Below are 111,776 nucleotides of genomic sequence, written 5' to 3' on the forward strand. Positions count from 1 at the left end.
CCGCCAGCCTGCGGTCGCCGACCGCGGCGGCGGCCGCCTCGTCGGCCCACCGCTCCACCTGGAACGCCAGCGGCTCGCGCAGGCCGCGCAGCGCGGGGTGCGCGCAGGCGGCGAGCCGCGCGAGCAGCAGCAGAAGGTGGTGCCGGCCCGTCAGATGGGCCCGTTCGTGCGCCAGCAGCACCGCGCGCTCGTCCGCGTCGAGACCGCGCAGCATACCGGCGGTGACCACGACGCCGCCCGGCCGGCCGGGCAGGGCGTAGGCGTCGGCGCCCTCGTCGGGCAGCACGGTGAGGTCGCCCGCGCGGGAGTGCCCGGCGAGCTCCCGGGCGACCCGGGCCCGCGCGGCGCGGTGGCCGTGCAGCACCCGCGCGACGGCCACGGCCACCGCCCCGGCGGCCATCGCCGCCACGACGCCGACGGGGACGGCCGCGGGCGCGACGCGCTCCAGCAGCGGCACGGACAGGTGGCCGAGCGACGCCACCACGGGCAGCCGCAGCACCGCCGCGCCCGCCAGCAGCGCCAGCGCCGCCCCGGACAGACAGGCGAGGATGACGGCGGCGGCCACGAGGAGCAGCGCGGCCGGGCGCGGCGGCAGGGCGGCGGCCAGCCGGCGGGCGGCCGGCACGGCGAGGAACGGGATGATCAGCGGCGCCCAGACGGCCCAGGTCACGATCGCTCCCCCGGTTCGGCGGCCTGCTCCAGCAGCTCCCTCAGCACGACCTCGTCGGCCGAGGTGAGCCGGGAGACGAAGCGGGCGAGCACGCCCTGCCGGTCGTCGCCCTTGTCCAGCTCGGTGTGCATGCGCTGGGCGGCGAGGGCGGCGCGGTCCTCGACGGCCGGGCTGTAGGCGTAGGCGCGCCCGGCGCGGACCCGGTCGAGGGTGCCCTTGGCGTGGAGCCGGGCCAGGGTGGTGGCGACGGTGGTGCGCGCGAGGGGTTCGGTGAGCGCGGCCTGGACCTCCGGCGGGGTGAGCGGACGGTCGGCCGCCCAGAGGACGACCAGTACGGCCGCTTCCAGCTCACCGGCCTGTCGGCGTATGTCCTCGGTCACCGGAACCTTCCTCTCCTCGCGATCGTCTACCGTCATGTAGACCGTCTATCGGAATGTAGACGGTGGCGTGCCCGTGGGGCACGTCCGTCCGTCCCCGATTATGGGAGGCCCCGCGCCCCATGCTCGCACCACCCTCCGCCCTTCCGGCCGCCCCCGTCCCGGCCGCGGCCGCGCCGACGGGCCCCTCGCTCGCCTTCGACGGTTCCACGGTCGACGGCGGCTGGTACACGGACGTCACCCAGCTGGCGCGGCACTCCTCGCCCCTGCTCAACGACGTCATGTCCGCGTGGTCCTCCTACGGCCTCGCCCTGTTCGCGCTGCTGATGCTGGTGGTGTGGTGGCGGGCGCGGCGCGCGGACGCCGCGACGATGGCCCGCGCCCTGGCCGTGCCGCTGGTGGTCGTCCTCGTCTACGGCGTGGACATGGTGCTGAAGTCGGTGGTGCGCGAGGTGCGGCCCTGCCGGTCGATCCCGCACAGCTTCACGCTGGAGTCCTGCCCGGCGCCGTCCGACTGGGCCTTCCCCAGCAACCACACGGTCATCGCCTTCTCCGCCGCCACGGCGCTGTGGCTGCTGGACCGGAGGCTGGGGGCGCTCGCCTTCCTGGCGGCCGTGGCGATGGGCTTCTCCCGGATCTGGGTCGGCGCCCACTATCCGCACGACGTCGCCGCCGGCGCGGCGGTGGGTGTGCTGGTCGCCCTGCCCCTGGCGGCGGCCTCCGGCCGGGCGGCGCCCTGGGTGGAGCGCGCCCGGCGCGGCAGGCTCCGCCCGCTGCTGGCCGCCGGCTGAGACGAGCGAAGGGCGCCGCCCCGGGAGGGGCGGCGCCCCGGGAGGGGCGGCGCCCTTTCGCGTGCCGTGGCGCCGGTCAGTCGTCCCGGCCGCGCCGGGCGTCGACCTGGACGAGGGCGTGGGTGCCGCTGGTGCGCCAGGGCAGCCCGCCGCTCTCCAGCGTGGTCACCGTGGCCTCGTCGAGGCCCGTGATCACATCGGACTTCAGGGTGCGCAGGGCGGCGACGGGCCCCGGGAAGTGGGCCGTCCGCTCGGTGAAGGGCGTGGTGGCCGGCCAGTGCCGGTCGTCGACAAGCCGGCGGTAGTTCAGGTCGCCCTTCATGACGGTCACCGTCGCCGCCGCGAACTCGGCGCGCAGTTCGCCGGGCATCTCGGCGTACGGCAGCGGGGCGCAGAAGAACGGGTGGGCGCGGACCTCGAGTTCCCCTCCGGCCATCGCCCGCCACAGCCGGTCGCCCGTCGCCGCGGCGCTCCTGCCCGGTGCCCGGCGGAGCCGGCGCAGGGCGTCGGCGACGTCGGCCATGGTGGCGTCGGAGACGTAGTAGGGGTACGGCTTGACGTGGAGGACGGCGCGGCGGGCCCGGCCGCTCCGCAGGAGGTGGTCGAGGAGGACCAGGTCGGGGATGAGCTCCGGGCCGGCGTTGTCCGCGACGAGGTGGACCTCGGCCGGGCGGCCCTCGGGCAGCAGGGACCACAGCAGGGAGCTGTCGTCCGCGACGAGGGCCGGGTCCGTGCCGTCGGCGCCCACGTCGCCGGCGGTGATGCGGAAGCCCAGGTCGGCCCGGTTGCCCCAGAGCGCGGCCCGCAGCAGGGCCGTGCCCCGCGCGGCGGGGTCCGCCTCCTCCAGCCGGTCGAGGACGGCCAGCGCGTCGTCGACCGCCGGGCCGGCGAGTTCGGCGTGCTTGAACGGGGCGAAGGGGTCCACGCCCTGCCAGGGGCCGGGGGCGAAGTAGCCGACGGCGTCGAGGAGCCTGCGGTAGAAGTAGCTCTCGGCCCACAGGAACGGCGCGGCGAACCACGAGGTGCCGAGGTGGCCCCGGTCCCAGGCCCGCCACCGCTCCCGGTCGGGGGCGCCGGCGGGCAGCGGCTCGATCACGCCGTCGGCGAGCTCGGCCAGCAGGGCGTCGAGGGCCCGGTGCCCGTCCGGGCCGTAGGGGGAGGCATCGCGCAGCCGCTGGACCAGCGCGGGGTGGCGCTTGGCCCACACCTCCCACGCGAACGAGCCGGGCTCGTCGCTCCGGATCACGGGGGCGGCGTCGGGTGCGGGCATGGCCTTCACTTCTCCTCCCATTTCTCCTCCACTGTGCGGCTGCTCCGCACCGTACCCGGCGGTCGCGTCACTTGAGGGCGCTGCGCTTCTTCCACTGGTCCCAGGTCTCCTGCCAGACCTCCAGGCCGTTGCCGACGTCCGTGACCTTGGTGCTGGTGGTGTTCTTGACCTCGACGGTGGAGCCGATCAGCAGGAAGTCGTAGATCTTCTTGGCGTCGCTCGTGGTCATGCCGAAGCAGCCGTGGCTGTTGTTCTCCACGCCGATGGAGTTGTTCCAGGGCGCGGAGTGGAGGAAGGTGCCGGAGGCGGTCAGGTGGGTGACCCACTTGGATTCCAGCATCCACTCGTTGCCGTGCCCGATCGTGGCGGAGTCCATGGTCTCGTCCGCGTTCTTGCTGCGCACGGTGTGGATGCCGCCGCGGGTGGGGTCCGTCGGGGAGCCGGCGGAGCCCATGATGTGGCCGACCTCCTTGCCGTCCTCGATCATCGTCAGCTTGTGGGCGGGGACGTCGATGACGGCCTTGCGGTCGGCGCCTATGGAGAAGCCGAAGTCGTAGTTCCGCGCGAACCAGCCGCCTTCGCCGGAGTCGACGCCCGACAGGTTGCCCTTCACGGAGACCTTGGTGCCGGTGGGCCAGTAGTCCTTGGGCCGCCAGTCGATGCGGTCCTGGCCGGACCAGTCCTTGACCCAGCCCCAGGAGCCTTCCACCTTCGGCTGGGTGGTGACGGTCAGGGACTTCTCTATCCCGGCGCGCTTGTCCGCGTCGACGGGGTGGTCGAAGAGGATGGAGACCGGCATGCCCGTGCCGACGGTCGAGCCGTTGCCGGGGGTGTTGGTGAGCTTGTTGACCTTCTCGGCCTGCTCGGTGGTGAAGGTCGCGGAGGCGGTGGACTCCTTGCCCTTGCCGCTCTTCCCGCCCTTGGCCTTGGTGTGGACGGTGTAGGTGGCGCCGGGGCCGGCGTTGCCGTCCGAGGTCCAGGAGGCGCCGTCGCCGGACATCCTGCCCTCGACCTTGTTGCCCTTGGCGTCCTTCACCTCCACCTCGGTGAGACGCCCGCCGTCGGCCTTCACCGAGATCGGCGAGCCGAGTTTGACGGCCGTCCCGCTCCCGGGCGTGATGGTCACCTTGGCCTCCGCACCGGCATCGGCCCCGGAACCGGAGCCCGAGCAGGCGGTGAGGACGAGGGAGCCCATGAGGGCGGAGGCCCACAGGACGGAGCGACGGCCCGTTCCGACGTGCACGTGAATGACCCTTTCTCGTACTTTCTCGCAGCGACAGACACCTCTACAGATGATCTGCACGCTTGTACGGTTGCACGGAGAAACGAAACATTTGCGCGATACAGCCAATAGGCGGCCGGACGCCCTGTTCGCGCGTCACCTCACGGGACGTCACGGCCCGAAACCTCCGGCCCGCGCCGACTACCCGATCGACGGATCCGGCGCCGATTCGCTCCCCCGTCCCCCTACCGGGCCCGTAGCGTCCGGTTGTGAACGGTGTGCGGAGGACGTGCGTGGATCGTCGAGGGGGGACGGGGACATGACGACAGCGGACGGGGTCACCACCGGAGCCGGGCGGCCGCCCCGCCGTGCCGTCCTGCGGTACGGCGCGGCGGGCGCGGCCGGGGCCGGCGCCGCCGGCCTCACCGGGCCCGCCGCCGCGTTCGCCGCCCCGCGCGGCGGCGGGAGCGCGCGGCGCGGCGGCCGCCGGGTGGCCGTGCTGGGCGCGGGGGTCGGCGGGCTGACGGTCGCCCACGAGCTGGCCGAGCGGGGCTTCGAGGTGACCGTGGTCGAGCGCCGCGCCGTCGCCGGCGGCAAGGCCCGGTCCCTGTACGTCCCGCACAGCGGCACCGGAGGCCGCCGCGACCTGCCCGGCGAGCACGGCCACCGAGGGGTCTTCGGCTTCTACCACAACCTCCCGGACACCCTCCGGCGGATCCCGCTGCCCGGCGGCGGCAGCGTCTTCGGCCGGCTCACGCCGGTGACCTGGATCGAGTTCGCCCGCGCCGGGGACCGCCCGGACATCCCCCTCCCCGTCAGACCCGGCTCGCTCTCGCTGTCCGGCGCGCCGCTGCTGGTCGCCACGCTCGGCGGGCTGCTCGCGGAGGGGCTGCGGCTGCCGCCGTGGGAGGCGGCCCACTTCGCCCGGCTGACCGTGACGCTCTTCACCAGCTGCGACGAGCGCCGGTTCGGCCAGTGGGAACACGTGGCCTGGTGGGACTACATCCAGGCGGACCGCATGTCCGAGGACTACCGAAAGCTGCTCGGCGGCGGGGCCCAACTGCTCCAGGCCCTGCGGCCCCCGACCGCCAGCACCCGCACCTGCGGCCAGGGCCTGGAGGCCATCTTCTACGACCTGCTCGGGCGCGGCAGCGACGGACCCGCCGACCGGATCTTCGCCGGTCCCACGAGCGAGGAGTGGATCGACCCCTGGGTCGCCCATCTGCGCGCCCTCGGCGTCCGGTTCGCCTTCGGCCGGACGGTCGCGCGGCTGGAGTGCCGCGCCGGGCGCGTCGTCTCCGCGACCGCCCGCGACCACCGGGGGGCGACCGAACGCATCGACGCCGACTGGTTCGTCGCGGCGGTCCCCGCCGACCGGGCGGTACGGCTGTGGGACGCCGCCCTGCGCGCCGCCGACCCCCGGCTCGCGGCCATGGACGGGCTGCGGCACACCTGGTGCAACGGCGTCCAGTACTTCCTGCGCCGCCCCGCGCCGGTCATCGCCGGGCACATCGCGCACGTCGACTCGCCGTGGAAACTGGTGTCGATCAGCCAGTCGAAGCTCTGGCGCGCGCCGTACGAGCGGACGTGGGGCGACGGCCAGGTACGGGAGTCGCTGTCCGTGGACGTCTCCGACTGGGAGACGCCGGGCATCCTCTACGGCAGGCCCGCCCGGCTCTGCACCCGGGAGGAGGTCGCCCGGGAGGTGTGGGCGCAGATGCGCGCCCACCTCGGCCGGGCCGGCCGGTCCGTCCTGGACGACTCCCTGCTGCACTCGTGGTATCTGGACGAGGCGATCGCCGAGGGCCCGGACGGGCTCCGCGAGGACGACCCGTACCTCCTCAACAGCACGAGTTCCTGGGAGCTGCGTCCGGACGCCGTGACCGCCGTCGGGAACCTGTTCCTCGCCGCGGACTACGTCCGGACGTACGCCAATGTGGACTTCACCTCGATGGAGACGGCCAACGAGGCGGGCCGGCGGGCGGCCGCCGGGGTGCTGACCGCCGCCGGGGCCTCGGAGGCGCCCGAGGTGCGGACGTTCCGGGGGTACGAGGCTCCGGAGTTCGCCGTGCTCAAGCGCGAGGACCGGGAGCGCTGGCGGCGGGGGCTGCCGCACGTCCTGGACACCGGGCGCCGGTGACGGCCGGGCCGCGCGAAGGGCGCGTCGTGCTCCCCGCCGGCCGGGGCGGGGAGCACGGCGGGGTCAGGCCAGCCGCGCGGTGACGGCCGCCAGTCTCTCGACGCCGGCGGCGAACTCCTCGGGCGTCAGTGCCTGGAAGGGGAGGCGGAGGAAGACCGTGCCGGCGGGCGGGGCGGCGGACCCCGGGTAGAAGGCCGAGCCCCGGGTCAGGAGCACGCCGTCCTCCTTCGCCGCCGTCAGGAACGTCTTCTCCTCCGTGGGGACGGGCAGGTGGACGCTGACGTAGTAGCCGCCCTCGGGGACGGTGATCAGCGCGTCCTGGCCGAGGTGCCGGCGGACGGCGGCCACGGCCGCGTCGTGACGGGGCTTCAGGAACCGGCGGGCCCGCTCGATGTTGCTCGCGGCCAGCCCGGCGGCCAGGCTCCGGGCGGCGACGGCCTGGAGCAGGGGCGCGGGCGAGAGGTAGGTGCCCTCGGCGAGGGCGGCGAGGGCGGTCACCGTGTGGGGCTCGGCGATGACGTAGCCGACGCGCAGCCCGGGGCTGAGGATCTTGCTGAGGGAGCCCACGGTCAGGACGCGCCCGCCGGGCGAGAGCTCGGCGAGCGGGGCGGGGGCGGTCCCCTCGAAGCGCAGTTCGCGGTAGGGGATGTCCTCGACGATGACGAAGCCGCGCTCCTCGGCGAGGCCCACCAGTTCGCGGCGCTTGTCCTCGCTGGTGGTGACGCCGCTGGGGTTCTGGAAGTCGGGGATGACGTAGAGGAAGGCGGGCGTCCGCTCGGCGAGCCGCTCGCGCAGGACGTCGAGGTCGAGGCCGTCGTGGCGCAGCGGGATGCCGGTCACGCGGGCGCCGTGGCGCTCGAATATCCCCACGGCGCGGTCGTAGGTGGGGGCCTCGACGTAGACGTCCGGCCCGGTGTCGCGCAGGAGGTGGGCGGCGAGCAGGTCGAGGGCCTGGAGGGAGCCGTTGGTGACGAAGATCCGCTCGGGGTCGGCGGTGTGGAACTTGGCGAGTTCCTCGCGCAGGGCGAGGTCGCCGGTGTGGTTGCCGATGGGCGCGTACTGGAACACGTCGTCCGGCCGGTCGGCGAGGACGGCCGCGGCCTGGGCGGCGAGTTCCTGGGCGGGAATGGCCTCGCGCGGGGGGATGCCGCGGGAGAAGGGGAACATGGTGCCTCCGTGGTCGGGGGTACGGCTGTGGGGGCGAACTCTGGGCGGGGCTGACGTGCCCCGTAAGGGGCGCGGGGAACTGCGCGACCAGCCACCGACGGCCCGCGGCCGGGTGACCTGCGTCGGGGTGAGTGCTCAGCCGCGGGCGGCCGGTACGACCAGGTCTCGCCCGACGTCCGCGACACTCTCGACGCCGAGCTGGAGCAACGTGTCCTCGATCTCACGACGCAGCAGCTCCAGCACCGCGCGGACGCCGGCGCGCCCGGCGAGGGCGAGGGCCCAGAGGTAGGGGCGGCCCAGGCACACGGCGTCCGCGCCCAGGGCGAGGGCCTTGACGACGTGGACGCCGGAGCGGATGCCGCCGTCGACGAGGATCACGCCCCGGTCGCCCACGGCGGAGGCGACCTGGTCCAGCGCGACGAGGCTGGGGATCTCGCCGTCGAGCTGGCGGCCGCCGTGGTTGGAGACGATGACGCCCTGGGCGCCGAGGTCGAAGCAGCGGCGGGCGTCCTCGGGGCCGAGGACGCCCTTCACCAGCAGCGGCAGGGTGGTGCGCTCGCGGATCCGGCGCAGGTCGTCCCAGGTGAGGGCGAGGCGGTCGAGGCGGGCGTTGGCGGGGATGTCGCCTTCCAGGATGCCCAGGGCCCGCAGGGTGCCGAAGTCGACGAAGGGCGGGGTGCGGAACCCGGATCGCAGGGTGGAGACGCGCCGGGCCGCGTGGCTGGCGTCCACGGTGACGACGAGGGCCGAGGCCCCGGCCTTCTCGGCCAGGGCGACGGTGGCGTCGACGTCGTCGAGGGAGCGGTAGGCGTAGAGCTGGAACCAACTGCCGCCGGGCGCGGATTCGGCGATCTCGGGGTAGGGGTAGTGGCTGTCGGTGCTGACGACGGAGATCGTGCCGGCGTCCTCGGCGGCCAGCGCCGTGGCGATCTCGGCGTGTTCGTGGAGCAGCCGCTGGGGGCTGGTGGGGGCGAGCAGCACGGGCAGGGAGAGCTGTTGGCCGAGGACGCCGGTGCGGGTGTCGGGAGTGGTGCCGGCCGTCGTGAGGACGCGGGGGCGCAGCCACACCTCGTCGAAGGCGGCGGTGTTGGCGCGCACGGTCTCCTGGGTGCCGGCTCCGCCGGCCACATAGGCCCGGATGTCGGCGGACAGGACGGTTTCCGCGGCGCGTTCGAAGTCGGGCAGGGTCAGTAATCTGGCGAGTTCCGTGTGTGCTGGCACTTGAATGTCCTCCGGGAAAAGGGGTTTTCACTTGCCGGCCGAATGTCAGGCGAATTGGTCGAAGGCCATCTTCACCACCATGCCCGTCACCACGAGGACGAGGACGGTGCGGACGAATCCCGAGCCCTTCTTGAGCGCCATGCGGGAGCCCAGGAGCGCGCCGGTTATGTTGCCGACCGCCATGCCGAGGCCCAGGGCCCACAGGACGTTTCCCTGGAGCGCGAAGACGGCCAGGGCGCCGAGGTTGGAACCGGCGTTGACGACTTTGGCCATGGCCGCGCTCTCGAGGAACTGCTTGGCCAGCAGGGAGGTGAAGAGGATGATGAGGAAAGTGCCGACGCCGGGCCCGAAGAGGCCGTCGTAGAAGCCGATGCCACAGCCCGCGACGGCGATGACGCCCATGCGGCGGCGGGTGCTCGTGGCCGACTGCAGGCTCTGGACGCCGAAGTCGGGCCGGAAGGCGACGAAGAGGGCCACGGACACCAGCAGCACCATGATGACGGGGCGGAACCAGTGGGTGGGGACGCTGGCGGCGGACAGCGCGCCGAGTGCCGCCGAGGGGACGGCCAGTCCGGCGGCCGGCAGGACGACGGACCGGTCCAGTTCGGTGCGGCGGGCGTACATGACGGCCGCGGTGGTCGTGCCCATGATCGCGGCTATCTTGTTGGTGCCCAGCGCGGTCGCGGGCGGGAACTGCGGGAACGTCAGCAGCAGTACGGGGATGAGCAGCACTCCCCCGCCGCCCACGACGGCGTCCACCCAGCCCGCGGCGCCCGCGGCCAGGAGCAGCCCGGCCACGTCGAACCAGTCCATGTCGTCCTCGATTTCACGTGCCGGAACGATGCCTGGTGCCCGCCGCCGGCCCGACGGGCACCTTGATCACACCACGCCCCGGATGTCGGCCATCCGCGGGATCACGCGCGGGCGCCGCATCATCCGCCGGGCCCACAGGGGGGTGGAGCGCAGCGAGTAGAAGCGGCGCAGCCAGCGGTCCGCGCCGTCGTAGCGGGGCGCGAACGCGGAACGGCCGTGCGCGGCGACGTGGTTGTCGACGATGACGAGGTCTCCGGGTTCGAGGACGATGTCCTGGCACACGGTCTCCAGCGCCCGCGCGAGGGCGTCCAGGGCGCGGGTGCCCCGGGTGTCGGCGGCGTGGGTGTGGTGGGAGTTGAAGCGCAGGAAGGCCCGGTCGGGGTCGCCGAAGATGACGGGGTGGGGGCCCGAGAGGGGTGGTGGCCCGGCGGCGGTGTCGCGGGTGAAGGAGGAGGGGTAGGCGCTGTGGTAGACGGGCTGCCGCAGGGCGGCGACGTCCTCGGGCGTCAGGTGGGCGATCGCCTCGCGGACCGAGGCGACGCGGGTGGCGGCGACGCCGTCGTGGTCGCGGCGCAGGCAGAGCAGGCCGAGGAAGTCGGGGCGCAGCGGGTGGTGGACGTTCTCGGTGTGGAAGTCGAAGGCCACGGAGCCGCTGTTCTCGATGCGGGTCTCCTCGCCGGGCACGGGGTGGACGTCGTGGATGAGGGCGCCGGACTTCTCGTCCTGGTATCCGACGAGGGAGCCGAGGAGGTCGGCGACGAGGGTGAGCATCCCGTCGGTCGGGTGGCCGTCGAGGGCGGCGGTGTCCTGGCCGGCGGGGGTGGGCGGGACGTCGCCGACGTCGAGGCCGCGCAGCAGGAGGTGGCCGTGGGGGGAGGTGCCCTCGGCGAAGTCGAGGAGGGGCTCGCGCAGGGCCGGTGGCAGGTCCAGCCGGAGGAAGGACATGGCGCCCGCCCCGGCGTCGGGGAAGCGGGCGGCCATTTCGGAGAGCTTCCATAATTTCTCGCGGTCCGGCCCGTTCAGCCGGTGGGTCCGTCTTATTTCCGCTACGAGGGCCACGGTGTTTCCTCCAGGCAGGTGCGAACACGAGCGCAGGCGCTTTTCAGAACGGCGTGAGCCGGGCGCGAAGAAGTGGAGGGGGAATTCGCTGGCGGTAAAGGTGTGATCACGCTATCCGGGCAGGTCAAATCATGTCAACGAGTGATTTCGGACAGCGGACGAGGGCATTCCCCGGCCTCGCGTCCCCTCCTGGATCATGCTCCTGAGCTGTGGTGATGAGAGCGCTCGACGTGACGCGCGGCCGGGATCCGGGTGGTGGCGGGCGACGCGTTTCAGCCAGCAACATTTATGGAGCGCAAAGTTCCGGCAATGCGTTGGTGTTATCGCACAAGGCACGGGGGCTTGACGTAAGGAACTTGTAACACGGCGTGGCCTGACGTTTCGTCGCCCCCGTGGTTGGCTTTCCGGGGTCATCCGCGTTTCCCTTCCCCGCCTTTTTCCAGGGAGTTCCGTGTCCACCGTCTGCCGACCCGTGCTCTGTCTTCCCGAACACACCGTGACCCTCGACGAGGCCGTCTCCCACATGGGCGCGCTGCACTCCGGTCATCCGAAAATCGGCACGGCCCAGCGGCTGATGCGCAACACCTCGGTGCGCACCCGGCACCTCGTCGACCCCTTCGCGGACGTCGTACGCCCCCGGACGTTCGGCGAGCGCACGCGCCGCTACGCGGAGGCCGGTACGGAGCTGGGCGTACGGGCCGCCCGGGGCGCGCTCGCCGAGGCGGGCACGGTGCCGGACGAGGTGGACCACCTCGTCCTCGTCTCGTGCACCGGCTATCTCCTGCCGGGGCTCGACGCGCGTGTGGCGGGCCGACTGGGGCTGCGCCGGGACGTCCGCAGGCTGGCCTTCACCCAGGTCGGCTGCGCGGGCGGCGCGTACGCGCTGGCGCGCGCCCGGGAGCTGGCCGCCGTCCGCCCGGGGTCCGTCACCCTGATCGTCGCGGTCGAGCTGTGCTCGCTGTCGTACCAGCCGGGGGACGACAGGATCGCCTCCTTCGTCTCGACCGCGCTCTTCGGCGACGCGGCGGCCGCCTGCGTCGTCCGGGAGGACCGGCCCGGGCTGCGGCTCGACGCCTCCTACGAGGACCTGGCGCCGGACACCCTGGGCCACATCTCCTACGAGGTCGACGAGCTCGGCTTCCACTTCGACACCAACCCGCGGATATCGCGCGTGGTCGCGGAGGCGATGCCCGGCCTGCGGCGCTGGCTGGAGGACGAGACGCCCGTGCTCGCGCCGCAGCCCGACTTCCTGGTCGGTCACACCGGCGGGCCGCGCATCATGTACGAGGTCAGCAAGGGGCTGGGCATCCCGCCGGCCATGTTCGAGCTCAGCGAGAACTCCCTGACCCGGCGGGGCAACACCGCGAGCGTCGTCGTCCTCGACGTGCTGGAGCAGACCTTCGACGACCCGCCGCGCGCCGGCGCCCAGGGGCTGGTCGTGGCCTTCGGCCCCGGGGTCACCACGGTGGCGGTGACCGGCACCTGGGCGGCGGCGTAGCGCGACCGGCCCCCACCGGCCCGCGGCGACCGGAGCGCGCTCCCGGCGGAGCGCTCAGTCCGTGTGGAGCGCCGGGTCGCTGACGCCGGGTTCGCCGGTCTCGACGTGTCCGGCGAACCGGCGCAGGAAGCCGGGGTCCGTCTCGGAGATCACGGTGATGTCGTACCAGCGCTTGCCGTGGCGCGGGTCCACGCTGTGGGTCACGGTACGGCCCGCCCGCACGGTGATCGTCCGGCGCTCGCCGCCGTAGGCGTCGGTCACGGTCAGCCGGCGGTCGGCGCCGCCCGGATTGGTCAGCGTCAGCTCCAGGCGGCCGCGGCGGCCGTCGTGGCGGGCGGTGACCTCGGGGGCCGCGGTGGTGCCGGGTCCCTTGAAGACGCGCAGGAAGCCGTTGGGGCCGTGCACCGACAGGTCGTAGGCGCCCTTGGAGTAGGCCGTGTTCCAGGTGTCGGAGATCTTCTTGCCGGCCTCGGTGGTGTACGTCCAGGGCCCGTCGGCGCGGTTCGCGGAGGTGACCGTGAAGGCGGCCCCGGCGTGCTCGCCCCCGCTGAAGGTGAGGGTGAAGCGCCCGGTGGCAGGGGTCGCGGCGCCGTCCGCGAGGGGTGCGTAGGGCAGCGGCCGGGTGCGCTTGGCGCCCCGTTCCTGCCGGGGCATGGCGGGGTCGGCGGGCGGCTTCGGCACATAGTCGGGGTGGCGCTCGCGGTCCTTGGGGGCGTAGCCGTCGGTGTCCGGCAGCTCGTCGTACTCGGTGCGCTTGAGGCCGAAGTCGAACGCCGAGGTGAGGTCGCCGCAGATGGCGCGGCGCCACGGCGAGATGTTGGGCTCGGCGACCCCGAAGCGGCGCTCCATGAACCGGAGGATCGAGGTGTGGTCGAAGGTCTCGGAGCAGACGAACCCGCCGGTGCTCCACGGGGAGACGACGATCATGGGGACGCGCTGGCCGAGGCCGTAGGGGCCGGCCGCGTAGTGGCCGTTGCCCTTGAAGACGTCGAGGGCGGTGTCGACGGTGGAGAGGCCCTGCGCGGCGGAGGCGGGCGGGAAGGGCGGGGCGACGTGGTCGAAGTAGCCGTCGTTCTCGTCGTAGGTGATGAACAGGGCCGTTCTGCTCCACACCTCGGGGTCGGAGGTGAGGGCGTCGAGGACCTGGGAGATGTACCAGGCTCCGTAGTTGACGGGCCAGTTGGGGTGCTCGGAGAAGGCCTCGGGGGCGGCGATCCAGGAGATCTTCGGGAGCCGGCCGGCCTGGACGTCGGCCCGCAGGACGTCGAAGTAGCCGTCGCCGTTCTTGACGTCCGTGCCGGTGCGCGCCTTGTCGTGGAGCGGGTCGCCGGGCTGGGCGTTGCGGTAGGCGTCGAAGTACAGGAGGGAGTTGTCGCCGTAGTTGCCGCGGTAGGCGTCCTGGATCCACCCCCAGGAGCCGGCCTTGTCCAGGCCGTCGCCCCGGTCCTGGTAGATCTTCCAGGAGATCCCGGCCTTCTCCAGCCGCTCGGGGTAGGTCGTCCAGCCGTAGCCGGCCTCCTCGTTGCCGAGGACCGGGCCGGCGCCCTTGCCGTCGTTGCCGGTGTGGCCCGTCCACATGTAGTAGCGATTGGGGTCGGTGGCCCCGATGAAGGAGCAGTGGTAGGCGTCGCAGACGGTGAAGGCGTCGGCGAGGGCGTAGTGGAAGGGGATGTCCTCACGGGTCAGGTACGCCATCGTGCCCGCGGATTTCGCGGGGATCCACCGGTCGTACTTGCCGTTGTTCCATGCCTTGTGGCCGCCGGCCCAGTCGTGGTTGAGGCCGGCGATGAACTGCATGCCCAGGTCCTGGGCGTCCGGGCGGTAGGGCAGGACGTCCTTGGCGCCGTCGGACTGATGGAAGACCGTCTTCCCGTTCTCCAGGAGCATCGGGCGGGGGTCGCCGAAGCCGCGGACGCCCTTGAGGGAGCCGAAGTAGTGGTCGAAGGACCGGTTCTCCTGCATCAGGACGACGATGTGCTCGATGTCCTCGATGGTGCCGGAGCGGCGGCGGGCGGGGATGGCGGCGGCACGGCCGATGCTGTCCGAGAGGGCCGCGAAGCCCGCGGTCGCGCCGGCGATCTGGAGGAAGCGCCGTCGATTGAGTTCAGCCATGGGTGAGGGACCTCTTGGGTGTGAGGGCTGGCAGCAGCAGAGTGGTCCAAGAGCATCCAGCGCCGGGGAAGCGGTGGTGTCGTCAGTGTGACGGCGGGTGGTACATGGAGGGAACAGGCGTGCCGGGGTGGAAACGGTGAGGGGCCGGACACCTTCGCGGGTGTCCGGCCCCTCGGCCGTCAGGTGCCGCGCCGGGCGCGGCGGTGGTGGATCAGGCGTCGCCGCCGGTGGCGACGGCCTTCTCGGCCGCGGCCTCCTGCTGGGCGCGGGCGACCTTGCCGCGCACCAGGTACCAGCCGCCGACCAGGGCGGCCACGATGACCGGCAGGCAGAACACCGTGTCGCGACCGGCGCCCGGCTCGGCCGCCATCAGACCGAGCACACCGGCCAGGAAGACCAGGGTGACGATCTGGGTGTACGGGGCCCAGGGGAGCTTGTAGCCGGGGCGGGTGACCCGGCCGTCCTTGGAGCGGCGCCAGAAGAGCAGGGAGCAGACCATGATCATGCCCCAGGTGCCGATGATGCCGATGGCGGCGAAGTTCAGCACGATCTCGAAGGCGTCCGCCGGGACGACGAAGTTCAGGCCGACACCCAGGACACAGAAGAACGCGGTGAGCAGGATGCCGCCGTAGGGCACCTGGCCCTTGTTCATCAGGCCCGTGAACTTCGGCGCGGAGCCGGACATCGCCATCGAGCGGAGGATGCGGCCGGTGGAGTACAGGCCGGAGTTCAGGCTGGAGAGCGCCGCGGTGAGGACCACGAGGTTCATCACACCGGCCGCGCCGGGGATGCCGACCTTCGACAGGACGGTGACGAACGGGCTCTCGCCGGCGTGGTAGGCGGTGTACGGCAGCAGGAACGCGAGCAGGATGACCGAGCCGACGTAGAAGAGGCCGACACGCCACATGATCGAGTTGATCGCCTTCGGCATGATCTTCTCGGGGTTCTTGGTCTCGCCCGCCGCGACACCGCACAGCTCGACGGAGGCGTAGGCGAAGACGACACCCTGGATGACGAGCAGCATCGGCATCACACCGGTCGGGAAGATCCCGCCGTGGTCGACGATGTTGGAGATGCCCGGCGTGCTGTCGCCGACCTTGTGGCTGCTGGCCAGCAGGAAGATACCGACGACCATGAAGATCGTGATCGCGGCGACCTTGATGATCGCGAACCAGAACTCCATCTCACCGAAGTACTTCACGGAGATCAGGTTCACCGTGAGGACGACCGCGAGGGCGATCAGCGCGAGCACCCACTGCGGGATGTCGCTGAACATTTTCCAGTAATGGGTGTAGGTCGCGACGGCGGTGATATCCGCGATACCGGTCGTGGCCCAGTTCAGGAAGTAGAGCCAGCCCGCGGTGAAGGCGCCCTTCTCCCCCATGAACTCACGGGCGTAGCTGACGAACGCGCCGGAGGACGGGCGGTAGAGGACGAGCTCGCCCAGCGCCCGGACGACGAAGAAGGCGAAGAGGCCGCACACCGCGTAGGCGATGAAAAGGGACGGGCCCGCGTTGTGGAGACGGCCACCGGCGCCGAGGAAGAGGCCGGTACCGATCGCTCCACCGATCGCGATCATGTTGACGTGGCGGGACTTGAGGTCCTTGCTGTAGCCCGCGTCACCTGCGTCGACGTGCGAGGACGTCGCCGCGGGCGCCGGGGTGTCGGCCGCAGTGAGGGTGCGGTCACTCATGTATTTCTTCGCCTTCGTTCCGTGGGGGAGGCAGGACCGGGCCGCACGCTGATGTGGGGGTGACCTCCATGCCCGGGGAACGGCCGCGCACGGCCTGTTCCCCTGCATCGCCGGGGCTTCCCGGCGATGGCCCGGTGTGTTTCCGGGAACCGGCTGGCGACGCCGGTCCTCGGTGGTGTTTCACGAGGTCATGCCGTGAATGGTGAGAGGCGCGCAAGGATTCCGTCAAGGGTTAACGGAAAGTTGACATTTTCGAAAGCCCGGACTAGGCGGGGCCCAGCGCGAGCGTCTTTTGACTTTCCGCTACGGGCCATGGACACGGGGTGGATATCGCTGCCTATTCCACCTATCCCCCACGCCTCCCGGCCGGGGACCGATTTGCGCCTGCATACGGCGGGTTTCCGGCCCCGAGGCGCTCCCGGAGCCCGCTCCGGGGCATCGGAAAGGGGCCCCGGCGCTGCCGGGGCCCCTGTGTCCTTCCGCACCCTGGTGATCAGGGTCACATATCAGGGCTCCTCGTCGTTCCCGGAACCGTTGCCACTGACCACCGGGATGTCGTTCAGCACGTGCGAGAGCGGGTCGTCGCCGTCCTGAAGGGTGGAGTTGTCCGTGCACTGCTGCTGTTGCTGCGAGGTGAGGACCGGGACGTCCTCGATGCCCACGTTGATCAGCAGCAGGATCGACTGGAGGCCGAGCTTCCCGATACCGACGCACACCTTCTCGAGGCTGCCCTGGACGGCGGTCATCTGCGGGCTCTGCTGACCGCCGGTCGCCGTGGCCCCGTGCTCGGTCTCCGCGCCGTTGGCGTTCAGGGTGGTCCTGCCGTCGTGATCGAGCGCCGCGGCCGGGCCGGCCGAGAGCCCGACCGCCGTGGCGGTGAGGGCGACCGTCGCGAGTACCTTCTGGAGCACGTCCCTGCCTCTCGGTCGAGTGTTCCTCCCGTGCGGGAGGCGACCTGAGTAACTGCGGCGTTCCGGAGAGGTTCCGAGCACTCACTCATTCGTCCCAATGGCCCCCCGAAGAGGCTCCGACTCCTCCGATCGGCGGGCGGAGTACACCCCACGCCGCATCGCAAATCCGGCATATTTACATATACCGGCGCTACGTTATGGGGCCTACGAACGCGCGTTTGCCGACCCGCGAAGGACGCCCCCGTGATGCTCCTCCACCGGCCCCGCCTCTCGTTCCTCGGGCGATGTGTCCACGGCACCCCACGCCGCGCCCTGGGCACGCTCGTCCTGCTGGGGCTGGTCGCCCTGCTCGCGGCGGTGGGGGGCCACGGGGTCTCGGAGCGCCTCGCCCCGGGCGGCTGGACACCGGCCCGGGCGGAGTCCACGCGCGCCGACGCCTTCCTGGCCGAGCGCTTCGGGGCGGGCCGGCCGCACCTCGTGCTGCTCGCCACGGCGCGCGGCGGCGTCGACGAGCCCGGGGCCGCCCGGGCGGGCCGGGCGCTGACCGAGCGGCTCGCCGCCGACCCGCACACCGCGTGGGTGCGGGGCTACTGGCCGGGGGCCCGGCCCGAGCTGCGCGGCCGGGACGGGCGTACCGCCGCCGTCGGGGTGCGGTTCAACGGGGACGAGCGTGCCGTGCTGGCGGCCGCCAAGGCCGTCACGGCCCGCGAGTCCGGGCGGGCGGGGCCGCTGGAGGTCACCGTCGCCGGGGAGGCGGCGCTCTTCGCCGAGATGGAGCGGCTGAGCACCGAGGGCGCCACGGTCGCCGAGATGATCATCGCCCCGCTGGTGCTGCTGATCATGCTGTGGATCTTCGGGAGCCTGGTGGCCGCGCTCCTGCCGGTCGTCGTCGGGGCCTTCGCCGTCGTCACCACCACCGCGCTGCTGCGGCTGCTGAGCGAGGTGATGACGGTCTCCGTCTTCGTCCTCAACATCGCCACCGCGCTCGGCTTCGGGCTGGCCGTCGACTACTGCCTGCTGATGGTCAGCCGCTACCGCGAGGAGCTCGCGGCGGGGGCGACGCCCGTACGGGCCGCCGAGCGGGTCCTCGCGACCGCGGGCCGGGCCGTCGCCTTCTCGGCGACCACCGTGGCGGCGGCGCTGGGCGCCCTGCTGGTCTTCCCCCTGCCGCTGACGCGCTCGCTGGCCCTGGGCGGCGCGGCCGTCGCGGTGTGCTCGGCGGCCGGGGCGCTGCTGGTGCTCCCGGCGCTGCTGGTGCTGCTCGGCCCCCGGATCAACCGCTACGACGTCTTCACCCGCTGGCGCGGGCGCGGCCGGCGCGCCTTCGCCGAGGGTCGCTGGTACCGGCTCGCGATGTGGGTGACCCGGCGGCCCGCGGCGGTCGCCCTCGGCACGCTGCTGCTGCTCGGGCTGCTGGCCGCGCCGGGGGCGGACGCGCGGTTCGGCATGTACGACGACCGGATCCTCCCGGCGTCCTCGCCGGTCGCCCGGGCCTCGCAGCGGCTGCGCGCGGACTTCGACGACGAGAGCGGGAACGCGGCGAGCGTCGTGCTGCCGGGCCTCCGCGTGGCCCCCCGCCCGGAGACGGCGGCCACGACGGAGGCGGGGACCGGTGTGGACGGGACGGAGGCCGGGGCAGGGGCGGCGGACGCCGAGGACGGGCCGGACGCGGCCGGCGTGCCCGGCACGCCCCGCCCGCCCGACGCCTCCACCACCGCCGTGGACACCTACGCCGCGCGCCTCTCCCGTCTTCCCGGCGTACGGCAGGTACGGACGGCCACGGGCCTCTACGCCCACGGCCGCCGCACGGCGGAGCCCGGGCCCTGGGCGGCGGGCTTCACCGGACCCGCCGGCACCTGGCTGAGCGTGACGCCCGACGCCGCCGACTCCGTCCTCTCCCCCGACGGCCGGCTGCTCACCGAGCGGCTGCGCCGGGCGCCCGCGCCCACGGCCGCCCTGGTGGGCGGGCCCGGCGCCCGGCTGACCGACACCGAGGACGCGCTCGGCGACCGGCTGCCCGCGGCCGTCCTGATCACCGTGGCCGCCACGCTGCTCCTGCTGTTCGCCTACACGCGCAGCCTGCTCGTGCCCGTCAAGGCCGTGCTGCTCAACGCGCTGAGCCTGGCGGCGACGTTCGGGATCATCGTCGCCGTCTTCCAGCAGGGCCGGCTCGACGCGCTGCTGGGGCCGCTCGACGGCCCCCGCACCACCGACGTGATCATCCCGGCGGTGATGTTCTGCACCGCGTTCGGCCTCTCCATGGACTACGAGGTCTTCCTCCTCTCCCGGATCCTCGAGGAGCACCGCCGGGGCAGCCCCACCGATCTGGCGGTCGCCGTCGGTCTCCAGCGCACCGCGCGGCTGTTCACCTCGGCCGCGCTGGTCTTCGCCGTCGTCATGGGCTCCCTCGCCGCGTGCGGGCTCGTCATGCTCCAGCTGATCGGCTTCGGGCTGGCCGTGGCCGTCCTCCTGGACTGCACGCTCGTCCGCGCCCTGCTCGTCCCCGCGGTCATGTCGCTGGCCGGCCGGGCCAACTGGTGGCCCGCCACGCGCCACCGCGCCCGCGACCGCTCCGGCCCCGACACGGCGGGCCGCTCCGGCCGCCCGGCGCCGACAGCCGTCGGAGGTGCCTGAACCGGCCCCTCGACGACGTGTCACGCCCCCGGAGCGGCCCGGGCGGCCGCATACTGCGATCACGGCGCCGGACCGGAACCGGGTCGTCAGGAGGGCCGCGTGTCATGATCAGCACATCGCTCGCCGCGAGCACGACCCGCCGCCGCCTGCTGTACGCCCTGGCGGCCGCCGGCGGGATCGCCGTGGGGGGAGGGACGGGTGCGGCGGCGCGGGGGCTGGGTGCCGAGGCCGGGGCCGACATGGGGAAGGCGCGGGAGATCCGGGCCGAGTTCCTCCACGCCTGGTCGGGCTACAAGCGGTTCGCGTGGGGGCACGACGAGGTACTGCCGGTCTCGGGCGGGCACCGGGAGTTCTTCGCCGCCGGGCACCCGGTCGGGCTGTCGATCGTCGAGGCGCTCGACACCCACTTCCTGATGGGGCTCGACGACGAGGTCGGCCTGTGCCTCGACTGGATCGACGACCGGCTCGACTTCGACATCGACGCCCCCTTCCAGGTCTTCGAGACGACCATCCGGCTGGTCGGCGGGCTGCTCGCGGGACATCTGGTCACCGGCCGGCGGGCGCTGCTGGACCTGTGCGTCGATCTGACGGACCGGCTGCTGCCCGCCTTCACCCGCTCCCCCACGGGCATGCCCTACCGGTTCGTCAACCTCCGCACGGGCGCGGTCTCGGGCCGTACCGTGCCGCTGGCCGAGATCGGCACCCACATCCTCGAATTCGGTCTGCTGTCCGAACTCACCGGCGATCCCCGCTATCTACGGGCCGCCAAGGACGCGCTGGGCGCCGTGGTGCGGCGGCGGTCCTCGCTCGATCTGCTCGCCACCACCATGAACGTGGAGACGGGCGAATGGGCGGACCGGGTGGCGATCGCCGTCAATCCCCCGGTGGACTCCTTCTACGAATATCTGTGGGGCGCCTGGACGATGTTCCGGGACGAGGACTGCCGGGAGTGGTTCCGGACGCTCACGGCGGCGATCAAGAAGCATCAGGCGGAGCGGTCGGACGGGCTGCTGTGGTTCCGGCGGGTGGACTTCCGCACCGGCGCCCCTCTGGGGCGGCGCCAGTCCTCGCTGGCCGTCGCGATCCTCCCGGTGGGCGGTGACAACGCCCTGGCGGCGGACTACTACCGCTCCTGGACCGCCGTCCTCGACAAGTACGCCGTCATTCCCGAGGAGATCGACTACCCGGGGCTGAAGGTCACCGACCCCCGCAACGAGCTGCGGCCCGAGTACGCCAACTGCGCCTTCGAGCTGTACTGGCAGACCGGGGACCCCTTCTACCGCACCACGGCGTGGCGCTACTTCCAGAACCTCAAGACCCACCACCGCGTACCCGGTGGCTACACGGTCGTCGCGGACGTCACCCGCCGCCCCATGGCCAAGGGCGACCACTGCCCCGCGTACGTCTTCGCCGAGAACTTCAAATGGCTCTACCTCGCCTTCTCCGACACCCCCCGCTTCGACTACGCGCGCGGCTATCTGAGCACGGAGGGCAAGGTGCTGCGCGGCGCCCGGCCGCCCGCCCGCGCCCGGCTCGGCTGGCTCTGACCCGAACTCCCGTTTACACGCAACCCTGTTGTGCGCCAAAGCGTCTTGAGTGGTGACAGCTGCCGCCGGACTCCGGCCGGCGGCACGGGGGAAGCGTGTACGGGGGTACCGCATGACCGAAACAGTGCTCGGCCCTGCCGGAAAGCAGGAAGCCGCAGCGGAGCTCACGCCCTTCGTCGACGCCCTGCGCGTCCCGCCGGTGCTGCGGCCCGGCCGCGCCGAGGCGCTCAGGGGCATCGAGATCGATCAGACCGTCACCTGGGCGCGCCTCCACTCGCAGCTGCCGCCCACCCGGGTGTGGACGTACGAGGGCCACTTCCCGGGGCCGACCATCGAGGTCCGGCGGGGCCGCCGGCTCCGCGTCGCCTGGAACAACCGGCTGACGGGCACGCATCCGGTGGTGGCCGTCGAGGCCGTGCCCGTGCCGGGCGGGCCCGACCCGGCGGACGAGCCGGGGCGCGGCGGCGCGCGGCCGCTGGCGGAGGTGGCCGCGCTGCCCGCGTGGACGGTCACGCATGTGCACGGCGCCAACACCGGGGGCGGCAACGACGGCTGGACGGAGAACGCCGTCTCGCCCGGCGACAGCCAGCTCGCCGAATACCTCAACGACCACCGGGCCGTGGCCTGGTGGTACCACGACCACGCGATGGACATCACCCGCTGGAACGTCTTCGCGGGCCTGGCGGGGATGTACCTGGTGCGGGACGACGAGGAGGACGCCCTGCGGCTGCCGCGCGGCGCGTACGAGATCCCGTTGATCGTCCAGGACCGCAACCTCGACCAGGACGAGGACGGCCGGCTGACGGGCGGGTTGCTGCACAAGACCGTCGTCGTGGCCCACGACGCGGCGGGCGGGAACCTCACCCGGGCGTTCACCGGCCCGTACACGCTGGTCAACGGCGTCATCTGGCCGCATCTGGACGTGGCGGCCCGGTGGTACCGGTTCCGGGTGCTCAACGCCGCGAACGCCCGGACGTTTCTGCTCCGGCTGATCGATGAGGAGACCGGTGAGCCGGTGCGGGGCGCGATGTGGCAGATCGGCACGGACGGCGGGCTGCTGCCGCGGCCCGTGGCGCTGGACGAGCCGCTGCCCGTGGCGCCCGCCGAGCGGCTCGACGTGCTGATCGACTTCGGCGCGCTGCGCGGCCGCCGTCTCCGGCTGGTCAACGCGGCCGAGGGGGTGCGGTACCCGCAGATCATGCAGTTCCGGGTGGACGAGAAGGAGGTACGGGACGCGTTCACGCTGCCGGAGGTCGTCTCCAGCTCGTTCCGGCGCATCACGCACGAGACCGCGCCGGAGCACGGCCACCGGCTGCTCGCCCTCACCCCGCCCGGCACCGCCGGCAGCGGCCACCCGGGGCTGTGGGAGATGCATCCGGTGGAGCCCGGCGCGGTGGCCGTGCCGAGCGAGGGCGTGATCCAGATCAAGGGCCCGGACGGCACGGTGCGCACCTACCGCCGGGGCGCCACGACCTTCGACGACGCGCTGGGCTTCATGGTCGAGCACGGTGCGTGGGAGCAGTGGAGCTTCATCAACCTGGGCGGTCCCATGCACCCGATGCACATCCACCTGATCGACTTCCAGGTGCTGGGCCGCGAGCTCTATCCGACGGGCGCGGGAAGCGGCTTCGACCAGACGCTGGGCGGTACGCGCGCCCCGCTGGAGTACGGCGGGGCGGCGCCGGTGTCGGAGAGCGACGCGGGCTGGAAGGACGTGATCCAGGTGCCGCCGGGTCAGCTGGTGAAGGTCATCGGCCGGTTCGAGGGCGCGAAGGGCCGGTTCATGTACCACTGCCATCTGCTGGAGCACGAGGACATGGGGATGATGCGGCCGTACGTCGTCATGCCGCGCGAGGTGATGGCCTTCCACCACGGCATGCCGGGTGGCCACGACGGTGGTCACAACGGCGGCGGTCATGACGGCCACGGTGGTCACGGCGGCTGACCGCGTGCCGCCGGCCCGGCCGGACGGCCGGGCCGGCGGTGGTCACTTCGCGGCGGGCAGTGTTCCGAGGAAGTCCAGGAGCGCGGCGTTGACCTCGTCGGGGCGCTCCTGCTGCGTCCAGTGGCCGCAGCCCGGCAGGGTCACACTGCGGTGCAGCTTCGGCGCCAGGTGCTCGAGGTTCGCGATGACCTGGTCCATGCCGGGGAAGGACCGCACCACGTCGCGGTCGCCCGCCATGTACAACGCGGGCACGTCGATGGCGCGGTTCTGGAAGGGGGCGGTGAGCTCCCAGTTGCGGTCGATGTTGCGGTACCAGTTGAGGCCGCCGGTGAAGGCGCGGTCGCCGTGGTTGGCGTACTCCCGGGCGAAGGCGGCGATGTCGTCCTCGGTGAGCCAGCCGGGGAGGGCGTCGGGCTCGGGCATGGTGCCCAGCAGCGACTCGCCCTTGGCGATGACCCACGGACGGGGCGGGTCGGTGACGGGGCTGTCGCCGGAGGCGCCGACGAGCAGCCGGCGGAAGACCGCCGCGGGGTCGGCCGCCAGTTCGGCGTCGGCGCGGCCGGGCTCCTGGAAGTAGATCTGGTAGAAGCCGTCGCCGAGCACCGACCCGAGGGCGGTCAGCGGGGGCACGGGGCCGCGCGGGACCGGCGGCACGCTCAGGCCCACGACGCCGCGTACGACGTCGGGGCGGAACAGAGCGGTGTGCCAGGCGACGGGCGCGCCCCAGTCGTGACCGACGACCACCGCGCTCTCCTCACCCAGGGCGTGGATCAGGGCGATGACGTCGCCGGTGAGGTGAAAGACGCTGTAGGCGTCGATGGCCTCGGGCTGTTCGCTCCGGCCGTAGCCGCGCTGGTCGGGCGCGACCACGCGATAGCCGGCCTCGGCCAGCGGCCCGAACTGGTGGCGCCAGGAGTACCAGCTCTCCGGGAAGCCGTGCAGCAGCAGGACCAGCGGTCCCCGCCCCTGTTCGGCGATGTGCAGCCTGATGCCGTTGACTTCGACCGTGCTGTGCTCGACCGCGCTGGTCACATGCCCTCCTGCGATTCACCTGCGAAATATGCCGTCTCGGGGTCAACGGTAGAGGGAACGCATCTGTTCCGCCCCGGGGTTGGGGGCCCCGGGGTTGGGAGCGGACCGGCCTCGACCGTGGGTCGGTCGAGGCCGGTCGGCGTTCGGATCGGGGTTCAGGACGGGGTGCCGCGGGCGATGAGGGTGCGCACCAGCCGGCAGGTGGTCACGGAGGGCTCGCGCACCCCGATCTGGACGGCCGCCGTTCGTATCCTGCGGTCCGTCGCCCGGTCTGGGGTGTAGACACCGGAGTGCAGCAGGGCGATGGCCAGGCGCATCGCCTTCAGCTGGCGGTTGTACGTCTCGTACCAGTCGCGCGGCTGTCCCGCGGGCAGGCGTTTCTTGGGCAGGGTGGGAAGGCTCGGCAGGTTGGGGTGCGGTGTCGCGACGGCAGCGGCCATGGGCGTCCTCCTCAGGGGTCGTGGACCCTTGCTCCACACCCCCGATTCTACTGCCGGGCACTGACAATCGCCCCAGCTCAGAAGGGGATTCGCCGGGAGCGGCCCGGCCGCCGCCGGAGCCGCTCCCACCGCGCGTGCGCCCCGGCCCGGGGGCCGGGTGCCGCCGGTCCTACTTGTGCGCCGCCGCCGGGGCGGGCGTGGCGCAGGCGATGTCGGTGCTCGTCTGGAAGACGCCGTCCTTCTTCGCCTGGCCGCCCTGGTACTCGTAGTAGAGGTACGAGTAGAGCTCGATCTTCCGGCTGGGGCCGCAGGCCGAGTCGGGGGCGATCTGGTAGGTCAGCTTGGCGGTGCGGGTGGCTCCCGGGAGGATCGGCACGTGGTAGCGCAGGGTGCCGCTCTGGTTGACCGCGTCGCACTGCACGGTGTCGCCGGTGCAGGACTTGAACGCGTACTTCAGGGCGGGGTCCTGCGAGGTGTTCCAGGTGGGCTGGATCGACTGGTACACGAACTGGGTGTTCGTGGTCTGGTCGTTGGTGAAGGTGAGGGTCACCGTGACCGTGTCGCCGGGCTTGGCGGTCGCCTTGTCGACGGTGAGCGTCATGGGCGCGGCGGGGGCGGCGGCGGCCGGCTGGGCCATGCAGGTCAGGCCGGCGGCGAGGGCGAGAGTGGCGGACAGACCGAGGCGTCTGAATCTCTGTGAGCGCATGGCCGAGGACAGTAGACACGCGACCGCGGCCTGACAGCACCCCCGGATGAGGATCGGCCAAGGTTTAGCCCGGCGATGTGACGTACGTTGCTGGTGCGTGGCCCGATGACACATGGGGACAGGTGTGCGAAGTTGGCCGGGATGTGGTGATGAGGCGCGCCGGAAGAGGCGGGAGCGCGCCGACAACGCCCCGGAAGGGTGTGGTTCGCGCCGCCGGCCGGGCTCCGCCCGACTCGTGAAGCGGGTACGGAGAAGCCAGGAGCGACATGCCCCTTTATGGGTGGAAGTCGTGAATATTGCCGTCCGCCCTATTGGGACGGGCCACCGGTCGCTGAACACTCGACTCATGCGTCCGCTCGCCGCCGCCCCCGTCGCGATCGTGGGCATCGCCGGAATGTTCCCCGAGGCAAACGACGTCCGGGAGTTCTGGGACAACGTCGTCTCCGGCCGGGACTGTACGGCCGAGGTGCCGCCCGCCTGGTGGAGCCTCGACGACCACCACGACCCGGACCCCTTCGCCCCGGACCGCACCTACGCCCGCCGCGGCGCGTTCCTGACGCCCCAGCTGTTCGACCCGCGCGCGTTCGGGATGACGCCGCGGACCGTGGACTCCACCGGACTCGTCCAGCTGCTCGGCCTGATGGTGGCCGAGGACGTGCTGCGCGACGCCGGCTGCCCGGGCGCCACGTGGTACGCCCCCGACCGCACCGGCGTGGTCCTCGGCGTGTGCGGCACCAACTCCACCCTGATACCGCTGGCGGCACGGCTGCTGGGCCCCGCCCTCGCCCGGGCCGTCACGGAGCACGGGACGCCGGAGGAGGAGGCCCGGCGGATCGTCCGGACGTATCTGGAGCGGCTGCCCGCGTGGACCGAGGACTCCTTCCCGGGGGTGCTGGGGAACGTCGTGGCCGGGCGGATCGCCAACCGCTTCGGCCTCGGGGCGGCCAACCACACCGTGGACGCGGCCTGCGCCAGCTCGCTGGCGGCGCTGCGGGCCGCCGTCGACGAGCTGGTCTCCGACCGGGCCGACCTGATGATCACCGGGGGCTGCGACGCCGACAACTCCATCGTTTCGTTCATATGCTTCAGCAAAACACCCGCGCTCTCACCGAGCGGGCGAGTGCGCCCCTTCGACGCCGGGGCGGACGGCACCCTGATCGGCGAGGGCGTCGGCATGCTGGCGCTGCGCCGCCTCGCCGACGCCGAACGGGACGGCCAGCGGATCTACGCCGTCCTGCGGGGTCTGGGCGGCTCCAGCGACGGCCGGGGCACGAGCATCTACGCGCCCAGCGGCACCGGACAGCTCACGGCGCTGCGCCGCGCCTACCGCGACGCGGACTGCCCGCCCCGCTCGGTGGGACTGATCGAGGCGCACGGCACGGGCACCCCGGCCGGGGACGAGGTGGAGCTGGCCGCCCTCAACCGGCTCATGGCCCCCGGCCCGGCGGACGGGACGGGGGACGACGGGGTGGAAGGCGACCGGTTCGTCGCCGTCGGCAGCGTCAAGTCGCAGATCGGGCACACCAAGGCGGCGGCCGGCGCGGCCGGGCTCATCAAGGCGGCCCTGGCCCTCCACCACAAGGTGCTGCCGCCCACGCTCCACGTGGAGCGGCCCGGCCCGGAGGCGGCCCGCGCCGACAGCGTCCTCTACCTCAGCACCGCCGCGCGCCCCTGGATCCAGGACCCGGGGCGGCCGGTCCGCCGGGCGGGGGTGTCCGCCTTCGGGTTCGGCGGGGTCAACTACCACGCCGTACTGGAGGAGTACCGGTCCGGCCCCGGCGCGGAGCCCCCGGCCGGGCACCGGGTCCCCCGGGCGCTGCTGTGGCACGCACCCGGCCCCGACGAGCTCCTCGCCCGGCTGGAGCGCGGCGAGCCCCCGGACGAGGGGCCCGTCCCGCCCGGGCACGCCCGCCTCGGGTTCGTCGCCGGGGACGCCGCGCACCGGGCCGCGCTGCTGGCCACCGCCGTCGAACAACTGCGGAACGGCACCGGGCGCGAGGCGTGGCGGCACCGGCGCGGCGTCCACTACCGGCGGGCGGCGCTCCCGGAGGGGACCCGCGTGGGCGCGCTGTTCGCCGGGCAGGGGAGCCAGTACGTGGGGATGGGGCTGGGCGCGCTGCTCGCCGTGCCCCCGGTGCGCGCGGCCTTCGACGCGGCGGGCGCGCTCTTCCCGCCCTCGGACACCCTCGCCCGCACGGTGTTCCCGCCGCCGTGCCCGGCCGTCGACGCCCGGCGGGCCGAGGAGCGCCTGCGCCGCACCGCCTACGCCCAGCCGGCCGTCGGCGCGCTGGCGATGGGCCAGTACCGGTACCTCGCGGAGCTGGGACTCGCCCCGGACGCGGTCCTCGGCCACAGCTTCGGCGAGCTGACGGCGCTGTGGGCGGCCGGGGTCCTGGACGACGCCGCCCTCCCGGCCCTCGCGCGGGCCCGGGGGCTGGCGATGGCGGAGGCCACCGAGGGGACGGACCCGGGCGGGCTGGTGGCGGTGCGCGCCCCGGAGGAGAGAGTGCGGGAGCTCCTCGCCGCGTGCCCGGGGCTGGTGGTGGCCTGCCGCAACGCCCCGGACGAGCAGGTCCTGGGCGGCCCCACGGCCCTGCTGGAACGTTTCGTGGCGCACTGCGCCGAGCTCTCGGTGCCCGTCCGGCGGCTGTCGGTGGCCGCCGCCTTCCACACCCCGCTCGTGGCGCGGGCCCACGACGCCTTCGCCGCGGCGTGCGCCACGACGGACTTCGCCGCGCCTCGCCGACGGGTGTACGCGAACACGGCGGGCGCGGCGTACGGGCAGGGCCCGGACGCCGACCGCCGGACGCTGGCCGGGCAGTTGCGCAGTCCGGTGGACTTCGCGGCCCGAGTGCGGGAGATGCACGAGGACGGCGTCGGCGTGTTCGTCGAGTTCGGCCCCCGGAGCGCGCTGAGCGCGCTCGTGGACCGCACCCTCACCGGGCGACGGGTGGAGACCGTGGCCTGCGACACCGGGCCGGAGGCCGACGGCGCGGCCGCCCTCAAGGAGGCGGCGCTCCGGCTCGCCGTGCTCGGCCTCCCGCTCGTGGGGCTCAACCGCTACGACGCCCCTCCCCCGCCCGGGCGACCGGCGCCCTCGAAGGTCGCCCGGCGGCTGGAGGGCCCCAACTTCGCCGCCCTGGCGGCGCGGCGGGCGGCGGAGCGACAGGCCGCCGAGCAGCGGACCACCGGGCAACGGGCCGTCGAGCGGCGGTCCGCCGATCCGGGGGCGGACGGCGAGCCCGGCGCGGTGGTTCCCACGGCAGACGCCGCTGCCCTGACGCGCGCCGCCGCCGAGCACCTGGCCGCCCACACCCGGTTCCTGGACGGCCAGCTGGCCACCTCCGAGGAGCTGGGCCGGCTGCTGCGCGCGGGCGCGGCGAACGGCGGGGTCGACGCCTCCCTGGCCGCGGCTGTCCGGGCCATCGCGGACCACGACGTGGCGGTGGCCCGGGCCCACACCCACGCGAACGAGGTCGTCGCCCGGCTGCTCTGCCCGGATGCCCCGGCTGCGGCTCCCGCTCCGGCTCCGGCTCCGGCTCCGTCCAGCGACGACGCCGCACCCGTCGCCGCCCCGGACCTACCGTCACCGGACCGCTCCGCCCTCGCCGAGCTCGTCGCCGCCCACCGGAGCGGCGAACCGGACCGCCCGGCGGCCGACGGACCAGCGGCCGACGGACCAGCGGCCGACGGACCGACGGCCGCCGACCGGGCGGAAGTGACGCGGGTCTTCCACGAAGTGGTCGCCGAGAAGACCGGCTACGACGTCGACATGATCGAACCGCATCTCTCCATCCAGGAGGACCTCGGCATCGACTCGCTCAAGCAGGTGGAGATCGCGGCGGAGGTCTGGCGCCGCTACCCGGTGATCACCAGGGAGGAGCTCTTCCGGTTCAGCGAGGCCCGGACCGTCGCCGAGCTCACCGAGATGCTGGAACGCGTCCTCGCCGAACCGGCCCGCGCGCTCCGCCACACCGAGGACATCCCGCTCGGCCGCGCCTTCCCCGTCCTCCGCCCGCTGCCCGCCGTGGACGTGCGGACGGACGCCTACCCGGACCGGCCGTGCGCCGTCCTGCTGGACGACGGCGGCCCGCTCGGCGCGGCGGTGGCCGGGGCGCTCCGCCCCGCCGGCTGGCGCGTCCTCCGGCTGCTGCCGCCCGGTGCCGAAGCACCCGCGGCGGACGTCCACGTCCTGTCCGACCTGTCCGACGAAGCGCTCGCGCGCGGCGTGGGCGCGCTGCTGTCGGGGGCGGAACGCATCGACCTGTGCGCCATCGCGATGAGCCGCCCCGCCGGCGCGGAGGCCGGCGAGGTGATCGCCCGGCTGCGGCACGCCGTCCTCGTCGCCAAGCACCTGTGCCCTCCCCTGCGGAAGTCCGCCGCGCGCGGCACCCGGGCCGCGTTCGTCACGCTCACCGGGCTGGACGGGCGTCTCGGGTACGCGGGCGCGGGCGGCGACCCGGTGGCGGCCCTGGCCGGGGGCCTCGGCGGGCTCGTCAAGTCCGTGGCGCTGGAGTCCTCCTCGCTCTTCTGCCGCGCGCTGGACGTCTCCCCGGAGCTGTCGGCCGACGCGATCGGCGCGGCGTTCCTGGCGGAGGTCTCCGACTGCGCCACCGACGTCCGCGAGGTCGGCTGGGACGGCACCCTGCGCCGCGCCCTCGTCCTGGCCGACGCCCCGGACCCCGTCGTGCCCGCGCGGCCGGATCCGGCGGGCCTCTCCGCCGGGGATCTGCTGCTGGTCACGGGCGGGGCGTCCGGCATCACCGCGTGGTGCGTGGCCGCCTTGGCCGCCGAACACCCCTGCGGCTTCGTGCTGCTGGGCCGCACGGAGCTCGCCGACGAGCCGGACGCGCGCACCACCGGGGACGCCGCCGGTCAGGCCGACGAGCCGCCGCGGCACCGCCGGATCCTGACCCTGGTCGAGGAGCTGCGCTCCCGGGGCGCCGAGGCCCACTACGTCGCGGCGGACGTCCGCGACGCCGCCGCGCTGGCCACGGCCCTGGCGCCGTACGCCGACCGCGTCACGGGAGTGGTGCACGCGGCCGGGGCGCTCGGGGACTCGACGCTCGGGGAGCTGACGGCCGAGTCCGTCGCCCGGGTGGTCGACACGAAACTCGCCGGACTGCACAACGTGCTCGCCTGCCTCACCCCGGACCGGCTGCGGCGGCTGATCCTCTTCGCCTCCGTGTCGGGCTACTGGGGCAACGTCCGGCAGACGGACTACGCCCTGGCCAACGAGGCGCTCACTCGCTACGGCCTGGCCTTCGCGGCGGCGCACCCCCGCTGCCGGGTGACACCCGTCGTCTGGGGGCCGTGGGAGGGCGGCATGGCCGCCCGCGTCAGCGAGTTCTTCAGCCGGCAGGGCCTTCCCGTGCTGACGCGCAGCACCGGCTGCGAGCACTTCCTCGACCTGACGCGGCCGGACCACCCCGACGGCACCGTCCTCGTCGGGCCGCTGCGCGCGCCGTTCACCCTCGTCACCGAGCCGCCCGCCCCGGGCCTGGCCGCCCGGCGCGCCCTCGCCGGCCTGGAGACGGAACCGGCGCTGCGCGACCACCGCTGGTCGGGGGCCGCGCTGCTGCCGCTGACCGCCGCCGTCGGCTGGGGCCTCCACGTTTTGGAGCGGTGCCGGGGCGCGGCCGGGCCGGTGACGGAGTGCCGGGACTTCCGCGTCCGGCGGGGTCTGTACCTCGACGGCTCCCAGCCGGGCCACGCCCTGGCCCGGCTGGTGCCGGACCCGGCCGAGCCGGGCGCCGCCGTGGTCACGGTGTGCGCGGTGGACGACGGCCGGGAGACCCAAGTGCTCTACGAGGGCCGCTACCGAGCGCCCGGGCGGCCGCCCGAGCCGCCCCGGCGGGACCTGCCGCCGCACCCGTTCCGGGACGAGCCGCACCCCGTCTACGCGGACGGCGGCCTCTTTCACGGGCCGTCCCTGCGGGGGCTCAAGGCGGTGCTGGAACAGGGCCCGGACCGGCTGGTCGTGGGGGCCGCGCTGCGGGACCCGGGCCTCGCGCACGGCGCGTACGGGGGACGGCTGTACAGCCCCTGCCTCGCCGATCTGCTGGTCCAGGCGGCGGCCCTGCTGGGAATGGCGCGCTTCGGGCGCGCCCCGGCACCCGTCGGCGTCGAGCGGGTGGAGCTGTTCGCCCCGCTGCCGGACGGGGAGCCGTTCGTCATCGTGGCCGAGCCCCGGGCCGGGTCGGTCATCGACCTGCGGTGCGACGTCACCGCGTGCGCCCCGGACGGCCGGGTGCTCCAGCGCTGGACGGGCCTGACGCTGGTCTCCTTCGCCGAGGAGGACCTCAAGACCCGGATCACCGCACCCCGGCCCGCCCCGACGACGGGCTGAGAGGGATGGACGGCGTGGACGGACTCGACTTCGACGGCATCCCCCTGGAACCACCCCACGGACCGCGCCCGGACCACGACCCGGCGGCACCGGTGCCGGACGGCACGGCCACCCCCACCGGCATCGCCCGGACGTTCGCGCGCGAAGTGCGGCGGGCCCACGCGGCGGCGCTCGACGCCCACCGCGCCATCAGCGCCTGGCAGGCCGGCCTCGTCGCGGCCGGGGCCGTCCTCGCCCCGGCCCCCCGCCCCGGCGGCGTGCCCGACGCGTGGGAGCGGTGGGGCGGCCCCGCGTCGGCGCTGCGCGCCGGGGCACGGGCGCTGGCCGAGGCCGTGGCACCCCGCCCGTGCCCCGGCGTGTTCACCGCGACCTGGCACGATCCGGTGCCGTACGCGCCCGCCCCGCTCCGCGACCGCTCGGCACCGGACGGCACCTGCGAGGTCCTCGACGGCGAGCGCGCGATCCTCACGCTCCGCGCGACCGACGACGCGGCCGGCGAGGGGCCGCCACCGCGTCAGGTGCCCCGGTTCCCGGAGGAGTTCGCTCCGCACGGTGACGGACGTCCACCGGCTGACCCGCGCGGAGCTCGACGCGCTCGCCGCCGGGGACGTCGCGGGCGTGTTCGGCCCCGGCCACGACCAGCGCGGCCTGGAGCCGGAGGAGCTGCCCGCGCCCTGGCCGGCCCGGCTGCTGGAGGAGATCACGGTCGGCCCGCGCGCGGGCCGGTACGGCCAGGGCCTGCTGACCGCCACGGCACGACCGGCCGACGACCGGAGCGGCGGCCCACAGTGGCCGTACCCGGTCGCGGCGGCCCTGGAGGCGCTGCGCGTGTACGCCTTCCACCAGGGACTGCACCTGTGCCTGCCCGGGGCCCGGGTGCTCCCGCTGCCCGGCCGTCCCGTGCGCGTCGAATGGCGGGGCGGCCCGGCCGGGCCGGACACGCACGGCGAGCCGTGGCGGCTGACGGTGGAGGTCGTCGAACTCGGGCTGCTGCCGCGCCCGTACGCGGTCGCCGACTGCGAGATCACCTCCGGCGGGCGGGTCGTGGCTCGGCTGCACGACCTCGGCGCGACGGTACGGGAGCGGCCCGGCGCCGGCCTGGCGCCGCATCCGGAGCGGGGCTGCTGCCGGAAGACGTCCTCCGGCGCCCGGGCCCGCTACCACGAGCTGCACATCGCCCACAGCGCCGAGGGCGACCCGTCGGAGCTCGGCGCGCCCGGCGGGGTGGTCACCGCACCGGTCCGGCCACGCCTGCCGGGCGCGGGGCTGCGCATGGTCGACCGGGTCGTCGACCTCCACGGCGGCGAGGGACCGGAGCGGGCGGGCGCCCGGCTGGTCACCGAGCACGACGTCCCGGCGGACCCCTGGTACCGCCGGGAACACGGCGGTGGCCTACCGGTCTTCGCCCTGATGGAGATGGCCCTGCAGCCCCTCGGGCTCCTCGGCGGGCTCTCCGGGGCCGCGCCCACGCATCCGGACCGGCCCTTCGTGTGCCGCAATCTCGAGGGCCGGGCACGGCTGACCCGGGCGTGCGACCCGCACGCGTCGACGGTCGTCCAGGAGTCCGTGCTGCTGTCCACGGCCGTCATGCCGGGCGCCGTGGTCGACCGGTACGCGTTCTCGCTGAGCACCGGCGGCGAGGTCTTCTGCACGGGCGAGGCGGCGCACGGCTACCTGACGCCCGAGGTGCTCGCCCTGCGGCAGGGCCTGGACGGCGGCCGGGAGACGCGCCCGTGGCTGGAGCGGCGGCCCGTCGCCCCGGCCGGGGCGCGTCGGCTGGACGTACGGCACGACGCCCGGCTCGGGCGGGGCCGGCTGGCGCTGCTGGAGGACGTGGTGCTGGTCCCCGGAGGCGGGGAGCACGGCGCCGGGTACGTGCTGTGCGACAAGGCGGTGGACCCCGGCGACTGGTTCTTCGGCCGGCACTTCCCCCACGACCCGGTGCTGCCCGGGTCGGTCGGTGTGCAGATGCTCTTCCAGGCCGTGCGGGCCTTCGCGCTGTACGCGGGGCTCGCCGGCCGGCCGCCGGGGCCGGGCCCCGATGCCGTGCCGGGCGAGGAGCTGCGCTGGACCTACCGGGGCCAGATCCTGCGCGGACACCGGCGGGTGCGCGGCGAGGTCCACATCCGCGAGGTCCGCGCGGCCGGCGGCACGGTGCTGGTGCGCGCCGACGGCAGTGTGTGGCGCGACGGCCTGCGGATCCACCGGGCCGACAACATCGCCGTGGCGCTGCCGGACGCCCGCCGGGGCACGCCGTGAGGGGCCGCCGGCCCGGCGGCCCCTCACTCCACCGCCGTGTGCTCCGCCGCGTGTTCCCGCTCGGTGTTCTCCTCCTCCACCGCCCGGCGCAGCTGGGCGTCCTGGATGAGGCTCGTCGGGTAGAGGACGCGGCCGAGCGCGTAGGGCTGGGCGTACACGGCGATCAGCTGGCGGATCTTCGAGCTGTCGGCCTGGGACGGCACGTGGGCGGCCCGGACGGGGACGCCCTCGTCGTCGGCCCCGGGGAGACCGGCCCACATCTCCTCGGCGGCGCTCATCAGCTCGTCGGCCTCCTCGCGCAGACGGTGCCAGGCGCCCTCCCGCACTGCCTGCTCCATGACGGAGAGCGAGCCGAGGATGGTGACGTAGTCCTCGGCCAGGCGCTCCTCCTCGGGGGTCGGTTCCAGCGCCTTGACGGCCAACTCGGTTGCGTACACGGACACCTCCACGAACGGACGGGGGATCCGGGACCACACGCACGGTCCCGGCCCACGGCATCGTCGCGCCCCGGGTGCGCGGCCGTCACTGTGCACTCTGACCGTGCTGCCATTTATCACCCGCTCGGCCGAGCGCGGGGAACGGCCGCCGGGGTCGCGGGCCGACGCGCCGGTTGACTGTGCGCCATGTGGATCTCCTGGATGCCGAAGCGGACGCGCCGTCGGCCGGTCGTGTCCCGGCTGCCCCTCGTGGCCGCCGCCGTGGTCTGCGCCTTCCTGCCGCCGGGGGCGGCGCCGGACGCCGGGGGGCCGCCCGAGGTCGTCTCGGCGCGCCCGCTGACGGCGCTCGACGAGGCGTTCGGGAGGTACGCCGACCGGGTGCGCGATCCGGGCCACTGGACGGGCGGCGACAGCACGTACTCGGTGCCGACGCCCGCCGGTGAACTGTGGGTCTTCTCGGACACGTTCCTCGGCACGGTACGGCCCGACGGCTCCCGCTCCCCCGTCACCGGGGAGGGCGGTACGACGCCGTTCGTCCACAACAGCTTCGTCCTGTGGCCCGCCTCCGGCGCCCCGCGCACGGTGACCGGCCGGGACGGGGCCGGGCGGCCCGACGCCCTGGTGTCGCCGCCGCGGCCGGACGAGTGGTACTGGGCGCGGTCCGGGATCCCCGACGGCCGGGGCGTCGCGGTCGTCTACGCCCGGTACGCGCGCACCGGCACGGGTCCGCTGGACATCGCCTGGCGCGGCTCGGTGCTGGCGCGGTTCCGCGAGGGGCGGCTCTCACGACCGGAGTCGGTCACCGCGCTGCCGTCGTCCGCCGGGATCTCCTGGGGCGCGTGGCTGGCCCGGGAGGGGAACCGGACCTACGTCTACGGCACCGAGGCGGCCCCCTCCGGCGGTGCTCATCTCCATCTGGCCCGGGTGGACGGCCCGGGCCTGCGCGGGCCGTGGCGGTACCGGACCGCCGACGGCTCCTGGTCCGGCGAGGAGTCGCGGGCCGCGCGGCTCACCGGTCCCGGCGGGGCCGCCCTGCGGGTCTCGGACGAGCTGAGCGTGGTCCGGCACGGGGCCTGGTACGCCCTGGTCGCCCAGCGGGCGGACCGGCCGTTCAGCGCCGAGCTGCGGCTGGCCTGGGCGCGCTCCCCCGGCGGGCCGTTCACGGCGCCGCGCACGGTGTACACGGCGCCGGAGGCGGGCCCGGGCGGCGGCTACCGCAACCCGAACGTCCTGGCGTACAACCCGCACGAGCACCCGGAGCTGGAGCGCGGCACGGACGAACTGGTCGTCTCCTACAACGTCAACAGCCTGGTCCCCCGGGACGTGATCGACCGCGCGGGCGTCTACCGCCCCCGTTTCCTGCGGATCAGGACCCATCCATGACGGGCCGTCAGAGCTCGTCGTCCATGGCCAGCCGTCGCACCCCCGGCAGGTGGCCGTCGAGCTCGCCGGGCTCGAACCGGCACATGCCCACGACGTGCCAGAACTCGCCCGCGATGTCGCCGTCGAACTTGTAGCCCCCCGAGGGGTTGAGGGCGGCCCAGCCGCCCGGGACGCCGATGAGCGTGGCCCGCGCGACCGGGTCGCCGTCCTCCGGCAGGGACCAGAGCCGTACCGTGCCGTCCTCGGCGCCGCTGGCCAGCAGGGAGCCGTCGGGGCTGAAGGCGAGGGCGAGGATCCGGCCGGTGTGCCCGGTCAGCCGGCCGGTCCCGGTGCCCGTCAGGGGATCCCACAGGCGGATGGTCCGGTCGTCGCCGGCGGTGGCCAGCAGGGAGCGGTGCGGGTGGGCGGCGGCCGTCCACAGCCGTCCCGTGTGGCCCCGCAGCCGGTGCCCGACGGTGCCGTCCCGCCAGACGATGGCCTGTCCGTCCCAGGAGGCGCTGGCCAGCCAGGCGTCGCCGGGGCCGTGGACGACGGCGTACACCCGGTCGGTGTGGCCGGCGAGTTCGGCGACGAGCCGGCTCTCGGTGAGGTCCCACAGCCGTACGTAGGTGTCGTCGCAGCCGGTGGCGAGCCCCCTGCCGTCCGCCGTGAAGGACAGGGAGCGCACCCGGCCCCGGTGCTGGCCGAGGGTGGTCACATGGGCGCCGGTGCTGCGGTACCAGAGCCGGACGGTGTCGTCGTCGTTGGCGGTGGCGAGGATCTCGCCGTCGGCGCTGAAGGTCTCGGCCCAGACGTGGTCGGTCTCGGCGTCGATCTCGCGCTGGTACTCGCCGGTCTCGGCGTTCCACACATAGACGTCGCCGTCGCTGCTGGAGGTGGCGAGCAGCGGGCCGCGCGGGGTGAACACCGCGGAGACCAGCCGGTCGTTGTCGCCGGTGAGCTCGCGCACCCGGCGTCCGGTGGCGGGCTCCCAGATCCGGACGACGCCGTCGTTGCCGCAGGCCGCGAGCCGGTCGCCCGACGCGCCGAAGGCCAGGCTGACGACCTTGCGGCCGTGGCCGCGCAGGACGTTGCGGCCCCGCCCGGTGGTGGTGTCCCACAGCCGGACCGAGCCGTCGTTGCCGGCCGACACCAGCAGCGGTCCCGACTCGGGGGCCGCCGGGCCGCCGTGGGGGCGGAAGCGGCAGGCCCACACCGAGCCCTGGTGGTCGGCGGGCTGCCGGCGCAGGGGCGCGGCCGTCCAGCCGGCCGCGGGCGGGGCGGCCTGGGTGATCCGCCAGAGCCGGACCGAGCCGTCGCTGCCGCCGGCCGCGAGCATGCCGCCCTCGGGGTCGAAGACCACCTGGTACACGGCCCCGCCGCCGAGCAGCGGGGGCCCGGCGGCCTCGCCCGTGCGCGGGTCCCGGAGCATGACGTGGCCCTCGGTGTCGCCGCTGGCCAGCAGGGTGCCGGAGGGGTGGAAGTCCAGGGTGTAGACGCGGCCGGGGTGGCCGGCGCAGGCGTGCCGCTGCCGCAGGGTGGCGACGTCCCAGATCCGGACCGTGCCCCCGTCGCCCTCGCCCATGTCGCCGGTGGCCAGCAGGGTGCCGTCGGGGCTGAAGCGGGCGCGGTAGACGGCTCCCCGGTGGCCGTCGAGCTCGCCGAGGAGCCGGCCGGAGCGGGTGTCCCACAGCCGTACGCACGCGGCGGCGTCGCCGGTGGCCAGGACGGTGCCGTCGGGGCTGAACACGGCGGTGTAGACGGGGGCCTTGTGGCCGGGGAGGCGGTGCGTCGCGGTTCCGTCGGTGACGTCCCAGAGGGTGACGGTGCCGTCGGCGTCGCCGGTGGCCAGCCGTTCCCCGGTGAGGTCGAGGGAGACGGGCCAGACGCCGCCTTCGTGGACGTCGAGCCGGTGGAGGCACCGGGCGGAGACGGGGTCCCACAGCCGTACGGTGCCGTCCGCGCCGCCCGTGGCGAGGACCCCGCCGCGGAACTTGACGGCGTAGACGCGGCCCGTGTGGCCGTGGAGGGTGCGCAGGGCGGTGCCGGTGGCGGCGTCGCAGACCAGGACGCCGCCGTCCTCGCTGCCGAGGGCGAGGAGTTCGCCGCCGGGGCTGAAGGAGACGGGTTCGGGCAGCCTGCTCGTGCGGGTGTCGAAGCCGTAGGGGACGCCGACGGCGGCGGGGCGGAATCCGGGCTCGGCGGTCAGGGCGGGGGCGATGGCGGCCGCGCGGAGTTCGGGGGTGTCCAGCACGGCCGGTTCGGTGACCGCGTTGATCAGGGCGGCGCGGTGCCATCGGCCGCCGTCGACCCGGACGCCGCGCAGATCGGTGCCGACGAGCCGGGCCCGGCGCACATCGGCGCCGCGCAGATCGGCGCCGCGCAGGTCGGCGTCGTCGAGGCGGGCGCCGACGAGGCGGGTGTCGCGCAGGATCGCGCCGGAGAGGTCGGCGCCGACCAGGCCGGCGTCGGTGAGGTCGGCGCGGGTGAGGTCGACTCCGGAGAAGTCGCGGTAGGAGAGGTCCTCCCCGGCGAGGACGGCGCCACGCAGGTCGGTGTGGGCGGGGATCCGCAGCCTGCTGAGGATCTTCATGGCGTTGGCCCGGGCCGTCTCGCCGACGGCGCCCTCCTCGGCGCCGTCCTCGCCGCCGAGGGCCCGTTCGGCCCACTGCTGGCAGGTGCGGTGGTCGGCGAGGTCGCAGAGGAACTCCACGGCCAGGCGGCTGAAGGGGCGGCGGGCCAGGAGGTCGGCCTCGCCCGTCTCGCCCCGGCCGAGCCGGACGGCGGCCTCGCGGGCCACCAGCCATTCGGCCACGGAGCCGTGGATGAACCGGAACAGGCCGTCGTCGGTGCGCACGAGCAGGCTGCCGGATCCGACGGAGTGGGCCGCCTGGGGCACCGAGAGCCGGGAGTCGGCGAGTTCGGTGAGGGTCTCGGCCACGTCGTTGAGCTCGTCCAGGCGCAGGGCGCTCTCGCCGCTCTCCCACAGCCGCAGGGCGAGGGTGGTGACGGCCTGCCACAGCTGGGCCAGGTCCAGTCCGGGGACGGCGCCGGGCCCGCCCCGGCCGCGCCGGGCCTCGAAGCGCAGCCAGGAGGTGAAGACCTCCTCGTAGAGCCCGGCGGGACTGAGCGCACGTCCGGCGCCGGCGACGGCGCGCAGCCGGTCGTGGTCGAGGTCGGCGACGAAGCTGAGCAGCCGGGGGTTGCGGCTCAGGGCGAGGAGGTCGGGGATGCCTTCCAGGAGCCGGAGCCGGCGGTCGGCGGCCTGTTCGTCACCGTAGCGGTTCACCAGGTAGGAGCGGATCTGCTGGGGGGTGAACTCCTGGACGGCGAGGACCCGGCGCTGCGGGAGCAGCCCGACGCGTTCGCCCAGCGCGGTGAGCACCTGGGCCCGGGAGCTGAAGTGCTGGGTGCGGCTGCTGACGACGATCTTGGCGCTGTCGACGGCGGCGTCGAGGAGCACTTGGAGGTGGTCGGCGGCCCGGTCGTAGGTGACCTGGTTGACGAGTTCGTCGAAGCCGTCGAAGAGCAGGACGATCCGGCCCTGTCCGAGCATGTAGCGGAAGGCGCGCAGGTCGATGGTGTCGACGCCCTGGCCGGCGAGGTGGGCGGCGACGAGCCCGTCCAGGGTGTGGGCCCGGTCGAGCCCGCTGAGCTGGATGAGCACGGGGACGAGGTGGGGCAGTTCGGCGGGGACGCGGCGGGCGATCTCGCGCAGGGCGAAGGTCTTGCCGTGCCCGAAGTCGCCGAGGAGCAGCAGGAAGCGGCCGTGGTCGGCGTCGAGGAGGCGCAGGACGTCGTCGACGAGTCCGTCGCGCTCGGTGCCGCCGGGGCGTTCCAGTTCGCGGTAGCGCTGGGGGAGGTAGAGGGAGGGCTGGTACTGGGGGTCGGCGGCCAGCCGCTCGGTCTGGGCGGCGACGTAGCCGCGCAGGTCGAGCAGGCCCTGGAACTCGGTGAAGCTGCGGACGAGGACGCCCCGGCGGCGGGCGTGTTCGCGGAGTTCGCGCGGGGGCGGCGGGCCGTCGTGGACGAGTTCGGCGTCGGGTTCGGCGCCGGAGGCGTGGACGTGGTCGATGAAGCTGTCGACGTCCTCGGCGCGGGGGGTGCCGACGAGGACGCCGACGCGCTGCTGGCGGACGAAGCCGGACTCGGTCCAGGTGACGAGCAGGCCGGGCGGGTCGCCGGGGAGGCGGCGGAGCTGGACGTGCTGATGGCGGACGCGGCAGACCTCGGCGACGCGGGAGAGCAGGGCCTCCTGCGGGCCGGGGGCGGCGCGGGCCTCGTCGGGCCCGGTGGTCGGCGCGTCGGGGGCGGGAGTGCCGGGGTCGTCGGGGACGGGGGCGGGGGCGGCCGGCTGTTCGGGGGCGAAGACGTGGTGGGCGCTCCGCCAGCCGAGGGTGTAGCGGCGGGGGGCCTCGCCGGGGCTCTCGGGCCAGCGGGTGAGCCCGTCCCGGGTGATCTCCAGGAGGCGGTAGTGGCCGGGAGCGGCGGCGCCGAGGACGGGCAGGTCGCGGCCGGCCAGGGGCAGGACGGCGGCGGGGGCCCCGGCCGGGCCGGTGGTGCGGGCGGTGGTGGCGGGGCCGTGGAGCAGGAGGTGGAGCCGGGGTGCGGTGAGCCGGGTGAGGACGTCGGTGTCGCGCAGCGTCGCGGCGGCGGGGCGCCGGCCGGGCGTGGGGCCGCCGGGGCCGCCGGGGTCGTAGCCCAGGGCGCGGCCGGGCGCGGGGGCGGCGGGGGCCGGGGTGGGGGCGGGGGTGCCGTCGGGTGCGGGGGCGAGGGTGCCGCGGGTCTCCGGGGCGTGGCGCAGGGCGCCCAGGCGCAGCCAGCCGTCGCGTTCGTAGGGGCGCAGGGCCTGGGCGAACCATGCGGCCTGTTCGGGGCCGAGCAGTCCGTACTGGTCCTCGGGGCGGTGGCTGTGGGCCATGGAGGAGTTGAGTCCGGCGACGACGGTGCGCAGGGCCGGGACGGGGAAGAGGGTCCAGGGCTGGTCGCCGTCGAAGACGGCGTCGAGGCCCTGGTAGAGCTCGCGGAAGAGGCGGGCGTAGTGGCGCCACTTGGGCCAGTAGGGCGGCCGGGGGCGCATCTCGTCGGCCTCGCAGGTGGCGAAGTAGGCGCGGCAGGCGGCCTGGCTGACGTCCTGCCCGCCGGGGACGATCACGAGCCGGTCGGCGGCGAGGCCGAGGCGGGCGCGCAGGCCGGTGAGGAAGCTCAGGGCCTGGTCGCATTCGCGGGGGCTGCCGGAGGCGGTGAGGTCGCCGGTGACGACGAGGAGGTCGGGAGCGGGGGCCCCGGCGTCGGTGAGCTCCACGAGGTCGCCCCAGACGGCGGCCTGGAGTTCGGCGGGGTCGGCGCCGCGGCCGAAGCCGGGGCCGGCGAGGTGGAGTACGGAGACGGTGTCCCGGGCGCGGTGGCCGGTGGCGGCCTGGGGGTAGCCGGGGGCGGTCGCGGGGCGGCGGCGGCCGGCCCAGCCGGGGCTGCCGGGGCCGGGCCCGGCGGGCGGAACGCTCACCACGGGGGTGGGGGCGGGGCCGTGGGGGTGGCCGGGGAAGCCGGGGTGGTGGTCGGGGCGGGCGCGGCCGTCGAGGGCGTGGCCGACGCGGGTGAGGAGGAGCTCCCGGGCGGCGGCGGTGTCGTGGACGCCGACGAGGTCGACGTAGGTGATGGTGGCGAGGAGGCCCTCGACGGGGATGTCCTCCACCCGCACGGTGATCAGTCTGCGTTCGGGGGCGTCGGGGTCGGCGCGCAGCGCGGCCTGCCACTCCATGCGCCCGTAGCGGGAGCGTTCGTAGTTGCGGGAGAGGACGGCGATGACGGCGGCGGACTCGCTGACGCCTCGGTCCATGAAGTCGACGAAGTTGGTGCCCGGTACGAAGTCCCATGCCTGGAGGACGATGCGGTATCCGGCCTCCTCCAGGGTCCAGGCGATCCAGGCCGCCCAGCGTTCGTCCGCCGGGGAGTAGCTGATGAAGAAGTCCAACGGCCTCTGCCGTCCGTCGGTTTCCTGGCGTGCCACCATGGCCCCATCCTAGGAACGGAGTTGCCCTGGGTCACTGTGTTCGTCATGAACGCTGTGTCATGCTCGGGGCGTGCGTGTCTTACGAGGGCTGTCCTCGCGGCTTCATCCCCTGGACTGGCTCGCGGGCGGGATCCTGGTCTGTGGTCTGCTGTTCCTGGCGACGGGGCTGCTCCCGGCGGGGTCGGCCGGGGACGCGATGCGGCGGATCGCGCCGTTGCTGGCGTTCCTGGGCACGGTGATCGTGCTGGCCGAACTCACCAGCCGGGCCGAGGTGTTCGACGTGGTGGCCTCGGGGGTGGCGCGGGCCGGGCGGGGCGGTTACGCGCGGCTGTTCGCGCTGTGCGTGGTGTTCGCCTCGGTCACGACGATCACCCTGAACCTCGATACGACGGCCGTGCTGCTGACGCCGGTGATGCTGGCGCTGGCGGGCCGGGTGGGGATCGCGGCGGTGCCGCTGGCGATGACGACGGTGTGGCTGGCCAATACGGCGAGTCTGCTGCTGCCGGTGTCGAACCTGACGAACCTGCTGGCGGCGGACCGGGTGGCGCTCTCGCCCATGGGGCTGGCGGAGCGGATGTGGGCGCCCCAACTGGCGTCGATCGCGGTGACGATGGGCTGCCTGTGGCTGTTCTACTGGCGCCGTGACCGCCGGGGTGCGGAGCGCTACGTTCCGCCGGAGGTCCACCGGCCCGCCGACCGGGTGCTGTTCCGGGTGTGCGCGGTGGCCTGCGCGGGTTTCCTGCTGGCCATCTTGATCGACGCGGTGCCGCTGTGGACGGCGTCGGCGGTGGCGGCCGCGCTCGCCGTGGCGGCCTTCGCGGTACGGCGACGCGCGGCGCTGCGGCTGTCGTTGGTGCCGTGGCGGCTGTTGATCCTGGTGCCGGGGTTGTTCCTGGTGGTGGAGACGGTCAATGTCAACGGGCTCCACGAGCTGCTGGCCCGGGCGGTGGGCACGGACGGCGGTCTGCCGGGGATGCTGCGGGCGGCGGGCGTGGGCGGGGGGCTGGCCAACGTACTCAACAACCTGCCGGTCTACCTGGCGGGCGAGTCGGCCGTGCCCGTGGGCAACCACGACCAGTTGCTGGCCCTGCTGATCGGCACCAACGTCGGCCCGGTGATCACCCCCTGGGCCTCCCTGGCGACGCTGCTGTGGTTCGAGCGCTGCCACGCGCAGGGCGTGCGCGTGTCCCCGGGGCGGTTCATGGGGACGGGCGCGGTGCTGGCCGTCGGCGCCCTGCTGGCGTCCGTGGGCGCGCTGGCCCTGACGGGGTGAGCACCTCGCGAGGGTGACCGCCTCGCGCCCCTACGGAGTGGGCGCCGTCGTGGGGCGGCCCTCCGCGACCAGTTCCAGGAGGGAGGGGAGGACCTCCGGCCGCCCGGCGACGAAGCTGCGGTCGGTGTCGGGGCCGCCGACGCCCCCATGGAACGCGCCGCCGTCCAGGGCCCGGATGGCCAGGCCCGCCTCGGCGGCCAGCAGCGCCCCGGCGGGCAGGTCGATGGCCTCGGCGCGGTAGCCGACGAAGCCGTCGATGTCGCCGCGGGCCAGCATCGCCCAGGCCAGCAGGGGCGCCCACAGCTGGAGCACCCGCCGGGAACGCGCCTCCAGGGCGTCCTTGAGGGCCCGCGCCACCGGGTCCCGGCGGGCGACCGCGTGGCCCTGCGTCCAGGCCAGCAGGGGCCCGGCGGCGGACGGGCGGCCCGCCGGCCCGGTCAGCCGGCCGCGCGGCCCGTACGCGCCGAGACCCGCCGAGGCCGTCCACGTGCGGTCGGTCACCGGATCGTGGACGACGCCGAGCACCGGCGCCTCGCCGACGCACAGAGCGATGCCGACGGCGTAGGCGGGCAGGCCGATGACGACGTTGTTGCTGCCGTCGAGGGGGTCCACCAGCCAGGTGCGGCCGGTCCGCGCGCCGCCGGGCGCCGCCGGGACGGGGCCGGCCTCCTCGGAGAGGATCCGGTCGCCGGGGAAGCTCTCCCGGAGCCGACCGACCACCAGGCTCTCGGCCATCAGGTCGAGTTCGGTGACCACGTCGCCCCGGTCGTCCTTGGCCCGCACGCCGTAGTCGTCGTGGAAGCGCGAGCGCAGCAGCGCGCCCGCCTCCCGGGCGGCGCCGACGGCCACCCGGCGCTCCGCGGCCAGGGAACCGGCCGGCCCGCCCGGGTCCGGGGACCCGGCGCGGCCGTCGTCATCAGTGGTGTCCATCGATCCTCCTCAGGACGGTGCGGGCCGTCCGGGCGGTCTGCGCGGCGTCGCATGTCTGTCGTACCACCCGGTGCGCGGGGCCATGCACCGGTCCGAGGGTGAGGTCGCGGTGCCCGGGCAGGGAACGGCCGAGCAGCAGCGTGGCCGCGACGGTGCCCGGCGGGACGACGGTGGTGTGGAACTCCCCCGCCGGGAGCCGGTAGATCCCGCCGGCGACGCCGGTCTCCTCGGGGCCGGGCGCGCAGCTCACCAGGCGGGGAGTCGGCCGGATCTCGTCCACCGCCGGCGCGTCGCACGGGCCGCCGGCCGGGCCGGGGCCGGCGGCGGTGCTGCGCACCTCGAAGAGCCGGTGCGTGGGACGGTCGGGCTCGTCGCGCACCCGGACCCGCAGATTGCCGACCTCCCCGTACAGCACACAGCTGGCCAGGTCCCAGCTGTGCGCGTGCACGGGCGAGATGGCCGGCCGGGCGGGCGGGCCCGGCGGCGCGTCGCCGAAGACGTGGACGCACACCCCCCGGTCGCCCTCGCGCCGCACCGGCAGGCACAGGAACCCCAGCGGATGGCGGACGGCGCGCAGCGCGCGCCGCCCGGAGGCGACCTCCTCCAGGACCGTCACGGCCGCCGCGAACAGCTCGCCGACCGCCGCCCCGTCTCTCGTCCCCCTCGCCATGGCCGCTTCGACGCGGTGGCAGTCCACGGGGCTGCGCACTGGAAGCTCACCTCCGGTAGGGGTTCTCCGCGTGCAGGGCCTTGTCGATGATGTCGCCGACGTCGCGGTCGGTGTAGGAGGCCGGGAGCGGCAGGCCGAGCCCTTCGAAGAGCCGGACGACCTCGTCGACCGTGGGCTCGTCGCCGAGCGGGACGGTGCGGGTGAGGTCCAGGGTGTGGGCCTGTTCCCGGCTCTGGTGGAGCTCGGTGACGTAGTAGTCGTAGAGCGGACGGTCGCGCTCCACCAGCAGGTTGACGCGCTGGGGGTCGTCCTGAGTGATGATCAGGCAGGAGTTGGAGAGGTCGAAGCGGAGCGTGGGGACGACGGAGGAGAGGTGGACGTCGATCTCCAGGGTGTCCAGGCGCTGCCGGTACCAGCAGGCGGCGAGCACGGTGGCGAGGGACTCCCTGCGGGTCCGCTCGGCGGTCCAGGCCTCCGCGGGCACCGCGTGCAGCCGGTGGGCGAAGGTCTGGCGGAAACGCGCGTAGGCGGCGCACGCCTGGTCGTCGGCCGGGCTGACGATGTCTATCTTCATGGTGAGGGAGCGGCGTTGCCGCTGGGCCTCGCGGACGCAGACGGGGAGCGTCACGGCGCGCAGATAGGTGCCGGTGCCGCCCTTGAAGACCCAGCGGTCGGTGGTCAGCCGGGCCCGGTCCAGGGCCGCCTCCAGCTCGGCGCCGGACAGGGAGCGCACCATGGTGAGGTCCTCCAGGGCGTGCCGGGTGCCGCTCATGGCCGCGCGGATGTCGGCCGTCCGGCGCCGCCGCTCGGTGAGCGTCCCCAGCACCAGCGCGGCGAGGACCAGCAGGATCGCCCCGGAGGTGATGTTGTCCTTGACCGGCATGTCGAGGACGTCGAGGACGCCGATGGTCAGGGCCGCGCCCAGGGCGATGACGCCGTCGAGGTTCCTGATGGTCCAGGCGATGGCGTTCTCCACGCCCCGCCCCAGCCGTGCCGCCGTGCCCGCCATGGCTCCCAGCCTCTCCCCCGGTTACGGCAATCGTATGAGCCGGGTGCGGCGGGCGGCCAGGCATATACCCGGTGACAGGTACGTTCCGCGCCAGGGCGGCTCCGGCCCGCTCGCGGGGGCGAACCGGCCGGAGAGGGGGGCGTGTTGGGCTCAGCCGCCGGTCACCCGCAGGGTGGTGGGCCAGCCGTGGCGGTCGAGGATCCGGTAGAGCTCCTTGATGTCGGCGGGGCGGAGTTTGACGCAGCCGTGGGAGGTGTAGTCGGCGGGGCCGTTCCAGCGCTGGTACCCGCCCCGGCCCTGGCCCCCGGTGCGGGTCATCTGGCTGTGGATGAACAGCTCGGTGCGGTCGGTGCCGTCGTGGCAGCGCTTGGTGCCGAGCTCGACGGCGTAGCCCTTGATGAGGTTGCCGTCATATGCCCTGTGGTGCCGGCCGAGGGTGTACGTGCCGTCGGGCAGCCAACCCCGGCCGCGCAGGCACTCGTCGGGCACCCGGCCCGAGCCGGCGCGGTAGGTGACGACGGGCCGGCCGTGCCGGACGTAGGTGAGCCGGGAGTCGTCCGGGGTGTGCTTGGTGAATCTCAGGTAGGTGCCGCCCCCGCCGGCCGTCGCCCGGTCGGCCGGGGCGAGGAGGGCCGTGGTGGCGAGCGCGGCGGCCAGCGCTCCGCGCAGGAGGGCGTGCCGGGCCGGGGAGGACGGAGGACGGGGCATCGGGAGGTCTCCTTGGCGGTGGCCGGTGGTCGGGCGTGGAGGTCGGGGTGGGGGCCGGGGTGGAGGTCAGGGTGGGGCGAAGATCACAGGGCGGAGCGGGATCCGGCCGGTGGGCGCTGAGTACGGTGAGCGGGTGCCCATGCAGAACCTGTTCCCCACCCTGGCGCGCTGGCGGCGCCGGGCCGCTTCGGCGGCCGTCCACCGCGGCGCCCGCTGGGTGCGGGAGGCCGGGGCCGTGACCGCCGAGTGCCCGGGCCCGTACCGTTTCCGCCGGCTCGGCCGGCACTCCCGGCTCGCGTTTCCGCAGGGCACCATCTTCGGGGAGCCGTGGATCGAGATCGGGGAGCACTGCGTCATAGCCCAGGACGTGACGCTCACCGCCGGGATGCTGCCCGGGCTCGACCTGGGGCGGGAGACGATCGTGCGGCTGGGTGACGGCGTGGTGCTGGGGCGCGGCAGCCATGTGATCGCCGACGCGCCGCTGACCATCGGGGACGACTGCTTCTTCGGCCCGGGCGTGTACATCACGACGACCAACCACAGCTACGACGACCCCGAGGTGCCCGTCGGCAAGCAGTGGCCGCGCAGCGAGGCCGTGGAGATCGGCGCCGGCAGCTGGCTGGGCACCGGGGTGGTGGTCCTGCCCGGCGCGCGGCTCGGCCGGAACGTGGTCGCCGCGGCGGGCGCGGTCGTCCGGGGCGAGGTGCCCGACCACGCGGTGGTCGCGGGGGCGCCCGCCCGGATCGTGCGCACCTGGGACCGGGAGACGGGCTGGCAGCCGCCGCTGCGGACGCCGGCGCCGGTGCCCGTCCCCGACGGTGTCACGGCCGAGCAGCTGAAGCGGCTGGAGCCGGGCCCGGCGGACGGCGGCTGAGGGCTCGCGCCTGCGCTCACCAGGCCACGGGCAGGGTCTCGGGGCCCCTGTTGATGGAGCCCCGCCGCCAGCGCATGTCCTTGGGCTCGACGGCCAGGCGCAGCCGGGGGAAGCGGTCCAGCAGGGTGGAGAGCATGACCTCGGCCTCCATCCGGGTCAGCAGCGCGCCCACGCAGTAGTGGGCGCCGTGGCCGAAGGACAGGTTGGGCGCCTCGTCCCGGCCGAGGTCGAGCCGGTCGGGGTCGGTGAAGACCGAGGAGTCCCGGTTGGCGGCCAGGTAGGAGACGTAGACGACGTCGCCGTCGCGGATGGTGGTGTCCGCCACGGTCAGGTCGGCGGTGGCGATGCGGGGCAGGCCGACGCCGTTGCGGTGGGGGATGTAGCGCAGCAGTTCCTCCACGGCCCCCGGCAGCAGCTCCGGTTCGGCGCGCAGCCGCTCCAGTTGCGCGGGGTGGGTGAGCAGCGCGTAGACCATGTTGGAGACCTGGTTGCGCACGGCGTCCATGCCGTTGAGGACGAGCATGACGGCGAGCGAGACGAGCTCGGGGCGGCTGAGCTCCCCCTGCGCGTGGGCGGCGACCAGGGCGCTGAAGAGGTCGTCGCCGGGGTCGGTGAGGCGGCGGTCGGCCAGGGTGCGGAAGTAGCCGGCGATCTCGCGTTTGACCGCCTCGCTCTCCGTCTGGGTGTGGTCGCTGGAGAGGATGACGGCGCGCCAGCTCTGGAGGAGGTCGATGTCGCGGGTGGGCACGCCGAGCAGATCGCCGATCAGCTGGGCGGGCAGCGGGCCGGTCAGGCATTCCGTCAGATCGGCGGGCGGGCCCTGGCGGGCCATCCGCTCGGTCATCCGGTCCGCGAGCTCCTGGGCGCGGGGGCGCAGGGCGGCCACCCGTTTGCGCCCGAAGGTCTGGGCGACCAGGCGGCGCAGCCGGGTGTGGTCGGGCGCGTCCGTGCGGCCGATGCCGCCGGCGGGGGCCACCACGTGCGGGGTCATGCTGGTGACCGGCCGGTCGACGGTCAGGGCGCGGCTGAGGGTGGGGTCGGAGGCGACGGTCTTGACGTCCTCGTAGCGGGTCACCAGCCAGGCGTCCCCCTCGCCGAAGCGCATCCGGACGCGGGCGACGGGCTCCTCCCGCAGCAACCGGTGGAGCAGGGGGTCGAATTCGAGGGCGGGCAGCGGTTCGACGGGCCAGTCGTGCACCGTGCCGCCCGGTCGGCGGTCGGGAGCGGCCCCCTCGGCCGGGGACGACTCCGGGAAGGAAGCGGTCATGCGCGTTCACGTCCTCATCTCATGCCGGAGGCCCCGGGCCGCCCGACGGAACAGTCCCGGACATACTGGCTATTCCCACGCCGGAAAGGTGCATTCGCCGGGCCGGGGAATGCACCCACAGGAGTGAAGGGCGGGCCCTCGCGGGGCCTCGGTCCCGGGACCTCACGGCCTGGCACGAGGCCATTCGGCCCATTGCGCGGCACTGCCGGATTTGCCCCCGCGCCGATTCGGGGGTAATTCCCATCAACGGCTCATCCGACGGTCATCGGGCATTCATCGGCCGCTCCCGCGATGACCGTCGCGTTACCGTCCCCGCCCGGTTTCGATGCAGGCCGCAGGTACAGTCGCCGCTGGACTGACAGGGACGCCCGTCGGGGCGGCCCCTTGCACCAATTATCAATGCCAGGAGGCAGGATGAGCGCGTCAGAAATCGGTGCCGCCGAGGTGCTGGCAGCGGTCCGGGACATAGTTCCGACGCTCCGGGACAACGGCCGGAAGACCGAGGACCAGCGCTGGATATTGGCTGACAACATCGAATTGCTGGAAAAGGCGGGCGTCTTCCGCGTCGCCGTGCCCAAGAAATTCGGTGGCCTGGACCTCCCGGTGGCCGACCAGGCCGAGATCATTTCCGAGATCTCCCGCGGCTGCGGCTCGACCGGCTGGGTCTCCATGGTGTGGATCTCCACCGCCTGGATCGCCAGCCTCTACCCCGACAAGGCCCAGGAGGAGATCTTCGCCGAGGGCTCGGTGCGCATCTCCGGCGGCTTCACGCCGGGCGGCACCCTCAAGCCGGTGGACGGCGGCTACATCCTGAACGGCACCTGGCGTTTCAACACCGGTGTCCCCGGTGCCCAGTGGAACGTCCACGCCGCGCTGGTGGAGAACGAGAGCGGTGAGCACGAGGAGCTCTTCGCGATCGTGCCGACCTCGGACATCGAGATCGCCGACGACTGGGACGTCTTCGGCGCCTCCGGCACCGGCAGCGCCACCTCCACGGCCAAGGACGTCTTCGTCCCGGCGCACCGGATCGTCGGTGTCGACGTCTACGACGCCTCGACCCGCGACCGCTGGAACGCCGACCTCAAGGGCCGCAACTACAACCTCACCAGCTACATCCTGGCCACCTGCGCCCCGGTGTACCTCGGTCTGGCCAAGGGCGCGCTGGAGCTGTTCCTGGAGCGCACCCCGGGCAAGGCCATCACCTACACCAACTGGACCGACCAGGCCGAGCACCCCTACACCCAGGTGCAGGTGGCCCACGCCGCCAACAAGATCGCGGCGTGCGAGGCGCTCCAGAACGTGTGGCTGGAGACCATCCAGCGTCCCGCCGACGCCGGCGAGAAGATGACGACGGAGGAGAAGGTCGCCGTCCGCGGTCAGGTCGGCTATGTCGTCCAGGCCACGAAGGAGGCCGTCGAGACGCTGTTCAACATCAGCTCGGCGTCGGCCATCCTGCGCGGCGCGCCGTTCCAGCGGAGCTTCCGTGACATCGCGGCGCTGTCGCTGCACGGCCTGCTGACGCCCGTCAGCTCCCTGGAGGCGCACGGCCGTGTCCTCCTCGGCCTGGAGCCGGGCACCGACTACATCTGATCCGCCGCCGCGGCGAGCCGTGGCGTGAACGGGCGAGGACCGGCGGGGTTTTCCGCCGGTCCTCGTGCATGACCCCGCGCGACCCGGCCCCGCCGGGCCCTCGCTCCCCCACCCGCTTCCCTTCCTCAGCCGTGCCGTCGGCGCCCCGACGGCACGGCCATCCGACATCCCATCGAAGGATTGCCATGAACGCTCACGACTCCGGCTCCGTGAAGGTCACCGACCGCCGGCTGGGCCGCCGGTCGCTGCTGAAGGCCGTCGGCGCCACCTCGCTGGCGGCTTCCTTGAGCCCGGTCCTGACCGGCACCGCGCGGGCCACCGAGGAGACCCGGCTCGACGCGATCGTCATCGGCGCGGGCTACGCCGGCGGCACCGTGGCCCGCGAGCTGGGGGCCAAGGGCCTGCGGACCATGGTCCTCGAGGCCCGCGACCGCATCGGCGGCCGGATATGGACCGGCAGCTTCGCCGGCCAGACCGTCGACTTCGGCGGCGGCTGGCTCGGCCCGCAGCAGGAGCTGGCGCAGAAGGAGGTGGCGCGCTACGGGATCAAGACGTTCTACGAGACCCCCGGTGACCGCGCCATGATGCCGGGCGACACCGGCCTGGTCGGGACGGACCTCTCCGCGGTGTCCAGCCGGCTGTCCGGGCTGTTCAAGGAGCTGTTCAAGAACTCCGAGTCCTACTTCGAGCACCCCGCCGACCCGCTGTTCCGCAAGGACCTGCTGGCGGCGGTGGACCCGCTCTCGCTCGAGGACCGGCTGCGGCAGCTGTCGGTCTCCCCCGTCGACCTGAAGTGGCTCAACGGCGGCTCCGCCGTCTACGCCGGCGGTTCGAGCTCCTGGGCCGCGCTGACCAGCATGGCCCAGTGGTACCAGCTCGCGGGCGGCACCTACGAGGGCTTCGAGTCCACGATGGGCATCAAGCCCGTCGGCGGCATGACCGAGCTGCTGAAGGCGATGCTCGCCGACTCCAAGGCCATGGTGAAGCTCAACTCCCCGGTCAGCTCCGTGACCGAGGCCAACGGCAAGGTCACCGTCCAGGTGCAGGGCGGCGGCGCGTACACCGCTCCCGTGGCGGTCGTCGCGACCCCGGCCAACGTCTGGAAGTCCATCACCTTCAACCCCGGCCTGCCCAAGGCGCACACCCAGGCGACCACCCAGGGCATGGGCGTGCCCCACGCGACGAAGATCTGGGTGCTGGTCAAGGGCACGGTGGACGCGGTCTACGGGCAGGCCCCCGAGGGCTCGCCGATCCTGATGCTGGTGCCGCAGCAGCAGCTTCCCGAGGGTCGCCTCTTCGTCGCCTTCGGCGGTCCGTCGCTGGACACCAACGACAAGGCGAAGGTGCAGACGGCGGTCCAGGCGTTCCTGCCCGGGGCCGTGGTGTCCGACTACCGGGCCACGGCCTGGCACGCCGACAAGTACGCGATGGGCGGCTGGGGCATGCGCCGTCCCAACCAGCTGCTCCAGCTGTTCCCGCAGATCGAGCAGCCGCACGGCCGGATCGTCTTCGCCGGCGCGGACATCGCCAAGGGCTGGCACGGCGCGTTCATCGAGGGCGCGATCGAGTCGGGCCTGCGCGCCGCGCAGCAGGCGGCGACCCTCGCGAGCTGATCCTCCGCGCCGCTGACAGCGGAACGCCCCCCGCCGAAGGCTTCGGCGGGGGGCGTTCCACTGTGTCACCCGGGTCAGGCGGGTCAGGCGGAGGGCTTCTTCAGGACCTCGATGAGGCTGGAGAAGCTGTTGCCCTCGAAGCCCTTGCCCATGCCGCGCTGGAAGATGTCCTGGACGGCCTTGAGCAGGGTGGTGTCGACGCCCGCGTCCTCGCTGGTGTGGAGGATGTGGTCGACGCTGGCCGCGCCCATCGCCAGGCGGTCCACGTCGCCGGGGTACTCGGCGTTGTCGACGTGCTGGGTGTAGAGCTCCAGGAAGTGCGGCATCATCGTCATCATGTTGGAGGCGTAGGGGAGCAGCTCCTTGGCGGAGACCCCGTTCGCCTTGCCCAGCGCCAGCGCCTGGTAGAAGCTGAGCATGCTGGTCCAGAAGATGATCATCTGGGCCTGGTAGTACATGGCCGCGAGGCCCGGGTCCTCACCGCGGTAGTCGGCGGCGGTGAGGACCTCGAGGGTCTCCTTGTACGTGTCGAAGACGTCGCGCGGGCCGCTGTAGTAGGTGGAGGAGCCCTCCTTGCCGATCAGCGGCGGGGGCACCTGGACGCCACCGGTGACGTGCTTGGCGCCGTGGCCGGCGGCCCACTTGAAGGCCGCGCGGGCCTTCTCCGGGGTGTCGGAGCTGAGGTTGATCAGCACCCGGCCGTCGAGGGCGGCCGTGGCCGGCTCGAGGATGGCGTACATGGCGTCGTAGTCCGTGAGGCTCAGCACCACGAGCTCGTTGGCCTTGAGGGCGTCCTCGATCGAGGGGGCCAGGACGGCGCCCTTGGCGACGAGCTCGTCGGCCTTGCTCGCCGTCCGGTTCCACACGGTGACAGGGTGGCCGTTCTCCAGGAACGCGGTCACCATCGCCTGGCCCATCGGGCCGAGCCCGATGACGGTCACTGCCTGCTTGCTCACTGGTTCTCCTTGGTTGTTACCGCGATTGATACCGCTGTGCCGCTGATACCGCTGGGTGTCCGCTCCGCCGTCCTGACGGGGGTGCGGCAGGACGGAGGGCGGTGGTCCGCCGGTTCTAGAACGAACGCTCTACCCAGAAGAAACATAGCACAGCGCTAGAGCGAACGCTCTATCCGTTAAACTCATGGAATGCAGACGACCAAGCCGCGACACGACGCCACCGAGGGAACGGACGCCGCCGTCGGCACCCGGGACCGGATCGTCCGGGCGGCGGCCCGGCTGCTCCAGCGCCAGGGATACGAAGGGACGGGCATCAAGCAGATCGCCCGCGACGCCGAAGCCACCCTCGGCTCCGTCTACCACTTCTTCCCCGGTGGCAAGCAGGAGCTCGCCGTGGCCGCGATCCAGCACGGCGAGCGCGAGTTCGCCGACATCCTGCGCGCCGGACTGGCCGCCGACGACGACCCCGCCGAAGCGATCACCGCCTGCACCCGGCTGCTCGCCGACTCCCTGCGGGAGTCCGACTGGATGGACGGCTGCCCCGTGGCGGCCACCGCCCTGGAGACCGTCGGGCGCGCCCCCGCCATCCAGCAGGCGTGCGCCGAGGCCATCGGCCACTGGACGGAGCTGGTCGCCGAGAAGCTGCGCGGCGGCCTCGACGAGGACACCGCCCGCGATCTGGCCTGCGCGGCGATCAGCACCCTGGAGGGCGCCGAGCTGACCGCGCAGGTACTGCGGAGCGAGGAGCCCCTGCTGACGGCGGGCCGGCATCTGGCCCGGCTGATCCGCACCTACGAGTAGGGGCGGCGAAGCGCCGTCCGGCCCGGCGTGCGGTCCACCGGCGCGGGAGGCGAAGCGGCCCCCTTCTCCGGCGGGCCGCGGCAAGGCGATGGTGCTCATGCTCTCTTTCGGGACGGGTTCTCGCTGTCGCACTTGACCGTGCGTCAATCCCGCGCCGACCGTAACGCGCAGTCACCCAACCCGTGCCCACCGTGCGGTAATCGCCCGGTCATCGCCGCAGGACAGCCCACGATGACCGGACGGTGACCGGTGTTTGGCGAGCGCCCCGCCGGAGGGCTCCCTGGACCTCGCGGGCACCCTCCGCCACACTCTGGCCCATGCGATGGACGGACATCGAAGAGATCGCGGCGGCCCTCGCCGAACAGCACCCCACCACCCGGCCGGTGACGGCCGATCTGGTCCGGATCCGGGACTGGACCGCCGGGCTGACCGGCTTCAGCGACGACCCGACCCGCTGCAACGCCCGGCTCCTGGAGTCGATCCAGCTCGCGTGGAGCGACAGGACCACCGTCCGGGAGGACAGAGCCGGCTGACCCCCGGGTCCGCGACGCACCCCGGGCCCGCGACGCCCCGGCGCCCCCGGGACGCTCAGCTCGCCAGGACGCTCCGGGCCGCGCGGCGGCCGGAGAGCAACGCGCCGTGGACCGTGCTGCTGTGGTCGGCGCTCGTCGCCTCGCCCGCGAAGAACAGGCGCTCCCCGACGGGTTCGGCCAGGACGTCGTGGTCGCCGGGCTCGAAGGCGGCGGCCGGGAAGGAGTACGAGCCCCGGGCGAAGGGGTCGGCCGCCCAGCGGGTGAGCCGGTACGCCGAGGGGTCCGTCACCCTGTCGCCGTAGACGCCGCGCAGGGCGGCCAGGGCGTCGCCCACCACGGTGGCGTCGTCCAGTTCTTCGAGGCGGCGGGCGACGGGCCCGCCGTGGAGGACGGCCAGCACCGGGGCCCCGGTGACGCGCCGGAGGTCGAACCAGTTGGCGAAGGCGCCGTGCGGGGTGTCCTCCAGGCGGATCACGTCGCTGTCGTCCCAGAACGCCTCCGCGAAGCGCAGGTAGAGCTTGTCGTAGACGCCCATGCCCATGCGCTCGATGACGTCCGTCTTGGCCTCGGGGAGCTCCGGGGCGAAGGTGACGGCGCCGGCCTTCAGCACCCCGAGCGGCAGCGTGATCACGACCCGGTCGGCGGTGAGGACGCCGTGGCCGTCGGTGTGCACCTCCACCCGGCCGCCCCCGTGTTCGACGCGGGTGACGCGGTGGCCCAGCCGTACGTCCAGCCCCTCGGCCAGGTGGTCCGTCAACTGCGCGTAGCCGCCGGGGAAGACGGCCTCGACGCCCTCGTAGTCCTTGCCCCAGATCACGGCGGCCAGGGCCAGTTCCCCGATGCCCGCGCCCCAGTCGTCCTCCGCCATGCGGCCGCACGCCTCGAGGACCCGCCTGGCCCGCGCCGGCTCCAGCCCCGCGGCGCCCAGCACGGCACGCAGCCCCTCCGCGAGGGACAGCCCCGGCTCGGCCCGCGCGGCGAGGGCCTCCAGCGCGCCGCCGACGGCCTTCAGGTCCTTCCCCAGGGTCTCCGCCTCGGCGCGGGTGAGGCGCCGGCCGTCGGGGGCGTAGGAGACCGTGCCGTCCTGGCTGCCGTAGTCGAGGGTGCCGACGTCGTACACGGCCGTGGCGGCCCCGGCCTCCGCGGCGAGCTCCGCGACGGGGTTGTCCTCGACGCCGTGGATCCACGAGGCGCCCAGGTCGATGCGGAGTCCTTCCCACTCCTCGGTCCACAGCCGCCCGCCGGTGCGCTCCCGGGCCTCCAGGACCGTCACGTCGTGGCCGGCGCGGCGCAGTTCCCGGGCCGCGTACAGCCCGGCCATCCCCGCGCCGACGACCAGGGTCCTGCGGCCGTCCGTGGGAGGGGCCGGGGTGCCGGTGCGGTAGATCGTCATACCGGAACCGTAAGCGATGGGGCGGGATCACGCGGCGGAAAACGGCCGGGGCCGACGGGGCATCATTGACGCGCCCCTGTCAATCCCCCGCCGTGCGTGGCACGCTCTTCTGACGCACCGTCGAATCCGCACCACTCGTCTGCCCGGACCCCGGCAGCCGGTCCGGCCCCCCACACGGCCCCGCGCCCCACGCGCCCGGCCTCGGCAGAAGGAGTACGCGTGAGACGTCCCCACCGCAGCACCTCCGGCATCCTGCTGGCCGCCGGCACCCTGGTCGCCCTGGGCACTCCGGCCACCGCGTCCGGCGCCGCGCCGGCCGGGGCCGAACGGGCCCCGGCGACCGCGCACACGAGCGCCGCCCAGCGGGACGCCGTCGCCTTCTGGACCCCCGAACGGATGCGCTCGGCCACCCCGCTCGACGTGCCCGGCGCCGCCCCGGACGGTCTCGCGGCCCCGGCGGTCCGTCCCGCCGCGGAGTCACGCGGCGCGGTGTCCACCGTCGCGCCCACCGCCCCGGCCGCCCCGTCCGCCGAGGTGAAGTCCCTGCCGCAGGCCGGCGGGCCGTGGACCGGGGGCGGCGCCGTCGTCCACACGATCGGGCGGGTGTTCTTCACGTTCCAGAACCGCACCGCCTCCTGCTCGGGCGACGCCGTGACCAGCAAGAACGGCAGTGTCGTGCTCACCGCCGGGCACTGTGTGAAGTACCAGGGAAGCTGGCACACCAACTGGGTCTTCGTCCCCGGCTACCACGACGGGCAGTCGCCGTACGGCACCTGGGCGGCGGCGAAGACGCTCTCCACCCCGCAGTGGACGGCCAGCGAGGACATGAACAACGACATCGGGGCCGCCGTCGTCGGCCCGGTGGACGGCAAGCGGCTCACCGACGTCGTCGGCGGCCAGGGCCTCGAGTTCAACGGCGGCTACAACAAGGACATGTACGCCTTCGGGTTCCCGGCGGCGTCCCCGTACGACGGCAGCAAGCTGATCTACTGCAGCGGGACGTCCTCGAAGGACTTCCTCCTCACCCAGGACCACGGCCTGGGCTGCAATATGACCGGCGGGTCCAGCGGCGGCCCGTGGTTCACGTCCTTCGACGAGTCCACCGGCGCCGGGCTCCAGGCGTCGGTCAACAGCTTCGGCTACACGTTCCTGCCGAACACGATGTTCGGCCCCTACTTCGGCGACGAGGCCAAGAACCTCTACGACACGGCGCAGAACACCTGACGCCGGCGCGCGACGTCCCGCCCCCGCGTGGCGGGGCGGGACGTCCGCGTACGGGCGGGTCAGCGCTTGACGGCCCGCAGGATCACGAACTTCGGGTCGCTCGCGACGACCTCGCAGTCGCCGAAGAGCCTGCGCAGCCGGACGTGGTAGCCCAGGTGCCGGTTGCCGACGACCCACAGCTCCCCGCCGGGGCGCAGCGCCGCGCGGGCGCCGGCGAACATCCGCCGGGCCGTGGTGTCGGTGGTGGCCTGGTGGCTGTGGAAGGGCGGGTTGTTCAGGACGAGGTCCACCGACGCGGCGGGGACGCCCTCCAGGCCGTCGCCGACGCGGAACGTGGCGACGGCGTCCGGTCCGGTGTTCTCCCGGAAGGTGGCCTCGGCGGAGGCCACGGCCTGGTGGGACTCGTCGGTGAACAGCAGCTCCGCCTCGGGGTTGGCCAGCGCCGCGGCGGTGCCGACGACGCCGTTGCCGCAGCCCAGGTCGACGACGCGCTCGGGGCCCCGGCGCTCGGGCAGGTGCGCGAGGAAGAAGCGGGTGCCGATGTCGAGGCGGTCGGGGCAGAAGATGCCCGCGTGGTTGGTGACGGTCGTCCCGGAGGCCGGGCCGATGCCGGTGGGCAGGGCGTAGCGGTGCGGCCAGGGGTTGGCGGGGCGGTCGAGGGCGGGGTCCGGCGTACAGAAGATGAGCCGGGACTTCTTCACGGCCAGGGACGTCCGGGTGGGGCCGAGGATCGTCTCGAACAACCGGAGCGTCGAGGTGTGGATCTCGGTGACCCGGCCGGTGCCGATGACGACGGTGTTCTCGTGGACGGCGGGCGCGAGGCGGTGGAGCTGGTCCTCCAGGAGGGCGAGGCTCTTGGGCACGCGGACGAGCAGGACGTCGATCCGCTCGGGCGGGGTGTCGCGGGTGGACAGCAGCCGGACGTCACCGGCGGGGACGCCGTTGCGCGCCAGGTTGGCCCGGGTCGCCTCCTGGCCGAGGTGGGAGTCGGAGATCTGGGTGGGCCGGTGCCCGGCGAGGGCGGTGACCAGCGCTCCCCACCGGTCGCCCACCACGACCACGGTGCCCGAGAGGTCCGTGCCGGCCTCCGCGAGGTGCTCGAGCAGGTACTCGTCGGCGGAGTCCCAGGCGCGCAGGGTGTCGCGGGGGTCCTCGGGGAAGCGGGTGAGTTCGTACTCACCCCGTGACGTCGTGAAACGGTTCATTGTGTCTTCAGGCTAGCCGAGGGGCCGCCGGGCCCCGCCCTCGGCGGGTCCGGCGGCCGGCCGCTCCCCCGGCGGGTCCGGGCGGGTCAGCAGTCGGGTACGTCCGGCAGCTTGTCGCCGGGCGAGGAGACGTAGATGTTGGTGATCCAGCCGCCGTACTTGGGCAGGTAGGCCCACCAGTCGTTGGTGTACGGGGGGACGGTGACCACCTGTCCGCGCTTCTGGCAGCCCGCCAGCACGTCGACCCCGGCGGGCAGCGTGGTGAGCACGGCGGAGTCGGTGCCGGCCCGGGCCCGTACGCGCACGCCGGAACCCCAGGTGCCGAACCAGCTTCCGGGGGTGCGGGTGGCGCCGGGGACGTTCAGCTGCCGCACCACCGCGCCGAGGTCGGAGTATGCCTTGCCGTAGGGGGTGCCTTCGGCGTGGAGGGTGAACACGGCGACGATGGTGCGGTCGGCGGCGCCCACGGTGCCGGTGGTGTGGAGGGCGGGGCGGCGCAGGTCCACGCCGTCGGCCGGGGCCGGTGCCCGCGTGGGTGCCCGGCCCGGCGTCCGGGCCGGGGCGCGGGTGGCGGCCGGATCGGTGGTACAGCCGTTGGAGTCGAAGCCGGACCACCCCTGTTTGACGGCCCAGGGCCGGTCGAAGACGGCCGCGAGGCCGAAGCTCTGGTCGTAGCTGTCCGTACCGCAGCGGGTCGAGGCGCGCAGATTGCCCATGACGTAGTCGCGGACGGGCGTGGGCGCCTCGTCGAGGAGGTACCGGTAGATCCGGACGGTGTCCGCCGCCGAGAGGGCGGTGTAACCCCAGTACCCGGGCCGGTCGGCCGGTGGCGGCGCGGTGTCGGCCAGTTTCAGCCGTGCCACCATCCGCTCGACGATGGCGCCGCCGCCGTTCCGGTCCCAGAACGTGCTGGCCGCGCCGTCGTCGCTGCTGCGCAGCATGACGTCCAGCAGCGCCCGGTCGGCGTCGGGTATCGGGTACGTGGGACCGCGGTCCCACAGGTGGTCGAGGGCGATCAGCAGCTTGACCACCGAGGCGGAACGGAACCGGGCCCGGGCGTTGAACTGCTCGGTGAACGTGCCGGTCTGCCGGTCGAACACCGCGATGCCCGCGCTCACTCCGGCCGGCAGGCCGATGGCCGCCGGGCGCGCGGAGGACGCCGCGCCGACGGCGGGTGTGGTGCACAGGGCGGCCAGGGCCAGGACGGTGAGGACCACCGCCGGCCTCAGGACACCGATGAAGCGGATCTGCAACGCGCTCTCCTCCCGGACGGCGATCCCCGCGATGCGACCGGCTCCGCGGTGTGCCGCGGTGGTGGGGGATCCTCTCCGGATGGTGGGGTGCGGCGGGCGCCAGGTCACCGGTATTCGGTCAGCGTCGAAGACGGGCCGTCAAACCCGCCTGGGCGGTGGGCTGTCGGCCGTCGGCGAACGGGTGTGTCATGGCACCATGGAAGGCCGACGCGCCGAGGAAAGGGGAGGTCCTGTGGGCGGTCTGGACAAGAGTTCCGCGAGCGGTCCCAACAAGGGGAGCGGTCTCAACAAGGGGTTGGAACGGATAGTGGTGGCCCTCCGGTGGGATCCGAGCCCTCCGGGCGCGGCTCCCCACGATCTGGACCTGATCGCGGCGACGTACGGCGCCGGCGACCCCCACGGCCGGCCCGCCTATCTCGTGCACTTCGACAGTCGTTCCCCCGACGGCACGATCACCCTCAACCGGGACAGCAAGGACGGCAAGGGCTTCGGCGACGACGAGGTCCTGACGCTGGAGCTCGACCGGCTGAGCCCCGACTACGTCCGGGTGGTCGTGGGCGTCGCCATTCAGCAGGGCGACGGGCGGCTGACGTTCGACGGCGTCGCCGGGACGAGCGTGCACGTCCGGGAGGGCCGTGAGCAGCTGGCGGAGGACGACTTCTCCGGGGTCGGCGGGGCGACGGCGGCGAGGGTCGCGGAGTTCGTCCGCGACGGTTCGGGGGCCTGGACCTTCCGGCGCGGCGTCCACGGCTTCGACGCGGATCCGGCGACCTTCGTGAGGGTCATGGGGCGGTGAGCCCACCGCCTGTGCCCGGTGCCTCCGGTCCTCGGCGGCACCGGGCACAGGTGTGCCGGGGCTCGGAAACCGGACCTCCGGTTGGAATTGATCGACGGGGTGGGGCGTTCATATAATTGCCCTAGGAAACCATATGAGCGGCGGCCCGGAACCGCCTGCCGCCGCCGGGAGGAAAACCCTGATGACCGCCACCCCCATCACCTTCCGCAATTACGTGGAGGACATCCTCGATGCCCTGAACACCGCCCCGGACCAGCACGCCTTAAGCCATGAGGGCCGGTACGTGACGGCCGGCGAGCTCCGCTCCCTCGTCTTCCGCATGGCGCGCGCCCTGCGCCTGCGCGGCGTGGGCCGCGGCCAGACCGTCACCCTGCTCAGCGGCAACCTCCCCGAGGTCATCGCCGCCCGGTACGCCGCCAATCTCCTCGGCTGCACCGTCAACCACCTCTACAACAAGCTGTCGGCGGAGTCGCAGGCCGCCATCGTCGAGGACGTCGAGACCCGGGCCCTGATCGTCGACCCGCGCTGGGCCGGCCGGGCCACCGAGGTGACCGCGCAGGCGCCGGTGAAGGACGTCTTCACCCTGGGGCCCGCGTCGCTCGGCGAGGACCTCCTGGAGCTGGCCGCCGCCGAGTCCGCCGAGCCCCTGGCCGGCGAGGCGCGGCCGGAGGACATCTGCACCATCCGCCACACCGGCGGGACCACCGGTCACCCCAAGGGGATCTGCACCACCTTCGGACAGCTCGCCACCCGCCTCTTCGACGGCCCGGACTACCCGCGTCGGCAGCTGCTGTGCACCACGGTCGCGCACGCCGGGGGCATGTTCGCCGACACCACGCTCCGCCTGGGCGGCTTCGTGGTGCTCCAGGACGACTTCGACCCCGCCGAGGTGCTCGCGGCCGTCGAGCGCGAGCGGATCACCGACCTCTTCCTCCTGCCGCCGCTGCTGTACCGGCTGATGGACCATCCGGACGCGGCCACCACCGACACCTCCAGCCTCCGCGCCCTGGTCTACGGCGGCTGCCAGGCCTCCCCCGCGCGGCTGGCCGACGCGATACGCCGCTTCGGGCCCGTGCTCGTCCAGTTCTACGGCCAGAGCGAAGCCGGCGGCATCAGCATGCTGATGCCCGATCAGCACGACCTGGACCGCCCGGAGTTGCTGCGCACCGCGGGCAAGGTCCTGCCCGACGTCGAGGTGGAGATACGCGACGAGTCCGGGCGGGCACTGCCGAACGGCGAGCTCGGCGAGATCTGCATCCGCTCCCCGCACCTCATGACCGGCTACTGGAAGCAGCCCGAGCTGACCGCCCAGGTGCTGCGCGACGGCTGGCTGCACACCGGCGACCTGGGCCGGCTGGACGACGAGGGCTTCCTGGCGGTCGTGGACCGGCTCAAGGACATGATCATCGTGGTGGGCGGCCACGTCTACACCTCCGAGCTGGAGGACGTCCTCAACTCGCACCCCGAGGTGACGCAGAGCGCCGTCTTCGGCATCCGTGACGCCGACAGCATGGAGCAGGTGCACGCCGTCGTCGTCCGCCGCCCGGGCGCCGACGTCGGCGAGGAGGAACTGCGCGCGCTGGTGCGCGAGAGCCGCGGCGCCATGTACGAGCCCGCCCGCCTCACCTTCGCCGAGACCCTGCCGCTGACCGACGCGGGCAAGCCGGACAAGAACCGCCTCCGCGCGGAGGCGGAGCGGGCCGTGGCGTGACGGGCGCGCCAGGGGGGCGAATCGTTTACTCCTTGGCGTCCGCGTAGCACCGCACCGCCGCCGTGGTGAGCGGGAACCGCACGGGCGTGTCGCCGAAGGCGATGCGCCCGGCGCGGTCGCCCGCCTCGCGGATGGCCGCCACGACGGCGGGGGCCTCCTGCTCGGGGCAGTGCACGATCACCTCGTCGTGCTGGAAGAACACCAGCTCCGCCGCCATGTCCGCGAGGGACCGGCGGACCAGGGCGAGGACCATCACCGCCCAGTCGGCCGCGCTGCCCTGGACGACGAAGTTGCGGGTGAAGCGGCCCCGGGCGCGGGCGCCCGCCGTGCTGCCGGGCGCGGTGGGCTCCTCGTCCTGCGGGATGCCCGCCTCGTCGTACGCCCCGGCCGTGGCGGAGGGCGGGCAGGTGCGGCCGAGCCAGGTGCGCACCAGGCGGCCCTCCTCGCCCGCGCGGGCCGCGTCGTCCACGAAGGCGACGGCCGCCGGGAAGCGGCGGCGCAGGTCGGCCATGTGCTTGAGGCCGTCGCCGGAGGTCTGGCCGTAGATGGCGCCCAGCATGGCGAGCTTGGCCCGCTCCCGGTCGCCCGAGAAGGCGCGCTCGGCCAGATCGGCGTAGAGGTCGCGGCCGCTGCCCGCGACGTCCATCAGGCCGGGGTCGCGGGAGACGGCGGCCAGCACCCGGGGCTCGATCTGGTCGGCGTCGGCGACGACCAGGCACCAGCCCGGGTCGGCGACGACCGCCCGCCGCACCACCTTGGGGATCTGCAGCGCCCCGCCCCCGTTGGTGGTCCACCGGCCCGTGACCGTGCCGGCGGGCAGGTACTCGGGCCGGAAGCGGCCGTCGCGCACCCAGGACTGGAGCCAGGACCAGCCGTGGGCCGTGTGCAGCCGGTAGAGCTTCTTGTACTCCAGCAGGGCGGGGATCGCCGGGTGGTCGATCTCCTGGAGCTCCCAGGCCCGGGTGGAGGACAGGGTGATCCCCTCGCGGGCGAAGGCCCGCACGATGTCGGCCGGCAGGTCGGGCCGTACGCGCACGCCGTCCCCGAAGGCGCGGGACACCTCGTCGGCCAGCTCGGCGAGCCGCCGGGTCTCCTGGCCGCCCGGATAGCGCTCGCCCAGCAGCGCCAGCAGCAGCTCGTGGTGGACGTCGGCCCGCCAGGGCACCCCGGCGCGGCCCATCTCGGCGGCCACCAGGGTGCCGGCGGACTCGGCGGCGGTCAGCAGACGCATCCGCCCGGGGTGCGCGGTGCGCTCCGTCCGGGCCAGTTGCTCCGCGTACACCTCCAGCAGGGCCGTCAGCTCGTCCGTGCCCGGTGGCAGGGGCACGGGGCCGGGGGCGAACAGGGACGGCTGGGTCTCCGCCGCCCGCGCGGGCGGGTCGGCGGGCACGGGCAGCCCGCGCAGCCGCGCCCAGGCGGCGGGCAGGGAGCGGGGCTGGCCGGACTGGCCCTCCTCGTGCCCGATCAGCAGCGCCTCGGCGGCCTCGACGTCATAGCAGCGCTCGACGCGGACGCCGGCCGCGAGCAGCCGTCCGTATGCCTCGGCCGTGGACCGCCATACCCAGCGGTCCACGCCGGGCCGCGACCGGACCGCCTCGGCCAGGCTCTTCTCCGTCTCGACGGGCCCGGCGGCCCGCCCCTCCCCGTCCACCGGGCACAGGCGCGCGCTCCCGTCCTCCGTCTCGGCCACCGCCCATCTCATGACGGAGAGTGTCGCACCGGGGTCCGACAATCACGGTCCGCAGGGGTCTGCGGCCGCCCATCACGCGGTCTTCGGGGGCCCGTGAACGCGGCGTCGCCGGACACCGGACGCGGTGTCCGGCGACGCCGGTTCAGCGGGTGGCGGGGGTCTTCGGCGCGTCGGCCGGGTCCGCCTCGCCGGGCTTCTCCCGTGGGGGCGAGGCGGCCACCACGCGGCTGCGCCCGGACGGGCGGCGGACGGCGGCGATGCCGACGCCGGCGAGGACGATCAGGCCGCCCAGGGCCGCCACGGGGGTCGGCAGGACGCCCATGAGGACCGCGTCCAGCGCCAGCGCGGCGACCGGCACCGCGTAGAGCACGAGGGAGCTCGTCGAGGCCGTGGCCGCCTCCAGCACGCGCGACCAGGTGCAGAAGGCCAGCGCCGTACAGCCGAGGCCCAGCCACACCACCGCGGCGCTCTGGTGCCAGCCGGCCGCCGCCGCCTGGCCCACCGCCTGCGGGGCGAAGAACAGCAGGGGCACCAGGCCGAAGAGGCTGCCGTAGAAGATGCAGTCCATGCCGGAGTAGCGGCACAGCAGGGGCTTCTGGAGGATGAAGGAGGTCGCCTGGGCGGCCGCCGCGAGGACGACCATGATCATGCCGGAGTGCGAACCGCCTCCGCCGCCGCCGGACATGGCGACCACCAGGGCGCCGGTCAGGGCGACGAGGAGTCCGCCGACGCCCCAGGCGCCGGGCCGTTCACGCAGCACGAGCATGCCCAGGACGGTGGCGAACACCGGGGAGGTGGCGACGAGCATGGCGGCCGTGCCGCCCTCGACGTGCCGTTCGCCGGCGTAGAGCAGCAGCTGATAGGCGGTCATGCCGGTGAGCCCGAAGCCCGCCATGCGCGGGATGTCGCCGCGGCGCAGCCTGCTGACGCGGCCCGTGAACAGGAACGGCAGCAGGAGGACGACGGCGACGGCCAGCCGCAGGACGGCCATGGCGGTCGGCGCGTAGCCGTCGAGCGCGACACGGATCGCCGGGAAGGCCGAGCCCCACAGGATCGCGGTCGCGGCCATGAACTTCCAAGGGGTCGCCACTCGGCGCTCGCCCACCAACGGAAACACCGCCTCTGACGGGTCGGGAAAAGCCAACGTCTGCGACGCTACCGAGGTTCTTCCCATAAGTCGAATAATGAATTCCGTTATTGGATCAAAGGAATCCTTTGGGCTTTGAGTGGCGGGCCGGGTCGGCTTCTCCTACCGTCGTACCCGACGAAGTCTGAGCGGACGGCGGAGGAGCACCGGGTGATGAGCGGCCTCGAGACTGCGGACCATGTCAGCGTTCACCTCACCGGCTGCGCCAAGGAGGACGCGAGTACCGTGTTCGGCGCGCTGGAGGCCGCGTTCCCCGAGGTCGGCGAGCCGGGGACGAAGGAGCCCGCCGAGGCGGCCAAGGGGGGCGCCACGGTGTGGTGCATGGTCGTCGACGCGCGGACCCGCGCCACCCCGCGCGCCGTCGCGCCGGCCCGGCTGGCCTCGCCCGTCACCGTCGACCTCTTCGGCGCCGCCGACCCCGTGCGCCAGGTCAAGGAGGAGCTCGGCGTCGTCTTCGGGGTGGAGGACCACGGCACGGTGCCGGGCGAGCACGAGCTGGAGGTACGGCTCCAGCTGGGCTCGCACCCCGACGCCTGAACCACGGCCGACGCCGCTCCGCGCGCTGTCGCGCCCCCGGAGGTATAACGGGTGGTGTCGCACCTCCGCCGAGGAGGGTCGGTCATGAAACACGACATCGGGCCGCGCCAGACCGTCGCGCCGCCCATCGAGGACCACGGCGTCATCGGCGATCTCCACACCGTCGCGCTGGTGGGCGTCGACGGCACCATCGACTGGTGCTGTCTGCCACGCTTCGACGCGCCCTCGGTCTTCGGCGCCCTCCTCGACACCGGGCGCGGGGGCTCGTTCTCCGTCCGGGTGCGCGACGTGGAGCGCACCAAGCAGATGTACCTGCCGGACTCCAATGTGCTGCTGACCCGCTTCCTCGCCGAGGCCGCGGTCGCGGAGCTGTACGACTTCATGGTGCCCGACCATCCGTCCTGCCCGGCGAGCGATGTCCGGCAGATCGTCCGCCAGGTGCGGATGGTGCGCGGGAGCGCCACGGTCGAGGTGGAGTGCCGGCCGGCGTTCGACTACGCCCGCGCCGCGCACACGGTCGAGGTGGTCGAGGGCGTCGGCGCCGTCTTCACGAGCCCGGCCGGCACGCTGGTGCTGCGCTCGACCGTGCCGCTGCGCGCCGAGGGGGACGCCGCCGTGGCGACCGTCGTGCTGGAGCCGGGCCGGACGCTGGAGCTCGCGGCCCAGTGGGGCGGCGAGATCCGCCCGTTCGGCCGCGGCGAGGCGTCCCGGCTGCTGGACGACACCCTGCGCTACTGGGACGGCTGGCTGCGCCGCTCCACCTACCAGGGCCGCTACCGGGAGGCGGTCGAGCGCTCCGCGCTCGTCCTCAAGCTCCTCGTCCACCAGCCCACCGGCGCCCTCGTCGCCGCGCCCACCACCTCACTGCCCGAGTCGCCGGGCGGGGGCCGCAACTGGGACTACCGCTACACCTGGATCCGGGACGCCGCGTTCACGCTGTACGCGCTGATGCGGCTGGGGTTCACGGAGGAGGCCGCGGCGTTCATCGACTGGCTCCACCGCCGCTGTGTGGAGGCGCCACCGGGCACCGGCCTCCAGGTGCTCTACGGCATCGACGGCCGCTCCGAGCTGCCGGAGACCGTGCTCGACCACCTCGCCGGATACCGCGGCTCCCGTCCGGTGCGCATCGGCAACGCCGCCGCGAACCAGCTCCAACTCGACATCCACGGCGAGCTGATGGACTCCGTCTACCTCTACAACAAGCACGGCGAGCCCATCTCCTACGAGCTGTGGGAGGCGCTGAGCCGCCAGCTCGAATGGCTGGAGAAGCACTGGGAGGAGCCGGACGACGGGATCTGGGAGACGCGCGGCGGCCGCCGGCGCTTCACCTACTCCGCGCTGATGACCTGGGTCGCCTTCGAGCGCGCCATGCGCATCGCCCGCCACCGCGGCATGCCCGCCCCGGTGGAGCGCTGGCGCGACGCCGCCGCCGCGGCGTACCGCTACGTCCAGGAGGAGTGCTGGTCGCCGGAGCTCGGCGCGTACGTCCAGTACGCCGAGGGCCGCACGCTGGACGCGTCCCTGCTGGTCATGCCGCTGGTGAAGTTCGCCGGCCCGTCCGACCCGCGGTTCCTCTCCACGGTCCGGCGGCTGGAGGAGGAGCTGGTCAGCGACAGCCTCGTCCACCGCTACCGGACCGACGGCACCGACGGGTTCCTCGACCGGGAGGGCACGTTCAACCTCTGCTCCTTCTGGTACGTCGAGGCGCTGGCCCGGGCCGGGCGGGTCGGCGAGGCGCGGTACATCTTCGAGAAGATGACCACCCACGCCAACCACCTGGGCCTGTACGCGGAGGAGGTCGGCGCGGCGGGCGAGGCCCTGGGCAACTTCCCCCAGGCCTTCACCCACCTCGCGCTCATCAGCGCCGCGACCAACCTCGACCGCGCCGTCACCGCCCACCGCACGCCGACGGCCCGGCCCTGCCGGCCGTGACCCCGCCGGCCGTGAGGTCGTGACCCGCCGGCCGTCAGCCGACGGTCACCCGGCCGCCGAGGTCCACCGTTCCATCGCCGTGACAGCGCGTCAGGATCACGGATCCCATGCCCTGCCGGACGACGAGGTCCCGGCCGAGCTCGGCGGCGAGGGTCAGGGCGGCGGCGCCGGTGGCCTCGTCCTCGACGATCCCGTCGCCGCGCCGGGGAAAGCCCCGGGCCCGGACGCGCCCCGCGGCCTCGTCCTCCCAGGCCCAGGCGTACAGCCAGCCCTCCCCCGGCGGCGGCGCGGGCAGCGCGTCCACCTCGGCGACCGAGGCGAACCGCCGGGTGCGCCGCCCGGCCGCCCACCCGGCCCGCGCCCGGATCCAGGTCGTCTCCCCCTCCTGCCACGTGGGCACCTCCCCCGCCGGCGGGCGCAGCACGTCCACTCCCCGCCCCCGCCGCCGCAGCCACCACGCGAGGCCGACCAGCGGATGCCCCGCGAACGGCAGCACGGCACCGGGCGTCCGGATGTCGACGAGCCCGGTGCCGGGGTCGTCGACGAACACCGTCTCGCTGAAGCCCAGTTCCGCCGCGAGCGCCTGCCGGGCCTCCCCGGGGACCGTGCGGCCGTCCTCGACGATCCCGAGCGGATTGCCTCCCCCGCCGTCCGGTCCCGCGAACACCCGCACCACTATGTGATCAGCCATGCGGGTGATTGAACCAGTCGCGGACCCGGACGAGGGAAGAGGCACAACGTGCTGCCCGACTTGCCCGACCCCCTGACGACCCTGGTGCGGCGCCACCGGGAGCCCGCCGTCGTCCAAGCGGTCCGCTCCACGCTGGCGGCCGTGATCTCCTATGTGGTGGCCCTCCAGCTGAGCAGCGAGCAGGCGCCGCTCACCGCCCCGCTCACCGCGATCCTCGTGGTGCAGGTCACCCTGTACTCCACCCTCACCACCGGCATCCGCAGGGTGAACTCCGTGGTGGCGGGCGTGCTGATCGCCATCGGCTTCAGCGTCGTCGTGGGCCTGACCTGGTGGAGCCTGGGTCTGATCATCCTGGCCTCGCTGATCATCGGGCGGTTCGTCCGCGCGGGTGAATTCGTGCCCGAGGTGGCGATCAGCGCCATGCTGGTCCTGGGCGTCACCCGGGTGGGCTACACCGCGTGGGACCGGGTCCTGGAGACCCTCATCGGCGCCGTCGTCGGCCTGCTGTTCGACGTCCTGTTCGTCCCCCCGGTGTGGGTGCAGCCCGCCAGCGAGGCCATCGAGCACCTCTCGCGCCGGATGGGACGGCTGCTCCAGCGCGTCGGCGAGGAGCTCGTCGGCCACACCCCGGTCGCGGAGGCGGCGGCCCGGCTCCACGAGGCGCGCCGCCTGGACCAAGAGATCGTGCAGGTCGACGCCTCGCTGCGGCAGGCCGAGGACAGCCTGCGCCTCAACCCCCGGGTCAGGGAGGGGCTGCTCCACCGGGTCGTGCTGCGCACCGGCCTGGACGCCCTGGAGATCACCGCCGTCGTCCTGCGCGTCATCTGCCGCACGCTCACCGACCTCGCCAAGGAGCGCACCGGGGAGACCCTGTTCGCCCCCGATGTGGCGGAGGCCCTGCGGGAGGTGTTCATCCACCTCGCCCGCGCGGTGGAGAGCTTCGCCGTCCTGATCACCACCCAGGTGAGCGCCAACGCCGAGGAGGCCGAGTCCCGGCTCGTCGCCGAACTGGCCGCCGGCCGCACGAGCCGCGACCGCGCGGCCGAGCTGCTCCTCCAGGGTGTCCGGCGGCACCCGCGCCAGTGGCAGCTCCACGGGGCGCTGCTGGCGGAGGTGGACCGGATCCTGGACGAGCTCGACGTGGAGAAACGGACCGAGCGGCTGGCCGAGGAGCTGGACCGCGCCGCCCGCGAACAGCGCGACCGCCACCCGACGCTCCACCGCGTCCAGCGCCGGCTGCGCAGCACGGGTTACGGCTGGCGCAGCGCGACGGGCGGGGAGCGGGTCGAGTAGCGGACGCGGCCGTCGCCCGCTCCTCGCGGCTAGCGTGCCCCGTCCCCCTCGTGGCCGGTCGCGCGGCCGCGGCGGGCGGGGGCGCGGCCGGCCGGCTGCTCGGGGGCGGGGCCGGTGGGGATGGGCGGGATCTGGCGGGACTCCGGGGCGGCGCAGAGCAGGCTCAGGCGCTCGCCGCAGTGGCGGATGCCGAGGCTGTCGCCGTCGAGGAGGGTGTAGGTGGCGGTGGTCCCGGTGATCTCCACGCGCACCCGGCGCTGGCGGAACTGGACGGTGAAGGCGAGGCGGCCGAGTTGTTCCGGCAGCCGGGGGTTGAAGGCGATGAGCCCGTCGTCCTCGCGCATCCCGCCGAAGCCGATGACGAGGGCGAACCAGGTGCCGGCGAGGGAGGCGATGTGGATGCCGTCGCGGGTGTTGCCCTCCAGGTCGGAGAGGTCCATCATCGCGGCCTCGCCCAGGTAGTCGTAGGCGAGCCGCATGTGGCCGACCTCGGCGGCCATCACGGCCTGTCCGCAGGCGGACAGGGAGGAGTCGCGCACGGTCAGCTGCTCGTAGTAGGCGAAGTTGCGGGCCTTCTCCTCCGGGGTGAAGGCGTCCCCGCGCAGGCACATGGCGAGGACGAGGTCGGCCTGTTTGACGACCTGTTTGCGGTAGAGGTCGAAGTAGGGGAAGTTCAGCAGCAGCGGGTACTGGTCGGGGTGGGTGCGGGCGAAGTCCCAGAGCTGGTGGCGGGTGAAGCCCGCGGACTGCTCGTGCACCCGCAGCTCGTCGTCGTACGGGAGGGTCATCCGGGTGGCCGCGTCCCGCCAGGCGGCGGTCTCCTCGTCGTCCACGCCCAGGTTCGCGGCGAGGTCCGGGTGGCGTTCGGCGGCGGCCGCGGCCGCCCGCAGATTGTGCTGGGCCATCAGGTTCGTGTAGACGTTGTCGTCCGCGATGGCGCTGTACTCGTCCGGGCCGGTGACCCCGTCGATGTGGAAGTCGCCGTGATGGTCGTGGTGGCCCAGGGAGCGCCACAGCCGGGCGGTCTCCACCAGCAGGGGCAGCCCCACCTCGCGTTCGAAGGCGTCGTCGCAGGTGGCGCGGATGTAGCGGACGACGGCGTCGGCGATGTCGGCGTTGATGTGGAACGCGGCGGTGCCGGCCGGCCAGTAGCCGGAGCACTCGCTGCCGTTGATGGTCCGCCAGGGGAAGGCGGAGCCCGCCAGGCCGAGCTGCCGGGCCCGTTCCTGGGCCTCGGGCATGGTGTTGTACCGCCAGCGCAGGGCCTGTTCCACGGCCTGGGGCGCGGTGTAGGTGAGCGCGGGCAGGACGAAGGTCTCGGTGTCCCAGAAGCAGTGGCCGTCGTAGCCGGGGCCGGTCAGGCCCTTGGCGGGCAGGGCGCGGGCCTCGCCGCGGGCGCCGGCCTGGAGGACGTGGAAGAGGGCGAAGCGGACGGCCTGCTGGATCTCGGCGTCGCCGTCCACCTCGACGTCGGAGCCAGCCCAGAACTCCTCCAGGTAGGCGCGCTGTTCGGCGGCCAGCCCTTCGAAGCGGGCGCTGGTGGCGGCGGCGAGGGCGGCGTCGACCTGGTCGCGTACGGCGGGCGCCGAGCGCACCGCCGACCAGCCGTGCGCGACGATCTTCTCCACACGCAGTTTCTCGCCCGGCCGCAGCCGTGAGGTGACGGTGAAGCGGCCGAGGTCGTCGATGCTCTCCGACGCGGTCTCGGCCTTGGGACCGTCCACGAAGTGCGCGGCGGCCACGCCGACCCGCAGGTCGCTGCGGGCGGTGCGGTGCAGCAGCCGGATGCGGCTGTCGTGAGCGGCGTGCTCCTCGGAGACCAGCGGGGTCTCCAGGACGGCGGCGGCGCGCGGGTCCCCCTCGGCGCGGGGCAGTTGTTCGTTGGCGACGAGCTCCGACTGGACGACGATCCGCATCTCGTCGTCGAGCGGCTCGACCTCGTAGGCGATGGCCGCCACCGCGCGCTGGCTGAAGGACACCAGCCGGGTGGAGCGGACGCGGACGCTGCGGCCGCTGGGCGAGGTCCACTCGGCGGTGCGGTGGAGCAGCCCGGTCCGGAAGTCGAGCAGCCGCTCGTGCTTGTGGCACTTCCCGTAGCGCAGGTCGAAGGGCTCGTCGTCGACGAGGAGGCGGACGAGCTTGCCGTTGGTGACGTTGATGATGGTCTGGCCGGACTCCGGGTAGCCGTAGCCCGCCTCGGCGTAGGGCAGCGGCCGGAACTCGAAGACGCCGTTGAGGTAGGAGCCGGGCAGGCCGTGCGGCTCGCCCTCGTCGAGGTTGCCCCGCCAGCCGACGTGGCCGTTGGAGAGGGCGAAGACCGATTCGCTCTGGGAGAGCACGTCCATGCTGAGCTCGGTCTCGCGCAGGCACCAGGGTTCGACCATATAGGACGGATGGGTGATCACAGGGCCTCCCCCAGCAGTTCCGCGAGGTCGTCGACGACGACATCGGCGCCGTGCCGGCGCAGTTCCTCGGCCTGGTCGGCCCGGTTCACGCCGACGACGAAGCCGAAGGCGCCGGCGCGACCGGCCTCCATGCCCGCCAGGGCGTCCTCGAAGACGGCGGCGGCCCCGGGTGGTGTGCCGAGGTCGTGGGCGGCGGCGAGGAAGGTGTCGGGGTGGGGCTTGCCCGGCAGGTGCCGTTCGGCGGCGACGATTCCGTCGATCCGCACCTCGAAGAGGTCCTCGATGCCGGCGGCGGCCAGTACGGCCTGGCAGTTGGCGCTGGAGGAGACCACCGCACGGCGCAGTCCGGCGTCGCGGGCGGCCCGGGCGTAGCGGACGGAGCCGGGGAACGCCTCGACGCCCAGTTCCTGGATCTTCGTCAGGACGAGGGCGTTCTTGCGGTTGCCGAGCCCGTGCACGGTGTCGCGGTCGGGCGGGTCGTCGTCGGCGCCCTCGGGGAGGTGGATGCCGCGCGAGGCGAGGAAGGTGCGGACGCCGTCGGCGCGAGGCATGCCGTCGACGTAGCGGTCGTAGTCGGTGGCGTCGAAGGGGCGGAAGTCCGCTCCGTCGCGGCGGCGCAGGAAGGCGTCGAAGGTCTCTTTCCAGGCGGCGGCGTGGACGGTGGCGGTGCGGGTGAGGACGCCGTCCATGTCGAACAGACAGGCGTGGACGGTGTCGGGCAGGCCGAGACGGTTCATGGTGTGGCGCCTTCCCCGCTGTCGCCGATGTCATCCGGGAGGTACCAGCGGTGCGGGGCGATCAGGTCACGGGCGGCGTCGGGTCCCCAGGAGCCGGGCGGGTAGGGCAGCACCTCGCCGGGCGACTCCAGCAGCGGGGCGGAGACCTCCCAGAGCCGTTCGATGCCGTCGGAGCGGGTGAAGAGGGCCTGGTCGCCCAGCATGGCGTCGAGGATGAGCCGTTCGTAGCCCTCCAGGCCGCTGCGCCGCCGGACGGAGTCGGCGTAGCGGAACGTCATCCGGGCCGGGCCGAGCCGCATGCTCGGGCCGGGTTGTTTGACGAGGAAGCGGGCGGCGATCCAGCCGGGGTCGTCGAAGTCGACGACCAGGGTGTTGGCGCAGGAGTCGGCCGGGGGCGGCGTCCCGGGGAACATCCGCAGCGAGGGCTCCTTGAAGTGGAGGGTGACGACCTGTCGCCGGCGGGCGAGCGATTTGCCGGAGCGGAGGTAGAAGGGGACGCCGGACCAGCGCCAGTTGTCGATCTCGGCGCGCAGGGCGATGAAGGTCTCGGTGCCGGAGCGCGGGTCGACGCCGGGCTCGGCGCGGTAGCCGTCGTACTGGCCGCGCACGGCCCGGCGGGGGTCGAGCGGCCGCATCGCCTGGAAGACCTTGTTCTTCTCGTCCCGCAGGGCCTTCGCGCCGAGGTCGACGGGCGGCTCCATGGCGACGAAGCCGAGCACCTGGAAGAGGTGGGTGACGACCATGTCGCGGAAGGTGCCGGTCTGTTCGAAGAACGAGGCGCGGCCCTCGATGCCGATCGCCTCGGGGACGTCGATCTGGACATGGCTGATGTGGTCGCGGTTCCAGACGGGTTCGAAGAGGCCGTTGGCGAAGCGGAGGGCGAGGATGTTGTCGACGGACTCCTTGCCGAGGAAGTGGTCGATGCGGAAGACGCGTTCCTCGTCGAAGACGGTGTGGAGGGTGTCGTTGAGGGCGCGCGCGGAGGCGAGGTCGGTGCCGAAGGGCTTCTCGACGATGACGCGGGCGCCGTTGGCGAGTCCGGTGCGGCCGAGTTCCTCGACGACGGAGGCGAAGGCGACGGGCGGCACGGCCAGGTGGTGGAGGCGGCGGGGGCTGCCGCCGAGGTCGCGTTCGGCCGCGCGGACGGCGTCGAGCAGCGGCCGGGTGTCCCCGGGGTCGGCGGCGCCGAAGCTCAGGGCGCGTTCGAATGCCTCCCACTCCTCGCCGACGGGCTCGGCTGCGCAGAACTCGGCGACGGCGTCCCGGGCGCGCTCGCGGAACTCCTCGTCGGTGAGCGCGTCCGAGGCGGGGGCGGAGCCCACGATCCGGTAGGCGCGGGGCATCAGGCCGGCCAGGGCGAGCCGGAAGAGGCCGGGGAGGAGCTTGCGCCGGGCGAGGTCGCCGGTGGCGCCGAAGAGCACGATGACGTGGTCGTCGGGGGTGACGATCCCGGTCCCGGCGCCCGGCGCGGGCTCCGCTCGCGTGGGGGTGGGCTTCACACCCCTACCTTCCGGCAGCCCTCGCCCGCGCGCGATTCGCGTCACCCGTTCGGACCGCGCGGGGGCGGGCGGGGCGTGGCGGGCGGGGCGGGTGCGGTCAGCGGACGGGCAGGGCGAGTCCGGTCGCGGCGGAGTGGAGGGTGAGGGTGGCCCCGGGCGGGTTGCGCGCCACGTACAGCGGGTCGGTGCCGGTGACGAGGAGGGCGAGCCGGTGGCCGGCGGGCAGGTCGTAGACGGTGGCGAAGAGGTCGAAGCACGCCTCGAAGGGGGTTCCGGGGGCACGGCGGGCGAAGGAGTACGGGGCGTGGGTGACGAGCGTGGCGGTGCCGGTGGGGGCCAGGTCGTAGAGGCGCGCGACGAGGGTCCCCTCCGCCGCCGAGGGTGTCACCCGGGTGCGCAGGGCGGGGATGCCCCGCAGCCGCCGGGGGCGGGGGTCGGGGGACGTCCACCACAGGGCGGCGGAGCCGTGGCCGGGTGACGGGGCGTCGGCGTGCGGGCCGTGCGGGTCCGGGCCGGTGTGGATGACGGGGTCGGGGCCCGTCCTCGGCTCCAGCGGGGGGACGTGGTTGGCGGAGGCGGTCGCCCACAGGTCGTCGTAGTGCTCCCCGGGGTGGCCGGGGGGCCGGCCCCGGGCCTCCAGGAAGACGGGCGGCTCGGTGCCGGGGCCGCCGGGCCCGCCGCGCAGGTGGCGGTCGAACCAGCGCTGCGCGCTCGCCGACGGCGCTTGCGCGGCGTGGTCGTCCCGCCGGTACTCCAGGCGCTTGGCCGTGCGGAGGCGGCTGAAGTACCGCCCGTTCCGGTTGGGTGACTCGACGGTCGCGGACCAAGTGTGGGCCAGCAGGACGGCGGGGGCGTGGGCGTTGAGCCGGTCCAGGTGGGTGATCGGGGAACGGGCGCGGGCGAAGGAGCGGAAGGCGGGCGTGGGGTCGGGGTGCTCCGCGTACTCCCGCAGGGCGCGGCGGACCTCCGGGTCCGGCCGGACCGCCCCGGGGCGGGCGGCGGCCCGGAACAGGGGGTGGGCGCGCCGCCTGGTGCCGCCGCCGTAGAGCCCGTCGAGGAGGTCCACCCAGCCGCCGAGGGCGGCCACCGCCCGTACCCGCCGGTCCTCGGAGGCGGCGAGCAGCCCGATGCCGGCGCCGTACGCCGTGCCGTACAGGCCCACCCGCCGGGCGTCGGCCGGGGTGCGGGCGAGCGCCCAGGAGATCACGGCGGAGGCGTCGGCGACGTCCCGCGGCCCGGCCATGCCGAACGCGCCGCCCGAGCCGGGCAGGCCGCGCGGCCGGTAGCCGACGACGACGTACCCGGCGGCGGCCAGCCGCCGGGCCGCCGGGTCCTGGTGGGCGGCGGGGTACGGGAAGGGGGCGGGCATCACGACCAGCGGGTGCGGCCCGGGGCCGGCGGGCGCGTGGACCTCCGCCCGGAGCCGCACCCCGGGCGCGACCTCGATCGCGGTGACCTCCGGGCCGCCGCGCACGGCCCGGGCGGCGGGCGCGGCCACGGCCGGGGCCATGGCGGACACCGTGAGGAGGACGGCCGCCACCAGGGCTGCCAGGGCGGACCGGACCGCTCGCATGGGTCACCTGCCGACGGGCTCGATACGGGCGCGCATCACCGGAGCGCGTCGGTCCGGCGCCTGTGGGAGCCCGCGGCACGACGGCCGTACTTACCGACCGGAGCGTCTCGAACACGGAGGGTGACCGGCAAGGCATCCGGGCCCCGTCCATCCGTCCTGATGAACAACGCCCGCCCGGGGGTTGGGCGTTGGCCCAGATGGGCAGGGGACCTCAATGCCGTGCGGCGTGGGTGACGGGGAGTTCGCGCGGGCCGCGCACCAGGAGCCCCGGGCGGTACGGCAGTCGTTCCGGCTCGGCGGCCAGGGCCAGGCCGGGGAGCGCGTCGAAGAGCCGCGGCAGGGCGATCGCCGCCTCCATCCGGGCCAGCCGGGAGCCGAGGCAGAAGTGCGGCCCGTGACCGAAGGCGAGGTGCGGGGCGGCCCGTTCCGCGCGGTCGTCCGCCGTCGCGCCGTCGTCCGTCGCCGCGGCCGCGAGGTAGCGGGCGGGCCGGAAGGCGTCCGGGTCGGGGAAGCGCTCCGGGTCGCGGCCCGCCGCCGCGAGCACGACGAGCACGGACTCCTCCGCCGGTATCACCGCTCCCCCGCCGAGGTCGACGGGCTCCGTCGTGCGCCGCCAGGTCGTGCCCTCCAGGGGGCTGGCGTGCCGCAGGGTCTCCTCGACCACGGCGGCCCAGCGCGCCTCGCCGCCGTCCCGGGCGGCGGCGAGCTCGCCCGGGTGGGTGAGCAGCAGCAGCGACGCGGAGGCCAGCAGGTTCATGGTCGTCTCGTAGCCGGCGAAGAGCAGCAGGAACGCCATGGCGAGCAGTTCGCCGTCGTCGAGGCCGCCCTCGCTCGCGTCGTGCACCAGCGCGCTGAAGAGGTCGTCGCCCGGGGAGCGGCGCTTGTGCGCGATCAGCGTGGTGAAGTACGCGTGGAGCGCGGCCCACGCCTCGTCGGTCGCCCCCCGTTCCAGGGCGTCGGTGGGCGAGCCGACGCGGTAGGTCCACTCCCGCAAGGAAGCCCGGTCGGCCTCGGGGACGCCCAGCACCTCGCCGATCACGAGCACGGGCAGCGGGAAGGCGAAGGAGTCCACCAGGTCGGCGGTCCCCTCGCGGGCCAGCAGGGCGGCCACCTCCGCGACCAGGCCGTCGGTGATCCGCTCGATCCTCGGGCGCAGGGCGTCCACGCGGCGCGGGGTGAAGGCGGCCGTGGTCAGCCGGCGCAGCCGGAGGTGGTCGGGGGCGTCGGAGTTGAGCATGTGGCGGGCGAGGCAGGCCTGGGCCCGCCGGGCCGGGGAGTCCGGCTTGGGGCGGCCGGCGCGGGGTGGCGGCACGTTGGAGAAGCGGGGGTCGGCGAGGACCTCCCGTGCCCGGTCGTAGCCGGTGACGAGCCACGCGTGCGTGCCGTTGGCGAGGGCCACCCGCGCCACGGGGCCCCGGGCGCGCAGCCGCGCGTAGTACGGGTACGGGTCGTGTGCGAAGCCGGGGTCCGCGGGGTTCAGGGTTTCGGGCACCCGCTCATCCTCACCGATGACGGTGCGTTCCCGGCCCCGGGGCCTTGTCAGCGCTGTGGGGGCGGGCCTGTGCGGTTCCTACAAAGCTGGGGAGCCATGGGCCGGGGTGCGGCTGACCGTGCGGCCCAGCCGGGTGGCGGCCCGGGCGAAGGCGGCCGCGTCGTGGACGGCGGCGCCGCCGGGGTCGTTGTTGAAGTACGAGTAGACGTCGGCCCGGTCGGGCCAGGTGTCGGCGATCCGCCCGGCCCAGCTCGCCAGCGCCTGTCGGCCGTAGCGGGGCCACGGCTCGGCCGCGCCGCAGTGGAAGCGGACGTAGCCCCAGTCCGCCGTGCGCCACAGCGGGGTCACCGGCCGGGAGCCGTGGTCCGCCCAGCACAGCGCCGCGCCGCGGTCCGTGAGGACGGCGCGGATGTCGTCGGTCCACCAGCTGTCGTGCCGGGGCTCGACGGCCACGCGGACGCCCGGCGGGAAGCAGCCGAGCGCGGCGTCCAGGGCGGCGGCGTCGCACCGGAGCGTGGGCGGGAGCTGGAGCAGCACGGGCCCCAGCCGGTCGCCCAGCCCGGCGGCGTGCCGCATCAGCCGGTCGACGGGCTCCTCCGGGTCGCGCAGCCGCTTGATGTGGGTGAGGTAGCGGCTGGCCTTGACGGCCATGACGAAATCCCCGGGTACGCGGGCGCGCCAGTCCGCGAAGGTCTCGGGCGTGGGGAGCCGGTAGAAGGCGTTGTTGTTCTCGACGGTGGCGAAGTGCCCCGCGTACTCCTCCAGCCACAGCCGTTGCGGAACGTCGGCGGGGTAGAGGCCGCCGCGCCAGTCCTTGTACTGCCATCCCGAGGTGCCGACGAGGAGGGGCATGGGTGATCCCTGCCCGCAGGCGGCGCGCGTAGTTCACTGGTCTGCGTGGAGTGCCTCTTTTGCGCGATCGCGGCCGGCGAGGCCGGCGGACACCGGGTCCTCGACGACGGGACGGCGGTGGCGTTCCTCGACGCCCGTCCGCTGTTCCCCGGCCATGTGCTCGTCGTGCCCCGGCGGCACGCCGAGACGCTCACCGACCTGCTGCCGGAGGAGATCGGTCCGTTCTTCACCCGGGTGCGGCGGGTCGCGGGCGCGGTGGAGCGCGGCACGGGCGCCGCGGGGTCGTTCGTGGCCGCCAACAACCGGGTCAGCCAGTCCGTGCCGCACTTCCACGTGCATGTGGTGCCGCGCAACCGCAAGGACGGTCTGCGCGGCTTCTTCTGGCCGCGCGGGCGCTACGCGTCACGGAAGGAGGCGGCGGAGGTGGCGGCCCGGATCCGGGCGGCGCTGGAGGACTAGACCACGGAAGGTCCCGCGTGGACTATCACCCCCGATCCGGTCATATTGGGATTACGGATCCCCCAGGAACCGGACGCCGGGGGCCGGAGGTGTGCGCATGCGATTCGACGACCGAGTGGACGCGGGCCGGCGCCTCGCCGGCCGGCTGGAAGACCTCCGTGACGCCGATCCGCTCGTGCTGGGCCTGCCGCGCGGCGGGGTCCCGGTCGCCTTCGAGGTGGCGCACGCGCTCGGCGCCCCACTGGACGTCATCCTGGTCCGGAAGCTGGGCGTCCCGTACCACCGGGAGCTGGGGTTCGGGGCGATCGGCGAGGGCGGGATACGCGTCATCTCCGAGGACATCATGCGGATGAGCCGGGTCGACGAGGACGACCTGGCCGAGGTCCAGCGCGCCGAGGAGGCGGAGCTGGCCCGGCAGGCGGAGCGCTTCCGGGGCGGACGGCCGCGGATCCCGCTGACGGGCCGGACCGTGATCGTGGTCGACGACGGCATCGCCACCGGCGCCTCCGCGTCGGCGGCCTGCCGGGTGGCCAGGGCCGAGGGGGCGGCCAGGGTCGTGCTCGCCGTGCCCGTCGCGCCCCCGGACGCGGCCGAGCGGATCGGCCCGGAGGTGGACGAACTGATCTGCCTGAGCACACCCCCTCTCTTCTCCGCCGTGGGCGAGTGGTACCGGGACTTCTCCCAGACCACCGACGAGGAGGTCGTCGCCCTGCTGCACAGGAACGCCGAGGAGACCGGCGGCGGGGACGACGGAGGCGGCGGGGGCTGCCGGGCCCGTACCGGCCCGGTCGAGCTGCCGGTGGAGGACGGGCGCGTCCGCCTGCCCGGTGATCTGAGCGTGCCCGCCGGGGCCGCCGGCATCGTCGTCTTCGCCCACGGCAGCGGCAGCAGCCGCTTCAGCCCGCGCAACCGCGCGGTGGCCGAGGCACTGGCCGGGGCGGGACTGGGCACGCTCCTGTTCGACCTCCTCACCCCGGAGGAGGAGGCCGACCGGGCGAACGTCTTCGCCGTCGGGCCGCTGGCCCGCCGGCTGACCGAGGTGACCCGCTGGCTGCGGCGCCACACGGCCCTGCCCGTCTGCTACTTCGGCGCGAGCACGGGCGCGGCGGCCGCCCTGCTGGCCGCCGCCGACGCGGCCGAGGAGCACGCGCGGGGGGAGGGCGAGGACATCACCGCCGTGGTGTCCCGGGGCGGCCGCCCCGACCTGGCCGGGGCCGACCGGCTGGCCGAGGTCACCGCGCCGACCCTGCTCGTCGTCGGCGGCCGGGACGAGACGGTCCTCGACCTCAACCGGCAGGCGGCGGCCGCGCTCCGCTGCGAGCACCGCCTGGCCGTCGTGCCGGGCGCCACCCATCTCTTCGAGGAGCCCGGGACCCTGGACGCCGTGGCGGACCTCGCCCGCGAGTGGTTCACCGGGCACCTGGCGGCACCGCCCGCCCCGGCGGGCTGAACCATCGTCATACGGCAGGTGAGCACCATGGAGAAGATCGTCGACTGCGCCATCGACATGCAGTTCCGGGAGATCGACGCCACCACCCAGGCGGATGTCCGGCTCCGGATGCACGACGGCTCCGGCATGAGCGCCCAGGGCATCGCCAACCGCAATCCGGACGACCGCCGCCAGCAGCGCGTCGGCGAGGAGGTCGCGGCCGCCCGGGCCCTCAACAACCTCGCCGAACAGTTGCTGGCCAAGGCCAGTGACGACATCAGGGAGGTCATGCACGAGGACGCGCAACTGTCGCACTGAGAGCGAGGAGCGACCATGCCGCACACAGCCGACTGGGAGGTCCGCCTCCACCTCTTCGAGGACGAAGGAAAGACGACGGCGCGAGCGGTCCTGGAGACGGGCACGTCCTCCCTGACCGGCACGGGCACCGCCCGGCGCGCGGCCGGCGACGAGGACGTGCCGGACATCGGCGACGAGTTCGCCGCGGCCCGCGCCCTGCGCGACCTGGGCGGCAAGCTCCTGCGGACGGCGGAGCACGACGTGGAGGCCAGGGGCGCCGCTCCCTCCCCCAGGGAGTCGACGCCGTACGGCTGGGACATGTGAGGGGGTGCGGTCAGCGCCGCGGCGGGGCCCCCGCCAGAGACCGGGCGTACGCGGCGACTTCGGCCGCCTCCTCAGGGCCGAGGGGGCCCGACCGCGCCGCGGCCGCGTTGGCGAGCAGGTGCTCCGGCCGGGAGGTCGCCGTGAGTACCGAGGTGACCTGCGGCCGGCTGAGCACCCAGCGCAGCAGGGCCTCGCTCCACGTGGCGCAGCCGAGCTCGCGCAGCCGGTCGGCGGGCGGCGGCGCGGCGAGCAGCCCGCCCTCGCCGAACGGGCGCATGACGAGCACGCCGATGCCGGCCTCGGCGGCCGCCGGCAGAATGTCCTCGGCCAGCGCGGGCTCCGCCGCGTTCAGGTTGACCTGAACGAAGTCGACCAGCCCTTCGGCGATTATCCGGGCGAGGTCGGCGCGGGTGCCGCCGACGCCGAAGGCGCCGTCGAACTGGTAGGTGGCTCCGGTGAAGCGGACGCGCCCCGCCTCCTTCTGCCGGTCGAGCCACTCAAGGTTGGCACGCCAGCCGTTGAGGTTGTGCATCTGCAGCAGGTCGATCGAGGAACGCCCGTAGGCGCGGAGCTGTTTGCCGAAGACGGCCTCGACCTTCTCGGGGTCGCTGTGCCAGATCTTGGTCGCGACGAAGAACTCCCGGAGGTCCCGGTCGGCGCGGAGCAGCGCCGCGAGGTTGGGTTCGGCGCGGGAGTAGACCGGCGCGGTGTCGACGAGGTCGACGCCGGCCTCGTGGGAGGCGCGCAGCAGCCCGGCGAGCGGGGCGGGGTCGGGGAGGTTGAAGGTGCGCCAGGTGCCGAGTCCGATCGTGGGGAGGTCGATTCCCGCCTTGCGGGCCTTACGCCGGGGCACTGCCAAGGTCATCGGTGTTCCCTCTCGGTGAAGAAGGGTGCTCGGTCCGTCCGGATTCGACGGGGCCGGTCCAGGAGGGTACAGGCCGGAACCGAACAGGGGGCCGGTGCCGTTGCCCGGTTTCCGCCTGTTTCCGGCGGCGAAGTATCGAAAGGGGGCCACTGAGGAGGGGGCGGACATGACGGTGATCGTCGGGCTCGCGTACAACGGGCGGGTGCATCTGGGCGGGGACTCGGCGGGCGTCGCCGGGCTGAGGATCACCGTCCGCCGGGACCCGAAGGTCTTCCGCAACGGCCCCTACGCCATGGGGTTCACCACCAGCTTCCGCATGGGTCAGCTGCTGCACCACGCGTTCAAGGCGCCCCGGCCCAAGGGGGATCTGGACCGGTTCATGACCACCGTCTTCGTCGACAAGCTGCGCGCCTGCCTCAAGGACGGCGGGTGGGCGCGCAAGGACTCCGAGCAGGAGCAGGCCGGGACGTTCCTCGTCGGCGTGCACGGCCGCCTGTTCACGGTCTACGACGACTACCAGATAGCCGAGCCGGCCGACGGCTACGCGGCCGTGGGCTGCGGCAGCGAGCTCGCGCTCGGCGCGCTGCACGCCACCGCGGGCTTCGGCCTCAAGCCGCGCGCCCGGCTGTCGCTGGCCCTCACGGCCGCCGGTCACCACAGCGCCGGGGTGTCCGCGCCGTTCAGCTATGTGACCGCGCGCAGGGGCCCTTCCTGAGCCGGTGGCCCCTCAGCCGGCGGGCCACAGGGCGAGCGCCGCCAGCAGCCCGATGCCGGCCGCCGCCCACGCCACGTAGTCGCCGACGTGCCCCGAGTGGAGCCGGCGCAGCGGGGCGCTCCAGCGCCCGCCGGGCCGGCCGGTGCGTACGGCCGCCGCGGCGATGCCGGTGGCCAGCGCGGCGGACAGCAGGCCGAGGCCCGCGCCGGGCCAGGTCCACCACGTGGTGGCGCCGGGGTAGGCCGTCGCCCGGCCGTCGAGGACGGCGGCGGCGTAGCCCGCGTGGTCGGTGAACGCGTGCGCCGCGCCGGCGACGCCCCGGGCGAGTGCGGGGACCGTGCCCACGGCGAGGGCGCCCACGAGGAGCAGGGCCGCGACCGTCGCCATCGGCGGGGGCGGTCTGCGCACCGGGCGTCCGGTCTCGGGTTCCTCGTCGCCGCCGGTCTCGGGTTCCTCGGTGCCGGTCTGTCGCCCGGCGCCCAGGAAGACGTGCGCGGCCACGCGCAGCACCGCGCCGCCCGTGATCGCGGAGACGAGGACGAACAGCGCGGCGAACCAGGGGGATTCCTCCTCGGCCAGGGCCTTGCCCAGGCCCGTGCCGAAGGGTGGCAGCCCGGCGAGCGCGAGGCCCCCGGCGGCGAAGAGCAGGCCGATGCCCGTCATGTCCCGTCCGCGCCCGTGGAGTTCGCACTCGTCGACGCTGCCGTACCGGTCGAGGAGCAGGCCGGAGCAGGCGAACAGCGCGGCCTTGGCCCCGGCGTGGCCCAGGACGTACAGACACGCGCCCGTCGTGCCCTCCGGCTCGGCGGCGGCCAGCGCGGCGAGGAACAGTCCGGTGTGGCCGACGGTGGAGTAGGCGAGCAGCCGCTTCACGTGCCGTTGCTGCCAGCACATCACCGCGCCCACCAGCGCGGTCGTCACCCCCAGGACGAGGAGGACCCGGTGGGCGTCGCCCGCCGGGACGCCGCCGGGACCGGCGAACACCGTGGTGCGGACGCGCGCGGCGCCGTAGACGCCCATCTCCACCATCACCCCGGACAGCAGCATGCACACCGGGGTGGGGGCGACGGCGTGGGCGTCCGGCAGCCAGAAGTGGAAGGGCACGGCGGCCGCCTTCACCAGCAGTCCCGTCAGGATCAGGACGAACGCGGTGACGACGAGGACGTCGGCGTGCGGCCGGCTGTCCAGCTGCCGGCCCGCCTGGGCCATGCCGAGCTCGCCGGTGCGGGCGTAGAGCAGGGCGATGCCGAGCAGCGAGGCGTAGCCGCCGAGGGAGTTGACGAATCCGAAGGCCAGGGCGCCCTGGACCGGGCGCTTCTCCTCGACGTGGTAGCCGGTCAGCGCGTATCCGACGACGCCCATCAGTTCGAAGAAGACGAACGCGTCGAAGAGGTCGCCGGTGAGCGCGAAGCCGCACATGCCCGCCTGGAAGAGCAGGACGAGCGCGGGGTAGGCGCCCGGGTGGCCGTGCGACGGTTCGTCGAAGTAGCGCCAGGAGTAGACGAGCACGGCGGTCACCAGCAGGGACGTCAGCCCGGCCAGGCCCAGGCCCACCCGGTCGCCGACGAGCACGATGCCCGCGCTGTGCCCGTGGACCGGCGTCCAGTCCCCGACCCAGGTCACGGCGGTGCCCCGGGTGAGGAGCACCGCCGAGAACCCGGCGCAGCCGGCGGCGCAGGCGAGGCCCACGGACTCCGCCACCGGGCGTGCCATCCGCCGGCCCGCGCCCACCAGGAGGGCGGCGCCGAGCAGGGGTACCGCCACGATCAGCGGCAGGAACCGGTCCATGGCGGCTCAGCCCCTCAGTGCGAAGAGTTCGTCGGGGTCGGTGGTGCCGAAGCGTTTGGCGGTCTGGACGACCAGGGCGAGCAGCAGCGCGGTCACCGTCGCCCCCACGACGACATCGGTCAGGGCCAGGGCCTGGACGACCGGGTCGACCACGGTGACGCCGGGCTTGACGTCGGAGAAGACCGGCGCGGTGCCGCCGTGGCGGTAGCCGACGGACAGCAGCAGCACATAGGTGGAGGACTGGGCGACGGCCAGACAGCCCACGGCGTGCACCAGGTCGCGGCTGGTGGCCAGGCCGTACACGCCGACCAGGAAGATCCATCCCGCGACGAGGTAGGGCAGCACCGTCATGCCCGGTCTCCTTCGATCTCCAGGGCCTGGCTCAGGAAGCGGGCGAGCAGGACGACGACGGCCGAGGCCACTTCGACGCCCACGGCCGCGTTGAGCAGCGGGACGGTGCCGCCGGAGGCGAGCGTGTTGAAGGTGCCGTAGGGCAGGACGTTGGCGAGGTACGCCGCGCCGGCCAGCAGCCCGCCCACGCCGGTCAGGACGTAGGCCGCCTCGCCCAGGGCGTCGCCGATCTCGTACAGGCCGACGGCCCGGACGCGTTGGAGCGCCGGGTAGTCGACGGCGACGTACAGCAGGTGGAAGGCGGTGGCGACGACGACGCCGCCCTGGAAGCCGCCGCCGGGGCTGAGCTGGCCGTGCGCGATGACGTACAGCCCGACGAGGAGGGTGACCGGCAGGGCGGCGATCCCGTAGCGGCGCATCGTGGCGGGCACGGGCACGGGGCGTGGTTCCGAGGTCCGCTCGTCCTCGGTGCGGCGGAGCAGGACGACGGTGCCGAGCACGGACGCGAAGAGGATGCTCTCCTCGCCGAGGGTGTCGAAGGCGCGCTGGTCGAAGTTGACGGCGGAGACGGTGTTCGCGGTGTTCCGGCGCAGGGCGGCCTCGACCGCGCGGTCGCCGTAGGGGTGCCAGGGGCCGCCGAAGGACGGCATCCGCAGGATGGCGGCCACCAGCAGTGCCGCCGTCGCCAGGAGGCCGGCGGCGAGGACGCACAGTCGCGCGCGCCGGCTCATCCGCGTCGCTTTCCGGCGTGCCGCTCTCCGTCCCGCCGCTCCCGCTGCCGCCGGACCTTGCGCACCGTCAGCAGGATCATCAGCGGGGTGAGGGCGGATCCGACGCCGAGCTGGGAGAGGCCGACGTCGGGCGCCTGGAGGACCGTGAAGAGCACGGCGAGCCCCAGGCCGAGCAGGGAGAGGACCACGGCCTGGCGGGCCGGGTCCCGGTTGAGGACGGCGGCGGTGGCCGCCGCCGCGACGAACAGCAGCGAGGCGACGACGAGGACGTCGTCGACGGCCGGGTCAGCCATGGCGCACCGCCCTGGTCGTGGCCACTCCCCCGGCCAGCAGCAGCGCGCCGATGACCAGCAGTTTGACGGTCGCGCGGCTCGGTCCGGTGACCACGCACAGCGGAAGGACCGTCACGGCCGTGCCGACGGCGACGACGGGGGTGAGCCGGCGCGTCCCGGGCGGCTCCCCTGCCTCTTCCTCCCCGGCGAGGAGGAGCCGGGCGAAGACCAGCGTCCCGGCGGGACCGAGCACCGAGATGACGAGCGCGAGGTCGACGTAGGCCGGTCGTCCGTAGCCCTGCGCCAGCAGCAGGAACACCAGGCACAGCAGCAGCGTCGCGTAGTTCTGGGCCACGACGCGCCGCCCGGGGGCGCCCCGCGCGGCGTTCCACAGGCTCGGGCCCACACCGGCGATCAGGAGCAGCGCGGCGGCGGCCAGCCACCCGTTCATTCGCGTGCCGCGCGCCGGGCAGCGCGGGCCGCCCAGGCCCCGGCCAGTGCCGCCGCCGCCCCGACGGCCAGCTCCAGGACGTCGACCGTGCCGATGAACACGATCCACAGCGCGGTGAGCCCGGCCCACCAGCCGGCGGCCTCCAGCGGGCCGCTTCTGATCCGCACCCGGTTTCACCTCCGTGCCCGGCGAGAACGCGCCCCAGTATCGGCCGCCGGGCGGTGGGGACAGGGGGAATGGTGATGGTGTGTCGCGGTTTCGCCGCCGACGTGCGGGGCGGCCGGAGTCGTGGAACGGTGTGGCGAGGTGCCGCGGGCCGCCGCGGAGAGCCGATCCGTCGCGAGGGGATGCGGGAGCATGTCGGTCACGTCGTTGACGAGCCTGGACGAGTTCGAGAGGGCCGTCGCCCTGGAGCGGCCCGTGGTCGTGTGCTTCTGCGCCACCTGGGCCAATCTCTGCCGGACGATCGTCCCGGTGTTCGAGAAGCTCTCGGAGCTGCCCGAGTTCGCTCGCACGGTGGGCTTCTACAGCGTCGACGTGGACGAGGCGTACGAGGTCGTCCAGAAGGCGGGCGTCGGTCCCGTGCCCGCCTTCATCGCCTTCCGGGGCGGCAGCAGGCTCGCGGAGGTGGTGGCACCGGCCCCGGAGGCGCTGCGGGAGTTCATCGCCGCCGCCGCGGATTCCTGAGCGACGCGCGGCACCTCGGGCGTCAGCCCGGCAGCCGCTCGGCCGGGTGCCCGAGCAGCAGCTCCGCCACCACGGTCTCCAGGAGCCGTACCGCCTCGCCGACCGACGCGCGGACGGGGTCGCTGAGCCCGTGGACGACGTCGGGCTCGTCGCCGCGCATGCGCGTGAGCGGCTCGCAGCCCACGAGCACCACGCGGGGGAAGGCCAGGCCCTCCCATCCGGCCAGTTCGCGCGCGGTGGCCAGGACCTTCACCGGGTCCATGCCGTGTGCCTCGGGGGCGCCCGGGGCGAGGTCCGCGTCGGGGTCGTCGACGTCCAGGACGTACAGGGTGCCCGGGGGGCCGCCGCGCGGGGCGGCGTCGACGAGGACCGCGGCGTCGTAGCCGTCCAGCAGCCGGTAGACGAGGTCCATGCCCCGGATGCCGAAGTCGGCGGCGTCCACGCCGTCCGGCAGGGGGGCCTCGCGCAGGGCGGCGATCACCTCGGGGCCGAAGGCGTCGTCGGCGAGGAAGATGTTGCCGATGCCCGCGACGAGGACGCGCGGGCGGGCCGGGGCGGTCACCGCCGCCGCTCCGGGGAACGGCGGACGGGGCGCGGCCGGGAGAGCCGGTCCAGGTGTTCCCCGGCGCCCGGCGCCGGCCGTTTGCGGACGAACGCCGAGCGCAGGGCGTGATAGGGGGCGTCGGGGGTGAAGAAGGCCGCGCGCATGCGGCGCAGTTCGTCGGCGCGGTAGGCGGCGAGCGGCCGGATCCGCTCGTCCTTCTCGCGGGCCGCCTTCTTCGCGGCGATCCGGGCCGCCGTGTCGGTGTGGCGGGTGAGGGCGTCGGCCGTGCGGGCGACGGCGGCCGCGAACTCCCCGGGGGAGGCGGGCAGCACGCGGTCGACGAGCCCGAGGACGAGGGCGCGGGCGGCGCTGACCGGCGCGGCCTGTTCCGTCAGCGCCGCCGCCTGCTCGGCGCCGACGCGCCGGGGCAGGGTGTAGGTCCAGTACTCGGAGCCGTACAGGCCCATCAGCCGGTAGTGGGGGTTGAGGACGGCGCCGTCCCGGCACCACACCTCGTCGGCGGCGAGCGCCAGCATGGCCCCGCCCGCGCCGGCGCCGCCGCCGACGGCCGCGACGACGAGCCGGTCGGTGGTGGTCAGCACGGCCTCGACCAGGTCGTCCATGGCGTTGATGTTCGCCCACGACTCGGCGGCGGGGTCGGCCGCGGCCTCGATGACGTTGAGGTGGATGCCGTGGGAGAAGATGTCGCGTTCGCCGCCGAGCACCAGCAGCGCGGTGGGGCGCCGGCACGCCTGGCGGTAGGCGTTGAGCAGCCGCCGGCAGTGGGACGTGCTCATCGCGCCGCCGGGGAAGCGGAAGCGCAGGAAGCCCACCGGCCCGGTCTCCGTGTAGCGGATGTCGCTCCAGGTGTCCCGGCCGGGCGGCGGCTGGAGGGGGGCCGGGATCTCGGGGACGGGCGGCAGGCGGTCGCCGAGGGCGAGGGCGGCGGGCAGCTTGAGGCCGGGCGGGTCGGTGTCCGTGCGGCAGCGCCGCAGTTCGGGGATCCACACCGCTCCGTCGGCGGTCGCGCGGCAGACGGCGCCCGCCCGGGTGGCCAGCACCCGCCCGGGCCGGCCGCGCAGCCGGTCCTCGGCGTGGCCGCCGTGCAGGAACCATTCGGCGCCCAGGAGTTCGTCCCGTACCCCCGGCTGCGAGTCGGCGGCCCGCAGGGCGCGCAGCACGGATTCGGTCGGCTGCTCCCGCCAGTCGATCCGGCGCTCCTCCTGCCGCAGGTACGGGCGGGCCCGCGCGGGCGGGCCGTCCTGGGGGCGGGGTGTCCAGCGGCCCGACGCGTGGCGCTCGACCGCGAGGAGGACGGCCCGGACGGCGGCGTCCGCGACCTCCCCCCGGTACAGGTCGCTCTTGGCCACCCCGTCGGGCACGGCGAAGCCTTCGGCCGCCCAGACGGCCCCGGCGTCCATCTCCTCCTCGGCCTGGAGCACCGTCACCCCCCAGTGGCGGGCGCCGTCGCGCAGGGCGTGGTCGAGGGAGGACGGGCCCCGGTCCCCCGGCGGGCCCGGGTGGACCACCAGGCAGGTGTGCCGGGACCAGACGTCCCGGGGGATCGCCGTGCGCAGCATCGGCGCGACGACCAGGTCGGCCGGGTGGCGGGCGACCGCCGCGCGCACGGCGTCCTCGTCGTCCACCACGGCGACGGCCGGGCTGTGGCCGCGGTCGCCGAGTTCGGCGAAGACCCGCTGGGTGAGGCTGTTGAACGCGCTGGCGACGAGCAGGATGCGCACGGCGACCGTCCTCCCGCGTGGGATGCGTCGGATGGGGCTGGGGGACGGGCGTGGCCCGCCGTTCCCGAGGCGATCGTCACCGAGCGGCGGCGGGGCGCGGCGGCGCGCGGCCGTGCGGGTGTGCGGGATTGCGCCGCGCGGGCGAATACGTGCGGCCGCATGGACCGCTCCGGCCCCGCCGCACGGCCGGGGGCGCCGTAAGCCGGTCACTGTGGGGGCGTACGTGCTCCCGTGGGGCACTTGGCGGCCACGGGCGACGGGAGCGGCGAGGCGGATGCACGAGCTGTCCATCGCCGAGGCGATCGTCGAACGGGCGGCGGAGACCGCCCGGCTCCACGGCGGCGGACGCGTCACGGCGGTACGGGTGACGGTGGGCGAACTGGCGGGCGTCGTTCCCGACGCGCTGCGCTTCTCCTTCGAGATGGCCCGGGCGGGCACCGCGCTGGAAACGGCGCGGCTGGTGGTGCGGGACGTCCCGGCCCGGGCCCGCTGCGCGCCGTGCGGCGGCGAGTTCGCCGTCGGCTCGCCCCCGTCGATGTGGTGTCCGCGCTGCGACGAGCTGTCGCGGGAACTGCTGGGGGGCCGGGAACTGGAGGTCACCGCCATCGAACTCGAGGAGGCGAGCGGGTGATGTGCCGCGTGGTGGATGTGCGACGGGCCGTCCTGGCGAAGAACGACACCCTGGCCGGTGCGCTGCGCGAGGAACTCGCCGGCCGGGGCACGATCGTGGTGAACCTGCTGTCCAGTCCGGGCAGCGGCAAGACCGCCCTGCTGGAGCGGGTCCTGGCGCACACGAGCGCGCGGGGCGTGCCCACGGCGGCCCTGACGGCGGACCTGGCCACGGAGCACGACGCGCGCCGCCTGGCCCGCTCCGGCGTGCCCGTCCGGCAGGTGCTGACCGGCGGGCTCTGCCATCTGGAGGCCGCGCAGCTCCGTGCCCACCTGGAGGGCTGGCTGCCGGCCGGCACCCGGGTGCTGTACGTGGAGAACGTCGGCAATCTCGTCTGCCCGGCTTCCTACGACCTGGGCGAGACGCTGCGGATCACGCTGATGTCGGTGACGGAGGGCGAGGACAAGCCGCTGAAGTACCCGACGGCCTTCGGTCTCGCGCATCTGGTCGTGCTCACCAAGACCGATCTCGAGCGGGCCGTGGGCTTCGACCGGGCGGCGTTCGTCCGGAACGTCACCGGCGTCAACCCCGGGGTGGAGATCGCGGAGACGTCGGCGCGGTCCGGGGAGGGCGTGGAGTCGCTGGTGGACCGAGTGCTGGCGGTGGTGCGGGGAGCGGCCGTCCACCGGCCGGCGATGGCGGCGGCCGCCCTCGCCGTCGCCCACGCGAACACCTACGGCCCGGACGGTGACCACGCCCTCCCTCTCGGGGACCCGGCGGGCCGCCTGCCGTGACGACGGCCGCGGGGGCGTCCCCCGTCCGGTGCCGTCTGGTCGTGCGCGGCACGGTGCAGGGCGTCGGCTTCCGTCCGTTCGTGCACGGTCTGGCCCGTGAACTCGGCCTCTCCGGCTATGTCGTCAACGACCCGGAGGGCGTCGTCACCGAGGTGGAGGGAGCGCCGGAGCCGGTGCGGGCGTTCTGCGAACGGCTCACCGCCGCGCCCCCTCCGCTGGCCGTGGTCGTCTCCGTCTCCCGGCGGGCCCTGCCCGCCCGGGGCGGCGGGGCGGGGTTCGCGATCCTCCCTTCCGGAACCGGCCCCGGACGCACTCGTGTACCACCCGACGCGGCCCTGTGCGCCGACTGCCTGGCGGAGCTCACCGATCCGGCCGACCGCCGCCACCGGCACCCCTTCATCACCTGCACCCACTGCGGGCCGCGGTTCACCCTCGTCACCGGCCTGCCCTACGACCGCCCGCGCACCACCATGGCCGCCTTCCCCCTGTGCGAGCGGTGCGCGGGCGAGTACGCCGACCCCGCCGACCGGCGCTTCCACGCACAGCCGGTGTGCTGCCCCGGGTGCGGACCCCGGCTGCGGCTGGAGGACGACTCCGGCGCGCGGTACGGCGCCGAGGCCATGGCGGCGGCCCGGGCGCTGCTGGCGCGCGGCGCGGTGCTGGCCGTAAAAGGAGTGGGCGGCTACCACCTGGCCTGCGACGCAGGCGACGAGGAGGCCGTCACCCGGCTGCGGGCGGCCAAGGAGCGCGACGGCAAGCCCTTCGCCGTCATGGCCGCCGACCTGCCCACCGCCCGGGCTCTCGCCCCGGTGGGCGGGGCCGAGGAGCGGCTGCTGACCGGGCCCCGGGCCCCCGTCGTCCTGCTGCGCCGGGCCGGCCCGCCCGCCGTGCCGCTCGCCCCCTCCGTCTGCCCCGGCGGCCCCGACATCGGGGTGATGCTGCCCTACAGCCCCGTGCACCGGCTGCTGTTCGGGCTGCCCGGCGACCCGCCCGGCCCGAGGGTGCTGGTGATGACCAGCGGCAACCGGTCCGGCGAGCCGATCGTGACCGACGACGCGGAGGCCGCCGAACGGCTGTCGGGCCTGGCCGACGCGCGCCTGGCCCACGACCGGCCGATCCACGCGCCGTGCGACGACTCGGTGGTCCGCGTGCGCGCCGACGGCAGCGTCCTGCCGCTGCGCCGCTCGCGCGGCTACGTCCCCGAACCGCTCGCCCTGCCCTTCGACGTCCCGCCCGTCCTGGCCGTGGGCGGCGATGTGAAGAACGCCTTCTGCCTGGGGCACGGCCGTTCGGCCTGGATGTCCCAGCACCTCGGCGACCTCGGCGAACTGTCCGCGGTCGCGGCCCTGGACCGGGCCGTCGAGCACCTCACCGGCCTCACCGGGGTGCGGCCCGAGGCGCTGGCGGCCGACCGCCACCCCCGCTACCGGTCGGCCGCCTGGGCCCGGCAACGCGCCCGGGGCCGCCCGCTGCGGCTGGTGCAGCACCACCACGCCCACATCGCCTCCGCCATGGCGGAGGCGGGCCTGGACGGCACCTCGCCCGTCATCGGCGTCGCCTTCGACGGCACCGGCTACGGGGACGACGGCGCGGTGTGGGGCGGCGAGGTCATGCTCGCCGACTACACCGGCCACCGGCGCGCGGCCCACCTCGCCTATGTGCCGCTGCCGGGCGGCGACGCGGCCGTCCGCAACCCCTGCCGCATGGCCCTGGCCCACCTGCGGAGCGCCCGGCTCCCCTGGGACCCGGCCCTGCCGGCGGTGGCCGCCTGCGCGGAGGACGAACTGCGGCTGCTGGCCCGGCAGCTGGAGCGGCGGGTGGCGTGCGTGCCGACGTCCAGCATGGGGCGGCTCTTCGACGCCGTCTCCTCGCTCGCCGGCGTCCGCCACCGGGCCGGGTACGAGGCGCAGGCGGCGGTGGAGCTGGAGGCGTACGCGGCCCGGGGCCTGGCCGACCACGGCCGCCCGTACGCGTTCGCGCCGCGCGGCGGCCGGGCGGCGGAGGACGGGCCGTTGCTGCTCGACCCGGCGCCGGTGCTGCGCGCGGTGGTGGCGGACGTCCGCGCCGGGACGCCGGCGGAGGTGGTCGCCGCCCGCTTCCACCTGGCCGTCGCCGACGCGGTGGCGGCCGTGTGCGCGGTCGTCCGCCGCCGGTCCGGCGTGGGCACGGTGGCGCTGACCGGCGGGGTGTTCGCCAACGCGGTGCTGGAGGAGGAGTGCGCCCGGCGGCTGGCCGGCGCCGGTTTCACGGTGGTGCGCCACCGGCGGGTGCCCTGCGGCGACGGAGGGCTGGCCCTGGGCCAGCTGCTCGTGGCCGCGCGGGCGGGCGAGCGGAAGGGAGAGGACCGTGTGTCTTGCGGTGCCCGGCAGAGTCGTCGGGGTTGAGGAGCGGGACGGCACCCGCATGGCCAAGGTGGATTTCGGCGGCGTCGTGAAGGACGTGTGCCTGGCCTATCTGCCGGAGATCGAGGTCGGCGACTACGCCATCGTGCACGTCGGCTTCGCCCTGCAACGGCTGGACGAGAAGGCGGCGTTGGCGACGCTGGAGCTGTTCGCCCGGATGGGCGCGCTGGAGGAGGAGTTCGGCGACGCGTGGGGGCTGGCGGCCGCCGAAGCCGGAGAGCCGGAGGTGCCGAGGTGAGGTATCTGGAGGAGTTCCGCGACCCCGCGCTGGCCCGGCGGCTGCTGGACGAGATCCACGCGACCGTCACCCGGCCCTGGGCGCTGATGGAGGTGTGCGGGGGCCAGACCCACTCGATCATCCGGCACGGCATCGACCAGTTGCTCCCCGCCGAGGTGGAGCTGATCCACGGCCCCGGCTGCCCGGTGTGCGTCACCCCGCTGGAGGTGATCGACAAGGCGCTGGCCATCGCCTCCCGCCCGGACGTCGTCTTCTGCTCGTTCGGGGACATGCTGCGCGTGCCCGGCACCGGCCGGGACCTGTTCCGGGTCAAGAGCGCCGGGGGCGACGTACGGGTGGTGTACTCGCCGCTGGACGCGCTGGAGATCGCGCGCCGCGCCCCGGGGAAGCAGGTGGTGTTCTTCGGCATCGGCTTCGAGACGACCGCCCCCGCCAACGCCATGGCCGTGCACCAGGCGCGCCGGCTGGGCGTCCGCAACTTCAGCCTGCTCGTCTCCCACGTCCGCGTGCCGCCGGCGATCGAGGCCGTCATGAGCTCGCCCCGCTGCCGGGTCCAGGGCTTCCTGGCCGCCGGGCACGTGTGCAGCGTGATGGGCGTGGGCGAGTACCCGGAGCTGGCCGAGCGGTTCGGGGTGCCGATCGTCGTGACCGGCTTCGAACCGCTGGACATCCTCGAAGGCGTCCGCCGCACGGTCCGCCAGCTGGAGCGCGGCGAGCACCGGGTGGAGAACGCCTATCCGCGCGCCGTCCGCGACGAGGGCAACGCCGCCGCGCTGCGCATACTCGCCGAGGTCTTCGAGGTGACCGACCGCGCCTGGCGCGGCATCGGCACCATTCCGGCCAGCGGCTGGCGCCTGGCGGAGGCGTACCGGGAGTTCGACGCCGAGCACCGCTTCGCCGTGACGGACGTCAGGACGCTCGAACCGGCGGCGTGCCGCAGCGGCGAGGTGCTCCAGGGCCTGCTCAAGCCCTACGAGTGCGAGGCCTTCGGCACGGCCTGCACCCCGCGCACGCCCCTGGGGGCGACCATGGTCTCCAGCGAGGGGGCGTGCGCGGCCTATTACCTCTACCGCCGTCTGGCCCACGGCCCGGCGGCCACGACCGGCAAGGAGGCGAGCTCCGTTGGCTGAGGGCACCGTGGAGACGGCCGGCGCGCCGCCGGACCCGGCGGAGTGGAGCTGCCCCGCGCCGCTGCCGGACCGGCCCGTGGTCGTCATGGGCCACGGCGGTGGCGGGGCGCTGTCGGCGGAGCTCATGAGCGAGGTGTTCGCCCCCGCCTACGGCAACGACATCCTGGCCGTCCTCGGCGACTCGGCCGTGCTGCCCCTGGGCGGGGCCCGGGTGGCCTTCTCGACCGACTCCTACGTGGTGCGGCCGCTGTTCTTCCCCGGCGGCTGCGTCGGCGACCTGGCCGTCAACGGCACCGTCAACGACCTGGCCATGAGCGGGGCGCGGGCCGCCTACCTCTCCTGCGCCCTCGTCCTGGAGGAGGGCACGGAGCTGGCGGTCGTCGAACGGGTCGCCCGGGCGATCGGCGCCGCCGCCGAGGTGGCCGGGGCCGTCGTCGCCACCGGGGACACCAAGGTCGTCGACGCCGGGCACGGCGACGGGATCTACGTCACCACCTCGGGGGTGGGGCTCGTCCCGGACGGGGTGGACATCCGCCCGCAACGGGCCCGGCCGGGCGACGTGGTCCTCGTCAGCGGGCCCGTCGGGCTGCACGGTGTGGCCGTGCTCAGCGTCCGCGAGGGCCTGGAGTTCGGTGTGGACGTCGTCAGCGACACCGCGCCGCTGGGCGGCCTGGTCGCCGCGATGCTCGCCGTCACCCGGGATCTGCACGTGCTGCGCGACCCGACGAGGGGCGGCGTGGCGGCGGCCCTCAACGAGATCGCCACCGCCTCCGGGACGGGCGTCGTGCTCACCGAGGAGGCCGTGCCGGTGCCGGAGGCGGTCGCGAACGCCTGCGGGTTCCTCGGCCTCGATCCCCTCTACGTGGCCAACGAGGGGCGGCTGGTGGCCTTCGTCCCCCGGGAGCACGCGGACGCGGTGCTCGCCGCGATGCGCGCCCACCCGCAGGGGGCCGGGGCGGCCGTCATCGGGGAGTGCGTGGCCGAGCACCCGGGCATGGTGGTGGCCCGCACCGGGCTGGGCGGCACGCGCGTGGTGGACCTGCCGACCGGGGAGCAGCTGCCCCGGATCTGCTGAGGGCGACCGGGCGGCTCCCTGTCACACCACTGCGCGCCGGAGCGCGCACATCCGGACAGATCATGTGAAAGTGGGGTGACTCCGTGCGCACAAGGGAGACCGCATTGGCACCGAACCCGGTGGGCACCGCAGCCGGTCCCGCTCCCCCCTCGGAGCCCGTCCCCCCGTCGGAGCCCGCCTTCGACCGGGTGCGCGCCGTCGCGGACGCCGTCCTCTACGAGGGCTATCTGCTCTACCCCTACCGCCGTTCGTCGGGCAAGAACAGGGTGCGCTGGCAGTTCGGCGTGCTCGCGCCGCGCGACTGGGCCGAGGCCCAGGGGCCGGAGACGCCCGGCGTCGCCGGTTCCGCCGACTCGTGGCGGCAGCGCACCGAGTGCCTCGTCCGGGCGACGGGCCCCGACCCCGTGGTGCGGGTACGGGTGCGGTTCCTCCAGGTACGGCGGAAGCGGGTGGAGCGGCGCACGCCCACCGGCGGTCACGCCCCGGTCGACACCCTGGAGGCGGCCGGGACCCTCCACGTCCCCTTCGACGAGGCCGTCCCGCACGAGTGCGACATCGCCGTCCCGCTCGCCGACCTCGTGGCGCACGAGCGGGAGTTCGCCGTGGGGGCGCCCGGCGGGACGGAGACCGAGGAGCTGGACGGGGGCGCCGGGCGGGTGGTGCGGCAGCGGCTGCCGCTGCGGGCCCGGACGCTGCTGCGCGCCGAACGCGTCGACGCCGGGAAGGGGCTGTTCCGGCTGCGGGTGCGCACGGAGAACACCGGGGCGGCCGGGCCGCGGAGCACGCGCGAGGAGGCGCTGCGCCACGCGCTGATCGCCACCCACACCGTCATCGGCGGCGACGGCCTGTGCTTCCTCTCCCTGCTCGACCCGCCGCCGTGGGCGCGCGCGCACGCCGCGGGCTGCCGGAACCTCCACACCTTCCCGGTGCTGGCGGGCGAGCCCGGCCGTTGCGACCTCGTCCTCTCCTCGCCCATCATCCTGCCCGACCGTCCCCGGGTGGCCCCGGAGAGCCCGGGCGACCTCCACGACGCCGCCGAGATCGACGAGATCCTCACCCTGCGCACGCTGCTCCTGACCGACGAGGAGAAGCGCGAGGCGCGGGCCACCGACCGGCGGGCCGCGGAGATCCTCGACCGGGTGGACACCATGCCGCCGGAGGTGTTCGGCCGGCTGCACGGCGCGATCCGTTCGATGGGCCCGCGCGCCACCGGGGCGCCGGTGCCGTGGTGGCGGGAGGGCGGGGACGACGGGGTGTGCCCGGCCACGGACAGCGTGCTCGTCGACGGGGTCGTGGTGGCTGCGGGCGGCCGGGTGGTGCTGGCACCGCGCGGCCGGGGCGCCGACGCGCAGGACATGTTCCTCGTCGGCCGTACCGCCCGGGTGGCGGGGGTCTTCCACGACGTGGACGGGAGCGTGCGGCTTGCGGTGACGATCGAGGACGACCCGGCGGCGGAACTCCACGACTGGTACGGCCGGTTCCACTACTTCCGGCCGGACGAGGTCCGGCCCCTGGCCGCGAGCACCCACGACCAGGTCCACGACCCGGAACGAGGGAGGACGAGGACATGAGCGGCGACAACGGTTCCGCCGGCAGCGGCGGGGCGAAGGGCTTCGACGAGATCGACATCCTGTGGATCTCCGAGGGGATGAGCTGCGACGGCGACACGGTCTCCCTGACCGCCGCCGACCGGCCCGCCCTGGAGGACGTGCTGCTGGGGCTCGTCCCCGGCCTGCCGAAGGTGAACCTCCACAACAAGGTCCTCTCCCCCACCCTGGGCGGCGAGGAGTTCCTGGCCCCCTTCCGGGCCGCCGTCCGGGGCGAACTGGAGCCCTTCGTCCTCGTCATCGAGGGGTCGGTGCCCAACCAGAACATCATCGAGGGCGACGGCTACTGGACGTCCTTCGGCAACGACCCGGAGACCGGCGAGCCGCTCACCCTCAACTGGTGGATCGACCGGCTGGCGCCGAAGGCATGGGCCGTCATGACCGCCGGGACGTGCGCCGCCTACGGCGGCATCCACGCCATGGCGGGCAACCCCACCGGCTGCATGGGCCTGGCCGACTACCTGGGCTGGGACTTCCGGTCCAGGGCCGGGCTGCCCGTGGTGAACGTACCGGGCTGCCCGATCCAGCCCGAGAACTTCATGGAGACCCTCGGCTGGATGCTCCAGCACGCCGCCGGCACGGCCCCCGCGCCACCGCTGGACCACATGCTGCGCCCGCAGTGGCTGTTCGGCCGGACCGTCCACGAGGGCTGCGACCGGGCGGCCTACTACGAGCAGGGCGACTTCGCCATGGACTACAACTCGCCCAAGTGCCAGGTGAAGATCGGCTGCTGGGGCCCGGTGGTCAACTGCGACGTGCCCAAGCGCGGCTGGATGGCGGGCGTCGGCGGCTGCCCGAACGTCGGCGGCATCTGCATCGGCTGCACCATGCCCGGCTTCCCCGACGCCTTCATGCCGTTCATGGACGAGCCCACCGGCGGCGCCCTCTCCGCCACGCTCATCAAACCGTACGGCGCGCTCGTCCGGCGGCTGCGCGGCATCACCAACATCGCCGTCAACCGCGAGCCCAAGTGGCACCACAACGGCCCCGACCTGACCACCGGCTACGACCCCACCTGGCGCTCGCGCGGCACCCACGCACCGCGGAAGACCCGGGCGACGACACGAACGAAGAGGCGAGAACTCACATGACGGCAACGGCCGACCGGTCGACGGGGAAGCGCAAACCCGCGAAGATCGTGGAGATGTCCTGGGACCCGATCACCCGGATCATCGGCAACCTCGGCATCTACACGAAGATCGACTTCGCCAACCGCGAAGTGACCGAATGCCACAGCACCTCGTCGCTGTTCCGCGGCTACTCCGTCTTCCTCAAGGGCAAGGACCCCCGGGACGCCGGCTTCATCACCTCGCGCATCTGCGGGATCTGCGGCGACAACCACACCACGTGCTCCGACTACGCCCAGCAGATGGCCTACGGCGTCAAGCCGCCGCCGCTCGCCGAGAGCATCGTCAACCTCGGCGAGGCGGCGGAGTACATGTTCGACCACACCATCTTCCAGGACAACCTGGTGTTCGTGGACTTCTGCGAGGCGATGGTCAAGAGCACCAACCCCGGAGTCCTGGCCCGCGCGGAACGCACCCAGGCGCCCCGCGGCGAGATCCACGGCTACCGCACCGTCGCGGACATCATGCGCGCCTTCAACCCCTTCGAGGGCGAGGTGTACAAGCAGGCGCTCAAGATCAGCCGGATCACCCGCGAGATGTTCTGCCAGATGGAGGGCCGGCACGTCCACCCCTCCACCCTCTACCCCGGCGGCGTCGGCACCCAGCCCACCCCCACCACCTTCACCGAGTACCTCTCCCGCCTGATGCGCGTCCTCGACTTCGTCAAACAGTCGGTCGCGATGAACGACGACGTCTTCGACTTCTTCTACGACGCCCTCCCCGGCTACGAGGAGGTGGGGCGCCGCCGGATCCTCCTCGGCTGCTGGGGCGCCTGGCAGAACCCCGACGTCTGCGACTACCGCTACGAGACGATGAACGACTGGGGCAAGGCCATGTACGTCACCCCCGGCGTCATCGTGGACGGCAAGCTCGTCACCAACAATCTCGTCGACATCAACCTCGGCCTGCGCGTCCTGCTGGGCAGTTCCTTCTACGGGGACTGGACGGCCGAGGAGCCGTTCGTCACCCACGACCCGCTCGGCAACCCCGTGGACATCCGTCACCCGTGGAACCAGACCACCCTGCCCGAGCCGCAGAAGCGCGACTTCGACGGCAACTACAGCTGGGTGATGAGCCCCCGCTGGTACGACCAGGGCACCGGCAGCCACCTGGCCCTCGACACCGGCGGCGGCCCCCTGGCCCGGCTGTGGTCCACCGCCCTCAACGGGCTCGTCGACACCCCCTACGTCAAGGCCACCGGCCACAGCGTGCGGATCACCCTGCCCAAGAGCGAGAAGCTGCCCGAGACCACGCTGGAGTGGAAGATCCCCCGGTGGAGCAACACCCTCGAACGCGACCGGGCGCGCCCCTACTTCGTGGCCTACGCCGCCGCCATGGCCTTCACCTTCCTGGAGCGCGCCATGGACATGGTCCGCTCCGGCGAGACCCGCACCTTCACCGACTTCGAGGTGCCGGACGAGGCCATCGGCTGCGGCTTCCACGAAGCGGTGCGCGGCGTCCTCTCCCACCACCTGGTGATCAAGGACAAGAAGATCGCCAACTACCACCCCTACCCGCCCACCCCCTGGAACGCCAGCCCGCGCGACAGCTACGGCACCCCCGGCCCGTACGAGGACGCCGTGCAGGGGCAGCCCGTCTTCGAGGAGAACGGGCCGGACGACTTCAAGGGCGTCGACATCATGCGCACCGTCCGCAGCTTCGACCCCTGCCTGCCCTGCGGCGTGCACATGTACCTCGGCCGCGGCCAGGTGCGGAAGACCGTGCACTCCCCGACCTTCGGCGCCGGCCATGGCTGACCCCCTGCCCCTGCTGACCCGCGCCGACGACCTGCTGGGGCGGTTGGAGGCCGCCCCCGGGCCCACCGCGCGGACCGCCCTGGAGGCCGTCCGGGTCCTCACCGAGCTCTACGGCGAGGCCCTGACCCGGGTGCTGGAGGCGGCCGGTCCCGCGATCGCGGAGCGCCTGGCCGACGACGAGCTCGTCGGCCATCTGCTGGCCCTCCACGGCATCCACCCCGAGCCGGTCGAACGGCGGGTGGCCCGGGCCGTCGAGGCCGTCCGGCCCGCCGTACGGGACCGGGGCGGCGAGCTGCGCCTGGCCGGGGTCGCCGACGGTGTCGCCACCGTCCGGCTCAGGACGTCCGGTTGTCCCTCCTCCGCCGCCGGTCTGGCGGACGCCGTCCGGGAGGCCGTGCTCGCGCTCGCCCCCGAGCTGTCGGACGTCCGCCGGGCGCCGGAGGACGAGGAACGTCCCGGCGCGTTCGTCCCCCTCGACACCGTGCGCACCCGCCCCGTGACCGCCGGGGGGCCCGCGTGACCGGCGGAGCCCTGGCCCGGGTCATCGCCCGGCCGGCCGCCGGGCCCTCGGGCGAGACGGACCGCTGCGACCTGTGCGGCACCCCCGCCGAGGACGGCCACCGGCATCTGTACGGCACCGAACGGGCCGAGGTGCTGTGCGCCTGCCGGGCGTGCGCCCTGCTCTTCACCCGCGAGGCGGCCGGTGCGGACCACTACCTGCTGATCCCCACACGCCGGGTCCGCCTGCCGCCCGTGCCCACGGAGGGGCTCGGCGTGCCGGTGGGGCTCGCCTTCTTCGTCCCGCGCGCCGGCGGCGAGGTGACGGCCCACTATCCGAGCCCGGCCGGGGCGACGCGCTGGGAGGTCGTCCCGGAGAGCTGGCGCGAGGTCGTCGGCCGGTGCCCGCCGCTGCGCACGCTCGTGCCCGAGGTGGAGGCCCTGCTCGTCAACACCGCCCGGGGGCGGCAGGACCACTGGATCGTCCCCGTCGACGACTGCTACCGGCTCGTCGCCCTGGTACGGCGGGAGTGGCGCGGCCTGTCCGGCGGCGACCGGATCCGGCCGGCGATCGACCGCTTCTTCGCGGACCTCGCCGAACGCGGCGAGGACGCCCGGAGGTAAGGAGAGAGCGCATGGGCCGTATCCGGGTCGGCAAGGCCGACGTCAAACCCGACACCCCGACCCACGTCCGGGGCGTCCACGAGGGCAACAAGGGCCCGCACACCCGCCAGACCGGCCACCACGAGGACGGCACGTCCGACGCCCGGCGGTCGACGGGCATCCACGCGAAGGGGCACGACGCCGTCCTGGACGTCATGCCGAACATCCCGCCCGGCTGAGCCGGGCCCCCGTCGACCGAAGGAGTGCGCCTCATGGCCGGACTCATGGCCAGACGACTGCTGATCACGCAGGCCCTGGTGGCCGGAGCGGTGACGCTCGGCATCCTGGTGAAGGAGTTCCCCGGGCTCGTCCGGGAGATCCGCATCTGGCGGATGGTGGGCCTCCGCTCCAGGACGGCCCGTTCCTGACCCCCCGTCCGGCCCGCCGCGGCGGTGAGCCCCTGCGGGCCGGCGGACGGTTCACCCGGAGGCCCGCCGGCCCCGGCCGGTGAGGAAGTCCCGGACCCGGTCGAGCAGCCCCGTGCCGGGCACCAGCGGTCTGACGACCGGCTCGGCGCGCGGGGCGGGCGGCCGGGGCCGGGTCGGGGCCGTGGCCCTCCCGGCGCGGACCTTCCCGCCCAGCTCCCGCAGCACCTCGGCCGGGCAGACGGCCTGCATCCGGGGGAAGAGCCGCTGCTCCTCCTCCAGCACGTGCGCGGTCACCCGCTCCACCAGCGCCAGGAGCAGGAGGTCGAACTCCTCCTCGGCGGGCTCACGTCGCTCCAGCTCCGCGAGGACGCGCTCGATGCCGGCGTGTTCGGCGAGTCCCCGCTCCTCCCACTCCGCTCCCCCGGGCAGGTGCTCGCGGACGGCGGGGTACAGGTGCTGCTTCTCCACGGCGCCGTGGCGCACCAGCTCGATGGTGGCCCGCTCGGCCAGCTCCTTGCGCTCCGCGCCGCCCGGGGCGGCGGCGCGGACGCGCTCGAAGAGACGCTGCACCTTCAGGTGGTCGGCGGTGAGTTCGCCGATGAGGTCCGCTTCGGCGGGGTCCCTGGGCACCGTGCTCCTTCCGGCGGGCGGTGGCTGCCTCGTGTGCCTCACCCCTTCCCCTCGCCGGGCGGAACCGCGCGGCGGTTGGGCCGATCGGCAGCACCCGTTGGAAGGAACGCCCGGCCCGTCGGGCCGGGGCTCTCCGGCACACGGCCGGGGCCGTGCCGTGATCTATCTGTCGACATCTGCCCACCGGCGGTGGGACCGGTCCGGAGGGAGCGTGGTGAACGCATGCTGCTGCTGCGGAAGCAGAGGGCGATGCTGGGGGCCCGGGCGCGGCAGGCCGCCTTCACCGGGTACGTCGGGCTCGACCGCCGCGCCCCGGTCTCCGAAGCGGCCAGGGCGCTGTTCCGGAAGGCGTTCCCGGACCACTGGTCGTTCCTGCTGGGCGAGATCGCGCTCTACAGCCTGATGGTGCTGATCATCACCGGCACCTATCTGACGCTGTTCTTCGACCCGGACCTGAACCAGGAGGTCTACCAGGGCTCGTACGCCCCGCTGCGCGGGTCCCTCGCCACCAGCGCCTTCACCTCGACGCTCTACATCAGCTTCGACGTGCGCGGCGGGCTGCTCATCCGGCAGACGCACCACTGGGCGGCCCTGGTCTTCGTGGCGGCCCTGGGGGTGCACATGCTGCGCGTCTTCTTCACCGGGGCGTTCCGCCGGCCGCGTGAGCTCAACTGGATGATCGGCGTGACGCTCTTCATGCTCTCGCTGCTGGAGGGTTTCTGCGGCTACTCGCTGCCGGACGACCTGCTGTCGGGCACGGGGCTGCGGACGGCCAATACGATCGTGATGTCGATCCCGGTGGCCGGCACATACCTGAGTTTCCTCGTGTGGGGCGGGCCGTTCCCGGGGCACATCGTGATGCGCCGGATGTACATCGCGCACGTGCTGTTCGTGCCGGGTCTGATCCTCGCGCTGCTCGGGGCGCACCTGCTGCTGGTCGTGTACCTCAAGCACACCCACTGGGCGGAGCGGGGGCGGACGAACCGCAACGCGGTCGGCATGCCGATGTTCCCGCAGTTCGCCACCAGGTCGGTGGGGCTGAACCTGGCGGTCTTCGGAGTGCTCGCGCTGCTCGGCGGCATCGCCCAGATCAACCCGGTCTGGGTGTACGGGCCGTACCGGGCGGACCAGGTGTCGACGGGCGCCCAGCCGGACTGGTACGTGGGGTTCCTGGAGGGCGCCCTGCGGCTCATGCCGCCGTGGGAGAACGTGGTGGGCGGCCACACGTTGATGTGGAACGTCCTGCTGCCCGCGGTGGTGCTGCCCGGGGTGCTCTTCCTGGTGCTCTATCTCTACCCGTTCTTCGAGAGGTGGGTCACCGGGGACCTCATGGAGCACCACCTGTGCGACCGCCCCCGGGACCGGCCCGTGCGCACCGCCCTGGGTGTGGCGGCCGTGGTGTTCTACGCGGTGCTGCTGGCGGCGGCGGCCAACGACGTCACGGCGATGGTCTTCCGGGTGTCCCTGGAGGCGCTGACCTGGATCTACCGGGTCGCGGTGGTCGCCGGGCCGCCGCTCGCCTTCCTCGTCACCAAGCGGGTCTGTCTGGCGCTGCAGGCCCACGACCGCAGGCTGCTGCGGGAGGGTGAGGAGACGGGGGCGGTCAGCCAGTCACCGGAGGGACGGATGCGCGAGGGGAGCAGGCCGCTCCCGGCCGCGTACCACTACCGGCTGCTGGTGCGCGACGTCCCGGCGCCCCTGTCCCGCCCGGCGGTGGGGTCGCCGCGCCGGTACCGGCTCCGGGCGGCGCTCAGCTCCTGGTACTACCGGGACCGGGTGGAGATGCCGGCCACCGCCGAGCAGCGGCTCCAGGTCTCGGGCCGGACGCTGGGGCCGCTCCCCGGGGCGGAGGAGGAGTAGGCGCCGGGGCGCCCGGGTCGGTCGTCCGCGTCAGTCGTCCGCGTTCAGGAACTGGAACACCATGCCGAGGATTCCGGCGACGGTGACGGCGGCTCCCATGATGAACAGCCACAGCCCGTAGACGATGCCGAGCACCAGCAGGGCCGCGCCCAGGGCGGTGAGGGGCGGGTAGCCGCTGTGCGGCGGGAAGAAGTCCAGCGCGCCGGCACGCTCGTGGATCCGCCCGTCGCGGCGGTCCTCCGGTCTGCCGCCCCTGCGGCGGTGGTTCACGGCGCAGAAGAAGGCGATGACGGACGCCATGAGGAAGCAGACGGTCAGCGCCGCGCTGCCGGCCGGTTCCTGGGAGAACCACATGTAGACCGCGTCGGTGAGGAGGAAGAAGACCGCGACACCGGCGAAGAGACATGCCTCGGTCTTCATTCGCCGTGTTCTCCCAGCGTGTCGGGGGTCGGCTCGGCCGTGCCGGAGCCGACCGGCAGGGCGCGGACCTCGGGGTGGTGGAGGTCGAAGGCGGGCGAGTCGGAGCGGATCCGTGGGATCGCCTCGAAGTTGTGGCGGGGCGGGGGGCAGCCGGTGGCCCACTCCAGCGAGCGCCCGTACCCCCAGGGGTCGTCGGCCTCGACCTTCTCGCCGTACCGCGCCGTCTTCCAGACGTTGTACAGGAACGGGAGGGTGGACAGGCCGAGCAGGAACGCGCCGATGGAGGAGACGGTGTTCAGGACGGTGAACCCGTCGGCCGCCAGATAGTCGGCGTAGCGGCGGGGCATGCCCATCTCGCCGAGCCAGTGCTGTACCAGGAATGTCGTCTGGAAGCCGGTGAACAGCGTCCAGAAGTGCACCTTGCCGATGCGCTCGTCCAGCATTTTCCCGGTGAGCTTGGGCCACCAGAAGTAGAAGCCGCCGAACATGGCGAAGACGATGGTGCCGAAGAGGACGTAATGGAGATGGGCGACGATGAAATAACTGTCGGTCAGCTGGAAGTCCAGGGGCGGGGAGGCGATGACGATTCCGCTGAGCCCGCCCAGCAGAAAGGTGACCATGAATCCGATCGCCCACAGCATGGGCGTCTCGAAGGAGACGCTGCCCCGCCACATGGTGCCGATCCAGTTGAAGAATTTCACCCCGGTCGGGACCGCGATGAGGAAGGACATGAGCGAGAAGAACGGCAGCAGTACGGCGCCGGTGGCGAACATGTGGTGGGCCCAGACCGTGGCCGAGAGCATGGTGATGGCGATGGTCGCGCCGACCATTCCGGTGTAGCCGAAGACGGGTTTGCGGCTGAAGACCGGAATGATCTCGGTCACCACCCCGAAGAACGGCAGGGCGACGATATAGACCTCGGGGTGGCCGAAGAACCAGAAGAGGTGCTGCCAGAGCAGGGCCCCGCCGTTCGCGGCGTCGAATACGTGCGCGCCGAATTTCCGGTCCGCCTCCAGTGCGAAGAGGGCCGCCGTCAGCACGGGGAAGGCGGGCAGCACCAGAACCGCCGTGAGCAGAACGTTCCAGGTGAACAGGGGCATCCGGAACATGGTCATCCCGGGGGCCCGGAGGCACAGGATGGTGGCGATGAAATTGACCGAGCCCAGCGTCGTGCTCACTCCCGTCAGCACCAGGCCCATGGCCCACAGGTCGCCGCCCGCGCCCGGCGAGTAGACGCCGCTGTTCAGCGGGGCGTAGGCGAACCAGCCGAAGGACGCCGCCCCGCCGGGCACGACGAGCCCGGAGACGACCATCAGCCCGCCGAAGAGGAACAGCCAGTACGTCAGGGCGTTCAGGCGGGGGAAGGCGACGTCGGGAGCGCCGATCTGGAGCGGCATGACGGCGTTGGCGAATCCCGTGAACGTGGGGGTCGCGAAGAGCAGCATCATGATCGTGCCGTGGATGGTGAACAGCTGGTTGTACTGGGTGGTGCTGAAGAGCTGGAGTCCCGGCCGGGCGAGCTCCGCCCGCATCAGCATCGCCAGCAGACCTCCGAGCAGGAAGAACCCGAAGGAGGTCACCAGGTACATGTTCCCGATCGTCTTGTGATCGGTGGTGGTGAGGTATTCCCTGATCCGGCCGACCAGGCCGCCGCCCGGGTCGAAGGTGCCTTCCGGGGGCTTCAGAATGCGATCGATCTCCAGCTGCGGCATCGCCTCTCCGTTCCCTGCGGCCGTGACCGGTAAACGGGGAGTTCAGCCGTCGGGCACGGGCGTGTCCCCCGTTCGCGCCACAGGGAAGCGAATCAGTCCTCGCACCGGACCCCGGTTGCGGGCGCGGAAGGCAAGGAGTGAGCTGGAGGCACAGGCAATTCCGTCCTTTGGAGTGGCGATCATGAGCAAGGCGAAGGGCAAGGCCAAGCAGGTCAAGGGCGCCCTGAAGGAAACCACCGGGCGCGTCACGGGCGACCCGAAGCAGGAGGCCCGGGGCCATATCGAGAAGCTGGAGGGAAAGGCTCAGGAGACGGCCGCCAAGATAAAGAAGTCCGGCAGGTAGCGAATGCTGGAGCGCCGCCCCCCGGTGGCGCTCCCGGACCTTCCCGGCGCACCGCCCCAGAGATATCATGAAACTTGAGGCACCTGTCGGCCTCGAGGCCGGCTCGGGCGAAAAGAATGGCTGCCCCGTGCAGCCGCCCTCCCAGCCTGGGGAACAGGCGAACAGAACTCAGGAGATCGTCGTGATCATCCTAGGTGTCATCCTTCTCATCGTCGGATTCGTACTGGGTCTCCATATCCTGTGGACGATCGGCATCATCCTGCTGGTCATAGGCCTGATTCTGTGGGTCCTGGGGGCGGCGGGTCACGCTGTCGGCGGCCGGCGCCACTATTGGTAGGAGGCCGCGGCCATACGCACGGGCCCGATGGTTGACTCTCCCGGCCGGGGGTACGCGCTCCTGAGCCGAACCGATGGAGGTAATCAACCATGGGCATGGGATGGTGCATCGGCCTCATCGCTGTGGGCGCGATCCTCAGCTTCGCCGTGGACTGGCACGTACAGGGCATGAACATCACTCTTGTCGGCCTGATCCTGATGGCGGTCGGCTTCCTCGGCACCGCCGCGTATGTGAGCGTGTTCAAACGCCGGCATACCCAGCCGCCACCCCCGGCCGCCCCGGTCATCGAGGAGGACCACCGCTTCACCCGCTGAGGTTCACCCGCCGTGCCGCTTCCGGAGTTCTTCGGTCAGCGCGGCGCCGAACGCCTTGAGGTCCTTGGGCTTACGGCTGGTGATCAGGGTGTTGGGGCCGTCACCGCAGACCACGACTTCTTCGTCGACCCAGTTCCCGCCCGCGTTGCGGATGTCGGTGCGCAGACTGGGCCAGGAAGTGAGGGTGCGACCGCCGACGACGCCGGCCTCGACCAGCGTCCACGGGGCGTGGCAGATCGCGGCGACGGGCCTCCCGGCGGTGAAGAACGCCTGGACGAACGCCACGGCGCGTTCGTCCAGGCGCAGCGCGTCGGGGTTGGCGACTCCGCCCGGCAGCACCAGGAGGGCGTAGTCGTCGGGCCGGGCCCGGTCCAGGTCGGTGTCGACGGCGAAGGTGTCCGCCTTGTCCAGGTGGTGGAACGCCTGGACGCGCCCCGGCTCGGTGGAGACCAGCTCGGGGGTGCCTCCGGCGTCCCGCACGGCCTGCCAGGGGTCGGTGAGTTCGATCTGCTCGACACCTTCCGGTGCCATGAGGAACGCGATGCGCATCTCGGGTGACGCTCCTTTCCTTCCGATGCAGCAGTCCGCCGGTCCGGCGGTCATTTCCTGCGTTCGTACCGGTGCAGCGCCCAGCCGGGGAGCCCGAACCAGCAGAGCACCAGCCAGGCGACCACGCCGCCGACCACCCAGGGCACCGCCGCGTTGTGGAGGGCGATCCGCAGGATCAGCAGCAGCGCCGAGGTGACGGTGGCCAGCAGCAGGACCACGCCGGCCATGGTGAGCCGCGCGGCCCAGGTCACGGTCTGGGCCTTGAGCCGGTGCCCGCTGACGATCCGGTGGAAGGCCACCGGCCCCACCAGGGCGCCGGTCGTGGCCGCGCCCAGCACCACGGTGACGACGTAGATGGCACGGTCGGTGTCGCCCAGGGTGGCGAAGCGGGGGGTGAAGGCGACGGTGAGCAGGAATCCGAAGAGGATCTGGACACCTGTCTGGGTGACGCGTACTTCCTGGAGGAGTTCGGTCCAGCGGCGGTCCGCCCGTTGGGCCGGGGACTCTTGACGGCCGTCCCGCCTGGGCCCCCCGGCTTCCGGCGGTTCCGTTCCGGCTGCTCCGTTCGCGGACATGCGGCCCCCCGTGCCCGGTCAGCTCCGGCCCAGGGCCCGCTTCAGCTCGTCCTTGTTCATGTTCGAGCGGCCCTCGATGTTCTTCTGCTTGGCCTCGTTGTAGAGCTGTTCCTTGGTCGGGCCCTGGGATCCGGAGTGCGAGCGTTTCCCGCCGCGTTCCGAGGGCGACATGTCCTGCAGCGAGGATCGGCTGGCCGTCTTCGACTCCCCCGAGCGGGCCCGCTCCTTGTTGACGGTGCGTGCCGCGATCTCCTCCGCCCGTTTCGTGCTCTCCCCCCGGTCCAGCGCGCTGTCCTTGATGTGCTCGTACTGCCGCTCACGCTTGGAGCTGGAACCCCTGGGCATCGCTGACTCCTCTCGCTCATTCACGCACATGCCCACCGTGGCACTCGCGACACCACGGCGCAGGGCGAGAGCCGCCGATCGGACGGCACGGGGGCGACACTGTGACCGACCCCAGGGAGGATCGACATGTCACGAGGACCCGAGGGCTACGACGCGGGGCCCTATGTGCCCGAGAGGGCCGGCCGTTCGTCGGCCCCGCCGGTGGTGTGCTGGACCGGGCCCTCGGGGAGGCGGGCATCGACCCCGAGGGGACGTATGTCACCAACGCCGTCAAGCACTTCACGTTCGAGCCGGCGCGGCGCGGCAAGCGCCGCATCCACAAGGCGCCGGATCTGAAGGAGATCAGGGCGTGCAAGCCGTGGCTGGCGGAGGAGCTGCGCCTGGTCGCTCCCGAGGTGGTCGTGGCGCTGGGCGCGACGGCGGGGAAGGCGCTGTTCGGCTCGTCGTTCAGGGTGGGGAAGCAGCGTGGCCTGGCGCTGCCGTTGCCGGCGCTCGACGGCTCCGGGGAGGGCGGGGGGACGCTGGTGGCCACCATCCACCCGTCCGCGGTGCTGCGGGCGGCCGACGAGGAGCGGGTCGCGATGTACGCGGGGCTGGTGGCGGATCTGAAGGTCGCGGCCCGGCTGCTGGGCTGACGCGGGGCGTCCGCGGCCCTCGGGGTTCGCGCGGGGTTCAGAGTTCGCGCAGGGCCGGGAGGAGTTCGGCGGCCGCCCAGCGGAGGTACTCCTCCTGGTGGCCGCCGCCGATCTGGACGAGGGCGATCTCGGTGAAGCCGGCCTCGGCGTAGGGGCGGACGGCCTCGACGAAGTCCCGCACGTCCGAGCCGCACGGGATGGCGTCCGCCACGTCGTCCTCGGTGACGAACCGCGACGCGGAGGCGAAGGCGATGTCGTGGGGGAGCTCGGCGTTCACCGGCCAGCCCAGCCCGAACCAGCGGAACTGGTCGTGGGCGCGGGCGACGGCCGCGTCGCGGTCCCGGTCGTAGCAGACGGGCAGCTGGCCGACGCGGGGTTTGCCGGCGCCGCCGTGGCTGTCGAAGGAGTCGAGGAGTTCCTTGCGCGGCTCGGTGGCGATGACCAGGTCGGCGAGGTGGCCGGCGATGCGGCAGGAGTCCTCGCCGGAGACGGCGATGCCGATGGGCGGGACGGGGTCGGGCAGGTCCCACAGCTTCGCGTGGGCGACGTCGTAGTGGGCGCCGTGGTGGGTGAGCGTCCGGCCCTCGAACAGGGCCCGGATGATCGTCACCGCCTCCGCCAGCTTCTCCTGCCGGACGTCGACCGAGGGCCAGCCCTCGCCGACCACGTGCTCGTTGAGGTTCTCCCCGGAGCCGAGCCCCAGGCGGAAGCGCCCCTGGGAGAGGGCCTGGACGGTGGCCGCCTGCTGGGCGACCACGACAGGGTGGTAGCGGGTGGTGGGGCAGGTCACGAAGGTCATCAGCGGAATGCGGGAGGTGGCCTGCGCGGCGGCCCCCAGGACGGCCCACGCGTTGGGGCTGTGTCCTTGGGAGGCGAGCCAGGGGAAGTAGTGGTCCGAGATCACCGAGAAGTCGAAACCCGCCTCCTCGGCGCCCACGAGATGGGCGACGAGATCCCTCGGCCCTGCCTGTTCCGTCATCATCGTGTAGCCGATTCGCACCATGGGTTCCGGTTTCCCGGCATCGGTGGGCGGAAACCGGAACCCACACGTACGGCTGTCGGTTCAGGCCCGCTCCATCCGGCCGAACGGGCTGTCGTCCAGGCCCGCCAGGAGCGCGGCGGGGTCGCGGTAGACGGCGATCGCCCCCGCCTCCTCCAGCTCGGCCCGGCCGATCCCCCCGGACAGCAGCGCCACACAGCCCACCCCGGCCCGGCGCGCCGCCTCGACGTCCCAGACGGTGTCCCCGACGAACAGCGCCCGCTCCGGGGGCGTCTCCGCGTCCTCCAGGGCCTGGCGCACCGGGTCCGGGGCGGGCTTGCTCGCGTCCACGTCATCGGCGCTGGTGGCGTCGCGGATCGCGTCGTCGGCGCCGATCGCGCGCCGCAGCGCCTCGAGTTCGGAGCACTGCGCGGACGTGGCCAGGACGATCCGCCAGTCCCGGTCGGCGAGGGCGCGCAGCAGGTCGGCCGCTCCGTCGAGCACGGGGAGGCGGTCGAAATAGGTGGCGTAGAGGGACTTGTGCGCCGCGCTGAGGGCGTCGTCGCCGTCGTGGTCGCGGTCCTCGCCGAGCAGCCGGTCCAGGAGCCGGCCCGAGCCCATGCCGACGGTGTGGTGGATGTCCGTCATGGCCACGCGGTGGCCCTGCTGGTGGAATGCCTCCCACCAGCAGACGGCGTGGAGGTAGTTGGTGTCCACGAGCGTGCCGTCCACGTCGAAGACCGCCGCGCGCGGGTGCGGGGACCGTGCGGCGGTGGTCATGTCGTCGTACGCGGTCATGGTTACCGCCTCGGAGGTCGCGGGTAGGCGATCGGGGGTGCGGGGACGGCCGGTGCCGTCCCCACAGGTCAGGCTGGCACCTGCCCCGGGCCGGTGCCCGCCATGCCTGCTCCGTTCGGACGGCCCGTCCCGGTTGCGGACGCCGGCCGGGCGGCGTGGGGTGGAGATTCCCGGCTGGAGTGGAGGGCCTTGCGGTGAGGGCGATCGTACGACGGCGGCTGCGGCGGTTCCTGGGGGCGGGGGTGCCCGGAGCGGAGCGTTTCGTGAACCGAGAGGCCCGGCGCCACGCCGGGGTCGACGACGCGACGCGGCGGATCCTGGTCGGCTTCGTGGTGCCGCTGTGGATCGGCGCGGGCCTGGCCGACTGGTGGCTGCACCGGCGTTCCGGCATCGAGCGCACCGCCGGTACCCGTGAGTCCGTCATCCACGCGGTCATGCTCACCGAGGCCGGGTTCCCGGTGCTGCTCGGGCTGTTCTGCCAGGTCGACGCGGGCGTGCTGGCGTGGGCCCTGCTCGGGCTGTGCGCCCATCAGGCCACGGCCTTCTGGGACGTGGCGTACGCGGAGGAGCGGCGCCGGGTCACGACGACCGAGCAGCACGTGCACAGCCTGCTGGAGACGGTGCCGCTCATGGCCGTCCTCTCCCTGACCGCCCTCCACTGGGACCAGGCCCTGGCGCTCTTCGGGCGGGGCCCCGCGCGTGCGGACTTCCGCCTGCGGCCCAAGGCCCGGCCGCTGTCCGGCCGCGCCCGGGCGGGCGTCCTCGCGTCCGTCGCCCTGTGCGTCGCCGTCCCGTACGCCGAGGAACTGTGGCGCTGCGCCAGGGTGGACCCGTCGCTCGCGAGCCGTCCCCGGCCGCCGCTGCCCGCCACGCCGACGCTCCGCATCGGGAACGCGTAGGAAACGCGCAGGGGAATCCGCCGCGCGGACGTCTGTCCGTCGCCGACCGGGGAAGGCGGTCCTTCATGGACCATACGTGCGCACCCGTGCTGGAAGCGCTCGCCGCGTACGGCGCTCAGGGACAGACCCCGTTCACGCCTCCGGGTCACAAGAGGAGCGTGCGGGTGGTCGCCGCCCCGGGGCCGGCGGGGGTCGGGGTCACCGCCCTTCGTGAGCGGGGCGGCCGAGCTGGCGGACCGTCCAGCCCGCCGCGCGCCAGGTGCGGGCGTCGAGGAGGTTGCGGAGGTCGACGAGGACCGGCCTGGCGACGAGGGTGGCGAGGTGGTCGGGGGCGGCGTGGCGGAAGTGCGGCCACTCGGTGGCCAGGACGACGAGTTCGGCGCCGGTGACGGACGCCTCCAGGTCCGTCTCGTAGGTGAGGTAGGGGTGGTGGGTCAGCGCGGTGGGCACCGCGAGGGGGTCGTGGACGGTGACGGCGGCGCCCTGGTGGTGCATGAGCGCGGCGATCGCGAGGGCGGGGGATTCGCGGATGTCGTCCGTGCCGGCCTTGAAGGCCGCGCCCCACACCGTGACCTTCGCGCCGGTGACGGCGCGGCCCAGGGTCTCCTCGACGAGGCGGAGGGCGGCGGCGGGCCGTGAGTCGTTGACCCTCTCGGTCGCGCTCAGGAGGGCGGCCGCCTCGGGGGCGTCGAGGGCTTCGGCGGCGGCGGTGAAGGCCCGGACGTCCTTGGGCAGGCAGCCGCCGCCGTAGCCGGGCCCGGCGGTCAGGCCGCCGCGGCCGATGCGCGGGTCGAGGCCGATGGCCTCGGCGAGCTGCTGGACGTCGGCTCCGGCCGCGGCGCACATGTCGGCCACCCCGTTGATGAAGGAGATCTTCATGCCGAGGTAGGCGTTGGCGGCGGTCTTGATCAGCTCGGCCGTGGCGTGGTCGGTGACGTACAGCGGGATCCCCCGCCGCAGCAGGGGGCCGTCGAGCTCGCGGACGACGTCCTCGGCGTGCCGGGAGGGCACTCCGGCGACGATGCGGTCGGGCGCGAGGGTGTCCTCCACGGCGTGTCCCTCACGGAGGAACTCGGGGTTCCAGACGACCTCGACGCCCTCCCCTGCCGGTGCCCGGCGGGCCAGCAGCCCGGC

The 111,776-nt window shown here is 73.9% G+C and carries 98 protein-coding genes (1 of these 98 running past the window's edge); 46 read left to right on the forward strand and 52 right to left on the reverse strand.

All coding sequences use genetic code 11. From position 1 onward, the window contains the following. Both ACX9I7_RS15480 and ACX9I7_RS15485 read right to left on the reverse strand, forming a co-directional pair. Positions 1-670 (reverse strand): M48 family metalloprotease (locus ACX9I7_RS15480; protein ID WP_459387665.1); only part of this gene is annotated, 670 nt, incomplete at its 3' end. Then, positions 667-1,050 carry a BlaI/MecI/CopY family transcriptional regulator gene (locus ACX9I7_RS15485; RefSeq protein WP_126917380.1) on the reverse strand — a complete coding sequence of 128 codons (384 nt, stop codon included), beginning with the start codon at positions 1,048-1,050 and terminating at the stop codon, positions 667-669. The genes ACX9I7_RS15480 and ACX9I7_RS15485, both read right to left, overlap by 4 nt. 119 nt (positions 1,051-1,169) lie before the next feature. Between ACX9I7_RS15485 and ACX9I7_RS15490 the strand changes: the two genes are divergently transcribed. Then, complete coding sequence (locus ACX9I7_RS15490; RefSeq protein ID WP_358628967.1) at positions 1,170-1,838, forward strand: phosphatase PAP2 family protein; 669 nt, start codon at positions 1,170-1,172, stop codon at positions 1,836-1,838. A 76-nt stretch (positions 1,839-1,914) separates the two neighbouring features. Here the strand turns inward: ACX9I7_RS15490 and ACX9I7_RS15495 are convergent, their stop codons facing one another. Next, complete coding sequence (locus tag ACX9I7_RS15495) at positions 1,915-3,108, reverse strand: damage-control phosphatase ARMT1 family protein (RefSeq protein ID WP_387573762.1); 1,194 nt, start codon at positions 3,106-3,108, stop codon at positions 1,915-1,917. A gap of 67 nt (positions 3,109-3,175) precedes the next feature. Then, entirely contained in the window at positions 3,176-4,351 is a 1,176-nt protein-coding gene (locus ACX9I7_RS15500) for a L,D-transpeptidase family protein (RefSeq protein ID WP_387573764.1), read from the reverse strand. A gap of 298 nt (positions 4,352-4,649) precedes the next feature. Here ACX9I7_RS15500 and ACX9I7_RS15505 point away from each other — a divergent pair, with 298 nt between their 5' ends. After that, complete coding sequence (locus ACX9I7_RS15505; protein ID WP_459387666.1) at positions 4,650-6,470, forward strand: hydroxysqualene dehydroxylase; 1,821 nt, start codon at positions 4,650-4,652, stop codon at positions 6,468-6,470. Between the two features lie 63 nt (positions 6,471-6,533). On the opposite strand, the gene ACX9I7_RS15510 is transcribed toward ACX9I7_RS15505, so the two are convergent. The 4 genes from ACX9I7_RS15510 to ACX9I7_RS15525 all read right to left on the reverse strand — a co-directional run bounded on the left by ACX9I7_RS15510 (position 6,534) and on the right by ACX9I7_RS15525 (position 10,730). After that, positions 6,534-7,637 carry an aminotransferase-like domain-containing protein gene (locus ACX9I7_RS15510; protein ID WP_459387667.1) on the reverse strand — a complete coding sequence of 368 codons (1,104 nt, stop codon included), beginning with the start codon at positions 7,635-7,637 and terminating at the stop codon, positions 6,534-6,536. A 135-nt stretch (positions 7,638-7,772) separates the two neighbouring features. Then, positions 7,773-8,858 carry an alpha-hydroxy acid oxidase gene (locus ACX9I7_RS15515; protein ID WP_459387668.1) on the reverse strand — a complete coding sequence of 362 codons (1,086 nt, stop codon included), beginning with the start codon at positions 8,856-8,858 and terminating at the stop codon, positions 7,773-7,775. Positions 8,859-8,903: 45 nt separating this feature from the next. Continuing rightward, positions 8,904-9,671: a sulfite exporter TauE/SafE family protein gene (locus tag ACX9I7_RS15520; RefSeq protein WP_387573772.1), complete on the reverse strand. Its 768-nt coding sequence runs from the start codon at positions 9,669-9,671 to the stop codon at positions 8,904-8,906. 66 nt (positions 9,672-9,737) lie between these two features. Further along, positions 9,738-10,730 (reverse strand): TauD/TfdA family dioxygenase, encoded by a 993-nt coding sequence (locus ACX9I7_RS15525; protein ID WP_459387669.1) that lies wholly within the window; start codon positions 10,728-10,730, stop codon positions 9,738-9,740. Positions 10,731-11,181: 451 nt separating this feature from the next. Between ACX9I7_RS15525 and ACX9I7_RS15530 the strand changes: the two genes are divergently transcribed. Further along, the gene (locus ACX9I7_RS15530; protein ID WP_459387670.1) at positions 11,182-12,228 is read left to right on the forward strand and encodes a type III polyketide synthase; all 1,047 of its coding nucleotides are present in this window, start codon (positions 11,182-11,184) and stop codon (positions 12,226-12,228) included. Positions 12,229-12,282: 54 nt separating this feature from the next. Here the strand turns inward: ACX9I7_RS15530 and ACX9I7_RS15535 are convergent, their stop codons facing one another. The 3 genes from ACX9I7_RS15535 to ACX9I7_RS15545 form a co-directional block, all read right to left on the reverse strand. Then, complete coding sequence (locus ACX9I7_RS15535) at positions 12,283-14,340, reverse strand: phosphocholine-specific phospholipase C (protein ID WP_459387671.1); 2,058 nt, start codon at positions 14,338-14,340, stop codon at positions 12,283-12,285. Positions 14,341-14,551: 211 nt separating this feature from the next. Next, positions 14,552-16,033 (reverse strand): amino acid permease, encoded by a 1,482-nt coding sequence (locus tag ACX9I7_RS15540; RefSeq protein WP_387573780.1) that lies wholly within the window; start codon positions 16,031-16,033, stop codon positions 14,552-14,554. 506 nt (positions 16,034-16,539) lie between these two features. After that, positions 16,540-16,944 (reverse strand): rodlin, encoded by a 405-nt coding sequence (locus ACX9I7_RS15545; protein ID WP_387573782.1) that lies wholly within the window; start codon positions 16,942-16,944, stop codon positions 16,540-16,542. A 246-nt stretch (positions 16,945-17,190) separates the two neighbouring features. Between ACX9I7_RS15545 and ACX9I7_RS15550 the strand changes: the two genes are divergently transcribed. The 3 genes from ACX9I7_RS15550 to phsA all read left to right on the forward strand — a co-directional run bounded on the left by ACX9I7_RS15550 (position 17,191) and on the right by phsA (position 23,070). Next, positions 17,191-19,578, forward strand: a complete 2,388-nt coding sequence (locus tag ACX9I7_RS15550; RefSeq protein ID WP_459387745.1) for an MMPL family transporter — start codon at positions 17,191-17,193, stop codon at positions 19,576-19,578. 104 nt (positions 19,579-19,682) lie between these two features. Next, a complete protein-coding gene (locus ACX9I7_RS15555) occupies positions 19,683-21,125 on the forward strand; it encodes a glycoside hydrolase family 47 protein (protein WP_459387672.1) in 1,443 nt (480 codons plus the stop codon). Positions 21,126-21,237: 112 nt separating this feature from the next. Then, positions 21,238-23,070, forward strand: a complete 1,833-nt coding sequence (gene phsA / locus ACX9I7_RS15560; RefSeq protein ID WP_459387673.1) for an O-aminophenol oxidase PhsA — start codon at positions 21,238-21,240, stop codon at positions 23,068-23,070. Positions 23,071-23,112: 42 nt separating this feature from the next. Here the strand turns inward: phsA and ACX9I7_RS15565 are convergent, their stop codons facing one another. The 3 genes from ACX9I7_RS15565 to ACX9I7_RS15575 all read right to left on the reverse strand — a co-directional run bounded on the left by ACX9I7_RS15565 (position 23,113) and on the right by ACX9I7_RS15575 (position 25,248). Next, positions 23,113-24,102: an alpha/beta fold hydrolase gene (locus ACX9I7_RS15565; protein ID WP_459387674.1), complete on the reverse strand. Its 990-nt coding sequence runs from the start codon at positions 24,100-24,102 to the stop codon at positions 23,113-23,115. 155 nt (positions 24,103-24,257) lie between these two features. Continuing rightward, complete coding sequence (locus ACX9I7_RS15570) at positions 24,258-24,542, reverse strand: hypothetical protein (protein WP_189447199.1); 285 nt, start codon at positions 24,540-24,542, stop codon at positions 24,258-24,260. A 169-nt stretch (positions 24,543-24,711) separates the two neighbouring features. Continuing rightward, positions 24,712-25,248, reverse strand: a complete 537-nt coding sequence (locus ACX9I7_RS15575; protein ID WP_459387675.1) for a hypothetical protein — start codon at positions 25,246-25,248, stop codon at positions 24,712-24,714. Between the two features lie 346 nt (positions 25,249-25,594). Here ACX9I7_RS15575 and ACX9I7_RS15580 point away from each other — a divergent pair, with 346 nt between their 5' ends. Next, positions 25,595-31,597 carry a beta-ketoacyl synthase N-terminal-like domain-containing protein gene (locus tag ACX9I7_RS15580; RefSeq protein ID WP_459387676.1) on the forward strand — a complete coding sequence of 2,001 codons (6,003 nt, stop codon included), beginning with the start codon at positions 25,595-25,597 and terminating at the stop codon, positions 31,595-31,597. Between the two features lie 552 nt (positions 31,598-32,149). Continuing rightward, positions 32,150-33,856, forward strand: a complete 1,707-nt coding sequence (locus tag ACX9I7_RS15585) for a hotdog family protein (RefSeq protein WP_459387677.1) — start codon at positions 32,150-32,152, stop codon at positions 33,854-33,856. Positions 33,857-33,879: 23 nt separating this feature from the next. On the opposite strand, the gene ACX9I7_RS15590 is transcribed toward ACX9I7_RS15585, so the two are convergent. Further along, on the reverse strand, positions 33,880-34,293 hold the full coding sequence (locus ACX9I7_RS15590; protein WP_459387678.1) for a hypothetical protein: 414 nt from the start codon (positions 34,291-34,293) through the stop codon (positions 33,880-33,882). A gap of 201 nt (positions 34,294-34,494) precedes the next feature. Here ACX9I7_RS15590 and ACX9I7_RS15595 point away from each other — a divergent pair, with 201 nt between their 5' ends. After that, the gene (locus ACX9I7_RS15595; protein ID WP_459387679.1) at positions 34,495-35,676 is read left to right on the forward strand and encodes a hypothetical protein; all 1,182 of its coding nucleotides are present in this window, start codon (positions 34,495-34,497) and stop codon (positions 35,674-35,676) included. A gap of 7 nt (positions 35,677-35,683) precedes the next feature. On the opposite strand, the gene ACX9I7_RS15600 is transcribed toward ACX9I7_RS15595, so the two are convergent. Further along, the gene (locus tag ACX9I7_RS15600; RefSeq protein WP_459387680.1) at positions 35,684-41,668 is read right to left on the reverse strand and encodes a WD40 domain-containing protein; all 5,985 of its coding nucleotides are present in this window, start codon (positions 41,666-41,668) and stop codon (positions 35,684-35,686) included. A gap of 70 nt (positions 41,669-41,738) precedes the next feature. Here ACX9I7_RS15600 and ACX9I7_RS15605 point away from each other — a divergent pair, with 70 nt between their 5' ends. Next, a complete protein-coding gene (locus ACX9I7_RS15605; RefSeq protein ID WP_459387681.1) occupies positions 41,739-42,941 on the forward strand; it encodes an SLC13 family permease in 1,203 nt (400 codons plus the stop codon). A 30-nt stretch (positions 42,942-42,971) separates the two neighbouring features. On the opposite strand, the gene ACX9I7_RS15610 is transcribed toward ACX9I7_RS15605, so the two are convergent. The 4 genes from ACX9I7_RS15610 to ACX9I7_RS15625 all read right to left on the reverse strand — a co-directional run bounded on the left by ACX9I7_RS15610 (position 42,972) and on the right by ACX9I7_RS15625 (position 46,258). Continuing rightward, entirely contained in the window at positions 42,972-43,871 is a 900-nt protein-coding gene (locus tag ACX9I7_RS15610; RefSeq protein WP_387573802.1) for an inositol monophosphatase family protein, read from the reverse strand. After that, positions 43,858-44,580 carry a hypothetical protein gene (locus ACX9I7_RS15615; protein ID WP_459387682.1) on the reverse strand — a complete coding sequence of 241 codons (723 nt, stop codon included), beginning with the start codon at positions 44,578-44,580 and terminating at the stop codon, positions 43,858-43,860. Before ACX9I7_RS15615 ends, ACX9I7_RS15610 begins: the two co-directional genes overlap by 14 nt. Positions 44,581-44,587: 7 nt before the next feature. Next, positions 44,588-45,550 carry a hypothetical protein gene (locus ACX9I7_RS15620; protein WP_387573806.1) on the reverse strand — a complete coding sequence of 321 codons (963 nt, stop codon included), beginning with the start codon at positions 45,548-45,550 and terminating at the stop codon, positions 44,588-44,590. Positions 45,551-45,700: 150 nt separating this feature from the next. After that, the gene (locus ACX9I7_RS15625; RefSeq protein ID WP_387573808.1) at positions 45,701-46,258 is read right to left on the reverse strand and encodes a L,D-transpeptidase; all 558 of its coding nucleotides are present in this window, start codon (positions 46,256-46,258) and stop codon (positions 45,701-45,703) included. A gap of 139 nt (positions 46,259-46,397) precedes the next feature. Between ACX9I7_RS15625 and ACX9I7_RS15630 the strand changes: the two genes are divergently transcribed. Further along, entirely contained in the window at positions 46,398-47,132 is a 735-nt protein-coding gene (locus tag ACX9I7_RS15630; RefSeq protein ID WP_459387746.1) for an acyltransferase, read from the forward strand. A gap of 16 nt (positions 47,133-47,148) precedes the next feature. Here the strand turns inward: ACX9I7_RS15630 and ACX9I7_RS15635 are convergent, their stop codons facing one another. Beyond that, positions 47,149-48,399 carry a cytochrome P450 gene (locus ACX9I7_RS15635; RefSeq protein ID WP_387573810.1) on the reverse strand — a complete coding sequence of 417 codons (1,251 nt, stop codon included), beginning with the start codon at positions 48,397-48,399 and terminating at the stop codon, positions 47,149-47,151. Positions 48,400-48,813: 414 nt separating this feature from the next. Here ACX9I7_RS15635 and ACX9I7_RS15640 point away from each other — a divergent pair, with 414 nt between their 5' ends. Both ACX9I7_RS15640 and ACX9I7_RS15645 read left to right on the forward strand, forming a co-directional pair. Continuing rightward, positions 48,814-49,989 carry an acyl-CoA dehydrogenase family protein gene (locus ACX9I7_RS15640; RefSeq protein ID WP_387573812.1) on the forward strand — a complete coding sequence of 392 codons (1,176 nt, stop codon included), beginning with the start codon at positions 48,814-48,816 and terminating at the stop codon, positions 49,987-49,989. 185 nt (positions 49,990-50,174) lie between these two features. Then, positions 50,175-51,602 (forward strand): flavin monoamine oxidase family protein, encoded by a 1,428-nt coding sequence (locus tag ACX9I7_RS15645; RefSeq protein ID WP_459387683.1) that lies wholly within the window; start codon positions 50,175-50,177, stop codon positions 51,600-51,602. Between the two features lie 83 nt (positions 51,603-51,685). On the opposite strand, the gene ACX9I7_RS15650 is transcribed toward ACX9I7_RS15645, so the two are convergent. Next, a complete protein-coding gene (locus ACX9I7_RS15650; RefSeq protein ID WP_387574194.1) occupies positions 51,686-52,648 on the reverse strand; it encodes an NAD(P)-dependent oxidoreductase in 963 nt (320 codons plus the stop codon). Between the two features lie 99 nt (positions 52,649-52,747). On the opposite strand from ACX9I7_RS15650, the gene ACX9I7_RS15655 reads away from it, so the two are divergent. Further along, entirely contained in the window at positions 52,748-53,359 is a 612-nt protein-coding gene (locus ACX9I7_RS15655) for a TetR/AcrR family transcriptional regulator (protein WP_358620540.1), read from the forward strand. A 317-nt stretch (positions 53,360-53,676) separates the two neighbouring features. After that, complete coding sequence (gene iscX, locus ACX9I7_RS15660) at positions 53,677-53,892, forward strand: Fe-S cluster assembly protein IscX (RefSeq protein ID WP_387573817.1); 216 nt, start codon at positions 53,677-53,679, stop codon at positions 53,890-53,892. A 55-nt stretch (positions 53,893-53,947) separates the two neighbouring features. Here iscX and ACX9I7_RS15665 read toward each other — a convergent pair whose 3' ends face one another. Then, a complete protein-coding gene (locus ACX9I7_RS15665; protein WP_459387684.1) occupies positions 53,948-55,285 on the reverse strand; it encodes a flavin monoamine oxidase family protein in 1,338 nt (445 codons plus the stop codon). Positions 55,286-55,504: 219 nt separating this feature from the next. Here ACX9I7_RS15665 and ACX9I7_RS15670 point away from each other — a divergent pair, with 219 nt between their 5' ends. Beyond that, the gene (locus ACX9I7_RS15670; RefSeq protein WP_459387685.1) at positions 55,505-56,509 is read left to right on the forward strand and encodes a trypsin-like serine peptidase; all 1,005 of its coding nucleotides are present in this window, start codon (positions 55,505-55,507) and stop codon (positions 56,507-56,509) included. A gap of 59 nt (positions 56,510-56,568) precedes the next feature. Here ACX9I7_RS15670 and ACX9I7_RS15675 read toward each other — a convergent pair whose 3' ends face one another. Together ACX9I7_RS15675 and ACX9I7_RS15680 are read right to left on the reverse strand one after the other, a co-directional pair. Next, positions 56,569-57,714 (reverse strand): methyltransferase, encoded by a 1,146-nt coding sequence (locus ACX9I7_RS15675; protein ID WP_387573823.1) that lies wholly within the window; start codon positions 57,712-57,714, stop codon positions 56,569-56,571. Positions 57,715-57,800: 86 nt separating this feature from the next. Beyond that, a complete protein-coding gene (locus ACX9I7_RS15680; protein ID WP_459387686.1) occupies positions 57,801-58,967 on the reverse strand; it encodes a hypothetical protein in 1,167 nt (388 codons plus the stop codon). Positions 58,968-59,199: 232 nt separating this feature from the next. Here ACX9I7_RS15680 and ACX9I7_RS15685 point away from each other — a divergent pair, with 232 nt between their 5' ends. Together ACX9I7_RS15685 and ACX9I7_RS15690 are read left to right on the forward strand one after the other, a co-directional pair. Beyond that, complete coding sequence (locus ACX9I7_RS15685; protein ID WP_387573827.1) at positions 59,200-59,763, forward strand: TerD family protein; 564 nt, start codon at positions 59,200-59,202, stop codon at positions 59,761-59,763. Between the two features lie 181 nt (positions 59,764-59,944). After that, positions 59,945-61,474 (forward strand): AMP-binding protein, encoded by a 1,530-nt coding sequence (locus ACX9I7_RS15690; RefSeq protein WP_459387687.1) that lies wholly within the window; start codon positions 59,945-59,947, stop codon positions 61,472-61,474. A 25-nt stretch (positions 61,475-61,499) separates the two neighbouring features. Here the strand turns inward: ACX9I7_RS15690 and ACX9I7_RS15695 are convergent, their stop codons facing one another. Continuing rightward, positions 61,500-63,176 (reverse strand): bifunctional 3'-5' exonuclease/DNA polymerase, encoded by a 1,677-nt coding sequence (locus ACX9I7_RS15695; RefSeq protein ID WP_459387688.1) that lies wholly within the window; start codon positions 63,174-63,176, stop codon positions 61,500-61,502. A 130-nt stretch (positions 63,177-63,306) separates the two neighbouring features. Next, positions 63,307-64,233 (reverse strand): DMT family transporter, encoded by a 927-nt coding sequence (locus ACX9I7_RS15700; RefSeq protein ID WP_459387689.1) that lies wholly within the window; start codon positions 64,231-64,233, stop codon positions 63,307-63,309. Between the two features lie 231 nt (positions 64,234-64,464). Between ACX9I7_RS15700 and ACX9I7_RS15705 the strand changes: the two genes are divergently transcribed. Beyond that, entirely contained in the window at positions 64,465-64,848 is a 384-nt protein-coding gene (locus ACX9I7_RS15705; protein ID WP_459387690.1) for a hypothetical protein, read from the forward strand. Between the two features lie 84 nt (positions 64,849-64,932). After that, positions 64,933-66,780, forward strand: coding sequence for a glycoside hydrolase family 15 protein (locus ACX9I7_RS15710; protein WP_387573837.1), 1,848 nt, complete (start codon positions 64,933-64,935; stop codon positions 66,778-66,780). A gap of 34 nt (positions 66,781-66,814) precedes the next feature. Here ACX9I7_RS15710 and ACX9I7_RS15715 read toward each other — a convergent pair whose 3' ends face one another. After that, positions 66,815-67,471 (reverse strand): PhzF family phenazine biosynthesis protein, encoded by a 657-nt coding sequence (locus tag ACX9I7_RS15715; protein ID WP_459387691.1) that lies wholly within the window; start codon positions 67,469-67,471, stop codon positions 66,815-66,817. A gap of 51 nt (positions 67,472-67,522) precedes the next feature. On the opposite strand from ACX9I7_RS15715, the gene ACX9I7_RS15720 reads away from it, so the two are divergent. Further along, the gene (locus ACX9I7_RS15720) at positions 67,523-68,764 is read left to right on the forward strand and encodes an FUSC family protein (RefSeq protein ID WP_459387747.1); all 1,242 of its coding nucleotides are present in this window, start codon (positions 67,523-67,525) and stop codon (positions 68,762-68,764) included. 29 nt (positions 68,765-68,793) lie between these two features. Here the strand turns inward: ACX9I7_RS15720 and ACX9I7_RS15725 are convergent, their stop codons facing one another. The 6 genes from ACX9I7_RS15725 to ACX9I7_RS15750 form a co-directional block, all read right to left on the reverse strand. Then, a complete protein-coding gene (locus tag ACX9I7_RS15725) occupies positions 68,794-71,169 on the reverse strand; it encodes a glycoside hydrolase family 65 protein (protein WP_387573841.1) in 2,376 nt (791 codons plus the stop codon). Next, positions 71,166-71,906, reverse strand: coding sequence for an HAD family hydrolase (locus tag ACX9I7_RS15730; RefSeq protein ID WP_358620588.1), 741 nt, complete (start codon positions 71,904-71,906; stop codon positions 71,166-71,168). The genes ACX9I7_RS15725 and ACX9I7_RS15730 overlap by 4 nt, the downstream gene beginning before the upstream one ends. Then, complete coding sequence (gene zwf / locus ACX9I7_RS15735) at positions 71,903-73,405, reverse strand: glucose-6-phosphate dehydrogenase (RefSeq protein ID WP_459387692.1); 1,503 nt, start codon at positions 73,403-73,405, stop codon at positions 71,903-71,905. The genes ACX9I7_RS15730 and zwf overlap by 4 nt, the downstream gene beginning before the upstream one ends. Before the next feature lie 97 nt (positions 73,406-73,502). Next, positions 73,503-74,978: a CocE/NonD family hydrolase gene (locus ACX9I7_RS15740; protein ID WP_459387693.1), complete on the reverse strand. Its 1,476-nt coding sequence runs from the start codon at positions 74,976-74,978 to the stop codon at positions 73,503-73,505. A 211-nt stretch (positions 74,979-75,189) separates the two neighbouring features. Further along, a complete protein-coding gene (locus ACX9I7_RS15745; RefSeq protein ID WP_459387694.1) occupies positions 75,190-76,470 on the reverse strand; it encodes a cytochrome P450 family protein in 1,281 nt (426 codons plus the stop codon). A 78-nt stretch (positions 76,471-76,548) separates the two neighbouring features. After that, on the reverse strand, positions 76,549-77,322 hold the full coding sequence (locus ACX9I7_RS15750; protein ID WP_387573849.1) for a DUF72 domain-containing protein: 774 nt from the start codon (positions 77,320-77,322) through the stop codon (positions 76,549-76,551). Between the two features lie 45 nt (positions 77,323-77,367). Between ACX9I7_RS15750 and ACX9I7_RS15755 the strand changes: the two genes are divergently transcribed. The 4 genes from ACX9I7_RS15755 to ACX9I7_RS15770 all read left to right on the forward strand — a co-directional run bounded on the left by ACX9I7_RS15755 (position 77,368) and on the right by ACX9I7_RS15770 (position 79,831). Continuing rightward, a complete protein-coding gene (locus tag ACX9I7_RS15755) occupies positions 77,368-77,781 on the forward strand; it encodes an HIT family protein (protein ID WP_459387695.1) in 414 nt (137 codons plus the stop codon). 97 nt (positions 77,782-77,878) lie between these two features. After that, the gene (locus ACX9I7_RS15760) at positions 77,879-79,231 is read left to right on the forward strand and encodes a phosphoribosyltransferase (RefSeq protein WP_387573853.1); all 1,353 of its coding nucleotides are present in this window, start codon (positions 77,879-77,881) and stop codon (positions 79,229-79,231) included. 27 nt (positions 79,232-79,258) lie between these two features. Continuing rightward, on the forward strand, positions 79,259-79,528 hold the full coding sequence (locus tag ACX9I7_RS15765) for a dsRBD fold-containing protein (protein ID WP_126917328.1): 270 nt from the start codon (positions 79,259-79,261) through the stop codon (positions 79,526-79,528). Positions 79,529-79,543: 15 nt separating this feature from the next. Beyond that, positions 79,544-79,831 (forward strand): DUF1876 domain-containing protein, encoded by a 288-nt coding sequence (locus tag ACX9I7_RS15770; RefSeq protein ID WP_126917327.1) that lies wholly within the window; start codon positions 79,544-79,546, stop codon positions 79,829-79,831. Between the two features lie 10 nt (positions 79,832-79,841). On the opposite strand, the gene ACX9I7_RS15775 is transcribed toward ACX9I7_RS15770, so the two are convergent. After that, positions 79,842-80,696 (reverse strand): aldo/keto reductase, encoded by an 855-nt coding sequence (locus ACX9I7_RS15775; protein WP_459387696.1) that lies wholly within the window; start codon positions 80,694-80,696, stop codon positions 79,842-79,844. A 166-nt stretch (positions 80,697-80,862) separates the two neighbouring features. On the opposite strand from ACX9I7_RS15775, the gene ACX9I7_RS15780 reads away from it, so the two are divergent. After that, complete coding sequence (locus tag ACX9I7_RS15780) at positions 80,863-81,411, forward strand: hypothetical protein (RefSeq protein WP_358620611.1); 549 nt, start codon at positions 80,863-80,865, stop codon at positions 81,409-81,411. 12 nt (positions 81,412-81,423) lie between these two features. On the opposite strand, the gene ACX9I7_RS15785 is transcribed toward ACX9I7_RS15780, so the two are convergent. From ACX9I7_RS15785 to ACX9I7_RS15810, 6 genes are read right to left on the reverse strand one after another with little or no spacing between them, the layout of a single operon-like run. Next, complete coding sequence (locus ACX9I7_RS15785) at positions 81,424-83,199, reverse strand: complex I subunit 5 family protein (protein WP_459387697.1); 1,776 nt, start codon at positions 83,197-83,199, stop codon at positions 81,424-81,426. A gap of 6 nt (positions 83,200-83,205) precedes the next feature. Then, positions 83,206-83,550 (reverse strand): sodium:proton antiporter, encoded by a 345-nt coding sequence (locus tag ACX9I7_RS15790; RefSeq protein WP_126917324.1) that lies wholly within the window; start codon positions 83,548-83,550, stop codon positions 83,206-83,208. Continuing rightward, positions 83,547-84,281, reverse strand: coding sequence for an MnhB domain-containing protein (locus ACX9I7_RS15795; protein WP_459387698.1), 735 nt, complete (start codon positions 84,279-84,281; stop codon positions 83,547-83,549). Before ACX9I7_RS15795 ends, ACX9I7_RS15790 begins: the two co-directional genes overlap by 4 nt. Then, a complete protein-coding gene (locus ACX9I7_RS15800; RefSeq protein ID WP_459387699.1) occupies positions 84,278-84,574 on the reverse strand; it encodes a hydrogenase subunit MbhD domain-containing protein in 297 nt (98 codons plus the stop codon). Before ACX9I7_RS15800 ends, ACX9I7_RS15795 begins: the two co-directional genes overlap by 4 nt. After that, positions 84,567-85,004, reverse strand: a complete 438-nt coding sequence (locus ACX9I7_RS15805; protein WP_459387700.1) for an MrpF/PhaF family protein — start codon at positions 85,002-85,004, stop codon at positions 84,567-84,569. The genes ACX9I7_RS15800 and ACX9I7_RS15805 overlap by 8 nt, the downstream gene beginning before the upstream one ends. Then, entirely contained in the window at positions 85,001-85,171 is a 171-nt protein-coding gene (locus ACX9I7_RS15810; RefSeq protein ID WP_189447272.1) for a hypothetical protein, read from the reverse strand. Before ACX9I7_RS15810 ends, ACX9I7_RS15805 begins: the two co-directional genes overlap by 4 nt. Positions 85,172-85,361: 190 nt before the next feature. Between ACX9I7_RS15810 and ACX9I7_RS15815 the strand changes: the two genes are divergently transcribed. Next, on the forward strand, positions 85,362-85,691 hold the full coding sequence (locus ACX9I7_RS15815) for a thioredoxin family protein (RefSeq protein WP_459387701.1): 330 nt from the start codon (positions 85,362-85,364) through the stop codon (positions 85,689-85,691). A gap of 22 nt (positions 85,692-85,713) precedes the next feature. Here the strand turns inward: ACX9I7_RS15815 and ACX9I7_RS15820 are convergent, their stop codons facing one another. Together ACX9I7_RS15820 and ACX9I7_RS15825 are read right to left on the reverse strand one after the other, a co-directional pair. Beyond that, the gene (locus ACX9I7_RS15820; protein WP_459387702.1) at positions 85,714-86,253 is read right to left on the reverse strand and encodes a hydrogenase maturation protease; all 540 of its coding nucleotides are present in this window, start codon (positions 86,251-86,253) and stop codon (positions 85,714-85,716) included. After that, the gene (locus tag ACX9I7_RS15825; RefSeq protein WP_459387703.1) at positions 86,250-87,977 is read right to left on the reverse strand and encodes a hydrogenase maturation protein; all 1,728 of its coding nucleotides are present in this window, start codon (positions 87,975-87,977) and stop codon (positions 86,250-86,252) included. Before ACX9I7_RS15825 ends, ACX9I7_RS15820 begins: the two co-directional genes overlap by 4 nt. Positions 87,978-88,251: 274 nt before the next feature. Here ACX9I7_RS15825 and hypA point away from each other — a divergent pair, with 274 nt between their 5' ends. The 13 genes from hypA to ACX9I7_RS15890 all read left to right on the forward strand — a co-directional run bounded on the left by hypA (position 88,252) and on the right by ACX9I7_RS15890 (position 100,246). Beyond that, on the forward strand, positions 88,252-88,608 hold the full coding sequence (gene hypA, locus ACX9I7_RS15830) for a hydrogenase maturation nickel metallochaperone HypA (RefSeq protein WP_459387704.1): 357 nt from the start codon (positions 88,252-88,254) through the stop codon (positions 88,606-88,608). Beyond that, positions 88,608-89,381, forward strand: a complete 774-nt coding sequence (gene hypB / locus ACX9I7_RS15835) for a hydrogenase nickel incorporation protein HypB (protein WP_387573873.1) — start codon at positions 88,608-88,610, stop codon at positions 89,379-89,381. Before hypA ends, hypB begins: the two co-directional genes overlap by 1 nt. Continuing rightward, positions 89,378-91,765 carry a carbamoyltransferase HypF gene (gene hypF, locus ACX9I7_RS15840; RefSeq protein ID WP_459387705.1) on the forward strand — a complete coding sequence of 796 codons (2,388 nt, stop codon included), beginning with the start codon at positions 89,378-89,380 and terminating at the stop codon, positions 91,763-91,765. Before hypB ends, hypF begins: the two co-directional genes overlap by 4 nt. Then, on the forward strand, positions 91,728-92,021 hold the full coding sequence (locus ACX9I7_RS15845; RefSeq protein WP_387573877.1) for a HypC/HybG/HupF family hydrogenase formation chaperone: 294 nt from the start codon (positions 91,728-91,730) through the stop codon (positions 92,019-92,021). The genes hypF and ACX9I7_RS15845 overlap by 38 nt, the downstream gene beginning before the upstream one ends. Then, the gene (gene hypD / locus ACX9I7_RS15850) at positions 92,018-93,151 is read left to right on the forward strand and encodes a hydrogenase formation protein HypD (protein WP_459387706.1); all 1,134 of its coding nucleotides are present in this window, start codon (positions 92,018-92,020) and stop codon (positions 93,149-93,151) included. The genes ACX9I7_RS15845 and hypD overlap by 4 nt, the downstream gene beginning before the upstream one ends. A gap of 85 nt (positions 93,152-93,236) precedes the next feature. After that, entirely contained in the window at positions 93,237-94,226 is a 990-nt protein-coding gene (gene hypE / locus ACX9I7_RS15855; RefSeq protein ID WP_387574198.1) for a hydrogenase expression/formation protein HypE, read from the forward strand. Positions 94,227-94,330: 104 nt separating this feature from the next. Next, positions 94,331-95,797, forward strand: coding sequence for a hypothetical protein (locus ACX9I7_RS15860; RefSeq protein WP_387573881.1), 1,467 nt, complete (start codon positions 94,331-94,333; stop codon positions 95,795-95,797). Beyond that, a complete protein-coding gene (locus ACX9I7_RS15865; RefSeq protein WP_387573883.1) occupies positions 95,794-96,924 on the forward strand; it encodes an NADH-quinone oxidoreductase subunit B family protein in 1,131 nt (376 codons plus the stop codon). Before ACX9I7_RS15860 ends, ACX9I7_RS15865 begins: the two co-directional genes overlap by 4 nt. Beyond that, positions 96,921-98,717 carry a nickel-dependent hydrogenase large subunit gene (locus ACX9I7_RS15870; RefSeq protein ID WP_459387707.1) on the forward strand — a complete coding sequence of 599 codons (1,797 nt, stop codon included), beginning with the start codon at positions 96,921-96,923 and terminating at the stop codon, positions 98,715-98,717. Before ACX9I7_RS15865 ends, ACX9I7_RS15870 begins: the two co-directional genes overlap by 4 nt. Then, on the forward strand, positions 98,710-99,237 hold the full coding sequence (locus ACX9I7_RS15875) for a NifU family protein (RefSeq protein ID WP_387573887.1): 528 nt from the start codon (positions 98,710-98,712) through the stop codon (positions 99,235-99,237). The genes ACX9I7_RS15870 and ACX9I7_RS15875 overlap by 8 nt, the downstream gene beginning before the upstream one ends. Continuing rightward, positions 99,234-99,839: a DUF5947 family protein gene (locus ACX9I7_RS15880; protein ID WP_387573889.1), complete on the forward strand. Its 606-nt coding sequence runs from the start codon at positions 99,234-99,236 to the stop codon at positions 99,837-99,839. Before ACX9I7_RS15875 ends, ACX9I7_RS15880 begins: the two co-directional genes overlap by 4 nt. Before the next feature lie 11 nt (positions 99,840-99,850). Next, positions 99,851-100,057: a hypothetical protein gene (locus ACX9I7_RS15885; protein ID WP_358620656.1), complete on the forward strand. Its 207-nt coding sequence runs from the start codon at positions 99,851-99,853 to the stop codon at positions 100,055-100,057. Positions 100,058-100,090: 33 nt separating this feature from the next. Continuing rightward, positions 100,091-100,246: a hypothetical protein gene (locus ACX9I7_RS15890; RefSeq protein WP_358620658.1), complete on the forward strand. Its 156-nt coding sequence runs from the start codon at positions 100,091-100,093 to the stop codon at positions 100,244-100,246. A 51-nt stretch (positions 100,247-100,297) separates the two neighbouring features. Here the strand turns inward: ACX9I7_RS15890 and ACX9I7_RS15895 are convergent, their stop codons facing one another. Continuing rightward, positions 100,298-100,876 carry a hemerythrin domain-containing protein gene (locus tag ACX9I7_RS15895; RefSeq protein ID WP_459387708.1) on the reverse strand — a complete coding sequence of 193 codons (579 nt, stop codon included), beginning with the start codon at positions 100,874-100,876 and terminating at the stop codon, positions 100,298-100,300. A gap of 225 nt (positions 100,877-101,101) precedes the next feature. Here ACX9I7_RS15895 and qcrB point away from each other — a divergent pair, with 225 nt between their 5' ends. Continuing rightward, a complete protein-coding gene (gene qcrB / locus ACX9I7_RS15900) occupies positions 101,102-102,736 on the forward strand; it encodes a cytochrome bc1 complex cytochrome b subunit (protein WP_459387748.1) in 1,635 nt (544 codons plus the stop codon). Positions 102,737-102,766: 30 nt separating this feature from the next. Here qcrB and ctaF read toward each other — a convergent pair whose 3' ends face one another. Both ctaF and ctaD read right to left on the reverse strand, forming a co-directional pair. Next, positions 102,767-103,156, reverse strand: a complete 390-nt coding sequence (ctaF, locus tag ACX9I7_RS15905; RefSeq protein ID WP_459387709.1) for an aa3-type cytochrome oxidase subunit IV — start codon at positions 103,154-103,156, stop codon at positions 102,767-102,769. Then, the gene (gene ctaD, locus ACX9I7_RS15910; RefSeq protein WP_459387710.1) at positions 103,153-104,868 is read right to left on the reverse strand and encodes an aa3-type cytochrome oxidase subunit I; all 1,716 of its coding nucleotides are present in this window, start codon (positions 104,866-104,868) and stop codon (positions 103,153-103,155) included. The genes ctaF and ctaD overlap by 4 nt, the downstream gene beginning before the upstream one ends. Positions 104,869-105,049: 181 nt before the next feature. On the opposite strand from ctaD, the gene ACX9I7_RS15915 reads away from it, so the two are divergent. The 3 genes from ACX9I7_RS15915 (at position 105,050) to ACX9I7_RS15925 (ending at position 105,862) form a co-directional block, all read left to right on the forward strand. Next, positions 105,050-105,211 (forward strand): CsbD family protein, encoded by a 162-nt coding sequence (locus ACX9I7_RS15915; protein WP_387573897.1) that lies wholly within the window; start codon positions 105,050-105,052, stop codon positions 105,209-105,211. 181 nt (positions 105,212-105,392) lie between these two features. Then, complete coding sequence (locus tag ACX9I7_RS15920; RefSeq protein WP_189447302.1) at positions 105,393-105,548, forward strand: DUF6131 family protein; 156 nt, start codon at positions 105,393-105,395, stop codon at positions 105,546-105,548. Between the two features lie 89 nt (positions 105,549-105,637). Beyond that, positions 105,638-105,862, forward strand: a complete 225-nt coding sequence (locus ACX9I7_RS15925) for a DUF6458 family protein (RefSeq protein ID WP_126917302.1) — start codon at positions 105,638-105,640, stop codon at positions 105,860-105,862. A 3-nt stretch (positions 105,863-105,865) separates the two neighbouring features. On the opposite strand, the gene ACX9I7_RS15930 is transcribed toward ACX9I7_RS15925, so the two are convergent. The 3 genes from ACX9I7_RS15930 to ACX9I7_RS15940 are packed head-to-tail and all read right to left on the reverse strand — an operon-like array spanning position 105,866 to position 107,331. Continuing rightward, a complete protein-coding gene (locus tag ACX9I7_RS15930; protein ID WP_459387711.1) occupies positions 105,866-106,411 on the reverse strand; it encodes a type 1 glutamine amidotransferase domain-containing protein in 546 nt (181 codons plus the stop codon). Between the two features lie 50 nt (positions 106,412-106,461). Beyond that, positions 106,462-106,986: a DUF6328 family protein gene (locus tag ACX9I7_RS15935; RefSeq protein WP_387573901.1), complete on the reverse strand. Its 525-nt coding sequence runs from the start codon at positions 106,984-106,986 to the stop codon at positions 106,462-106,464. Positions 106,987-107,004: 18 nt separating this feature from the next. After that, positions 107,005-107,331 (reverse strand): plasmid stabilization protein, encoded by a 327-nt coding sequence (locus ACX9I7_RS15940; RefSeq protein WP_459387712.1) that lies wholly within the window; start codon positions 107,329-107,331, stop codon positions 107,005-107,007. A gap of 2 nt (positions 107,332-107,333) precedes the next feature. Here ACX9I7_RS15940 and ACX9I7_RS15945 point away from each other — a divergent pair, with 2 nt between their 5' ends. After that, the gene (locus ACX9I7_RS15945) at positions 107,334-107,966 is read left to right on the forward strand and encodes a uracil-DNA glycosylase family protein (protein ID WP_459387749.1); all 633 of its coding nucleotides are present in this window, start codon (positions 107,334-107,336) and stop codon (positions 107,964-107,966) included. 37 nt (positions 107,967-108,003) lie between these two features. On the opposite strand, the gene ACX9I7_RS15950 is transcribed toward ACX9I7_RS15945, so the two are convergent. Both ACX9I7_RS15950 and ACX9I7_RS15955 read right to left on the reverse strand, forming a co-directional pair. Next, positions 108,004-108,969, reverse strand: a complete 966-nt coding sequence (locus ACX9I7_RS15950) for an LLM class F420-dependent oxidoreductase (protein WP_387573905.1) — start codon at positions 108,967-108,969, stop codon at positions 108,004-108,006. Between the two features lie 60 nt (positions 108,970-109,029). Further along, the gene (locus tag ACX9I7_RS15955; protein ID WP_459387713.1) at positions 109,030-109,743 is read right to left on the reverse strand and encodes an HAD family hydrolase; all 714 of its coding nucleotides are present in this window, start codon (positions 109,741-109,743) and stop codon (positions 109,030-109,032) included. A 263-nt stretch (positions 109,744-110,006) separates the two neighbouring features. On the opposite strand from ACX9I7_RS15955, the gene ACX9I7_RS15960 reads away from it, so the two are divergent. Next, the gene (locus ACX9I7_RS15960; protein ID WP_459387714.1) at positions 110,007-110,642 is read left to right on the forward strand and encodes a diguanylate cyclase; all 636 of its coding nucleotides are present in this window, start codon (positions 110,007-110,009) and stop codon (positions 110,640-110,642) included. A 198-nt stretch (positions 110,643-110,840) separates the two neighbouring features. On the opposite strand, the gene ACX9I7_RS15965 is transcribed toward ACX9I7_RS15960, so the two are convergent. Then, on the reverse strand, positions 110,841-111,776 hold the 3' portion of the coding sequence (locus ACX9I7_RS15965; protein ID WP_459387715.1) for a UDP-glucose dehydrogenase family protein. The gene runs 393 nt beyond the window's last position; only the last 936 of its 1,329 coding nucleotides appear in the window; its start codon lies beyond the right edge, outside the window — the gene reads right to left on this strand; its stop codon occupies positions 110,841-110,843.

It is taken from the genome of Streptomyces sp. L500 (assembly GCF_054551825.1).

What these genes read in the sequence shown, in the direction of transcription:
- ACX9I7_RS15930 (WP_459387711.1), bottom strand. Translation starts at nt 106,411, where the DNA reads ATGCGCATCGCGTTCCTCATGGCACCGGAAGGTGTCGAGCAGATCGAA.
- ACX9I7_RS15865 (WP_387573883.1), top strand. Translation starts at nt 95,794, where the DNA reads ATGAGCGGCGACAACGGTTCCGCCGGCAGCGGCGGGGCGAAGGGCTTC.
- ACX9I7_RS15950 (WP_387573905.1), bottom strand. Translation starts at nt 108,969, where the DNA reads ATGGTGCGAATCGGCTACACGATGATGACGGAACAGGCAGGGCCGAGG.
- ACX9I7_RS15730 (WP_358620588.1), bottom strand. Translation starts at nt 71,906, where the DNA reads ATGAACCGTCTCGGCCTGCCCGACACCGTCCACGCCTGTCTGTTCGAC.
- ACX9I7_RS15575 (WP_459387675.1), bottom strand. Translation starts at nt 25,248, where the DNA reads ATGCGCTCACAGAGATTCAGACGCCTCGGTCTGTCCGCCACTCTCGCC.
- ACX9I7_RS15800 (WP_459387699.1), bottom strand. Translation starts at nt 84,574, where the DNA reads ATGGCTGACCCGGCCGTCGACGACGTCCTCGTCGTCGCCTCGCTGCTG.
- ACX9I7_RS15710 (WP_387573837.1), top strand. Translation starts at nt 64,933, where the DNA reads ATGAAACACGACATCGGGCCGCGCCAGACCGTCGCGCCGCCCATCGAG.
- ACX9I7_RS15760 (WP_387573853.1), top strand. Translation starts at nt 77,879, where the DNA reads ATGCGATTCGACGACCGAGTGGACGCGGGCCGGCGCCTCGCCGGCCGG.
- ctaD (WP_459387710.1), bottom strand. Translation starts at nt 104,868, where the DNA reads ATGCCGCAGCTGGAGATCGATCGCATTCTGAAGCCCCCGGAAGGCACC.
- ACX9I7_RS15645 (WP_459387683.1), top strand. Translation starts at nt 50,175, where the DNA reads ATGAACGCTCACGACTCCGGCTCCGTGAAGGTCACCGACCGCCGGCTG.
- ACX9I7_RS15640 (WP_387573812.1), top strand. Translation starts at nt 48,814, where the DNA reads ATGAGCGCGTCAGAAATCGGTGCCGCCGAGGTGCTGGCAGCGGTCCGG.
- ctaF (WP_459387709.1), bottom strand. Translation starts at nt 103,156, where the DNA reads ATGAAGACCGAGGCATGTCTCTTCGCCGGTGTCGCGGTCTTCTTCCTC.
- ACX9I7_RS15580 (WP_459387676.1), top strand. Translation starts at nt 25,595, where the DNA reads ATGCGTCCGCTCGCCGCCGCCCCCGTCGCGATCGTGGGCATCGCCGGA.
- ACX9I7_RS15550 (WP_459387745.1), top strand. Translation starts at nt 17,191, where the DNA reads ATGCTCCTCCACCGGCCCCGCCTCTCGTTCCTCGGGCGATGTGTCCAC.
- hypA (WP_459387704.1), top strand. Translation starts at nt 88,252, where the DNA reads ATGCACGAGCTGTCCATCGCCGAGGCGATCGTCGAACGGGCGGCGGAG.
- ACX9I7_RS15505 (WP_459387666.1), top strand. Translation starts at nt 4,650, where the DNA reads ATGACGACAGCGGACGGGGTCACCACCGGAGCCGGGCGGCCGCCCCGC.
- ACX9I7_RS15890 (WP_358620658.1), top strand. Translation starts at nt 100,091, where the DNA reads ATGGCCGGACTCATGGCCAGACGACTGCTGATCACGCAGGCCCTGGTG.
- ACX9I7_RS15955 (WP_459387713.1), bottom strand. Translation starts at nt 109,743, where the DNA reads ATGACCGCGTACGACGACATGACCACCGCCGCACGGTCCCCGCACCCG.
- ACX9I7_RS15675 (WP_387573823.1), bottom strand. Translation starts at nt 57,714, where the DNA reads ATGAACCGTTTCACGACGTCACGGGGTGAGTACGAACTCACCCGCTTC.
- ACX9I7_RS15625 (WP_387573808.1), bottom strand. Translation starts at nt 46,258, where the DNA reads ATGCCCCGTCCTCCGTCCTCCCCGGCCCGGCACGCCCTCCTGCGCGGA.
- ACX9I7_RS15795 (WP_459387698.1), bottom strand. Translation starts at nt 84,281, where the DNA reads ATGAGCCGGCGCGCGCGACTGTGCGTCCTCGCCGCCGGCCTCCTGGCG.
- ACX9I7_RS15600 (WP_459387680.1), bottom strand. Translation starts at nt 41,668, where the DNA reads ATGGTGGCACGCCAGGAAACCGACGGACGGCAGAGGCCGTTGGACTTC.
- ACX9I7_RS15915 (WP_387573897.1), top strand. Translation starts at nt 105,050, where the DNA reads ATGAGCAAGGCGAAGGGCAAGGCCAAGCAGGTCAAGGGCGCCCTGAAG.
- ACX9I7_RS15535 (WP_459387671.1), bottom strand. Translation starts at nt 14,340, where the DNA reads ATGGCTGAACTCAATCGACGGCGCTTCCTCCAGATCGCCGGCGCGACC.
- ACX9I7_RS15715 (WP_459387691.1), bottom strand. Translation starts at nt 67,471, where the DNA reads ATGGCTGATCACATAGTGGTGCGGGTGTTCGCGGGACCGGACGGCGGG.
- ACX9I7_RS15665 (WP_459387684.1), bottom strand. Translation starts at nt 55,285, where the DNA reads ATGACGATCTACCGCACCGGCACCCCGGCCCCTCCCACGGACGGCCGC.
- ACX9I7_RS15885 (WP_358620656.1), top strand. Translation starts at nt 99,851, where the DNA reads ATGGGCCGTATCCGGGTCGGCAAGGCCGACGTCAAACCCGACACCCCG.
- ACX9I7_RS15620 (WP_387573806.1), bottom strand. Translation starts at nt 45,550, where the DNA reads ATGGCGGGCACGGCGGCACGGCTGGGGCGGGGCGTGGAGAACGCCATC.
- ACX9I7_RS15495 (WP_387573762.1), bottom strand. Translation starts at nt 3,108, where the DNA reads ATGCCCGCACCCGACGCCGCCCCCGTGATCCGGAGCGACGAGCCCGGC.
- ACX9I7_RS15610 (WP_387573802.1), bottom strand. Translation starts at nt 43,871, where the DNA reads ATGGACACCACTGATGACGACGGCCGCGCCGGGTCCCCGGACCCGGGC.
- ACX9I7_RS15555 (WP_459387672.1), top strand. Translation starts at nt 19,683, where the DNA reads ATGATCAGCACATCGCTCGCCGCGAGCACGACCCGCCGCCGCCTGCTG.
- ACX9I7_RS15695 (WP_459387688.1), bottom strand. Translation starts at nt 63,176, where the DNA reads ATGAGATGGGCGGTGGCCGAGACGGAGGACGGGAGCGCGCGCCTGTGC.
- ACX9I7_RS15635 (WP_387573810.1), bottom strand. Translation starts at nt 48,399, where the DNA reads ATGACCGCTTCCTTCCCGGAGTCGTCCCCGGCCGAGGGGGCCGCTCCC.
- ACX9I7_RS15630 (WP_459387746.1), top strand. Translation starts at nt 46,398, where the DNA reads ATGCAGAACCTGTTCCCCACCCTGGCGCGCTGGCGGCGCCGGGCCGCT.
- ACX9I7_RS15750 (WP_387573849.1), bottom strand. Translation starts at nt 77,322, where the DNA reads ATGCCCCTCCTCGTCGGCACCTCGGGATGGCAGTACAAGGACTGGCGC.
- iscX (WP_387573817.1), top strand. Translation starts at nt 53,677, where the DNA reads ATGCGATGGACGGACATCGAAGAGATCGCGGCGGCCCTCGCCGAACAG.
- ACX9I7_RS15785 (WP_459387697.1), bottom strand. Translation starts at nt 83,199, where the DNA reads ATGGACCGGTTCCTGCCGCTGATCGTGGCGGTACCCCTGCTCGGCGCC.
- ACX9I7_RS15870 (WP_459387707.1), top strand. Translation starts at nt 96,921, where the DNA reads ATGACGGCAACGGCCGACCGGTCGACGGGGAAGCGCAAACCCGCGAAG.
- ACX9I7_RS15655 (WP_358620540.1), top strand. Translation starts at nt 52,748, where the DNA reads ATGCAGACGACCAAGCCGCGACACGACGCCACCGAGGGAACGGACGCC.
- ACX9I7_RS15490 (WP_358628967.1), top strand. Translation starts at nt 1,170, where the DNA reads ATGCTCGCACCACCCTCCGCCCTTCCGGCCGCCCCCGTCCCGGCCGCG.
- ACX9I7_RS15805 (WP_459387700.1), bottom strand. Translation starts at nt 85,004, where the DNA reads ATGAACGGGTGGCTGGCCGCCGCCGCGCTGCTCCTGATCGCCGGTGTG.
- ACX9I7_RS15940 (WP_459387712.1), bottom strand. Translation starts at nt 107,331, where the DNA reads ATGCCCAGGGGTTCCAGCTCCAAGCGTGAGCGGCAGTACGAGCACATC.
- ACX9I7_RS15875 (WP_387573887.1), top strand. Translation starts at nt 98,710, where the DNA reads ATGGCTGACCCCCTGCCCCTGCTGACCCGCGCCGACGACCTGCTGGGG.
- hypE (WP_387574198.1), top strand. Translation starts at nt 93,237, where the DNA reads ATGGGCCACGGCGGTGGCGGGGCGCTGTCGGCGGAGCTCATGAGCGAG.
- ACX9I7_RS15510 (WP_459387667.1), bottom strand. Translation starts at nt 7,637, where the DNA reads ATGTTCCCCTTCTCCCGCGGCATCCCCCCGCGCGAGGCCATTCCCGCC.
- ACX9I7_RS15700 (WP_459387689.1), bottom strand. Translation starts at nt 64,233, where the DNA reads ATGGCCGCGACCGCGATCCTGTGGGGCTCGGCCTTCCCGGCGATCCGT.
- ACX9I7_RS15925 (WP_126917302.1), top strand. Translation starts at nt 105,638, where the DNA reads ATGGGCATGGGATGGTGCATCGGCCTCATCGCTGTGGGCGCGATCCTC.
- ACX9I7_RS15520 (WP_387573772.1), bottom strand. Translation starts at nt 9,671, where the DNA reads ATGGACTGGTTCGACGTGGCCGGGCTGCTCCTGGCCGCGGGCGCCGCG.
- ACX9I7_RS15790 (WP_126917324.1), bottom strand. Translation starts at nt 83,550, where the DNA reads ATGACGGTGCTGCCCTACCTCGTCGCGGGATGGATCTTCCTGGTCGGC.
- ACX9I7_RS15740 (WP_459387693.1), bottom strand. Translation starts at nt 74,978, where the DNA reads ATGCGAGCGGTCCGGTCCGCCCTGGCAGCCCTGGTGGCGGCCGTCCTC.
- ACX9I7_RS15935 (WP_387573901.1), bottom strand. Translation starts at nt 106,986, where the DNA reads ATGTCCGCGAACGGAGCAGCCGGAACGGAACCGCCGGAAGCCGGGGGG.
- ACX9I7_RS15770 (WP_126917327.1), top strand. Translation starts at nt 79,544, where the DNA reads ATGCCGCACACAGCCGACTGGGAGGTCCGCCTCCACCTCTTCGAGGAC.
- phsA (WP_459387673.1), top strand. Translation starts at nt 21,238, where the DNA reads ATGACCGAAACAGTGCTCGGCCCTGCCGGAAAGCAGGAAGCCGCAGCG.
- hypB (WP_387573873.1), top strand. Translation starts at nt 88,608, where the DNA reads ATGTGCCGCGTGGTGGATGTGCGACGGGCCGTCCTGGCGAAGAACGAC.
- ACX9I7_RS15775 (WP_459387696.1), bottom strand. Translation starts at nt 80,696, where the DNA reads ATGACCTTGGCAGTGCCCCGGCGTAAGGCCCGCAAGGCGGGAATCGAC.
- ACX9I7_RS15765 (WP_126917328.1), top strand. Translation starts at nt 79,259, where the DNA reads ATGGAGAAGATCGTCGACTGCGCCATCGACATGCAGTTCCGGGAGATC.
- ACX9I7_RS15815 (WP_459387701.1), top strand. Translation starts at nt 85,362, where the DNA reads ATGTCGGTCACGTCGTTGACGAGCCTGGACGAGTTCGAGAGGGCCGTC.
- ACX9I7_RS15705 (WP_459387690.1), top strand. Translation starts at nt 64,465, where the DNA reads ATGAGCGGCCTCGAGACTGCGGACCATGTCAGCGTTCACCTCACCGGC.
- ACX9I7_RS15570 (WP_189447199.1), bottom strand. Translation starts at nt 24,542, where the DNA reads ATGGCCGCTGCCGTCGCGACACCGCACCCCAACCTGCCGAGCCTTCCC.
- ACX9I7_RS15780 (WP_358620611.1), top strand. Translation starts at nt 80,863, where the DNA reads ATGACGGTGATCGTCGGGCTCGCGTACAACGGGCGGGTGCATCTGGGC.
- ACX9I7_RS15540 (WP_387573780.1), bottom strand. Translation starts at nt 16,033, where the DNA reads ATGAGTGACCGCACCCTCACTGCGGCCGACACCCCGGCGCCCGCGGCG.
- ACX9I7_RS15690 (WP_459387687.1), top strand. Translation starts at nt 59,945, where the DNA reads ATGACCGCCACCCCCATCACCTTCCGCAATTACGTGGAGGACATCCTC.
- ACX9I7_RS15595 (WP_459387679.1), top strand. Translation starts at nt 34,495, where the DNA reads ATGCCGAAGCGGACGCGCCGTCGGCCGGTCGTGTCCCGGCTGCCCCTC.